This is a genomic window from Enterobacter sp. RHBSTW-00901 (genome assembly GCF_014103115.1).
GTDB classification, from domain to species: domain Bacteria; phylum Pseudomonadota; class Gammaproteobacteria; order Enterobacterales; family Enterobacteriaceae; genus Enterobacter; species Enterobacter cloacae_P.
The window spans coordinates 686498-799434 of record NZ_JABXPB010000001.1 but is presented as its reverse complement, the minus strand read 5'-3'; the positions used below and the strand labels follow the sequence as shown (position 1 = coordinate 799434).

The following is a 112937-nucleotide window of genomic DNA, read 5'->3' as shown; positions in this document are numbered from 1 at the left end:
TAAACGGTGATTAATGTCGCGCCGATGGCGGAGGGAATAATGAGTTTTTAAACATGAACATGACGATAAACCTCGCGATAAGTCGCGCTTTGTAAATTTATCGGGGATGCAATCGTCAATTAAGAAGGGATTGCTGCCCGCCAGTTCGGCAAGCAGCGGCAGGAATACGTCGCGTTAGCTTGCCTTGCAAATGAAATAAGGGTGACTGTCCAACGTATGACTCCTGTATGAATTTGTCGACATTATAATCAGGCATCAGGTTAAGTAAAGTAAAAAAGGTCAGCCGGAGAGGATTTGTTTAGATTATTCCATCACAGGAGTGCATGGGCAATAATGTGTTTCAGACGAGTCTCCCATGCATAATACAACCAGCGCTGTTGCTTTTTGCTGCCAACGCGCGGCCATACTTCCTCAACTTCACAAATAAGCTGAATCTGGAGATTATCCCGCGGGAGTAGAGGAACCGTCTGGCAGGGAAGCCAGACGGTGATGAGGTTATGATTTGCGCGTGGCCGCTTTCATCGCGCTGACGAACGCGTTCAGTTCAGCCAGCATCTGCTCTGGCTTATCAACGTTCTTCTCGATGATTTTGACGATAGCGGAACCGGAAATCGCCCCGGCCGCTTTTGCCTCTATCGCAGCGGTAACCTGTTCCGGAGAGGAGATCCCGAAGCCCTGCAACGGTGGTGCAGCGTGGTATTCCGCCAGTTTTTCCACCAGATGATGCAGTGGCAGCGCCGCTTTGTTTTCAGCTCCGGTCACGCCTGCACGGGAGAGCAGGTAAGTGTAACCACGTCCGTAAGAGGCAATCTGGCGCAGCAGTTCGTCATCGGCGTTCGGTGGGCAGATGAAAATGGGGGCAACGTTGTGACGCATTGCCGCCTGGCGGAAGGGCGCAGACTCTTCCACCGGCACGTCGGCCACCAGCACGGAGTCGACACCCACTCGCGCGCACTCGGCGTAGAACTCATCAATGCCGCGGTTAAACACCAGGTTAGCGTACATCAGCAGTCCAATCGGAATGGTCGGGTGCTTCTGACGAATTGCTGCCAGCATCTCAAAACACTGGGTTGGGGTAACACCCGCCGCAAATGCGCGCAGGGTGGCGTTCTGAATAGTCGGGCCGTCTGCCAGCGGGTCAGAGAACGGAATACCCAGCTCCAGCGCGTCGGCACCGGCTTCAATCAGGGTGTCGATAATTTTTAGCGATTGCTCCGGGCCTGGGTCGCCGAGGGTAACGAAGGGGACAAACGCGCCTTCCTGGCGAGCCTTCAGTTGTGCAAATGCGTTATCGTAGCGTTCCATCAGATTTCCCCTCGTGCTTTCAGAATATCGTGAACGGTGAAGATGTCTTTGTCACCGCGACCGGAAAGGTTCACCACCAGCAGTTGCTCTTTTTCCGGGTTTTCTTTCATCATTTTCAGCGCGTGCGCCAGGGCATGCGAGGACTCCAGCGCCGGGATGATCCCTTCGTGACGGCACAGCGTTTTAAAGGCTTCCAGTGCTTCATCATCGGTAATGGAGACATAATCCGCGCGGCCAGTGCTGTTCAGGTAAGCGTGCTGAGGCCCAACGGACGGGAAATCCAGACCGGCAGAGATAGAGTAAGACTCTTCAATCTGACCTTCATCGGTCTGCATCATCGGGGATTTCATACCAAAGTAAATTCCCACGCGGCCATGCTTCAGCGGCGCACCGTGTTCACCCGATTCAATCCCGTGACCGGCAGGTTCAACGCCAATCAGACCGACGCTGGTTTCGTCGATAAAATCAGCAAACATGCCGATGGCGTTAGAACCGCCGCCCACGCAGGCGATCACCGCGTCCGGCAGACGGCCTTCTTTTTCGAGGATCTGCGCTTTGGTTTCTTCACCGATCATACGCTGGAACTCACGCACGATAGTCGGGAACGGGTGCGGACCTGCAGCAGTGCCGAGCATATAGTGCGCGGTTTCATAGCTGCCAGACCAGTCGCGCAGCGCTTCGTTACAGGCATCCTTCAGCGTCGCGGAGCCGCTGTGTACCGGGATCACTTCAGCGCCCATCAGACGCATACGGAACACATTCGGAGACTGGCGCTCAACGTCCTTCGCCCCCATGTAGATGCGGCATTTCAGACCGAGCAGGGCGCTGGCGAGTGCAGACGCCACGCCGTGCTGGCCAGCACCGGTTTCAGCGATGATTTCGGTTTTGCCCATCCGTTTCGCGAGCAGCGCCTGGCCCAGCACCTGGTTGGTTTTATGCGCACCGCCGTGCAACAGGTCTTCACGCTTGAGATACAGCGTGGTTTTTGTCCCTTCGGTCAGGTTGCGGCATTTGGTCAGCGCCGTAGGACGGCCCGCGTAGTTTTTCAGCAGGTCGGTAAATTCAGCCTGAAACATCGGGTCTTTCTGCGCACTGACAAACGCTTCTTCCAGCTGGCGCAGCGCAGGCATCAGGATTTGCGGGACGTACATCCCACCGAACTCACCAAAATAAGGGTTTAACAATGTCGTCATTTTTTCTTCCTTAATATGCACGCAGAGTTTTAAATACCGAGGCCAGCTTGCCGGCATCTTTAATTCCCGGTTGGGACTCTACGCCAGAATTGAAATCGAGGCCTGCGCAGCCGGTTTTGGCCGCGTCTACACAGTTATCCGGGCCGAGTCCACCCGCCAGCAGGACATTGTCCAGCACTTCGCCGTTCAGCAGCGACCAGTCAAAACGCTGACCCGTGCCGCCCTGGCCGTTGTCGAGCACGTATTTATCAACATAATTCAGGTTACGGGCTGGCAACGTATCGCCAACGCTTTGTGCTTTCCAGATTTGCACCTGAGGAGCCAGAACGACGCGCAGGGCATCAATATAGGCCTGATCTTCATCACCGTGCAGCTGTACTGCGCTCAGGGATAACGCCTCGGATTTTGCCGCAACGTCCGCAACACTGGCGTTACGGAAGACACCCACATAGCTGAGCGGGGCGGCTGCCATGACCTTACGCGCCTGTTCTTCCGTCACCGCGCGAGGGGACGCTTCAACAAAGATCAGCCCGCCGTAAATTGCTCCCGACTCATACGCGGCCTGGGCATCCTGTTCACGAGTTAACCCGCACACTTTGTTTTCACCCAGTAACACACGGCGTACCGCAGCATTGAGATCGTCGTGGGCCATCATGGCGGAGCCAATCAGAAAACCGTTGGCAAAGTGGCTCAGTTCGCGGACCTGGGTGTAGCTGTTAATGCCGGATTCGCTGATCACCGTGACGCCAGAACCTAAACGAGGAGCCAACTGGCGCGTACGGTTCAGGTCAATCGACAGATCGCGCAGATCGCGGTTGTTAATACCGACGACTTTGGCCTTCAGCGCAAGCGCGCGTTCCAGCTCTTCTTCGTTGCTCACTTCGGTCAGTACACCCATGTTCAGGCTGTGTGCGACGGCGGAAAGCTGGCGATACTGTTCGTCGTCGAGTACCGAAAGCATCAGCAGGCAGGCGTCGGCCTGGTAAAAACGCGCCAGCCAGATCTGGTACGGGTCGATAATAAAGTCTTTGCACAGGATCGGCTGCGGCGCGATACCGCTGACAATAGGCAGAAAATCAAAACTGCCCTGGAAATACTTTTCATCCGTCAGCACGGAGATGGCTGACGCATGATGTTTATAGATACCGGCAATACGCGCCGGGTCGAAATCGTCACGAATAACGCCTTTCGATGGAGAGGCCTTTTTGCACTCAAGAATAAACGCAGTGCGGGCTCCCTGCAGGGCATCATAGAAACGACGGCTACTTGGGACGACGTCATTCTGAAAACTGGCAAGCGGTTGCTGCACTTTGCGGGCTTCCACCCAGATGGCCTTATCGGCAACGATTTTCGCTAAAACGGTCTGCATTCTTTATCCTCTTGCCGCAAGTGCGGTAACGCGATCGTAGGCTGCACCAGAGCGCAGTACGTCCAGAACTTTTTGAGCGTTCGCTTTCAGGTCTTCCTCACCGTGCAACCGCATCAGCATGGCGACGTTGGCGGCAACGGCGGCCTCATGGGCAACCTCTCCCTTACCTTGTAATAAGCGCGTGAGAATGTCACGGTTTTCTTCTGGTGTACCACCGGCCAGCGCCTCCTGATGATACGGTGATAAACCGAAGTCAGATGCCTCAAGCTGGTAGCTCAGGATTTCACCGTTGTTCAGTTCAGCGACCAGTGTTGTCGCATGAAGGGAAACCTCATCCATTCCTCCGCTGTGTACCACCGCGGCACGTTGGTAACCCAGCACGCGAAGCGTTTCTGCAATCGGCAGTACCAGCTCCGGGCTGTAGACGCCAATCAGTGCCAGCGGCGGATGCGCCGGGTTGATCAGCGGCCCCAGCACGTTAAACAGCGTGCGGGTCTTAAGTTGCTGGCGAACCGGCATCGCGTGGCGGAAACCGGTGTGATACTTCGGCGCAAACAGGAAGCAGACGCCCAGGTCATCCAGTGCTTCGCGGGAACGCTCGGCTTTCATGTCCAGGTTGATGCCGAAGGCCGCCAGCAAATCAGACGAGCCGGAACGGCTGGATACGCTACGGTTACCGTGTTTTGCCACTTTCAGGCCACACGCTGCCGCCACGAAGGCGCTGGCAGTAGAGATATTGATGCTGTTGCTGCCGTCACCACCGGTACCGACGATATCCGCAAACTGATAGTCCGGGCGTGGGAACGGGGCGGCATTTTCCAGCAGCGCCGTCGCGGCACCAGCAATTTCTTGCGGGCTTTCACCGCGCACTTTCATGCTCACCAGTGCGGCCGCCAGTTGCTCCGGTTTCAGCTCGCCGCGAACCACGGCGGAGAAGAGCTGGTGGCTTTCCTGTTGGCTCAGGGTCTGTGCCTGATACAGTTTTTCCAGAATCGGCTGCAGGGTGTTGGTTTGTTCCAGTTTCTGCAGCGCCCAGTCCAGCGTTTGTTCCAGCAGACGCGCACCGTTGGAGGTCAGAATAGACTCAGGGTGGAACTGCATACCACAGACGCGATCCGCATCGTGGCGCACAGCCATCACCATCCCTTCAAACGAGGCGTTAATGGTTAAGCCTGCCGGAATGTTGCTACCAACAAGGGAGTGATAGCGCGCCACCGGCAGCGGGTTTGGCAGCCCGGCAAACATCGCCTGGCCGTCATGTTCAATGCTGGATGCTTTACCATGAAGGATTTCGCCCGCCTGACCCACGTAACCGCCATAGGCTTCGACGATCGCCTGGTGCCCCAGACAGATACCGATAATCGGCAGCTTGCCGCGCATCCGGGTCAGCAGCTCGGGCATACAACCGGCTTCACTGGGGGCACCGGGGCCTGGGGAAAGCATCAGCACCGGGTTTTGCATGGTCGCCAGCCGATCAATCAGCGTTTGTGCCGGAACATGGTTACGGTAGATAACGACGTTATGACCATTCGCGCGCAGCTGATCTGCCAGGTTATAGGTAAAAGAGTCGATATTATCGAGCAGCAGAATGTCAGCCATCAGAAAATCTCCTGTGCATGGTGTGCGGTAGCAATGGCGCGCAATACCGCGCGGGCTTTACTGCGCGTTTCGTCAGCTTCAGACTGCGGAACAGAATCAAGAACAATCCCTGCGCCTGCCTGGACGGTGGCAATACCGTCCTCGACATAGGCGGAGCGGATCACGATGCAGGTATCCAGATCACCGTGCGCGGTGAAATAGCCCACGGCACCACCGTAGCTACCGCGACGACGTCCTTCGGCAGCGGCAATCAGCTGCATGGCTCGCACTTTAGGTGCACCGCTCAGGGTGCCCATATTCATGCAGGCGCGATAAGCGTGCAGAACATCGAGGTCGCTACGCAGTTCACCGACCACGCGGGAAACCAGGTGCATCACGAACGAGTAACGGTCAACTTTGGTCAGGTCTGCAACATAACGGCTGCCGGGGGTGCAAATACGGGCCAGATCGTTACGGGCCAGGTCGACCAGCATCAGGTGCTCGGACAGCTCTTTATGGTCGGTACGCATTTCCAGCTCGATACGGCTGTCGAGATCGCGATCCAGTGAACCATCAGCACGACGACCACGCGGGCGCGTCCCGGCAATCGGGTAGATCTCAATCTGGCGGCTGGTGGCGTCATATTTCAGTGAGCTTTCCGGTGATGCGCCAAACAGGGTGAAATCATTGTCCTGCATAAAGAACATGTACGGGCTTGGGTTGCTCTTTTTCAGCACGTCGTAGGCCGCCAGCGGTGACGGGCAGGGCAGCGAGAAACGACGGGACGGCACGACCTGGAAAATTTCCCCGGCACGAATCGCTTTTTGCATCTGACGAACCACGGCACCGTACTGATCGTCGGTCTGGTTGACGTCGCAGGTCATCTGCTCAACGCGCTGTACCGGCAGCGCAGGTGGCGCTTCGGTCATTTGCTGTTGCAGCTGCGCGATGCGGTGCTCAAGGCGTTTTTTCTCTGTCATGGACGGCGTGAACAGGCTGGCCTGGATGCGGGTGTATTTTTTCTGATGGTCGATCACCAGCAAGGTTTCGGCCAGGTAGAAGCAGTAATCCGGGCAGCGGTTGCCTTGTTCTGTTTCCGGTAAATCTTCAAACCCGGCGACCAGGTCGTATGCAAACAACCCACCGAAGAACATGGCTTCACGTTCATTTTCTGGAACCGTCACCAGATTTTGCAGCAGGCGGAAAGCATCGAAAACGGACAGAGAGCAGAGGCGCGCGTCTTCGTCCAGTAGCTGGCTGACCGGCGGGAAATGCAGAACCCGCATTTCCGGATGATGTTCATTTTCGATGCCCGCAGGCAGGACGGCATCCAGCAGCGGCAGCAGCGTTGCACCGTTGTCAGATAACGCTTTAATGGTGACGGTGTCACCTAATGCGGTAATGCGCAGCGCACTGTCGACCAGCAGCAGGCTTTTGAGATCGTCCTTGCTGTCGATATCGGCGGATTCCAGTAACAGGGTGGCCGGACGGGCACCGCAGACCTGATGAAACAACGCGGTTGGGTTGTGGCGATAGGCCGCCTCGCAGGTCAGCAACTCAAGGTCAGGTTTGGCTGTTTGCATTGTGTTGTTCTCATTTATTTTGTTCAAAAAAAAGCCCGCTTGGTAGCGGGCTGGGTATCTGTTTGCATTTCGCAGACGCGTGACACTGCCCGATAATCAGGAAGTGCGCCACCAACCGTGCAGAGTGCAATGTGCTGTCATTTTCAGATACCTTTCTCGTGTGAACTTGCGTACTAGTTAACTAGTTCGATGGCGTATTGTCAACCCTTGATTTCAGAATTTCGCGGCAAATCGTTATCATAGGGTTTTCGGATGTTTTCAACCTGTGATGGGAAGTGCTTTGAGCGATACCACTTACGCCGTAATTTACGATTTACACAGCCACACTCAGGCTTCTGATGGTCTGCTGACGCCTGAAGCGTTAGTCCATCGTGCCGTTGAAATGCGTGTTGGCACGCTGGCGATAACCGATCACGATACGACAGATGCCATTCCGGCGGCGCGCGCTGAGATCGCCCGCAGTGGGTTAGCGCTGAATCTGATCTCCGGTGTCGAAATCTCGACCGTCTGGGAAAACCACGAAATTCATATCGTTGGCCTGAACATCGATATAGAACATCCGGCAATGTGCGCATTTTTGCAAGAACAAAAAACACGTCGTCACCAGCGCGCGGAGATGATTGGCGATCGGCTGGAAAAGGCGCATATTCCGGGCGCGCTGGAGGGTGCGCAAAAACTGGCGAACGGCGGGGCGGTGACGCGTGGTCACTTTGCCCGTTTTCTGGTTGAGGCGGGCAAGGCGACGACGATGGCGGATGTCTTTAAAAAGTATCTGGCACGCGGGAAAACCGGATACGTTCCTCCACAGTGGTGTACAATAAAACAAGCTATTGATGTGATTCATCATTCTGGCGGTAAGGCCGTGCTGGCCCATCCTGGGCGGTATAATCTTTCTGCTAAATGGCTGAAAAGACTGTTGGCACACTTTGCCGAATGCGGCGGTGAGGCGATGGAAGTCGCTCAGTGCCAGCAGGCTCCCAATGAGCGAGCACAGCTCGCGACTTACGCCCGTCAGTATGGTCTGCTTGCGTCGCAGGGGTCTGATTTCCATCAGCCTTGTGCATGGATTGAACTGGGGCGTAAGCTCTGGTTGCCCGCAGGCGTTGAACCGGTCTGGCAGCTCTGGGAACAGCCACAGCAAATTGAAGAGAGGGAAGTATGAGTCAGTTTTTCTATATCCATCCGGATAACCCGCAGCCGCGCTTGATCAATCAGGCCGTGGAGATCGTCCGTAAAGGTGGCGTTATTGTCTACCCGACCGATTCCGGCTACGCGCTGGGCTGTAAAATTGAAGATAAAGGGGCAATGGAGCGTATTTGCCGCATTCGCCAGCTGCCGGACGGACACAACTTTACCCTGATGTGCCGCGACCTTTCCGAACTGTCCACCTATGCTTATGTCGACAACGTGGCGTTCCGACTTATCAAGAACAACACGCCTGGCAACTACACGTTCATCCTGAAAGGGACGAAAGAGGTGCCGCGTCGCCTGTTACAGGAAAAGCGTAAAACTATCGGGATGCGCGTGCCGTCTAACCCGATTGCACAAGCACTACTGGAAACCCTCGGCGAGCCAATGCTTTCTACCTCGTTGATGCTACCCGGCAGTGAATTTACTGAGTCTGATCCGGAAGAGATCAAAGATCGCCTGGAGAAGGTGGTCGAGCTGATTATCCACGGCGGTTATCTCGGCCAGCAGCCAACAACCGTGGTCGACCTGACCGAAGATGCTCCGGAAGTGATTCGTGAAGGCGTGGGCGATGTTAAGCCTTTCTTGTAAAGGTGTAAGCAGATATACTACGCGGCCATCAAAGCAGGGCTGAGCCCTCTTTTGACCTGATTCGACGCCTGTGAAGGCGACACCTGAGGAAGCTCAATGAGCGAGAAGTTACAGAAAGTGCTGGCGCGCGCCGGCCACGGCTCACGTCGTGAAATCGAAGCCATTATTGAAGCAGGTCGCGTGAGTGTGGACGGTAAAATCGCCACGCTGGGTGACCGCGTAGAAATCGTACCGGGGTTGAAGATCCGTATCGACGGTCATCTAATCTCGGTCAAAGAGTCCGCTGAACAGATCTGCCGTGTGCTGGCGTACTACAAGCCGGAAGGCGAGTTGTGTACCCGTAATGACCCGGAAGGTCGTCCGACAGTGTTTGACCGTCTGCCTAAGCTGCGCGGTGCTCGCTGGATTGCCGTCGGTCGTCTTGACGTAAACACCTGCGGTCTGCTGCTGTTTACCACCGATGGTGAACTGGCAAACCGTCTGATGCACCCAAGCCGTGAAGTTGAACGTGAATACGCCGTGCGTGTATTCGGCCAGGTTGATGAAAATAAACTGCGCGACCTGTCGCGTGGCGTTCAGCTGGAAGACGGCCCTGCGGCGTTCAAAACCATCAAATTTACCGGTGGTGAAGGCATTAACCAGTGGTACAACGTGACCCTGACAGAAGGCCGTAATCGCGAGGTTCGTCGTCTGTGGGAAGCGGTTGGCGTGCAGGTTAGCCGCCTGATCCGCGTACGTTATGGCGACATTCTGCTGCCAAAAGGTCTGCCGCGTGGCGGCTATACCGAACTGGACCTCACCCAGACCAACTACCTGCGAGAGCTGGTTGAACTGACGGCGGAAACCACCTCTAAAGTGGCGGTGGAGAAAGATCGTCGTCGAATGAAGGCGAATCAGATCCGTCGTGCGGTGAAACGCCACAGCCAGGTGAGCAGCAATCGCCGTTCTGGCAGCCGTAACAACAACGGTTAAGCATAAAAGCCCGGTTAAGTAACCGGGCTTTTTTTTAGTAATCAATGCCAGCTTGCGCTTTGATTCCTGCATCGAACGCATGTTTAACCGGACGCAATTCGCTGACGGTATCCGCTAACTCCAGAATATCCCGATGACATCCGCGCCCTGTGACGATTACCGTCTGATGCGCAGGACGGTTCTTCAGTGCGTCCAGTACGGCCTCCAGCGGCAGATAGTCATAGGCCACCATATAGGTTATTTCATCCAGCAACACCATGTTAAGTGCGGGGTCGGCCAGCATTCTTTTGGCGTGCTCCCAGACAGCGAGGCAGGCAGCGGTGTCGGTCTCCCGGTTCTGGGTATCCCACGTAAACCCGGTCGCCATCACCTGAAATTCAACGCCATGCGGTTCCAGTAAGTTACGCTCACCGTTGGGCCATTCGCCTTTAATAAACTGGATCACCCCCACTTTTTGTCCGTGCCCGACGGCGCGTGTGGCAGTGCCAAACGCGGCGGTAGTTTTGCCTTTGCCGTTGCCGGTAAAGACGATGATGATCCCACGCTCGTCCTGGGCGGCAGCGACGCGGGCATCGACCTGTTCTTTCAGGCGCTGTTGGCGTTGCTGATGACGTTCTTCACTCATTGCGAAATCCCCGGTTTACGGCCTGGCTGGGCATCAAAGGTCATCCCTGTTTTGCGGCGGCTGTCGTCACCCATCAGCCAGAGATAGAGCGGCATAATATCTGCCGGGGTCTTCAGTTTCTGCGGATCTTCCGTGGGGAAGGCGTTAGCCCGCATCTTCGTTCGTGTTCCACCCGGGTTAATGCAGTTTACGCGCAGATGACGGCTCTGATACTCCTCCGCCAGCACCTGCATCATCCCTTCAGTGGCAAATTTTGAGACAGCATAAGCCCCCCAGTTTGCGCGTCCCTCGCGCCCCACGCTGGAGGAGGTGAAGACCAGTGAGCCGGATTCGGAACGGAGTAATAAAGGAAGCAATGCCTGGGTCAGGAAAAATGTGCCGTTGATGTTGACCTGCATCACCTGCTGCCATATATCAGGATCTTGTTCATCCATTGGGCGTACCTCTCCCAACAGACCGGCGTTGTGCAGCACCCCGTCCAGACGTGGATAGTGTGCGCTGATACGTTGCGCCAGTTCCTGACACGTTGCTGGCGTACAGGTCAGTAAATCGAGCGTGTACCAGCGGGCAGGAATGCCACCTGCAGCGGTAATGTCTTGCGCTACACCTTTTAGTTTTTCTTCGTTACGGCCAATCAGAATGACGCTCGCGCCATACTCAGCGTACGTCAGGGCAGCCTCGCGACCAATACCGTCACTGGCACCAGTGACAAGAATGATCCGGTTCTGCAGCAGATTTTTTTGCGGTTGATAATGCACGGTGACTCCTCTGGCGCACTGAGCGGCGATTGCGCCTTCTTTTATGACTTTTCGGCTTTATGCCCGAATTAGCATGAGAATTCAATCAGTCTACAGGACGCATTACTGTGAAATTAACAATTTGCAAATATTTAAACCAGAATCAGGGGATTCCTGAAGGCGGCTCGCAGAGGTAATGTCACGAGCGAGACGCATGAGCAGGGCTGTTGTACACTGCCGTGAAAGAATCGTGGTTAAATCAAGGTGAAACGCGTGGAATTACTTTCTCAATATGGGCTGTTTTTGGCAAAAATCGTGACGGTGGTTATTGCCATCGCGGCGATCGCCGCTCTGATTGTCAACCTGACACAGCGCAAGCGTCAGCGTGGTGAGTTACGCATTACTCGCCTGAGCGAACAATATAAAGAGATGCAGGAAGATATGTCACTGGCGTTGCTCGACAGCCATCAGCAGAAATTGTGGCATAAGGTGCAGAAGAAAAAGCACAAACAGGAAGCTAAAGTCGCTAAGGCGAAAGCAAAGCTTAACGCCCCGCAGGGCGAGGCAAAACCCCGCGTTTATGTGCTCGACTTTAAAGGCAGTATGGATGCACATGAAGTGTCATCCCTGCGCGAAGAAGTCACGGCCGTGCTTGCCGTGGCCAAACCTCAGGATCAGGTGGTTGTGCGTCTTGAAAGCCCTGGTGGTGTGGTTCACGGCTACGGGCTGGCGGCCTCGCAACTCCAGCGCCTGCGTGAAAAACAGATCCCGCTGACCATTGCGGTGGATAAAGTTGCGGCGAGCGGTGGCTATATGATGGCCTGTGTGGCGGACAAAATTGTGGCGGCACCGTTCTCCATTATTGGCTCCATCGGCGTCGTCGCGCAAATTCCGAACTTCAACCGCTTCCTGAAGAGTAAGGAAATTGACATTGAGCTGCACACGGCGGGTCAGTACAAGCGCACTCTGACGCTGCTGGGTGAAAATACGGAAGAGGGGCGTCAAAAATTCCGCGAAGACCTTAACGAAACACACCATCTCTTTAAAGATTTTGTGCACCAGATGCGTCCGGCGCTCGATATTGAGCAGGTAGCAACGGGTGAACACTGGTACGGCACTCAGGCGCAGGAGAAAGGGCTGGTGGATGAGGTTGGCACCAGTGACGATCTGCTGCTGAACCTGATGGAAGGCCGTGAGCTTATTGGTGTACGCTTTACCCAGCGTAAACGACTGCTTGACCGCTTTACCAATAGCGCGGCAGAGAGCGCGGATCGCCTTCTGTTACGCTGGTTGCAACGCGGACAAAAACCGCTGCTGTAAACAAAAACGCGAGGCATTTGCCTCGCGTTTTGCATTAATCGACCAGGTGATACTTCTCTGAAAGTGTATGTGCCAGGTATTTAAACATGTTAAACACGGCGGTGCTTTTCGGGGTAGGCAAACCCTGTTCATCAAGGAAGTATTCGCCGCTGAAAACCAGCACGCCATTACGTTGTTCCACGCCAGTGGCTTCAATGCCCGCCAGGGTGTCCTCATGGTTGCGAATCAGTTTGTTTGCTTCGATAAGCAGAGAGGCTCGGTCAATCGGTTGGGTCGTATTCTGCATAATCCACTCCTTAAACAGTGACGATAGTCTACGCCGAGGGCGCTTTGGGGGCAAATTTTCCCTGTAATGTGAGGGGGTAAGGAGCAGGGGCCAGGCTGGCAGGATTTGCTTTTGCATGCTAATAAAGTTGCGTAACGAATTTTATCAGGTACAGTGTGCGCTTTCGTCATTCTGGCAACAGAATTGCTTGACATTCGACCGGGAATTCGTCACGAATTATATTTGCTGTAAAAAAATACCCGATAACTCAATCACCTGGGCGTTAATTGTGTGACGTCTGGTAAGACAAAGGGGTTGATATCCCCTGGCACAGCCGCTATATCAATGGCTCGTCGTCAGCGGAAGGGAAATCAACATGCGGCGTATTCCTGGAAGAATTAAATTAGGTAAAGGTGAACATGGGTAAAGCTCTCGTCATCGTTGAGTCCCCGGCAAAAGCCAAAACGATCAATAAGTATCTGGGTAATGACTACGTGGTTAAGTCCAGCGTGGGTCATATCCGCGATTTGCCGACCAGTGGCTCAGCCAGCAAAAAGAGCGCAGACTCTACCTCCACCAAAGGGGCTAAAAAGCCTAAAAAGGATGAACGTAGCGCGCTTGTCAACCGCATGGGTGTAAACCCGTGGCATGACTGGGATGCACAATATGAAGTGCTGCCAGGGAAAGAAAAAGTCGTTAACGAGCTGAAACAGCTTGCTGAAAAAGCAGACCATATCTATCTCGCAACCGACCTTGACCGCGAAGGGGAAGCCATTGCATGGCACCTGCGGGAAGTGATCGGGGGTGACGACAAACGCTACAGCCGCGTAGTGTTTAACGAAATTACGAAGAATGCAATTCGTCAGGCATTTGAGAAGCCAGGTGAACTGAATATTGACCGTGTAAACGCACAGCAGGCACGTCGCTTTATGGACCGTGTTGTGGGTTATATGGTTTCTCCACTGCTGTGGAAAAAGATTGCCCGTGGCTTGTCTGCCGGGCGTGTGCAGTCTGTTGCCGTACGCCTTGTGGTTGAGCGCGAGCGTGAAATTAAAGCATTTGTCCCGGAAGAGTTCTGGGAAGTGGATGCCAATGTCACCACGCCGGGCGGCGATGCTTTACCGCTGCAGGTAAGCCATCAGAACGACAAGCCTTTCCGTCCTGAAAACCGCGACCAGACGATGGCCGCAGTGGCGTTGCTGGAAAAAGCGCGTTATCAGGTACTGGAGCGTGAAGACAAACCGACCAGCAGCAAACCTGGCGCACCGTTTATTACCTCTACGCTGCAACAGGCGGCAAGCACGCGTCTGGGTTATGGCGTGAAGAAAACCATGATGATGGCGCAGCGCTTGTATGAAGCGGGTTACATCACCTATATGCGTACTGACTCCACGAACCTGAGCCAGGACGCGGTCAACATGGTGCGCGGTTATATCAGCGATAATTTCGGTAAGAAATACCTGCCGGAAAACGCAAATCAGTTCGCCAGTAAAGAGAACTCTCAGGAAGCGCACGAAGCGATTCGTCCTTCTGACGTTTCCGTACTGGCTGAATCACTGAAGGATATGGAAGCCGACGCGCAGAAACTGTACCAGCTGATCTGGCGTCAGTTTGTGGCGTGCCAGATGACGCCTGCGCAGTATGACTCCACCACCCTGACCGTTGGCGCGGGGGATTTCCGCCTGAAAGCGCGTGGCCGTATTCTGCGTTTCGACGGCTGGACGAAAGTTATGCCTGCGCTGCGTAAAGGCGACGAAGACAGAACGCTGCCTGCGGTAAACAAAGGTGATGAACTGTCTCTGGTTGACCTGATCCCGGCACAGCACTTCACCAAACCACCTGCGCGCTTCAGCGAAGCATCACTGGTTAAAGAGCTGGAAAAACGCGGTATTGGCCGTCCATCTACCTATGCGTCGATTATTTCGACCATTCAGGATCGTGGTTACGTCCGGGTTGAAAACCGTCGTTTCTATGCTGAAAAAATGGGTGAAATTGTCACCGACCGTCTGGAAGCGAACTTCCGTGAGTTGATGAACTACGATTTCACCGCGCAAATGGAAGACAGCCTCGACCAGGTTGCCAGCCACCAGGCGGAATGGAAAAAGGTACTCGACAGCTTCTTCAGCGACTTTACCAATCAGCTTGATAAAGCTGAGAAAGATCCTGAAGAGGGTGGAATGCTGCCAAACCAGATGGTATTGACCAGCATCGATTGCCCAACCTGTGGCCGTAAGATGGGGATCCGTACCGCAACAACGGGGGTATTCCTGGGCTGCTCCGGCTATGCACTTTCACCGAAAGAGCGTTGCAAAACCACCATTAACCTGGTACCCGAGAACGAAGTTCTTAACGTGTTGGAAGGTGACGATGCGGAAACCAACGCGCTGCGCGCCAAGCGTCGCTGCCAGAAATGTGGCACGGCAATGGACAGCTACCTGATCGATCCAAAACGTAAATTGCACGTATGTGGTAATAACCCGACGTGTGATGGATATGAGATTGAAGAGGGCGAGTTCCGCATTAAAGGCTATGACGGCCCGATTGTTGAGTGCGAGAAGTGTGGTTCCGAAATGCACCTGAAAATGGGGCGGTTCGGTAAATACATGGCGTGTACCAACGACGAGTGTAAGAACACGCGTAAGATCCTGCGTAATGGCGAAGTTGCTCCGCCGAAGGAAGATCCGGTTCCGTTGCCAGAGCTGCCGTGCGAGAAGTCAGACGCGTATTTCGTATTGCGTGATGGCGCTGCCGGGGTCTTCCTCGCCGCTAACACCTTCCCGAAATCGCGTGAAACCCGCGCACCGCTGGTCGAGGAGCTGCATCGCTTCCGCGATCGCCTGCCGGAGAAACTGCGTTATCTGGCCGATGCGCCACAGCAGGATCCTGAAGGTAATAAGACCGTTGTGCGTTTTAGCCGTAAAACGAAGCAGCAGTATGTCGCTGCGGAGAAAGAGGGCAAGGCGACCGGCTGGTCAGCGTTCTTTGTTGACGGTAAATGGGTGGAAGGTAAAAAATAACCTTCACTTACCGTAACTTACCTGTAAAAGGGCCGGACTTCCGGCCCTTTTTTATTACGTTGTTATTATTTTTGGTTCCGTACTATACAGTCAGGCTATAAATGATATAGTGGTTATAGTTAACCCATTTCTTATTATCAAATCGTCTTAAGCGATTGACCGCATGCGCTAAATCGGATGGTCTGGCATGAAACTACAGCAGCTTCGTTATATCGTTGAGGTGGTGAATCACAACCTTAACGTCTCTTCTACCGCCGAGGGGCTTTATACCTCGCAGCCCGGCATCAGCAAGCAGGTTCGCATGCTGGAGGACGAGTTAGGTATTCAGATTTTTGCCCGTAGCGGTAAGCACCTCACGCAGGTGACTCCGGCAGGGCAGGAAATTATTCGGATCGCACGGGAAGTCCTTTCCAAAGTTGATGCGATTAAGTCTGTTGCGGGCGAACATACCTGGCCGGATAAAGGTTCTCTGTATATTGCCACTACCCATACTCAGGCCCGTTATGCGCTACCTGGTGTGATTAAGGGCTTTATTGAGCGTTATCCGCGCGTGTCGTTGCATATGCATCAGGGGTCTCCGACGCAAATCGCAGAAGCTGTTTCAAAGGGCAATGCGGATTTCGCCATCGCGACAGAAGCGCTCCACCTGTATGACGATCTGGTTATGCTGCCGTGCTACCACTGGAACCGTTCTATTGTGGTGACGCCCGATCACCCGCTGGCGGGTAAAGGGGCGGTCACTATTGAAGAGCTGGCGCAATATCCGTTAGTCACCTATACCTTCGGTTTTACCGGACGCTCTGAGCTTGATACGGCATTTAATCGGGCAGGGTTAACGCCGCGTATCGTCTTTACCGCAACGGATGCTGACGTCATTAAGACATATGTGCGGCTTGGGTTGGGCGTGGGCGTTATTGCCAGCATGGCGGTTGATCCTGTCTCTGATCCGGACCTGGTGCGTCTTGATGCGCATGATATTTTCAGCCATAGCACCACCAAGATTGGTTTCCGCCGCAGCACGTTCCTGCGTAGCTATATGTATGATTTTATTCAGCGCTTTGCACCGCATTTAACGCGTGACGTGGTCGATACGGCCGTGGCATTGCGTTCCAATGAAGATATCGAAGAAATGTTTAAAGACATTAAGCTTCCGGCTAAATAATCACTCCCGGTATCTTTCCCCCACGCAAAGATACCGAAATAACTTTTTAATGCTAATCAGAATTATCATCATCTGTAACCCACTGCCATATAATGTCATAACCCATTTTATTTTTAAGGTTATACTGTCGCAAATTTGCGACAAAAGTAGAAAGTAAATTGGGGGTTCGCAAATAATTCTTTTCAATTATTTATTTCTGGTCAAAAGATTGAATATTTCCTCCGATCGGATACGTAAATTCACTGGCTTTTCGGCTAAAGTTTCTTTAGGATTTATCTCAACAGATGATTACTTATACCAATTATTTGGTCTCTAAATGATAAGCGATGTCGATTGTATGAGGTCAGCACCATCTTCAGAAAGTAAAGGGCCGCAAAGGGATCCTGCGCTCAAGCGTAAAGCCTGGCTGGCGACTTTCCTTCTCTCTGCCCTGTTTTGGGTGGTGGTTGCTCTCATGGCCTGGAAATATTGGGGTTGAATATGGCAGTGACTGTACGTGCAGAAACGGTAAAGCAAATGCGTCAGCATCGTGACAATGGTCGCAAAACTCGCAAGACACCTGCGACCACTGTACCCGAGTCCTGGACACTGACGCCGCAGCAGCAAGCCTTTATTGATGTGTTCGCGGAAGACGAGCCCAAAAAACAATAATTTAGTTTATTGCGTAACGATGCAAATAGTTTGAATAATGTCTCTGTGCTTTTGTACTCTTTAATAAATACACATCAGCAATATAGAACTGAGGGCAGACCTCAGAACCTTTAATAAATAAAGTCTGGTGTCCCTGCGATGAATAACATGACAACGCTCAAATACTGGTCGTGGATCGGTGTGTTCTCAGTGTCGATTCTCTTCTGGTGTCAGCTTCTCTGGCTGGCCTTCCACTAAATTGTAAAACCTCGCTACGGCGGGGTTTTTTGTTTTATACCCACTTTGAGCCACTCCAAAATTTGTCCATTTGGGTTGTTATCAAAACGTTACGACATCTTTGTGTTATCTTTAATTACGGCCCTGATGATTGTCAGGGTATCCCTGTAATTATGGAGGAGCTTATGTCGTTAACCCTACGCGAAGCCAGTAAGGACACGTTGCAGGCCGAAAATAAAACCTGGCACTACTATAGCCTGTCGCGGGCAGCCCAAACGCTTGGAGACATTTCGCGTTTACCCAAGTCTTTGAAAGTTCTGCTGGAAAACCTCTTACGCTGGCAGGATGGTGACTCCGTCACCGCCGAGGATATTCACGCTCTGGCAGGGTGGCTAAAGGATGCTCATGCTGACAGAGAAATTGCCTATCGCCCGGCAAGGGTATTGATGCAGGACTTTACCGGTGTTCCTGCCGTTGTTGATTTAGCCGCGATGCGTGAAGCGGTTAAGCGCCTGGGCGGCGATACGGCGAAAGTTAACCCGCTATCCCCCGTTGATCTCGTGATTGACCACTCCGTGACTGTGGATCGCTTTGGCGACGACGATGCTTTTGATGAGAACGTTCGCCTGGAGATGGAACGTAACCACGAGCGCTACGTCTTCCTCAAGTGGGGGCAACAGGCATTCAGCCGTTTCCGCGTTGTTCCACCTGGCACCGGGATTTGTCATCAGGTGAATCTCGAATATCTGGGCAAAGCCGTCTGGAGTGAGCTGCAGGATAAAGAGTGGGTAGCCTATCCTGATACGCTGGTAGGCACTGATTCACATACCACCATGATCAACGGCCTGGGCGTTTTAGGCTGGGGCGTCGGAGGAATTGAGGCCGAAGCGGCGATGCTGGGGCAACCGGTATCGATGCTCATTCCCGATGTGGTGGGCTTTAAGCTCACAGGCAAACTCTCTGAAGGGATCACCGCAACCGATCTGGTGCTGACCGTGACCCAGATGCTGCGCCAGCACGGCGTCGTGGGTAAGTTCGTTGAATTCTATGGCGACGGACTTGATTCGCTCCCGCTGGCGGATCGGGCCACCATCGCGAATATGTCGCCGGAATACGGTGCAACCTGCGGCTTTTTCCCGATTGATGGCGTAACGCTGGAGTACCTGCGCCTGAGTGGCCGCAGTGAAGAACAGGTGGCACTGGTAGAGGCTTACACCAAAGCGCAGGGTATGTGGCGCAATCCTGGCGATGAACCGGTATTCACCAGCACCCTTGAGCTGGACATGGGGACGGTAGAGGCAAGTCTGGCCGGGCCAAAACGTCCGCAGGATCGCGTTGCGTTGAACAATGTGCCGAATGCATTTGCGGCCAGTAACGAACTGGAAGTGAACGCCGCGCAAAAAGACCACCGTCCGGTCGACTATGTCATGAACGGACATCAGTACCAGCTCCCTGAAGGAGCCGTTGTGATTGCGGCCATTACCTCCTGTACCAACACGTCGAACCCCAGCGTACTCATGGCCGCCGGGTTGCTGGCAAAAAAAGCGGTGGAGCTGGGGCTGAAACCACAGCCGTGGGTCAAAGCCTCTCTGGCTCCGGGGTCGAAAGTGGTGTCCGATTACCTGGCGAAGGCCAAACTCACGCCATATCTCGATGAGCTGGGGTTTAACCTGGTCGGGTACGGTTGTACCACTTGCATCGGTAACTCTGGCCCGCTACCAGAACCCATTGAAGCGGCAATTAAGCAAGGTGATCTCACCGTCGGTGCCGTGCTTTCCGGAAACCGAAATTTTGAAGGACGTATCCATCCGCTGGTGAAAACCAACTGGCTGGCGTCGCCACCGCTGGTTGTGGCCTACGCTCTGGCCGGGAACATGAATATCAACCTGGTGACCGATCCGATTGGTCACGACCGCAATAATGACCCCGTCTATCTCAAGGATATCTGGCCGTCTTCCCGGGAGATCGCCCGCGCCGTTGAGCAGGTATCTACCGCGATGTTCCATAAAGAGTACGCAGAGGTGTTTGAAGGTACGCCGGAGTGGAAAGTCATTAACGTGGCCGGTTCTGATACCTACGACTGGCAGGATGATTCAACCTATATCCGCCTGTCGCCGTTCTTTGATGAAATGCGGGCGCAGCCTGAGTCTCTTAAGGATATTCACGGTGCGCGCATTCTGGCGATGTTGGGGGATTCCGTCACCACGGATCATATTTCACCGGCGGGGAGTATCAAAGCCGACAGTCCGGCAGGCCGCTACCTGCAAAGCCATGGCGTGGAACGGCGGGACTTTAACTCCTACGGTTCACGCCGTGGTAACCACGAAGTGATGATGCGCGGGACGTTTGCCAATATCCGTATCCGTAACGAAATGGTACCGGGGGTGGAAGGCGGTATGACGCGTCATTTACCGGGGACGGAGGTCGTTGCGATTTACGATGCTGCAGTCAGGTATCAACAGGAAGGCACGCCGCTGGCCGTCATCGCCGGGAAGGAGTACGGTTCAGGCTCCAGCCGTGACTGGGCTGCGAAAGGACCCCGGTTGTTGGGGGTACGGGTGGTTATTGCTGAATCTTTTGAACGTATTCACCGTTCAAACCTGATCGGGATGGGGATCCTGCCGCTTGAGTTCCCGCAGGGTGTCAGCCGTAAAACACTGGGGCTGACCGGAGAAGAACAGATTGATATTAGCGGTCTGCAGAACCTGCAGCCAGGTAAAACGGTTCCTGTGACGCTCACGCGCGTCGGGGGGAAAACGGAGGTGCTGGAGTGTCGGTGCCGCATCGATACGGCAACAGAGCTGACCTATTACCAGAATGACGGCATTTTACATTATGTGATTCGTAACATGCTGAATTAACGGGATATGCCCGGCGCGCAACGGCGTGGCCGGGCATTAACAAGGATTACTCGCTCAGCAGGTGACCCATTTTGGCGGCTTTGGTATCGAGGTAGTGCGCATTTTTCGGATTACGTCCGACAATCAGCGGTACGCGCTCAACGATATTGATACCGGCTTCTGTCAGGATCTCCACTTTGCGCGGGTTGTTCGTCAGCAGGCGGACTTCATCCACGCCGAGCAGCTTGAACATATCTGCACACAGGGTGAAATCACGCTCGTCAGCGGCAAAACCAAGCTGGTGGTTAGCCTCAACGGTATCGTAACCCTGATCCTGCAACGCGTAGGCGCGGATTTTATTCAGCAGGCCAATGTTGCGGCCTTCCTGACGATGATAAAGCAACACCCCACGGCCTTCCTCAGCAATATGCGACAGCGCGGCTTCAAGCTGGAAACCGCAGTCACAGCGCAGGCTGAACAGGGCGTCACCGGTCAGACATTCCGAGTGAACGCGGGACAGAACCGGCGTTTGTCCTGAAATGTCACCAAACACCAGGGCGACGTGATCCTGCCCGGTTGCCAGTTCTTCAAAACCCACCATCAGGAAATCGCCCCAGGGGGTTGGCAGTTTGGCTTCTGCCACACGTTTAAGCTGCATGTGATTCTCCAGAGTAGGCTGACACGTTTCGTGCCTTTCGCCTGTTTGGCTTTTTGTATCTGTTCATTTTGCCACAAGCTCAGCGTGTTCGCCTAATTGCCGCCATGCTATACGAACGTTAAACGCACGATCCGACATCTCCACGCATCCAGTGAAATTCAGTTATGATTGTGACGCTTAGCGAAAAAGGAGAAGACATGCTTTCAATCGCCAGACGAACGGCAGCGGGCGCGGCCATCTTACTTATTATGCCTCTGGCTGTGTGGATATCAGGCTGGATGTGGCAGCCCGGGCAAAATGCCTTGTGGCTTAAATCATTGTACTGGGTCACCGAAACGGTCACGCAACCGTGGGGGATTATCACCCATGTGCTGCTCTGTGTCTGGTTTCTGTGGTGTCTGCGTTTTCGACTACGCCCGGCGTTGATGCTTTTTGTCATTCTCGGCGTGGCTATCCTGGTTGGCCAGGGCGTGAAATCCTGGGTGAAAGATCACGTTCAGGAACCGCGTCCTTTTGTTGTCTGGCTGGAAAAAGCACACGATATCCCGGTTGATGCGTTCTACAATTTAAAGCGTAAAGATCGCGCGGATCTGGTCAAAGAGCAGCTTGCAGAACAACACGACATTCCGAAATTTTTACGTAAGCACTGGCAAAAAGAAACCGGATTTGCGTTTCCTTCCGGACATACCATGTTTGCAGCCAGTTGGGCATTGCTTGGGGTTGGGCTACTGTGGCCGCGTCGTCGGACGCTAACCATCGCGGTGTTACTGGCCTGGGCAACGGCAGTGATGGGAAGCCGCTTACTGTTGGGGATGCACTGGCCGCGTGATCTGATCGTGGCGACACTCATCTCCTGGGTGCTGGTGACGTTTGCGACGTGGCTTGCTGAACGGCTCTGCGGGCCACTGACTCCACCTCCGGAAGAGAAGCAAGAAATCGCCGAAAGGGAACAAACCGGGGTGTGAAGGTTGATATTACGTCTTTTGCCCATAAATCCATGACTGGTGCGTCACTTTTTCCGTTTCGCGCCCGTCACTAAAATGGTAGTTTATAAGACTGATTACGGTGAGTTGAACACACTTTATTCGCTTGAACCACATAACGGGAAGTAATGTGAAATATTTACTCATTTTCTTACTGGTGTTGGCGATTTTTGTCATTTCAGTCACGCTGGGCGCACAAAACGATCAACTGGTGACGTTTAATTATCTGCTGGCGCAGGGCGAGTATCGGGTGTCGAGCCTGCTTGCTGTCTTATTCGCGGCGGGTTTTGCCATCGGCTGGCTGGTTTGTGGCCTGTTCTGGCTGAAAACCCGTGTTTCTCTTGTGCGCGCTGAACGTAAAATTAAACGACTCGAACATCACATTGCGCCTGCGTCCGACGTTCCGGAAAGCTCTGGTGTACCGGTAGTCAAGGAATAATCGAATATGCTCGAGTTGTTGTTTCTGCTTCTGCCTGTAGCTGCAGCCTATGGCTGGTATATGGGTCGCAGAAGTGCGCAACAAACAAAACAGGATGAAGCCAACCGGCTCTCCCGCGACTATGTTGCGGGGGTGAACTTCCTCCTGAGCAATCAACAGGACAAAGCGGTAGACCTGTTCCTCGACATGCTGAAAGAGGACACCGGCACCGTTGAAGCGCATCTCACCCTGGGAAACCTGTTCCGCTCTCGCGGAGAAGTTGACCGCGCCATCCGCATTCACCAGACCCTCATGGAAAGTGCCTCGTTAACCTACGAACAGCGTCTGCTGGCGGTGCAACAGCTGGGCCGGGACTACATGGCAGCGGGGTTGTACGATCGTGCTGAAGACATGTTCTCACAGCTGGTGGATGAAACTGATTTCCGCATCAGCGCTCTGCAGCAATTGCTGCAGATTTATCAGGCCACAAGTGACTGGCAGAAAGCCATTGATACCGCCGAGCGGCTGGTGAAGCTGGGGAAAGACAAGCAGCGCGTTGAGATAGCGCATTTCTACTGTGAGCTTGCTCTGCAGCAAATGGGCAACGACGACATGGATAAAGCCATGACGTTGCTGAAGAAAGGGGCCGCCGCAGATCGCAATAGCGCGCGCATCTCCATTATGATGGGGCGCGTCTTTATGGCGAAAGGCGAGTTTGCCAAAGCCGTTGAAAACCTGTTACGGGTCATCGACCAGGATAAAGAGCTGGTCAGTGAAACACTGGAAATGCTGCAAACCTGCTATCAACAGCTGGATAAACAGGATGAGTGGGTCACGTTCCTGCGTCGTTGTGTGGAAGAAAATACCGGTGCAACGGCCGAACTGATGCTCTCTGACGTGGTTGAGCAGCATGAAGGCAGTGACACTGCGCAGGTCTACATCACCCGTCAGCTGCAGCGCCATCCAACCATGCGGGTCTTCCATAAGCTGATGGATTACCACCTGAACGACGCAGAAGAAGGGCGCGCCAAAGAGAGCCTGATGGTACTGCGTGACATGGTCGGCGAGCAGGTACGCAGCAAACCACGATACCGCTGCCAGAAGTGCGGTTTTACTGCCTATACGCTGTACTGGCACTGTCCGTCATGCCGGGCATGGTCGACGATTAAGCCAATACGCGGCCTCGACGGGCAATAGTTTTTTAAAACACTTTATTTTAGTTACAACATACTGATGGTTTTTTAAAGACCGTTCGGTTCCGTGCGGAACTCAGCCTGGCAGGAAAGAAAATCGATTCTGTCAATTTGCGGCGTTGGCAGGTAGAATGCTGGCCGTTTATCTGTTCCGCGCCGCTGCGCGCCCATAGACGAAAAGGGCTGGTCATGACGTCTGTTACTTCCTCCGCTTCCCGCGTAGTTACCGATTCTCCTGTTGTTGTTGCTCTCGATTACAATAAGCGTGACGCCGCGCTGGCCTTCGTCGACGGTATTGATCCTCGCGACTGCCGCCTGAAAGTGGGCAAAGAAATGTTCACGCTATTTGGTCCGCAAATCGTTCGCGATCTGCAACAGCGCGGTTTTGACGTTTTCCTCGACCTGAAATTCCATGATATCCCGAACACAACGGCGCACGCCGTTGCCGCTGCCGCTGAGCTGGGCGTATGGATGGTGAACGTTCATGCATCGGGTGGGGCGAGAATGATGACGGCCGCCCGTGAGGCGCTTGTACCGTTTGGCAACGATGCACCTTTACTGATTGCGGTGACTGTGCTGACCAGTATGGATGAAAGTGATTTACGCGATCTGGGTGTGACGTTGTCACCTGCTGAGCATGCAGAACGTCTGGCGCGTCTGGCGCAAAATTGCGGTCTTGATGGTGTCGTCTGTTCGGCACAGGAAGCAGTGCGCTTCAAAAAAGAGCTGGGCCAGGATTTCAAACTGGTGACGCCGGGGATCCGTCCCGCGGGCAGCGAAATTGGCGATCAGCGCCGTATTATGACGCCTGAGCAGGCAATGGCTGCAGGCGTAGACTATATGGTGATTGGGCGTCCGGTGACGCAATCAGCAAACCCGGCAGAGACGCTTAAGGCTATCAACGCCTCACTGAAAAAGGGGGCGTAATGACCGATTCTAACAGCCGTCTGGTCTATTCAACCGAAACCGGACGCATTGATGAGCCGAAAGCGAAAACGGAACGCCCGAAGGGGGATGGCATCGTTCGCATTCAGCGCCAAACCAGCGGCCGAAAAGGAAAGGGCGTGTGTCTGCTCTCCGGTCTTGATCTGGATGACGCGGAACTGGCAAAGCTGGCGGCAGAGCTGAAGAAGAAATGCGGATGCGGCGGTGCCGTGAAAGACGGTATTATCGAAATACAGGGTGATAAGCGTGATTTAATTAAATCGTTGCTTGAAGCCAAAGGTATGAAAGTAAAACTGGCAGGTGGTTAAAATAAATGAGCCCCGGTTAATACCGAGGCTCTTTTTTTTACGTGCGTAAGTCAGACCTGCAATGTGCTCAATATATATCTTTATGCCGGTGGAGGCGTTTTAGTGGTTATTTGCCCACCTGGTGACCGATAATACCACCGACAGCTGCACCACCTAATGTGCCCAGCGTACTACCATCTGTTAATATTGCGCCACCGAGAGCGCCCGCGCCGGCACCAAGTGCGGTGTTACGATCGCGTTTAGACCAGTTAGAGCACGCGCTCAGGGACATTGCTACAGTGATGGCCAGAACAGCGGCGGCTAATTTTTTGCTGGTTAAAGACATAATACGTTCTCCTGAATTATCGATTCACAGAAAGGAGTACCCTTTAAGTATAGACAAGCTGCATACTTAAAATCCGTTCCCGTGAAAGCTGGTCGCGCAGGTGTACATAATCACGCAGGTGATAGTCACTTCCTGTTATATCGCTAATAATAATTCTACGTCTTTGAGGTAGATTAAACAGGTAAAAACTCTTAAAGGAGGGATGAGAATTATCTCAGACGAGGGGGAGGGTGCGCCCGGAATTCAGGCGCAAAAGAGCTTCAGGACGATTTCTTAATAATGTCGACAATAAGGCCATCACGTTCGAGTTGATGACGGTGGTCATTGCTCAGGCGATCGTCGGTAATGACGCGACTAAAGCGAGATATCGGCCCCATCATGTAGGGATGAACCGCACCAAATTTTGAACTGTCGGTAAGCACAATGGCTTCACACTCTTTTTCCAGCACGGCGTTAACCACATCCGAGCGCATCATATCCCGGCCGGTGAAACCTGTTTCTGGTTGCCAGCCGTCAATGCCGATGAAGGCCTTACTGAAATGTACCTGCTGTACATACTGACGAGTGAGTGGGCCAACCATGCTCTCGCTTTTTTTCTGGTAGATCCCACCCAACAGAATCACTTCGCAGTGCGTCTCCTTGAGCAAATGCGCAATATAACTACTGACGGTGATAATAGTGACGTTTTTTTGATCGGCAAGTGTGCGCGCCAGAAGAGCGTTGCAGCTGCCATTCTCAATAAAGACCGTTTCGCCATTGCTCACTAAAGACGCAGCAAACTCTGCCAGTTCTCGCTTCAGGGCATAGTTGTTCATCATGCGCGTTTCAACGTCCTCACTGTCGAGTGGGACGGCATAGCCATGCGCACGACGCAGGTAGCTCTGTTTTTCCAGAAGATTGAGATCCTGACGGATTGTGACTTCAGAAACACCTGTTGTTTTGGCGAGATCGACCACGCTCACGCGTCCCTGATCGATGACCATCTGCAAAATAATTTGTTGTCGGGAATTCATAGCATCCATTTAATAAAGCGAAACGAGGTCGGAAACGGTGTGATTACACTTCCCACGGGGCTTTGGGCTGTGTGTTTTCAGCTGTAATTTCGCTGCCATTTTGCGCCAGAAGCTCTGATTTCAGGATCTCAAGGTTACGGATCGCAGAGTGATAATCACCTGCAACCAGTATATCCAGCACCGTATCAATACGTTGTGCCACGGTTAGTGTATCAATGTTAGCCATAATCTCACCTCAGGCGCGAAAAGTTAATATTTTCAATGATGCAGAAAATGGATTCAAAAGAGAAGGGAAAAAAATGCAATAACTAAATTACATAAATGAAAGTGATAATTTTATCTCCTCTCATGCAGCAGGCTTAATGAGTGGATTAGTCTAAAACTGCGCGCAAGGCGCTTTTTTATATGAGGAATTAGACTATGACAGTTATTAACCAATCTACCTGTACGCTGTTTACCGATGCTGAACGTTTCACTCAGCTGGCAGGCTATTATGAGGCGGAACGTCGCACGGTCTGGATGATGTTGCGGGCGGAGCCACGACCTTGTTTTAACCATGCATTGATTGAGGAGATCATGAACCTCTCCTGGCTGGTACGGCAATCCGGTTTTGTTGTCGATTTTTGGGTAACCGGGTCGCTCGTACCGGATATGTACAATGCAGGTGGAGACTTGCAGTTTTTCGTGGACTGCATTCAGAACGGGCGTCGGGAAGCGTTACGTGCGTATGCCCGAGCCTGTGTCGATTGCGTACATGCGGCTTCACGAGGGTTTGATACGGGTGCTATCACACTGGCGATGGTCGAAGGAAGTGCGTTAGGCGGTGGGTTTGAGGCCGCTCTGGCGCACCATTTTGTTCTGGCCCAGCGCGATGCCCGCTTAGGCTTCCCTGAAATTGCCTTTAACCTGTTCCCGGGCATGGGGGGGTATTCGCTGGTTGCACGTCGTTCAGGCATGAAGTTGGCAGAGGAACTCATCTATAAAGGGGAGTCTCATACGGCAGAATGGTACGAACAGCATGGGTTAGTGGATGTGCTGTTTGAACCTGGGCAGGGCTATGTCTCCGTACGTACGTTTATTGATACGCTGCTGCCGAAACTGAACGGCGTAAGGGCAATGTTGCGTGCCCGTACTCGCGTTCTGCAACTGCCTCGCAGCGAATTGATGGATATTACGGAAGACTGGGTCGATGCCGCATTCTGCCTCGAACCTAAAGACATCGCCTATATGGAGCGCCTCGTTATGCTGCAAAACCGCCATCATGCGGCGGGATTACGCAAAGCCAGTTAACGCATCTTTCGCGACTGATAACGTTTTAGCCATCGCTCGAATGCGGCAGCGGGCATTGGCTTAGCAAACAAGAAACCCTGCCGTTCGTTGACGCCGTTCTTCGTCAGAAAGGCGTCTTCTTTTGCACTTTCCACACCTTCGGCAATAACCTGCAGGTTTAACGCCTGCGCAACGGCCACAATGGCCCGCACCAAAGATTGCGAGATCGATTGCTTATGAATATCCCGGACAAAAGACTGGTCGAGCTTGATGGCATCAATGGGGAACCGCGCCAGCTGTGAAAGGGAGGAATACCCAGTACCAAAATCGTCCAGATGAATTTGTGCGCCAAGCTGGCTGAATTGCTGGATCACAGAGAGCGCCAGCTCCTCGTTTTCGATCAGACAACTTTCGGTCAACTCAACGTCGACAGGGCAGTATTCAAAATTCAGATCCTTAAGCGCCTGCTTTAAATCGCTGAAAATGGTTTGATCGGCCAACTGCCGCGCAGAGACGTTCACCGCCACGCGCAGGTTAATGCCCTTGTCACGCCATTTAGCCACCTGCCGAACCACGTCAAGCATGACCCAACGACCAAGCGGCACAATCAGGCCGGACTCTTCGGCATACGAGATAAATTCCAGCGGAGGGATCAGCCCACGCTCTGGTGACTGCCAGCGCACCAATGCTTCAAGACTTCTGACTTCACCGCGCCAGGTCACTTTAGGCTGGTAGTGGATCAGGAGCTGATCGTTATCCAGTGCTTTACGCAGGTTGGTATCCAGCCAGAGATATTCAAAAACGCGCTGGTTCATTTCTGGTGAGAAAACGCAGAACTTGCCCCGACCATTCTCTTTTGCGGTATACATGGCGGTATCCGCATTACGGATAACGCTTTCCCGATCGTTACCGTGCTGTGGAGCTAGGGCGATACCCAGCGAACAGCCCGTGTAAATTTCAATCAGACCGATTCTGAACGGCTGACGCAGACGGGTCAGAATACGCGACGCCATCGCTTCCAGAGAGCTCTGCGACGTTTCTGTCGCCATGACAATAAACTCATCGCCGCCGAGTCGCGCCAGTACCTGGCCTTCATCCAGACAGCTGAGGATGGCGAGGGCAACAGCCTGCAATAACTGGTCGCCAAACATATGCCCGTAGGCATCGTTGACCTTCTTGAAGTTATCCAGATCGAGGTACACCACGCCGACCTGATTTTCCCCACGGGCGTCGATGGCATCAGAAATCAGTTCGTGAATGGCATTCCGGTTTGGCAACCCGGTAATGGTATCAGTGTTGGCCAGCACGCGCAGGCGCTCCTGGGCACGGCGTTCTTCCGTAATGTCGGTACCTGAACAGATAAGGAAAATTTCATTTTTACCGCTGCCGCTGTGCACAAATTTGTTTCTGAACAGAAACAATCTTTGCCCTTTGCGCGTTTTGATCCAGCGCTCAACTTCGTAGGAACTGCCGTTACGAAAGAAACCGGTAATATTACGTTTAGACGCAGCCGCTTCGCTGCGGCTCATGAACAGCTTAAACACGTTCTGACCAATGACTTCTTGCTCTTTCAGACCGGTGTACTCTTCACTCAGACGGTTGAAACGCTGAATATTGCCATGCTGATCGAGGATAACAATGACGGAGTTGGCTTCTGAGACAACCTGTTCGGCAAATGAGAGGCCCTGCACCAGATCGCGGGCGACAGAAGGGGTGTCATTCCAGGCGGAGGCCGTGCCAGCCCACTCTTTTTTACTGATTTTACGGCCAACGAGATGCACAGGGACATCTGCCCCGTACAGAGAAAGTGACATTGTGATACTGGAAGTAATAACCGTCAGCTGGCGAATAAGATCCGCTTGCTCATCAGTGAGTGCGACCACCTGAATGACATCGGTATTTTCGCTGGCGGCCAGATGCAGAGCATTGCTGTCCGCTGTCAGTCGCCACCAGGGGCTGTGAGTGCCCATGTAACGAAACAGCAAATTCTGCTCCAGATCGTCCATCATATTCTCTCCTGCGGCTGCTCGTTAGCGCAAAAAATATTCATCGGCAGTCGACTTTTCCGTAGTAAAAGAGCGGCAAAACCGAAGTGAACTTATTGTTTTTCCCTATTTTCTTATATTAAAACGACTCGGGTAAAAAAGGATACTCAACGTATAAAAATTCACGTAAACGAACATTACGACACTCTTTTACTGTAGATAACTCTGGCGATTTTGGGTGACTGGAGATTGAAAATAGTAAGAAAAAATGATGTTTTCGTTGTGCGGGGGAAAAATAGAAAATGTTGGCCCAATCTTAATGGAAAGGGCCAACATTTTAACAGGTTATCAGGCGACAGGGCGCGCGATAATACTGCGGGTTTCCATGCGGACTTCGGCAATGTTTACGTCAATCACGTCAGTGACTTTATAAACCGTTTCACCTTTGATTTGCACGGTACCGTTTTCCTGGCTACAGGTCAGTTCATCGCGGACAGCATGCAGGAACGGTGCAGGGATAAAGGCAACAGCACCGTTATCCACCAGGCGTACACGCATGCCACCACGGCTGATATCAATGATCTCAGCAGGGAAGCGGGTCTCGGTACCGGCTTTGTCATTCAGGAAGCGGGCATACAACCAGTCACCAACGTCACGTTCTGCCATACGGTTCAGGCGGCGGCGATCGGCCATCTGCAGGGTGGTGTCATCCTGAGGGCGCGCAACGGTTTCACCTTTGATAATCGCTTTCAGCAGGCGGTGGTTAACCATATCACCATACTTACGGATCGGGGAGGTCCAGGTTGCGTAGGCATCCAGACCCAGGCCGAAGTGCGGGCCAGGTTCCGTGCTGATTTCAGCAAAGGACTGGAACCGGCGAATGCGGCTATCCAGGAAACCGGACGGCTGAGCGTCGAGCTCACGGCGCAGTTTGCAGAAGCCCTGCAGCGTCAGAACTTCTTCCGGGTCAACATGCACATCGTGGTTTTTCAGCAGGGCGGCCAGTGCTTCGGTATTCGCCGGATCGAAGCCCGTGTGGACGTTGTAAATGCCGAAGCCCAGTTTGTCGCGCAGTACCCGTGCGGCGCAGATGTTGGCAGAAATCATGGCTTCTTCAACGATGCGGTTCGCAATGCGACGCGGTTCGGCCACGATATCCAGCACTTCACCTTTTTCACCCAGAACAAAGCGATAATCCGGACGGTCGCGGAAGACCAGCGCATGGGTTTTACGCCATTCGCCACGGTTCAGGCAGATGCGATGCAGCAGACGGATCTGTGCAGCGATGGCGTCTGAGTCCGGCTTCCAGCTGCCGGTGTCCTCCAGCCAGTCTGATACGTCGTCATAAGCCAGTTTGGCTTTCGATTCGATGGTTGCGGCAAAGAATTCGATATCGTCTTCAATCGTACCATCAGCGGCGATGGTCATACGGCAGGCAAGCACCGGACGCACTTCATTCGCCCTCAGCGAGCAGAGGTCGTCAGACAGTTCGCGCGGCAACATCGGGATGTTAAAGCCAGGCAGATAGTTGGTGAACGCGCGAATTTTTGCCGCATCGTCCAGCTTACTGCCTTCGACAATCCACGCGGTAGGGTCAGCAATGGCAACGGTCAAATGCAGCTTGCCATCGGCGCTCTCTTCAGCAAACAGCGCATCGTCCATATCTTCGGTGCTGGCGCTGTCAATGGTGACGAACTCCAGTGCGGTCAGATCGCGACGTGCCAGACCTTCGTCCTGCATCTCTGTCGCGACGCCATTTGGCGCTTCTTTTTCAAGATTATGGCGTGCCAGCGTCACCCACCACGGCACGAAATGGTCGTCGCCAAAGGTGATGAACTGCGTGAGTTCGGCATAGAAACCGCGATCGCCTTTCAGAGGATGACGGCGCATTTCTGCTACGGCCCAGTCACCCTCTTTAAAATCATGCTCAACACCACGCGCGGCGCGGCAAGGAACGGCATCTTTCAGCAGGGGATGGTCTGGAACGATAGAAAGACGATCGTCTTTTCTGTGGATCTTGCCGACGAAACGGGTCAGGAACGGTTCGATCAATGTTTCCGGCTCGGCGGATTCACGTTCCTTCTCGGTATGAATAACGGCAGTGATGCGGTCGCCGTGCATCACTTTCTTCATCTGCGGTGGTGGAATGAAGTAGCTTTTCTGCGCGTCAACTTCAAGGAAGCCAAAGCCCTTTTCCGTGGCTTTTACGACCCCTTCTGCACGCGGCGTCTGGGAATGCAGTTGCTGTTTAAGCTGCGCTAGCAGCGGGTTGTCCTGAAACATAATGTTCTATTTTCGTAGCCATTGAGCGGCTGACAGTTTTACGCGATTCTCACTGTCACAGCAAGGGATCTTTGGGTAATTAGTACGGTTATTCCTCTTTGCCAAGGGCGATGCTAAGGCGTTCGAGCCAGCCTCCAAATGCGCTTTGGGTCAGCAGGTTTATCGCCCGTACAGCAGGGAGCCCTTCGTCCGTCAGCGGAGTAAACTGCGCGGCACTGAAACGGTCTGGTGAATGTGTCAATAACGCTACCGCTGCGGAAAGCGCCAGAAGAGTCGGAGATTCATCTTCGCGGCTGTTTATCAGGATTTCACCCGTCAGATCGAGCAGCGCTGGCTCATGACAAAGCACCGGCGTCAGCACCTGAAGTGCAGGCTCTGGCTGCCAGCGGGAAAGGGAATCCAACTGATGAGCGTTGGCATAGCGCAGTTCAACAACAGGCAGAATAGACACCCACGTGCGGGCATGGACGGGCAGCGTATGGGGCTGGATATGATGTCCCGGTAACCAGCGTACGGGGTGTCCGAGTAACGCCTGGAAGACGGCGACAACGCGCGCCTGAAAACCGATAAAGCCGATGATCTGGTTAATAAGCACAATGTCATACGTTGTCAGACCTACCTCATCAAGCTGGTTCTGGGCTTTATCGTCGATGACGTCAGGTGAGCTGGCAAGCTGGCGGGCGTACTGAGTAATTTGCGCCAGGCGACGATTGCTTTCGCGTGAGGAATCGGGACCAGGAAGCGGGGTAAGCAGGGCGGCGTAATGGTTACATAGCCTCTGAACGCCGCAGGCCTGGGCCACCGTTAATGCAGTGCTTAGCCTGTCGTAGGCGCTTAACGTATGCAGACGGTTCACTGGGGTATCGCGCGGAAACAGCAGGTGACATAAAGCTCTGGCAGGGGTAAGCCAGCCAGAACACGCGGCGACAATCTCTTCAGGCAGGGTTAAATCGAGCAAAAAACGGTCGTCGACATTAGCGGCTTCGGGCACCAGCGGCAGGACATCCGACTGTGAGCGATTTGACTGGGTTTCATGATACCAGTGACCTTTGCCGGAAAAACGGCGTTGTTCCATGTGCGTTCCTTGATCTCAAATGGCGATCAATATCCTGGCGTAAGGTGAGCAAGGGGAAAAATATTGTTAGGTGATAACAAATAGCAGAACGGAATAACGAAGGGACGGCGGGGAAGGGAGAACTCTCTTCCCCGACGGGAAGAGAGTGACAGCTTATTTAATTTCCAGCTCGTTCATTGCAGCGATGTTGAAGCCGCCATCAACGTGAACCACTTCGCCGGAGATACCTGCGGAAAGGTCAGAGCACAGGAATGCTGCAGAGTTACCCACGTCTTCGATGGTAACGGTACGGCGAATCGGGGTAACCGCTTCGCAGTGTGCCAGCATTTTACGGAAATCTTTGATGCCGGAAGCCGCCAGGGTGCGGATTGGGCCAGCAGAGATACCGTTAACACGTACGCCTTCCGGACCCATTGCGTTCGCCATGTAGCGTACGTTCGCTTCCAGAGACGCTTTAGCCAGGCCCATAACGTTGTAGTTAGGGATTGCGCGCTCTGCGCCCAGGTAGGACAGGGTCAGCAGGGCAGCTCCTGGGTTCAGCATGGTGCGGCAAGATTTAGCCATCGCCACGAAGCTGTAAGAGCTGATGTCGTGCGCGATTTTGAAGCCTTCACGGGTTACCGCGTTCACATAGTCACCGTCCAGCTGATCGCCTGGAGCGAAGCCGATGGAGTGAACGAAGCCGTCGAATTTCGGCCATGCTTTTGCCAGTTCAGCAAACATGCCATCGATGCTTTCGTCTTGCGCAACGTCGCATTCCAGAACAATGCTGGAACCCAGCTGCGCGGCAAACTCTTCAACACGGCCTTTCAGCTTGTCGTTCTGGTAGGTGAACGCCAGCTCAGCGCCTTCGCGGTGCATAGCCTGTGCGATGCCATATGCGATGGACAGTTTGCTGGCAACGCCGGTTACCAGAATGCGCTTACCGGAAAGAAAACCCATAGCTTTGATCCTTATATTCATTGTTGTGGCGATCGTCATCTCAATGGGACAATCGTCGTTAAAACGCGGCGATAATATCACGTGTCGCGTGCTTAGTTAATCCGACCACTCTTTTGACGCACGGTTAACGGTCTTTTCGCCATGCATCAGCGGTTAATGCTTCACCAAAATGTCCGGCAATCAGTCGTTTGGTGAGATCATGAAGCGGGGAGGCCATGACATCTGCGGTACTTCCACGCTCGACAACTTCACCCTGATGCATGACCAGAACCTGGTCGCTGATGTGTTTCATCATGCCAAGATGCTGGGTGACGTAAATATAAGAGATCCCCTGTTTTTCCTGCAATTCCAGCATCAGGTTAATCAACTGTGAACGCATCGACATATCCAGCGACGCAAGCGCCTCGTCGGCGATGATCACTTTCGGGCGCAGGATTAACGCGCGCGCCAGCCCCAGACGCTGCTTCTGTCCGGGAGCCAGCATATGCGGGTAGTAACTTTCGTGATCGGGCAGCAGCCCAACCATACGCAGGGTTTCAAATATCCGTTTACGACGTGCCTCAGGATCCAGGTTGGTATTCAGCCGCAGCGGAAAGTCCAGGATCTGCGAAATCCGCTGGCGTGGGTTAAGCGATGTCGACGGATCCTGAAATATCATGCGGATACGCTGGCTGCGGAAAGAGTAATCACCGAATGTCAGGGGATGATCGTCAATCAGCACTTCGCCACTGGTGGGTTCTACCATTCCCGCGAGCATTTTCGCCAGCGTGGATTTCCCCGAACCGTTCTCGCCGATGATTGCCAGGGTCTGTTTTTCGCGCAGCATAAAGCTCAGTGGTTTCACTGCTTCAACGGTCTGGCGGTGAAACAGCCCTGTACGGTAGCGAAAGGTCTTACTCAGGTTGCGGACTTCCAGCAAAGTTTCGACCATTTCACTCTCTCTCCATGTTCAGCGGGAAATGACAGGCGTAAAGATGATTTTTGGCACCTGTCAGACGCGGCGTCTCAATACATTTACGCTGAGCGTACGGACAGCGTGGCCCCAGACGGCAGCCAATTGGCAGCGACTCCAGCAGCGGGATCGCGCCCGGTAGCGTGTTCAGGCGGCTTTTGTGTGGCATGGCACTGCCAAAATCCGGGATCGCACGGATCAACGCCTGCGTATAGGGGTGGTGCGGCGTGTTGACCAGGTCTTCACTGATGGCGGTTTCAACCGTCTGCCCGCAATACATCACATCAATTTTATCTGCCCATTTGCTGAGCATCTGCAGGTCATGACTGATCAGCAAAATGGTGGTGTTATTGTTCTGGTTCAGACGTGAAAGCAGGCGGAAAATCTGCGCCTGTGTGGTCGGTTCCATCGCATTCGTTGGTTCATCAGCAATCAGTAAACGCGGCTGGTTAGCCAGCGCAATGGCAATCATCACCTTCTGACACTCACCGTCCGTCAGCTCGTAGGGGAAACTGCGCATCGCGTCTTTGTGATCTTTGATCCCGACGCGGTGAAGTAGCTCAATGGCGCGACGTTTGCGCCAGCCGAAACGCTGCCACCAGCGGCCTTTGTACGTCCAGCCGGGAATGTTCTGCATCAGCTGTTTGCCCACGCGCTCCGACGGGTCGAGACAGGATTGTGGCTCCTGGAAAATCATAGAGACGTTATGACCCACCAGCTTGCGGCGCTCGCGCGGAGAGAGGCGCTGCAGGTCGATATCATCAAAACGCATGCGGTCAGCGGTGACGCGCCAGTTGTCTTTCGCCACGCCGCAAATGGCTTTGGCGATCAGGCTCTTTCCTGATCCAGACTCGCCCACCAGACCGCGAATTTCGCCTTCTGCAAGGGTAATGCTGATGCGATCGACGGCCTTGACCCAGCCTTCACCGGTTTTGAATTCGATAGTGAGATTGCGGATATCAAGAAGCGGCATTATTGCACCCCCGCATTAATTGCACGGCGAATACCGTCGCCCAGCAGGTTGACAAGCAGCACGCTCACCATAATGGCTGCCCCCGGCAACATGACTGTCCACGGTGCAACGTAGATAAGCTCCAGCGCGTCGCCGAGCATTGCGCCCCATTCAGGTGACGGCAGTTGTGCACCCAAATCGAGGAAACCGAGTGCGGCGATGTCCAGAATTGCCATCGACAGCGCCCGGGTGATCTCGGTGACCAGACCTGACGCGATATTCGGCAGCACGGCAAACCATAAAATATTGGACGTTGTCGCCCCGTCCAGACGGGCTGCGACAACATACTCTTTTTCCAGTTCGTCGTGCACCATGCTGTACACCGAGCGAACGATGCGGGGCAGGATGGCCAGCCAGACGGCGAACATGGCATGCGTCAGGTGCGGCCCGGCGAAGGCCACAACAATAATGGCCAGCAGCAGAGACGGAATAGAGAGCAGGGTGTCCAGAATATGGTTCAGCACCGCCGAGCGCAGGCCATGTGTCGACCCGGCAAAAATGCCAAGCGCCAGACCACAAACCGTTGCCCCAAGCGTCACCACAAATGCGCCACCGACCGTCGGAGCTGCGCCGCTCAGCAGGCGGCTTAACACATCGCGGCCAAGATCGTCGGTTCCCAGGAAGAAGGAGACTTCACCGTAGCGCGACCACGACGGAGGCAACAGCTGATAGCCGAGGAACTGCTGATCAATACCATACGGTGCAAACCACGAGCCAAAGATGCAAAGCACAACCAGACCCGCACAGCCATACAGGCCGATCATTGCCGTGGTGTCACCATAGAATTTACGCCACACGGTACGTAACGCACCAGGCGTGCGTTTTTCGCTGTATACGCTATCGTAAGGCATACCATTCCTTATGCTTCAACGGGTTAGCCATTGCACCCAAAATATCGGAAATCACGTTAACAATAATAACCAGTGAGCCGATCACCATCACGCCCGCAGAGAGGGCGGCGTAATCCTGCTGGCGGATGGCGTTAATCATCCAGCGTCCCAGGCCTGGCCAGCTAAAGACCATCTCGGTGATCATCGCCAGGGTCAGCATGGTTGAGAACTGTAGCCCCAGGCGTGGGATAACGGGTGGCAACGCATTGTGCAGCACATGGCGGCGCAAAATGGTCAGACGCGATAACCCGCGCGTGGCGGCGGCTTTGACGTAGTTTTGATCGAACACCTCAATGGTGCTGATCCGCATCAGGCGGATCACTTCGGTTGTCGGGGCCACAGCCAGCGTCAGCACGGGCAATACCATATGACGCAGGGCGCTGACGATCATTTCATGACGCCAGACGGAATCAGACAGCCACGCGTCAACAATCGCAAACCCGGTCACCGTTTTTACTGTATAAAGCAGGTCAAAACGGCCAGAAACCGGCAGCCAGCCCATCGTCAGTGAGAAGAAAAGCGTCAACAGCAGCGCCAGCCAGAAGATCGGGATTGAGAAGCCGAGCAGAGCGAGGGCGCTGATGAATTTATCCTGCCATTTGTTGCGATAAATCCCCGCCAGCATCCCCACCGGAATGCCCACCATCAGCGCAAAGCCGAAAGCCAGAATGCACAGTTCCATCGTGGCCGGGAACACCACTTTCAGCTGCTCTGAAATAAGCTGACCGTTGATACTGGATACGCCAAAATCCCAGTGCAGCAGGCCGTTAAACCAGAACTGCCACGCGTCCCACAGCGACGAGCCATGAAGCGGGGCGTGTGGGGTGAAATAGCTCAGACTAAAGCCGACAAATGTCAGGAAAAAGAGCGTCACCAGCAGCAGCAAGAGTCGACGCAAGGTAAAAATAATCATGGTTTTTTCACCTCTTGTTCTTTTTCGCGAGAGACGCCCGCGAAGGAGGCGTTACCAAACGGACTCAGTACCAGCCCTTTAATATCGTAACGATAGGCCTGGAGACGCAGGGAAGAGGCGAGTGGTAGCACAGGCAGTTCACGGGCGAGAATGTTTTGCGCTTCGTCATAGGCGTCGATGCGTGAGGCAAGCTGTTGCGACGCGAGCGCTTTTTGCAGCACGGCGTCAAACTCGCGGTTACACCAGTGAGCATAGTTTGTTTGCGAGTTAATGGCTGCACAGCTCAACAGCGGACGGAAGAAGCTGTCCGGGTCATTACTGTCGGTGGCCCAGCCCGTTAACGTCAGGTCATGATTCATATCCATCAGGCGCGCCTCCTGGAAACGACCCTCGACCGGTACGATGACCACTTTGACGCCGGCTTGCGCCATATCGGCCTGCAGCAGCTCGGCAGTTTTGAGTGGGCTTGGGTTCCACGCCTGTGAACTGGTCGGTACCCACAGCTGGAGCGTCAGGTTTTCTGCGCCCAGTGCTTTAAGCTGTTCGCGCGCTTTCGCCGGATTGTATTCAGTAATTTTAGCTTCACCATCATACGCCCAGGAGGCGCGCGGTAAAATAGAGGCAGCCGTTTCAGCCGTACCATAATAGATAGACTGCATCAGTCGCTGGTTGTTAATGGCCAGGGCCAGTGCATGACGCACGGCAGGGTTATTCAGCGGTGGTTTATCGGTGTTAAACGCCAGATATGCGATGTTCATGCCGGGACGTAACGTCAGACGCAGGCGTGGATCGTCGCGCAGAATGGTCAACTGGCTGGCAGCCGGCCAGGCGAGTACGTCGCATTCGCCGGTCAGCAGTTTCGAAAGACGCCCCGTTCCGCCGGAACCGAGATCAACCACCACCTGTGGCATCAGCGGGGTGCCGCGCCAGAAATGTTCATGGCGCTGCAGGCGAATATATTGCCCGGAGCGGTATTCGGCCACCTGGAACGGACCTGTACCGACAGGCTGACGGTCAAGTAACTCCTGATGATCGTTTTTGGTCAACTGAGCCGCGTATTCGGCAGACATGACGGATGCATAGTGTGTAGCCAGATGCCACAGGAAAGAGGCATCCGGGCGCGCCAGGGTAAACTCAACCGTCCGGTTATCCAGCTTGCGTACGCTTTTAACGGTGTCGGCAAACTGCAGACTGTCAAAATAAGGGAAGCTTCCCCCGTTAACGTTATGCCACGGATGGTTACGGTTAAAGATACGCTGGAAGGTAAAGACTACATCATCTGCGTTTAGCTTGCGCGTAGGGGTAAACCACGGCGTGTGCTGGAAAGCGACATCATCGCGAAGGCGGAAACGGTAAGTCGCGCCGTTATCCAGCACTTCCCAGCTTTCGGCAAGCTCAGGAACCAGACGATAGGTATACGGGTCAACATCAAGCAGACGATCGTAAAGCTGGGCGGCGAGTGTATCAACAATCAGCCCGCTTCCCGCTTTTTGCGGGTTAAAGGTATCAACCTGGCCGCTGACGCAATAGACGAAGCCGCTATCGCGAATATCAGGAAGCGCAGCCCGCTCGGGCGCAGCAAAGGCCATGTTACTGAACAGGCCAAGTGCAAACAGGGACGATAAAACCAGACGCATAATTTTTAAGGTATTACTTATAAAGTGGTTATCTTATTAATATTAAACGACGTTTTCCAGCGCCGTTTGCTCCTGAGGGCACCCTGGGGGCAATAGCGTTTGCAGTCGCTCATTTAGCATTACGACCTGATCGGCGTTCATACCCGCTATCCACTTTGAATATACCTCATAAACCATCTTAGCATTTTCATGCCCCATCTGACTTGCAATAAACGACGGATTTGCCCCGGAAGACAGCAACCAGCACGCATATGTGTGGCGTGACTGATAGGGTGGACGCCGCCGAATGCCAGAGCGTTTCACTGCTCTCTTCCAGCTGCCGCCAATGCTTCCTCGTGCAAAATATGGGCTCTTAGTCTTCGACTGGCTTCCCGGGGAGAACACAAACCGAATGCTCTGTTGCTCAGTCAGTCCGTGCTCTCTGTGATGAAAGGTTATTTCTGTTTTCTCTCTGCTCCCGGTAAGCAAAAACTGCTCTCTAATTGCCTCCAGAGCTGGCTGAAGTAACGTTACTGTGCGTTCGCCGGCCGCTGTTTTGGGTGGAACAAACAGGCCTTTATTCGTGATATTCCGGCTTATATGTATTTCACCTTTATCCAGGTCAATGTCATCCCATGCCAGTGCGCAAATCTCCCCGTGACGCAATCCGGTATGCACGGCAAAAACCCACATCAGACTTTGTGGTTTAGGCAACGCAGCAATCAGCGCCTGGTATTCGTGAAAAAGCAGGGGGTCTGGTGCTTTTTTGGATACCGTCAGCATTTTTACATTTTCGTGTGGAACGTGGGTAATGATTTGATCTCTTTGCGCAAGCCTGAGGATCGCACACAAGACTTTCATTATGTTGTTTACTGTTGAAGGTGTCCGGCCTTGCTTATTGAAACAGGGTATTTTTTTATTTACCACCTCTCCGGTGAGCAGCTCTTTTCTGTACCGAAGAACATCGATATGCTGAATATCAGATAGCCGGGTTTCACCACCGACAATCTCTTTGAGAGTGGTGACGGCGGACTCATAATTTGCATACGACGCAGCGCTGACTTCCAGAACCTTACTGGAAAGAAAAACATCGCAAAGCCCTTTAAATGTCGACACCCTTTGAGTTGATGAAAACTTTTTAAGCGCCTTTGACTCGGGGAAACGGTCTGCATAGCGAAAGGTGCCAAGCTGTATCTCACTCGTTATGAGCGCACGCAGATTTCCCGCTTTTTTGATATTGCTGCTGTTAGCAACCCAGCCACGCAAGACTTCGCGGCAGCGAATGCCGCGAAAAGTAAATGAAATCCTGATTTTTCCGTTATGTATTTCTACGCCAGTCGGGTATTTCATTAAGCATCCTGAACTAACTGATTAATCTTCGGGTAGTTGTACCAAAGCAGCCCTTTGGAGTTGTCAGTCTGGCCGAGAGCGGTCAGGCGTTTGAAGTGAACTCCCTCGATCCATAATTGCAGTCGGTAGCTTTTTATTTGACCTTCCGAGAGACCTGTTTTTTCGGAGAGTCTGGCCTCAACAACCCATTCTTCGTTAAAAATCACCTGTGACATGGTTCACCTCAGGTAACCGGCACGAGTATAAAAGTGCCGGTGTTGTGACGTTGATAAATCGTTATCAGTTATTCCTGAATGATTCAGTCATAGCCCGGGTAGCCGTAGTCATCCGGGTCGCAGTCGATAACGATCTTCGACTGGCCGTAATAAAGCGCGAACACCATCTTTTCCCACTTGGAACGCAGCCCGGTGGTATTAACGATGCGCTGCACGAACTGGTCATCAATCTTGGCGCTGTAAACCTCAAATACCTGGTCGCCGTCGATCTGCTCACCTTCAATCGCACGCATGTCCAGGCAGTTATCCAGGCTATATTTACTGCGTTCGCTGCTATAGCGGCTATAACCTTCTTTGCTCTTATCGAAATAGAAGTGCTTATACTCCGTACTCAGAACGCTCTCGCTGTCGATGAGCCGGAAGTCCGGGAATTCCCAGTTTTCCTCACGAGCCTGCTCAGCGTGGTCATCAATGAATGCCTCCAGCAGGACGCTGAGCTTGATTACTGGCGGTAGAAGATCTTCTTCCATCGCATTTTTGAGCGCTTTCTCAGCCTTTTGCACCATGTCGTTGGTGATATTGCTGCTTGCGAACACCGCACTCAGGCGGTCGGCGATCATGGAGTTGTAGCGGGCCAGATCAATGACGCTATCAATGTTGCCAGGGAGAGCATTTTTAAAGGCTTCTTTCGCGCCTTTGCTGAAGTCACCCCACGACGAGAACGAGTCATCGATGACATCAACGAGGAATTTCTCTACCCGTTTATCGATGATTTCCAACATTTTGGGGCTGGTAGACATAACGGTAATACGCTGTGCAAGTACATCTGCGATGGATGCTCTTGATAGCATTTCAACTGCACCCGGCTCGGCAATTTGTTCATTATTTTGTTGTTCGTTCATAATATTTTTTCCAAAGAATTATTCGTTATCAGGAAACCTGCCCAGGTAGGGATCGCAGTCGCCGCATCCCGGTCATTGCCGTGGCCACGTAACTCGCCTTCCGGTTCACCACCTCAACCCAGACCTTCACGCCTTCCACTTTCACCGTATAGGTCTCTTTCATCTTGCTTCGACCGTAATCGCCGTAACGTCGTTGGTGGGCAGCCAGCGCTAGGTCGCATGCCTGGCGCGCTAACGGGGATTGCTGATTACCTCGGTTAATTAGTCGCATGTCGTCACTCCTTTGCAGCGCTCAAACTCTTTGATCAGAGTGTTAACCTGTGATTTTTCAACACCCAAAAACTCAGCAATTTCCCGTAGGGTGCTGCCGTTTTTGCGCATAGATGCTGCTGTAGCGCGCAGGTAATGACGGCGTGGGGAAGAAATTTTATGGCTCATATTTATTCCTTAAACGGGAGGGCCAACCCTCCCGCCTCCCTTAGCCCACGTATTCCGGTTTCATGTCGTCCAGGGTGATACGGTACTGATCGTGCAGTTCGTCCCCCAGGTGACGCTTCGCCGCCAGGAGCATCTTTTCGACTTCTTCAAATCGTGCTTCTGCATCATCCGCACCTGGTTGTGGCAGGGAGTTAATCGCAGCCTCAACTTTGTTTTTGGCATCAACAAGGTAGTAGCGCTTTACAGCCTTATTTTTCAGCTCAGTGAACAGCGCAGTGCCCAGCAACGCTTTCTGCGATTCGATATCCACACGGATGGTTTTGGCCTGGTCAACAGAGCTTGCGGTATCAATGCGGTCGCGTAGATCGTCCGCAACGGTGTCAACATTAACTGCTGATTCCTGCGCGGTGGCTGAGGTGCCCACGGTGTTGGTTATTTCATTCAGCGTGATTTTTTCGGCCTGGGCAGGGTTAATTATCTTTTCCTCGCGCTCGTCAATTTCATCGGCGGTATAGACGCCGAGGATCACATCCGGGCAGTACAGACGCGCCCAGCGCTTAACAGCGAGATAGGCCAGTTGCTGGCGCGGATCACTCGCCCACAGTGTTGAATTGCGGACCTGTGCCTGCGAAAGCATCAGGACCAGTTCGCGGGGTTCATTTTCACCTTTCAGTGTTGCCCAGGCGCGAACGCCTACGCCAGCTTCATCTTTTAAATCCCAGCCAGGCGCGATGTACTTATTGCCTTTCGAACTGGTTTTCTCTACGAACCGACCAACGATATTTTCCCACTCGCCAAACCATTCAAAGTGAATGCGGTCTTTTGTCGGTGCCATATTGTTGACCACCGCATTAACCAGTTGCGCTTCATAACCAAGCACACCGGAATTATTCACGATGAAGGTTTTCTGTGCGACCGCGAACGGGTCCATGCCCCAGCGAGCGGCCTGCATTACAACAGCCATGCACGCATCTGGTTTCCCGCGGTAATGCTCGGGCACGAAGTTTCCACTATTGGCCATTACCTCGGAGAGAGTGCGCAGGCGGTCGAAAAGTTCACCGTTCGTCAGGATGGAAATGTTGTCGATCCTTTGAGTCTGGTTGTCAGTTGTGGCTACTAAATTGGACATTGTTACTCCCCCCTTATGCCAGTACGCGCAGCGCTTCAAGACGGCGCTGATCGAAGTCGTTCAGTTCATCGGTGTAGTCGTCGGTTATAGGCGCTGGCCATTCGCCGGTGTCAAAACCGTTCGCTATCGCGCGCATTGCTTTGCGGTATTCCAGCATGCCGAGTTCCAGTAATTCCTCGGATGCCTCGATAATGGCGATCCAGTGGTAGTTCTCGTCTTTGTTGACGAAAATCCAGAAGAACTGGTCAAGCGCCGCAGTTTCGCAGTACATGGCCGCGCTCAGGTGATAATCCCGTTCGGTTATTTCCCGGTGCAGTTTGGCGCGCAGGCCGTCCTGCTTAACGTTCCACATGCTGATGGTTTTCAGGTCGGCACCGATACGCACGCCGTCCAGGTCGATTTCAAGATCCGGGCGAACGCGGACTTCAAGACCTGTTTCCTCATCGAAGCCAAAGTAGCTGACCTCAACTGCGCGGCTTGGGTGGGTCAGCAGTTTCCCAGCGGTAGGGTGCGAGAGCAGTGCTGACTGAATCGCCTGCGCGGTGGACAGTTGCTGGCGGGTGACCAGCACTTTCCCTTCCGGGTTGTCGCGCCACGCATCGAGCAGTTCGTCGGCGAATACGGCATCAGGATTAACGGATTTCACAGCCTGCATCAGATCGGCTTTGGTGCCGGACACTTTCAACGGTTGCGGTTTCTGGGCTTCCTGCGCGACCAGATCAGGGTTAATCTGAGCCAGTTGTTCCAGCAAGGCATCACGGCTGCCACTGGTTTTAACCGGTACAGGCAGGGTGGAGTTGTATTCCTTGATGCAGGCCTTCATTGCTGCGGCTGTCGGTTTCTGGTCAGCTTCAATACGCTGGAAATCCGTCGGAATCGCCATATAGCTTTGAGCTGTTTCTTCCAGGCCGGCACCCAGTAGTACCTGTGGAGGTAGGGTGGCGTTGTGCTCTTCAAGCAGGGCTTTGATATCGTCGGCAGACAGCAGTGCTGGCAGGCTGGCATTGTTCTCGTCGATAAATGCTCGAATTGTAGCGGTAGTGGTAAAGGCTCCTTCAGGAATGCCAGGCTCAACGCTAAATTCTGCATCCAGCAATTCAGGCTGCAGTGCCAGAGCATGCACCAGGTTGCCCATATCCAGCACCGGAGAGCGTTCTTTGGTGATGGTCTTCTCAACATGACGTGCGTTGAAGTACATCAGACTGACGCGGGCATCCTTCACTTGTGTGCTGCTGATCCCGTTCGCCGCGTGGTAAACCTCGTTTGGCAGCCCTTCATAGCGGCCAGGTTCGAAGTATTCCGGCCATGTTTGTTCTGGCTCGCTATGTTGCGTTTCTGGCGTACTTTGCTGCGCTTCCGGCACGGAATGGTTTACATCATCGACAACCTTGCTCGCGAGGTTCGGTGCGCTAGCGGCAAGAATCGCTGCGGCGGATTGCTCTACGGCAGTTGTTTCTTCACCAGCTCCAGCATCGCCTTTGTCTGAGCGCACAACTTCTTTGCCCGACAACAGCGCATCATCAGCCTGTTCTTCATTACCGATATTGTCTTGAACCTGCACATTGCTGGTGGTCTCCGCTTCCTGTTTTTCCTCTTCAGGTGAGGTGTTCTGGTTAAGCAGGCCGCCAATGGAAAATACGCCGCCGCCAAGATTTTCAACTTCAGGCTTTTTGGTCACTGCTTCTGCTCGTTGACGCGCACCTTCTTCACTAGCTCGCTGTAAGTTTTCTTCGTGAGTTGTGGTTGCCTGTCGGTGAGCGCTGTCCCACTTTGGATCTGCCGGGTCACTGATTCCTTCGACGTATTCTCCGCGTCCGGCTGCAAGTTGTTTGTCCACATCTGCACGTGAGTTGTCTGGCCCGGTAGATGGCAGGGGAAGCAGCTCCGTCGCCTCATTAAACGCAGTGGTCATCGTTTTATTAACGAATTCCAAATGAGCCACCGGGGTGTTATGAATATTTTCTGGTGCGATACGGATCAGATTGAAAATGGCGATACGATTTACGGCCAGGACACCTGGTTGATTGCGCAGGATGGCGCTCCATGATTTCCACGGCTCCTCTTTTTTAGCGACAACCTCTTTGGCTCGACGTAATACGCTGCCAGGTATTTCATGTGGGTTGAAATCCATCGGCAGGGTGGCGCAGGCGATTTCCAGATCCAAAGAATCCAGTGTGTGGTGCGCCCCCTCGCCGCGGTCGGTGACATAACCGCCGTCAGCATTAGTACCGGAATCGGTACGCTGCACGCTGCTGATGCGGTTTCCGGCAGCCCATTCGCGCGCCAGGATGCCGCGATCGAGGTAATCGGTGGCAACCCAGACTTTAGTGAACTGGAGAATTGCTGCGAGTTCGTGGCGCTTTTCAATGTTGAACACTTTCCGGATGGCGTTGGTATAGCGCCACAGGTCTTTGGTATCAAACGCCTTAACCTCTTCACTGTTTTCCGCTGCCAGAATCAGGTTCTGGACATACCCGTTATCTGTGTCCATTTCCATTGCTGCAACCTCAGTATGCTCATCACGGGTAAGGTGATGGCGGATCTCATCTGAGGTCAGCTGAGAAAGCAGGCGCTTACGGAACGGCATGCGAACAATCGGATAACGGGTGGTTTCGTCATCATGCTCGTCGAGCTGCAGGCCGGATTCGGTAGCCGACGCCCCTGACTCGTTGAAAGCTTTTTCGTCGACGATCTCACCAGTTGAAGTGCTCACACCATCTACGACTGTAGTGTCTGTTTCTTCTGATGGGTTTGCTGCTGGAGTGGAAGGCAGGGTTGCGCCCGGGATTTGCTGCCAGGTCATTGCGTCGTCGGCGAGCTGGTAGAAGTTGCAGAAGGTAAAGCTGATTTCACCTTCTGGAGGTAATTCATTCGCGACGGGAAAATTAGTCGCGACTGCCTTGAAATAATCTTTAAATTTGCGGCCAGATTTAAGCAGCAAATAATCCAGTGTTGCGTTGGCTGTTTCAAAATCATCGCTGCACCATAATACCGCATCAGGCTGGCCAGATGATTTTTTTGCCCTGCGGACAAGAAATACTGGGTTTGTGTTACTCATGACACTATGTCCTCTAATCGTGTAGACTTGAGGTGCTCAAAAAGCACCTCGTAGTTACCTGGTGAAATGTCCGGTTCGCTTTGGTCGGTGAGACCGGACAGGGCAGGCCCACCTCGTGTGGGCTTTTTAATGGACGGTGATAAATGCCAGCTCCATGAATGTGCGTTTGTGCTGGCGATAGGTGCCATGACCCGCTTTATCACCATCACTTACCTGAACCGCAAGCAGTGAAATAGCTGTTACTGCACAGTGAGGGCAATCGAACTGACCGAGCACATAACCGCCATCAAGAACAACGGTAGTTTCACCGTCTTCGGTGGTATGGATGACGCCTGAGACTTTCTTCTCACAGTTGAACACAGCGACTTCTTTATTTACTGCTTTCAGGTTTAATTCGACTTTTACGATTTCCATAAAACTGCTCCTGTTGGTTTATTCAGGGTGTAAGGATCCACGCCAGATAAATGGCGAATTTTTCATTTCATATTTCAGGGCTACTAATTAACTTTCGTGCGCCATCTGGTCATATTCAGCGCATTGCTTCGAGCAATATTCTTTTTCTTTGCGCGCCAGCTGGTTGCCGTGGCGATAGAAAAGGGTGCTTTTTACTTCTTTGTCTTCTTCAATCGGTTTGCGGCAATAACCGCATTCTCTCTGCATCTCACCCCCTCAGAGTCCGGCTGGTTTCTCATTGCTGCGAATAAGTCCGTCTACTGGCCAGCATTCCCCGTTAACCTGTTGTTCGTCGGCTGCGGCCTGGCATCCCTGCTGGCTGTCGTAAACATCGATAACAACATCTTGAGATTCACCGTTAAGTGAGATGACCGTCAGCACAAGGGCGAATAAAGTGCTCATTCAGGGTTTCCTTTCTGTGCCAGTACATAACAAAGCTGACGTATACGGGCTGTAATCCAGTTCAGGCGAACGGCCTGGATGCGTGCTGGCTGACGTGCGAAATCAATCATTTTCATTTCACCCTCTGCGATGACTGTTTTTAATGTCATTCCAGTATTGAAAAGTGCATGGAATGTTTGCATCCATAACAGCCTGAGTGACCGCAATGATGTTTGCATGCCAGGTTACGCAGACAGTTGCTCGCATCTGCACATAACGCAGTGACGGATCCGCCTTATCCATCAACATCCCAGCGCGTGCTGCATCGCTGGAGCTTTCAAAGCTAAAAATAACCTCACTCATGATTTATCCCTCAGCTTGCCGTTATCGCCCGGCTGGCGGAACGTTGAACCTGCTGCGCGTTAATCTCACCACCTCATTCCGGTTTTCGTATGCCCCGGACGGCTACTTCGTGGGCGTCCTGCCTGGGTGGTCGTGTTGATGGAGTAATTAAACACAATGTTTATTCCTGTGTCAACATAATGGGTGTGTTTTTATAAACAGAAAGTTTATTTGTGGGTGTAGTTGCTGATAGGTAGTATGTTTGTAGGGCTATTTAGTGGCATAAAAACATCAATGAGGTGACTTGTGGATCGTAATGAACTTGAAGAAGACCGCGCGGCATTTATTGCTGGCGAGATTGGTGGGGCGGTTGTCGAATTGATAATTAGCGGAGTAGTGATAAGCAGAGATGCGATTGTTGATAGCCTGGAGGCTAAGCGCAAGGCTGTAGGCAACGTGATCCACAAAGGCATTTTGCGAGACGCGGCAGCTATGGTTGGAAAAGGGCATTAAAAAACCCGGGCGGCGGACGGGTTGGAAGATTAATTTGGCTACTGCAATAGCCAGAGATACCGATCATTGTAGCTGCCAGCTATTCTGTTTGTGATATCCGCAAACAGCTACTCGGTGTCACCCTTAATCCTGCGCCCCATATACTTGGCATACAACTCATCAAGCTCCTTCAGACGCAGAGATATGATCCGCAACATGTTCTGCTGCTCTTCTTCATTTGGCAGTTGGTTATAGAGTTCCAATAGTCTCCGTTCGTCGTGCCTCAGGCCGCCTTTAGCATCCACATCCTGACCTAAAACCCACTCAAGACTGACACCTAACGCATCGGCAAGCTTTATTGCGGAGCTTTTTCCTATCGCCCCTCTGACAAACCAGTTGTTGACTGACTGTGCACTCACACCACAGATCCTCGCCATATCCGCTTTGGATATGCGCTTCTTCTCGATGATTTCATTTAACCGCTGAACCTGCGGGTTATCTGTTTGGTGTGTGTTTTTTCTCATATATCAAGATTCTAAACTAAAAGTTTATCGCCTCAACATTCATAATGTTGACATGTATATAAACATAATGTTTAATTTGGTTTGTTATTACTTGGAGCCAAATATGAAAGCACTTGATAAAGCAATAAGCATTGCAGGGGGCGCAACCCGTTTAGCAGAAACACTCGATGTATCTTCAATGACTGTAAGCCACTGGCGTCACCGTGATAATGGAGTCGTCCCGGCGAACCGTGTCATTCCTATTTTCAATGCTACAGGTGTAACACCACATGAGTTACGCCCTGATCTATACCTCAACCCCACTGATGGATTACCGAAGCAGGAAGCGAGGGCGTAACCGTGCATTCAATTTCATTTCAACAAAATACCGGGTTTACACCCGCAGCGATGATAAATCGCAATCACCTCAATCGACCCGATACGCATGAACAGATCCGCGATGCCGTTCGCGCCTGGGCTGCGCAGATTGATAACCAGGATGTAGTGGCCGGCCTCATCACCGAAGAGTGGGAACGACAGGGCGGTACCGGGCTGGAGTTTCCCGATGAACTGAGCCGTAAGCGGCAGAAGCTGTTTCGCTGGCTTGATGGTGATACGGACTACGCCAGAGAAAATATCCGACAGCTGTCTCCCGCAATCATCGCCGTTCTTCCGCTTGAGTTCCGTGGCCGACTGGTGCCTCAGGACGATCATACCCTGCGTATTGCAGCGGCCATTAAAGAATGCGGTGAGGCAAAGCGGGCGGTAATGCTCAATGCGCCAGAGCATCAGAAGCTCAAAGAAGTCAGTGAGGGCATCGTATCGCTATTTGGCCTCATGCCAGAGCAATACGGCGTACTGATGAGCCTTGTGACTTCAATGCTGGGCGTCATGTAACGGGGCCGGCCATGAACCATATGGATTTCATTGAAAAGCATGTTCGTGAAGAGCTTATCCGGCAGGGTTTCACCGCTGCGGTCGCGCAGGGGGGGCATTTCAGGCCGTCGATATGTACAAGCGCATGTCTCAGGCAAGCCGTAAGGGGAGGATTTTTGATGATGTTTTGCGTCACGCAAAGTTATGGGCAGAGAAACAGATGCTGCCAGCAGACCGGTTTGAAGCGAAACGCGTTAAGCGCGGGAAGCAGCAGGGGCTGTTCTGAAAGGGTGAAGACCGCTGTGCGCCAACACAGACGGCCTTCGGTGTAATTCCAGGCAGAAATTACGAGGAAATTATGACAGAAAAATCAGCCGTCAAAAAGATAGATGGGCCACCACTTTAGCAATTAAGAGGTTTTTATGCGTGATTACGCAACTGTTGCACCTCAGTTCTGGCTTGGAAAGACAGGACGTGAGCTGAGGAGGCAAGGCGCGGAGGCGCAGGTGGTTTCGTTCTATCTGATGACCTCGCCACACGCAAATATGCTCGGTTTGTATTACCTGCCAATTCTCTACATAGCCCATGAAACGGGGTTGGGTTTGGAAGGGGCTTCTAAGGGGCTTAAAAGCTCCATTGAAGCGGGATTTTGTAGCTACGACGAGGATACAGAGATGGTCTGGGTGCATGAAATGGCTGCTTACCAGGTAGGAAAGGCATTAAAGCCTGGTGATAACCGCTGTGCAGGTGTCAGGAATGAATATGCCTCTATTCCTGAAAATCCTTTTCTTTCATTGTTTTACGAACGCTATAAAACAGATTTCCATCTGAATTTAAAGCGCGAATCACGCCGTTTTTCAGAAGGGGCTTCTAAGGGGCTAGGAAGCCAAGATCAGGAACAGGATCAGGAACAAGATCAGGATAAAGATATTTTGGGGCATGGCGGAGCCACACCCCCTGACGGTGAATCTCCCGATGATAATCCATCCGCTAAGTCAAAAAACTCTTACACGGAAGAGTTCGAACAGGCATGGCGCGAATATCCACGACGTGCTGGTGGAAACAGTAAGGCCGATGCGTTCAAAGCTTGGAGCGCCAGAATTAAATCAGGCGCAACAGCTCAGGAGCTTACCGATGGGGTGCGGCGTTACGCGGAATATGTCACTGCTGCCGGAAAACTCAACACCGAATACGTGAAACAGGCATCTACGTTTTTTGGCCCGTCAAAGCACTACGAGGAGCCCTGGATGTTCGTAGCGCCAGCCGGAAAACGAGATCCGAACGCCATATCTCAGCCTGACAAAAAAATCCCATCAGGTTTCAGGGGGTAACGATGAAAAACATGATCGGGACTGGAAGTGCCCTTGAGCGCCTGAAAAGAATCATACCGGCCAGCGTGCAGCCGAAATTTAACAGCGTCGAAGAGTGGCAGGCATGGCAGGAGTCGGAAGGCCGTAAGCGTTCAGAGGAAATCGACAAGCTGAATCAGCGCGCCAGGGCAGAAAAGATTTTCGGTCGCTCCGGAATTCAGGATTTGCACCGCAGCTGCACTTTCGCCAATTACCAGGTTACCGGTGATGGGCAGAAGAAAGCCCTGAGTTTGGCAAAAAGCTATGCCCAGAATTTCGGTGGTGGTTTCGCCAGCTTCGTATTCAGTGGAGCGCCGGGTACCGGGAAAAACCATCTGGCCGCCGCCGTCGGTAATTATCTTCTCGCTGCCGGGCGTTCCGTTCTGGTGGTCACTGTTCCTGACTTGATGCTGCGTGTGCGCGAATGCTACGACGGTGGGCAGTCAGAGGCAGCGTTGCTGGACGACCTTTGCAAAGTTGATCTGCTGGTGCTGGACGAAGTCGGTATTCAGCGCGGTAGCAGCGGAGAGAAAGTCATTCTGAATCAGGTTATCGACCGTCGTCTGTCGTCGATGCGCCCTGTCGGGATCCTGACGAACCTGAATCACGATGGGTTGCTGGATGCGCTGGGAGCGAGAATTATCGATCGCCTCCAGATGGATGGTGGTATGTGGGTGAACTTCGACTGGGGTAGCTATCGCAAAAACGTCAGCCACCTGCGCCCTGTTAAATAATTTTGAGGGAAATCCTGTGGAAACTGTAATTCAAGCACTGGAAAAAATGGGGCGCGCATCTTATCGCGAAGTAGCAGCCCGTCTGGATATCGAGCCTGTTGAAGCTCTGAGCATGTTGCGCGAACAGCGTGATCAAGGCCTGTGTGATTTTTCTGATGGCGGCTGGTTTATCTGTACCGCGACAGAACAGGCAAAAAAACCTGCAGCGCCTGTGCATCAGGCACCCCGTTTGAAGGGGGAAGAGCCAGCACCGGTTGATCCTGAATGTATTTGCCAGGTGCTGCGCGATAACGGCGCAATGACAACCGTATCGCTGGCCGAGTTCGCTAATCGGAATGCCCGCGGGATGGTCTCTGTGCTTCGCGCGCTTGAGCGCCAGGGCGTTGTGGTGAAGAACGGGCAGGGTAAGGGAGTTACCTGGTCACTGCCAACTGCAACTGAGGCCGCCAAACCAGAACTAGAACCTGAAGTGCCAGCTGACGCTCCAGCCGAAGAAGTTAAACCGGTTGAGCAGATTGTCAGTGAGATCCCGTCGTTTACCGAAAACTATCGCGCTGGCCATGTCGTTCCGACGGTGCGGGTTATTTCCCGCGAAATCCGCCGCACTAAAAACAAACTGGTCAAGCTGGAGAAGTTGCGCGATGCCGTACGTGTCATTGGCCGCCATAAAAACATCATGCAGCAGCTGGTGGGCGTGGAGGCTGAAAATGGCAAAGCCTAAGACGCATCAGGAGCGCACTCTGATCATCGCCTGGATTATCGAGATGGTTAAACAGTATGGGCGCGCGACCACTAAAGACATATCCGCCATGTTCGGCCTGCATCGAACGACCGCTGAGAAGTACATCCGGATCGCAATAAAACAGGGTGAACTTATCCGCCACGGCCGCAGCGGTATTTTCCGCGATCAGCGCGCAGTTATCGACTTCGACATGGAACGTTATACGCACCGGGGAGCATCAGTATGAGTGATTCACTGAACAACAAAGAGCTGGTATTGGTCGGCCGTGATTTTGCAAAGGCTTTGAGTAGCGACACGCCGATCATCGATATTGCAAAAGTGCTGTCTCGCCTGGCTGACCGCCTTGATGTTACGGCTGCGGCGCTGCGCGAAAAAGCTAAGCAGCGTGATGCACTGGCTACTGAGAATGCGGGGCTGAAGGCGAAAGGCCGTGAGGTTCTCACCGAAGCATGCAGCATCTACGAAAAATTCAATGCCACCGTTAATCCTGAAAATGGCGATTTCATGGATGGCCAGACACTTCATGAATTCCAGTTTCTGCTGGATACCGGCACACCGAATCACGACGCTTTCCTGGCTGAAGTGCGGGCTAAAGCTCGCCGGGAAGGAGCACACTTTGTAGCTAACCGGATGTTGGCTGCTTGGGATGCAGGATTTATCGACGACACAGCAAAGAACGCGGCAGACATCGCGCAGATGATTCTGACCTCCACCGAGTTTATGGCTGATGCACCGGAAGGCGATTTTGATCGCTCGTTCGCCGATGGCGTGCTCGAAGACATCGCAGCCCAACTTCGCAAAGGCGGTGCGGCATGAGCATTGAACTGAGAATTGGCCGCTGTTATCGCGCCAAAAAACCTCGTCCAGCTGGGCAATTCACGTCTTACGCGAATGATCGTCAGATCGTCCGTATCGGTGTAGATACAGTGCAGTACGACGGCCCCAGTGTACATGCTGGTCGCCACTACCCGACCATTAGCAAAGAAAAATTCATTGAGTGGGCTTCCCATGATGTAACAGACGAGCTTCCGCCGGGGGAATGGCAGCAATGGCCAATCAAGAAGGGAGCCGCCCAATGAGCAACATCGACAAACAGGCGCTGCGTGAAGCGGCGGAGAAGGCGACTCCTGGCCCATGGGGTATTGCTCGTGACGGCAATACTATCACGTCAAATCAAAGTCACCCGGTGGCAGTCATAACGGAAGCGTTTCACAGGATGCTTGCTAATGGAAAAACTGGGTGTGATGCCGAATTCATCGCCGCTGCCAACCCCTACGCCGTGCTGGCGCTGCTGGATGAGCTGGATGCCAAAGACAAGCAGATTGCAGATTTGAAAGAGGCGTTCAGCATTGCATTGTCTGCTGCTGGCATCGATGTCCCCGCCGCAGCCGGTAAAGGAGAGGCATCATGAAGACTTTCACCATTGGCTGGCTCAACAAATGTCGTTGCGGCAATAAATTACACACAGTAAAAACTGCGCGCGGAAATGAAACTGCATTGTGGGATGACGATGCCGTTAAGTGCAACTCCTGCGGTCGTGGGGGTGTGATTCAAGTCTGTGAGGGTCAGGCGCACGTTTTATGGGAAACCGATGAAGAGATGGCTGAAGGAAAGCTCATGAGCACAATTACCAGAGAACGCGTAGCAAACCTCATTGAGTTCAATTCGGAGGGAAGCGACTGCCAAGCCAACGCAGAAGAGTGGGAGGTTCACGAACTGGCGCGTATCGCGCTGGCATCGCTCGAAGCTGAGGCTTCTTCCGAGCCTGTGGCATTCATCAACGGAGCATGGACGCTGGTCTACTACCGCCCACCGAAAGAGCTTCGTCTGAAAATTGGTGACAAGCTCTACACCGCCCCGCCAGCGCCGGTGTCTGTTCCGGATGAAAAAGTAATTGGGACGTTCAATGCCGAAAAAAATGAACTGGCATTACTCGATAAAAATATGGCTGTAGAGAAATTCGCACACTGGCATGTTCACAATTCACTTGAAGTGATTGCCCGCCCCTGTCGCGCCGCCATGCTTCAGGGCAAAGCCGAACCTCGCGATCACGTTCGCCGCGAACACGCTGAGTGGTCACAATCAACGTTTGGTGATGTTGGCCCAGTTGGTCCGCTTAAGCATTTGTCGAAAGAGGCTCTGGAGGCGGCAGCGGAGCCTGAAGACCTCAGCGAGTGGGCTGATATGCAGTTCCTGCTTTGGGATGCACAGCGCCGAGCGGGTATAACAGACGAGCAGATCACGCAGGCGATGATTGATAAGTTGGCTGTTAACAAGTCTCGCCAGTGGCCAGAGCCGAAAGATGGTGAGCCGCGTCTGCATATCAAACCAGCATCTCAGAAGTAGGTCTAAATAGCTGCGCGGAATAGTAGATCACTGAAAGGGAACTCAGCCCGGATTGTGCGATCTGATCAATCGCCAAACCAACCAAAATCACCAACCGGACTGAGCGATGCCGATCATAGTACCAATACCCCGTGGCGAACGACGCCTGATGCAGAAAGCTATTCATAAAACGCGTGATAAAAATCATGCCCGCAGACTCACGGCCATGCTAATGCTTCATCGGGGTGAACGGGTCAGCGATGTTGCCAGAACTCTCTGTTGTGCCCGTTCATCCGTTGGTCGCTGGATTAACTGGTTTACGCACTCAGGTATTGAAGGCCTGAAATCCTTACCCGCAGGGCGCTCCCGACGCTGGCCTTTTGAACATATCTGCACCCTGTTACGTGAGCTGATAAAGCATTCTCCCGGCGATTTTGGTTATCAACGTTCACGCTGGAGCACCGAATTACTGGCAATAAAAATCAATGAGATAACCGGTTGCCAGTTACATGCAGGAACCGTTCGCCGCTGGTTGCCATCTGCGGGGCTTGTATGGCGCAGGGCCGCGCCAACTCTGCGTATCCGTGACCCACATAAAGATGAAAAGATGGCGGTAATCCACAAAGCGCTGGATGAATGCAGCGCAGAGCATCCGGTATTTTATGAAGATGAAGTGGATATCCACCTTAATCCTAAAATCGGTGCGGACTGGCAGTTGCGCGGACAGCAGAAACGGGTAGTGACGCCGGGGCAGAACGAAAAATACTATCTGGCCGGCGCACTGCACAGTGGCACGGGTAAAGTCAGCTACGTGGGCGGCAACAGCAAAAGTTCAGCGCTGTTTATCGCTCTGCTAAAGCACCTGAAAGCCACTTACCGGCGGGCGAAAACAATCACGCTGATCGTTGATAACTACATTATCCATAAAAGCCGCGAAACACAGCGCTGGTTGAAAGCAAATCCCAAGTTCAGGGTAATTTACCAGCCGGTTTACTCGCCGTGGGTGAATCATGTGGAACGGCTATGGCAGGCACTTCATGACACGATAACCCGTAATCATCAGTGCCGCTCAATGTGGCAGTTACTGAAAAAGGTCCGCCATTTTATGGAAACCGCCAGCCCATTCCCCGGAGGAAAACATGGTCAGGCAAAAGTGTAGCGGTATTAGGCGCAGCTATTTAGTTAAACAGCCATTAGGCGTATTCCTTGTGCTTCATATAGCATAAAATACGCCTTAAACATTGAGGCGATTGGCTTATGAAATTATTTAGAATTGAAGATGAGGAAGACCTCTGGTGTGAATACGGTTCAGCATATGAGGCAATCCTTAATCTTATGAGTAGTTCGTTTCCCGACCAAGCAAAATCAAAATGGGCTTTAGACAAGGCTTATGTCAATTGGAGGGGGGATAGTTACACTGTCAATGCAACGTTTACTCGATTTGATGAAGCCGTGAGAGATGTGGTCATGGTCGGTTGTAATGCGGAAGGAAATCGAAAAAACGAGTTAATCAAGACATCATGTGGCGTTCCAATTCCAGTTGAGTATGACTCTTGGAAAAAAGAGTACTCACCAAAGGGGGCTGGATAAATTTCATAGTGGAACATTGCAGCAAAACCACAGGAAGAGCGCGGCATAGTTAACGTGGGCCTTGCGGCCTCAGGAGTGGCGTACAAAGAGCGCTTGAACATACCGGTAGTCGCAGAAGTGGTAGCCAGAGAGTAACCCGAACACCTCAGGGACTACTTCATGCAGCGCGTGCGGTACTATCGAGATCAGAGCGTTGCATTGCATAAAACTTCTGATCCGCGCTATGTTGAGATGGCTGAAGCTAACAAAAAATAAGGGTAAGTATGGATTTTGATCTCTTAGTTTTCCGAGGCCCCTTTGGCAGTTTTGTCGATTATCGGTCTTATACTGGGCGCGTTCCTCCAGAGATAAGCGCTATCGAAATTGATGGCGAGAAATACTCTCTATCCCTTTATCAATACCAGGGTGGTATGTATTTAGTAGCTCATCAAGAAAAGATGGAGTCAGAGCCGCTAGATCTGGCAATTAACGAGTTCAGGCCATCACCACTGAATTGATTTTCTGAAATCAACCCGCCATAATTAAGTCACCGCAGGCCTGAACACCCGGCGGTGACTTCTTCGCATTTGATGGGGACATTAAATGCGACCACAATATTGGGGTGTTATCCCCAAAATTGTATTAATTTCCGTAATATTTGCTTTCAGTCTAACCATTTTAACGAGTATGGCTCTGATTGTTTTACAAGCGATGGGCATTGTTGATATGAGTAACGCGGCTCTAAGCTTTCTTGGTGGCGTGACTATCACTCAAATTAATTTAATGCGAGCCGTCGTTAGGTTGACAGGACAGATTATTTCAAGCGGAAACTAAAAAACCTCCTTCTTGGAGGTTTTTTTTACCCTAATTTTATCAATTCCTATCGATAGCAATTCGCTGGCTGCGAAGTCGAAAGGTTACATACATCATCGATCAGGACTATCGCGGCAAGAAGTATGCGAAGGATAAGCAGGTCGCCCGGTGTGGTAATGCGGTACCACCGCCTTTCGCTGAAGCTCTGGTTCGGGCAAATCTTCCTGAACTTTGCTCGTCTAAAGAAAAGGCCGCGTAGTTAATTTATAATTGTGTGCAAGTAGGGGGCTCCACCACAACAGGGAGCCCCTTCAATGCCAGATAACTTTTATGACATGGGGTAGATAATGAGTGAGGGAATTGCGGAGCCAAAGAATCCGGAAGCAGCTGATTATAAAATTTATGCACGTCTTGATGGCGGAGAATCGCTGGAAAGCATCATCGCTAACCCGCCGACAACGAAGTTCGGTAAGCTCACCAGCGAGAGTAATATCAGGCAAGAATACGGTTTCTGGCTGAGATGGAGAAAGGAAAACCCCAAGCCATAGTTGTTAGCCCAATCATGTCAGGGCAAAGATTTCTAAACTTAAAAAAACCTACCAATTCAACCCGCTATGTCGGGTTTTATTTTTTACTACTGACATTAAGTTAGCAATTTGTGCCCTCAAAGCATTGAAAATTTTAATGCACAGGTATACTGTATAAAAACACAGTATATGTAGTGGGGGCTACTATGAAGGTTGAATTAACCATTGATCGTACTAAAGAACTTCCTAAGGGCGCGATCCCGGCACTGGAAAAAGAGTTGCTGAAACGGCTGAGCAATCAGTATGAGGATTGCAGCCTGGTAATTCGCCGGGCAGGTAGTGACGGACTCAGCGTTTTCGGTGGCGACAAGGATGATAAAAAGAAAATTGAAAAAATCCTCCAGGAGACATGGGAAAGCGCTGACGACTGGTTTCATTAAAATTGCGTACCTGGTGGCGCACGTTTGTCTGAATACCATAAATGAGTATCCCTTTGATGCTGCTGCCGACAATTACTAAACGCGTCTGTATTCGCTTGAAGGGAGGATAGAAAGTGAGCGATCCGGCATTGCAAACGTCAGAAAATAGTTGGTATGACATTGTTAGACGGTCTGACGGCTGCGTGGTATTTAGCTTTCCTTCAACTGGCAGGCATCTTATCTACCGTGTAAATGGCATGGTATCTATGCGCCCTCTGCTGGATGATGAGGAGGTCTTTACTCCCAATGGCTTTATGCAATTTATTAATCGTCTCGGCTATCGGGTAATTCCACCTTCTGATAATATGAAATCAACGGTCTGAACAGCCGTTAACCTGCTGCGCCACGGAGAAAACTATGGCGCAGTTACAACTCATCAAGCAGTCCTCAGGAATCCTGATCCCCGCCACACCGGAGACCAGCGAATTACTGCAAACCAAAATTAAGCTTGGCGCTGTGCTGGTGGCCGAGTTCCGGCAGGTACGCAACCCAGCGTACCACCGTCGCTTCTTCGCTCTGCTGAATCTCGGTTTTGAATACTGGGAGCCAACCGGCGGCGCGATCTCTTCCAACGAGCGCAAGCTTGTAACCGGCTACGCTAAATTTTTGGCTTCCTACGGCGGCAACGAAGGCGCGCTGCTGGATGCCGCTGAGCAGTACCTCGATCGCATTGCTGACAAGCGCGCAGGAAGTATCAGCGCCTGTAAGTCATTTGATGCTTATCGTGCCTGGGTGACTGTTGAGTCCGGGCATTACGACGCAATCCAACTGCCTGATGGCACTCTCCGCAAACATCCCCGCAGTATCGCTTTTGCCAATATGGACGAAACCGAGTTCCAGCAACTGTACAAAGCTGCACTTGATGTCCTGTGGCGCTGGATATTATCCCGCACCTTCAACAGCAGGGAAGAGGCAGAGAACGCCGCCGCCCAGCTCATGAGCTTTGCGGGGTGATGGTGATGAAATACTCATATTTCCAGCATACCGAATGCTCAACTCAACAGGCCGACGAGCTGGTGGCGCAATACCAGCGTCGGGGCGTCGATGTTGAGCGCTGCCTGAATCCCGATCGCATAACCTGGACGGTTAGCGCCCGGCTGCCGGAAGACAATAAACCCCCGCGCGTTGATCGTCGGTGGCAAAGCCGGATGTGGGGTGAGAATGGCTAATCTTCGCAATGCTGCACGTGGGCGGGAATGTACCGTGAGAATTCCCGGATATTGCAATGGCAATCCGGAAACCAGTGTGCTGGCTCATTACCGTCTGGCGGGAACGTGTGGTACAGGATGCAAACCTGACGATACCCAGGCGGCCATCGCCTGTAACGGATGCCACGACGTGATCGACGGGCGGGTACAAACCACGGATTACACCTATGACCAACTGCGGCTGATGCATGCGGAGGGGGTAATGCGCACCCTGGAAATCTGGCGGAAAGAGGGATTTATCAAATCATGAAAATCTACGATATCACGCCCATCGGCAAACCCAGAATGACCCGAGCTGATAAGTGGAAACAGCGTCCGGCAGTAATGCGTTACCGTGCATTCTGCGATGAAGCTCGCCTGCGCAAAATCCATCTTCCGGAGTCCGGCGCGCATATCACCTTCGTTATGCCAATGCCCACGAGCTGGAGCAAGAAGAAGCGGGAGCAGTCCATCGGCAAGCCGCACCAGTCAAAACCAGACTGCGACAACATGCTTAAGGCACTGATGGATGCGCTCTTTGATGATGATTCCTGTGTCTGGGATTGTCGTATCACGAAGCTATGGGGTGAGAAAGGCCAGATCATCATCGGGGAAATCAAATGAAACCAGAACTGATTGAAGCACTTCGCCTGCGCTGGCAGCACCTTCGTATTTGTCGCTATCGGGGATCTTTCCTCGTTGATTATCGCATTTTAAGAAATCACATCCGTATTGAAGCAAAACTGGAGCATCAAAATGAAGCTTGAGTCCTTACCGAAGTATTTTTCGCCTAAATCTATGATGCCCGGAGCTGTTCCGTGCGGCTTATCTGCTGACACCCTGACCATTACAGATGTGATGGCTTCACTGGGGATGCTTGCCGCAAAAGCCGCCGTAGGTGTTGAATTGTACCTGGCAAAAGCCGGGGTTTTATCTTCTGATAATATCATCGCGTATATTAAGAAATTGGCAGAGCAGCGTGCAGAACGGCACGGATCATTGCGTAAAATGGAAGAGAATGAGCGCTCAAAATTTCTCGATGTTCTGGCCCGGTATGTTTTCCGCGATTACTCCCTCAGTGCGGCAAGCCTGGTTACCTGTAGTGGCTGCCACGGTTCTAAATTTATTGATGCTGAGGTTTTCACGAATAAAGTTACTTACCCAGATGGTAAGCCACCAAAATGGGTGAAAAATACGAAAGGTATTTCTCCGGCAGACTGGGAAGTATGGAAATCAGTACGCGAACAAATTCGCGTCGTATGTAAGGCGTGTGGCGGCAAGGGGGATGTGAAAAACGAATGCCGTTGCCGGGGGCGTGGCGAGGTGCTGGATAAGAAAAAATCTGAGATTCAGGGTGTTCCAGTTTATAAAAAATGTCCGAGATGTAAGGGGAGAGGGTTCCCGCGCCTGAAAGATACTGAGATCTTCAAAGCTCTGGGGGTAACGGAAACGACATGGCGGCGTAATTATAAATTATTCTTTGATCGGCTGGTGGAGCATTGCCACATTGAAGAATCGTTTGCCGAAAAGGTATTAGACCAGGTAACTCATTAGCGAACATTCTTTACTAATCGCTATTGCAAATGTGGCGGAAATTGGTTAGCCTGATTCCAACGATGGGTTATTATGCCTGTAACGTTATAAGAATATTAAAACCTCGCTTCGGCGGGGTTTTCTGCTTTCTGGGGCTCACATATGTGGGCCTTTTCTATTTGTGCCGTCTGGAACCATTCCTTTGTGTTTTGTCGTTAATCACCAGGCGGTCTTTCCCTTACACACAGCGCCATCCGAAATATCGGAGGTGAGGCCTATGAAAATGCCATACAAACAAGATTTCATCGCTGCGCTACTTGCCTCCAAGGAGCAGGGTATTGGTGCAATGCTGGCTTTCATAATGGCGTACCTGCGTGGTCGCTATAACGGCGGTGCGATGACAAAAACGCTAATTGATGCGCTTATGTGCGCGATGATTGCCTGGTTCGTTCGCGACCTTCTGGACTTTATCGGCCTGAGCAGCAACCTCGCTTATATAGCCAGCGTCTTTATCGGGTACATCGGCACCGATTCAATCGGGAATCTGATTAAAAAGTTCGCAGCCAGAAAGGCGGGGGTTGAAGATGCAAACCAGTGATAAAGGTATTGCTCTGATCAAAGAGTTCGAAGGCTGCAAGCTTACTGCGTATCAGGACAGCGTCGGCGTGTGGACGATCGGTTACGGCTGGACTCAGCCTGTTGATGGAAAGCAGATCCGCGCTGGTATGGTCATCAAGCAGGAAGAGGCAGATCGCCTCCTGAAGACCGGGCTGGTCAGTTACGAAAATGACGTCTCGCGCCTGGTCAAAGTTGGACTGACTCAGGGCCAGTTCGATGCGCTGGTGTCGTTTACGTACAACCTCGGCGCTCGCTCTCTTTCGACATCGACGCTGCTGCGTAAACTTAACGCTGGTGACTACGCTGGTGCAGCCGATGAGTTTCTGAGCTGGAATAAAGCTGGTGGAAAAGTCCTGAATGGATTGACCCGTCGACGTGAGGCGGAGCGTGCTCTGTTCCTGTCGTGATTACCCTTGCTGATATTAAATCCTCGTGGCGTCTGATACTGCTGGTGGCCATCATTGTAGTAGTCGCCGTGCTGTGTGTCCTGCTGGCAAACAGCCGATCTGACGTTGCTACGCTGAAGAGTGATAATGACGTTCTGCGCAGTGACAACACCCTACAGGGGGCGGTTATTGCTACTCAGTCCTTCAATTTCAACCGGTTTAACCAGGTGGCTGATAACGCCAGCCGACTTAACTCACTGATTGATGTCAGCTCCGATAAAACTGTTATTGAATACCGGGAGATCCTCCGCCGTGAAAAAACCTGTGATCTGCCTGTTCCTGCTGATGTCGCTGGTGGGCTGCTCGGCTACGCGAACAGTTTACGTTCCAGCGCAATGCACACCGATTCCGGGAACGCTGACGCAGCCGGTAATAGCGCCACTACCACCAGCACGCTGACATATTGCCAGGCTGTTCTGTGGATTAAGCCACTGCTGGCCGCTATCGAAAAAGCGAATAACCAGCTGGCTGGAATACGTGAAATTGAGAAAACCAGAGCCTCGCAATAGCGGGGCTTTTTTTACAAACAGAGGATAATTAATATCATCTCCAATCATGAAGTATTTTGCGTATCAGCATCTCCCGGAGCACCTGCAGGAAGTGAGCAAGCCAATTGGCGATCTTGCGACGCTGATGGATGAGTCATTGCCAGACGGCGCGGAAAAGTCAGAGGCCTTCGCAAGTTGCTCGAAGCTAAAGATGCGCTGGTACGTGCCAAGCTGGGTTAAATCATTACAGAAGATCTTCGCTGAGGGGCTTCGATAATGCTTACCCGACAAGAAGCATAGAGAGGCATCAACCAGTGAGGTGATCCAATCTTGGCAGCCGGAACAGACGGAAGTGGCAAAGCAACATCGTGAGATGGTGGCGAACGCTGCGACATGAATGCCCATAGCGCCGATTCGTCGCTGTCTCCGCATCATAACTATGACCGTGGCCTCCATGAGGAGGATTCTCCCTGCGTGAGTGGATGTGGTTATTCAAAAACGGGTAACGCCGGGTTTTCCCCGCGATGGTAACGCGGGCTTTTACCTTCATAGCGACCTTCCGGAGCCGTGGCGGGCGAATCTGGTTACTTACCTTTTCAGAGAGCAGAAAAATGGCAAAAAACAATGAACTGGAAGCGCATAGACTGATGTTGCTCGGTGCGGTTTCCACGCTCGATGAACATATTCGTAATGAGATATTTGAACTAAAAAGCAGTCTTCTCAAGTTGTGTGAAAATTCGAGCGAGAAAGAATACGCCATGACTGCCATCTCATTAGCTGCACTGGATATTCAGAAAGAATTATCGGAGTGATCACATGGCAAAACCGGACTGGGGCGAGCTTCAGCAACGGTTCCTGTCCGACAATGCCGCTACCGGCGTATCACCGAAGGAATGGTGTGAAGCGCAGGGACTGAATTACGCAACTGCCCGCCGATATATCAAAAAACCATCTGCGCAACCCGCGCAAAAATCTGCGCAGAAAAAAATGCGCACTGCGAAAAAGGAAAAGTGCGCAGAAGAACTGGTGGGCGATGACGGCCTTACTCCCCAGCAGCGTTCATTCGTAGCGGAATACCTGAAGGATGGCAATGCTACACAGGCCGCCATCCGTGCTGGATATAGCAAAAAGACCGCTGAACAGATTGGATATCAGCTGCTTCAGAAAACTTCAGTTGCGCAGGCCATTGCGCACCAACAGAAAGCGTCCATTGTGCGCACGCTCGGCAGCGCTGACGAAGTCCTGGCGCAGATGTGGCAGCTCGCAACATTCGATGCCAACCAGCTTTCTCAATATCGCCGGGGTGCCTGTCGTTACTGCTGGGGCTTTGGTCACCAGTACCAGTGGCGTGATGCAGTGGAGTTTGAAGAGAAGCTTGCTGAGGCTTTAGCGAAAAAAGGAAAAGAGCCAAATGACAGGGGCGGGTATGGATATGACCACACCAGCGAACCTAACCATGAATGCCCTCGTTGTAATGGCGATGGGATCGGGCAGCCATACTTCGCCGATACCAGAAAACTCGCCCCTGATGCTGCGCTGGCTTATTCCGGTGTAAAGCTGGGTAAGAATGGGGTTGAGATAACAGCCATCAGCCGCGAACGGATGTACGAAGCTGTGATGAAACGGCTTGGCCTGGCTGATAGCGAGTTCGCGCAACGCCTGCAGCAGATTGAAATTGAGCGCCGGCAGCTTGAGGTGGAAAAACTCAGAAAAGAACTGGCAGCTGATCCTGAGGATGATGATCCATTGCCGGTTGCAATCGCAATTAACGTCGTGAATGCCAGAGTAAGGGGTGATGATGATAGCTCCGACGCTTAATATTCCTCAGGCGCAGTTCCTCGCGATGCCACACAAATTTAAAGCCTACGTTGCCGGATTTGGTTCCGGTAAAACGTGGGTTGGCTGCGGCGGTATCTGTAAGGGGATGTGGGAACACCCGAAAATAAACCAGGGTTATTTCGCGCCGACGTATCCTCAAATTCGTGACATTTTTTATCCAACTGTCGAAGAGGTGGCTTTCGACTGGGGATTGAATGTCAAAATTAACGAAAGCAATAAAGAGGTTCATTTTTACGCCGGTCGTCAGTATCGCGGAACAACAATCTGTCGTTCGATGGAAAAGCCGGGTTCTATTGTCGGCTTTAAAATCGGCAACGCAATGGTGGATGAACTTGACGTTATGGCTGCAGCCAAAGCGCAGCAGGCCTGGCGAAAAATCATCGCTCGAATGCGTTATAAGGTGGACGGGCTGAGGAATGGCATTGACGTCACTACCACGCCGGAAGGTTTCAAGTTCGTATACCAGCAGTTTGTTAAAGCCGTGCGCGATAAGCCTGAGCTTGCGACGCTGTATGGACTGATTCAAGCGTCAACGTTCGATAACGAGAAAAATCTTCCACACGACTACATACCATCGCTGATGGATTCATACCCGCCAGAGCTGATTAAGGCTTATCTGCGCGGGAAGTTCACTAACCTGACCAGCGGAACCATCTATCACCAGTTCGATCGACAACTGAATAGTTGTACCGACGAAGAGCAGGCAGGTGAGCCGTTATACATCGGGATGGACTTCAACGTAGGGAAGATGGCGGCCATCGTTCATGTGCTGCGCGATGGGGAGCCTCGCGCGGTACGCGAACTGGTGAAGGTTTATGACACTCCAGCGATGATTAAACGCATTCAGGAGGAGTTCTGGCGCTATGAAGGCGGGCGTTACGTCTCCTCACGTCAGATTTATATCTATCCAGATGCTTCCGGCGATTCACGTAAGTCGAATAATGCCAGCGCCACGGATATCGCTCAGCTTAAGCAGGCCGGATTCAGTGTGGTGGTGAATGCCGCCAATCCACCAGTGAAAGACCGCATTAACTCTGTGAACGCCATGTTTTGCAACGGCAACGGTGAGCGACGCTACAAAGTGAACGTTACCCGATGCCCGGTCTACACCGAAAGTCTGGAACAACAAGTGTGGGCGGCGAACGGCGAGCCGGATAAATCAGCCGACAACGATCACCCCAATGATGCTGGTGGGTATTACATCGTGAAGCAATTCCCGATTATTAAACCAACTGGCAAAGTCACCAAACTACGGATGTAACGCCATGCCCGATATTTCGACACCTAATCTCGACTATAACGACATGGTTGAGGCGTGGGATATTAACGATGCGCTGATGGGCGGCACACTGGAAATGCGTCGGCAGGGTGAAATATATCTCCCAAAATGGCCTAACGAAGATCCCGAAGGATATAAACAGCGCCTTTCCGTTGCGACGTTGCTCCCATCTTATGAAGAGAGCATTAAGCAGAATATCGGTCGCGTTTTCGCTGAGCCGACGGTATTGAGTCAGGAAACACCGGACAAGATTAAAGAACTGGCTGAAGACATAGATATGGAAGGTGATCGCCTTGACGTATGGGCGCAACAATTCTTCTCTATCGCGTTCCAGTATGGGCTTGCTCATGCGCTGGTTGATTATCCCCGAACAGATCCTGAAACTGTTAAAACGCGCGCTGATGAGCAGGCCTCTGGTAGTCGCCCATACGTGACGATGCTCAACCCGCGGCAGGTGATCGGCTGGAAATCTAAGGTTTCCGGTGGGAAGGTTATTCTCACTGATTTACGCGTGAAAGAGGTTATCGTTGTCGATGGCGACGACTTCGGGCAAACCAAAATCGAGCAAATTCGCCACATTATGCCTGGCAAGGTAGAAATCTACCGTCGTAATACAGGTAATGACGGCAGCGCATCGTGGGCTATTCATGAAGAGTGGGAAACGAGCCGTAGTGATATTCCGCTGGTAACGCTCTATACGAAGCGAACCGGGTTTATGCGTGGTTCTCCTCCACTTCTCAATCTGGCATTGCTGAATATCAAGCACTGGCAGAGCCAGAGCGAGCAGGACAACATTCTTCACGTTGCTCGCGTGCCGATCCTGAGTGTCTATGGTCTTGCCGAAGGGCAGGAACTGACAATCGGCTCATCCTCTGCCATGAGTTTCAGTGATAAGCAGAAACAGGGGGTTGAGTATACCGAGCACACTGGATCAGCTATAGGTTCCGGTAAAACATCCATTGATGATCTGGAAAATCAGATGCGCCAGGCTGGCGCGAAGCTGTTACGGGCGGAAAATACTTCGACAAAATCCGTCGATCAGACCAACGAAGAGCGCATGCAGGAAAACTCACCGCTCTACACGATGGCGAGCTCTCTGGAAGATGCGCTCGATAACATTCTGCAAATCATGGCTGAGTGGATTGGTGAAAGCGACGGTGGGAATGTTGATGTGCGTACAGAGCTGGAGGTTTCCTCTCAGACGTTTGACGCCACTGCGGCCCTGGCTGTTCAGTCGTTGCGGCAAGGTGGTGATATTCGTCAGGTCGATGCAGTCCGGGCTCTTCAGGCGCTGAAATTCATCGACCCTGATGCTGATACTGAAGTTGTTATCGACGAGCTGAACAATCCATCAGTAACGCTGACAGGCAACAATAATGGCAACGGTCAATGAACGGCTCAGCGATGAGTACATAGCCCATGCTATCTGGATAAGCCGGTACAGCACCGGCGTTGCTAACCGGATGGTTAAACTGCTCAACGACAGCGACGCAGAGCTAACCGCGCGCCTGCTGGTGGCAATGGATACGCTGGATCCGAACAGCTTCACGGTTACCAGGCTTGAAGCGCTTCTGGCGAGTGTGCGGGATACCAACCGCATTGCGGTAAATGGCATGTTTAGCAGCCTTTCCGGGGAACTGAATACGCTGGCTCAGCATGAGGCGGGATATCAGCTGAGTCTGTTTGATTCTTTACTGCCGGAATTCGTGACTGGCGTTCATCCGCTGGTGGGTATTTCCCCTGATGCGGTATATGCCGCGGCGATGGCGCAGCCGTTTCAGGGACACTTACTGAGTGAGTGGGCGTCTACTCTTGAAGCTGATCGCATTAAACGCATCAGCAATACCGTACGACAGGGATTTTTGCTTGGCGATACCACTGAGCAGATAGCGCGTAAGGTTCGCGGCCACGCTAACCGGGGTTATCAGGACGGCGCGTTACAGATGAGTCGCGCCAATGCTGCCAGTATCGCGAAAACGGCGGTGGGTCATCTTGCAGCAACGGCACGTAACAGCTTTGCTGATGCCAATGACGACCTGATGAAGGGCAAACAGTGGCTTTCTACCCTGGACAACAGAACGACGCAGATGTGCAGGATTCGCGACCGCCTGAAGTACACGCTGGATAACAAGCCGATAGGGCATAAGGTTCCGTATTTGCAGGGGCCGGGGCGTATCCACTTCTGTTGCAGAAGCACCGAAACCTTCATCCTGAAATCGGCGAAAGAGTTAGGTATCGATGTCCGGGATATCCCACCAGCGGAACGTGCCAGCATGGATGGACAGGTGGCTGGTGATACCAACTATCAGGAATGGTTCTCCCGCCAGTCGTTCGACCGCCAGAAGCAGATCGTTGGTGAGAAGCGTGCGCGGCTTATTCGTGATGGTGGCATGTCGCCGGATGAATTCTACACCGACAGAGGTGAATGGCTGACGCTGGATCAGTTGCGTGAACGTGACGCGCAGGCATTCAGAGGGGCTGGTTTGTGATAATCTTCCTTAATGTGGTTAAAACCTCGGAGTCATCATGACAGACGAAGAATTTACAGCCAGAATGTGGGAAATCGCGAATGGGGTGTTTCAGCCAGAGGTGCAGCGTGGCGAGGCTGATGATCTGATTATCGAATACCTAAAATCAAAGGGGCTTGATGATGCTGTTGCTGCTTATGAGAGCATCCATCGGCTGTTCGGGTAGATATCCATTTATTGCAAACAGGTCGCCATAGCGCGACCTTTTTTATTATCTGAAACTTACTACAGGCTGCCTCAGGGCGGCCTTTTTTATTGCCGCAATCCGGATGGTGAGCGGTGCAACGGTCGGATGGCCAGTAAAAAGGTAACAACATGAAACTGAAGACGGTAGAAGTAAACGGCAAACATTACGCAGAAGTAGACGCTAACGGCCTGCCGGTTTACGTGCATGACGACGGAAAAGAGATCGGCTTTGATGCTGCCCAGGCGATTGGCAAAATTACTGAGCTGAATGGAGAGGCCAAATCCCATCGTTTGGCTAAAGAATCTGCTGAAACAAATCTGGCGAAATTCTCCGGCATCACCGACCCGGCTAAAGCACTCGAAGCGCTGGAAATGATGACCAAAATCGACCAGAAAAAATTAATCGACGCTGGCGCGGTTGACCAAGTGAGGGCTGATATCACCAAATCCTTCCAGGCTCAGCTGGAAGAAGCCAACGGTAAAAGCCAGAAACTGGAAGGCCAGCTCTACGACGCCATGATTGGCGGAAATTTCTCCGGCTCGAAATTTATCGCCGACAAGATTGCCATTCCGTCCGACATGCTTCAGGCGCGCTTCGGTCAGTCATTTAAGGTCGAAGAGGGCAAGGTTGTCGCCTATGACGGCTCAGGCAACAAAATCTACTCCCGCTCCAAACCGGGCGAACTGGCCTCATTCGATGAAGCGCTGGAATTCCTGGTAGAACAGTACCCGCAAAAAGACCACATCCTGAAAGCCAGTGGTAACAATGGCGGTGGTTCACGAACGACTCAACACGATGCCGGGCAGAAGACCATGAAACGCTCAGCATTCGATTCTCTGGATCAGACCGGGAAACAAACAGCACTTAAAGACGGTATCACTATCGTCGATTAACCACTTTGCCAGCTTCCGGATGGGAGCTGGTGCCAGAGCTGGATAGCTCAACCAACCCAAATCTCTCTCTAAGGAATAATGAATCATGTCGAACACTTTGACCGGGTTGATCCCGACTATCTATACCGCTCTGGATATTGTTTCCCGCGAACAGGTGGGCTTTATCCCCGCTGTCGCACGTAATACCAAAGCAGATGCAGCCGCGAAGGGGCAGACAGTTACTGCCCCTGTTGCACCCGCAGCAACCACTGTCGATATTACACCGGGGGCTACAGCACCGAATGACGGCGACCAGACGATCGGCACCGTTGATGTCAAAATCACCAAGTCCAAAATGGCTCCGGTCAAATGGAATGGTGAAGAACAACTGGCACTTGGCCCGGCTGGTACCTACAACACCATCCTCGCCGACCAGTTCACCCAGGCACTCCGCGCACTGTCTAACGAAGTTGATTCCGATTTGGGTGCGCTTTACTACGGCACCTCTCGTGCTATCGGTACTGCTGGTACCGCGCCGTTTGGTATCAAAGATGATCTTTCCGACGCAGCGAATGCGCGAAAAGTTCTGGAACAAAACGGTTCGCCAACAACTAACCTGCAGATGGTTCTCGACTCTGACGCCATTGCGAACATGCGCGGTAAGCAATCCGTTCTGTTCAAAGTCAATGAAGCCGGAACTGAGCAACTCCTGCGCGAAGGTGTGCTTGGCCGCCTGCAGGGCTTCAATATTCACAGCTCTGCTGGTGTGAAGCGCGCGCCCACTTCTTCCGCTGCTGGTTACCTGGTAAACGGTGCGAAGCAGGAGGGCGATATCATTATTGCCATCGATACCGGCACTGGTGCTATCGCGGCTGGTCAGGTGGTGACTTTTGCAGGCGACAACAATAAGTATGTTGTATCGGCCTCCTCCGCGACCACGATCACCCTGTCCGCACCTGGACTGCGTCAGGATTTGGCCGACAATGTGGCTATTACCGTTATCAGCGGTTTTACCGCCAATATGGCATTTGATCGTAACGCGTTCCTGCTGGCTTCACGTACTCCGGCAATGCCTGAAGGTGGCGATACTGCTGATGATGTGATGAACGTTACCGACCCGGTGTCAGGCATCACCTTCCAGATCGCGCTGTACCGTCAGTACCGTCAGGTGCGTTATGAAGTTGGCCTGGCGTGGGGGGTGAAAGAAATTAAACCAGCTCATGCTGTCATGCTGCTGGGCTAACACAACCATTCACTAAGGGGCTTCGGCCCCTTTTCCTTTTGGAGGGCTTATGGCCGGACTGACCAAAGAGCAGCGCGCACAGCGTGAGGTGGAAAAACTTGCCACGCTGAACAGTGATCAACAAAATCCTGCCCAGCAGGAACCCCAGCAGGAACCCCAGCAGGAACCCCAGCAGGAACCCCAGCAGGAACCCCAGCAGGAACCCCAGCAGGAACCCCAGCAGGAACCCCAGCAGGAACCCCAGCAGGAACAGGTTGAGCTGGTGGCTATGTTCACGGAATACCCTGCATTCCCCGGCGCACCAACATCCGCTGATGTTCATCCTGACGAAGTTGAAAACTGGAAGGCGGCAGGCTGGCGCATCGAGGAGTGATTCATGATCACCTACATCACTGTATCGGATGTTGATCGGATCCTCGGAGCTGACTGGACAGACGCCAGTAAGAAAGAAAAATCCGTCAAAATGTCGAACGCCTGGCTGAACGGGTTAAACCTACGCGTCTGCCCCGACAATATTCCCGAAGATGTCAAAGAGGCTGGCGCATATGCCGCCTCGGTGGCGGCTGCCGGGAAGTTGTACCAGCAGAAAACCGATTCTGGGGTTGTAACCAGTAAATTGGTCGAGGCCAAAGGTGTCAGCGTGTCGAAGTCATTCGCGGAACTGTCCACCAATAGCACCGCATTGCTCGACCCTGATTTGCAGTTCGCCCTGGCACTGTTGAAGCCTTACGGAGTTAATCAGTCGCAGATACGACTGGTGAGGGGGTAGCGTGATAAGCATCATCAAACCAATCAATCCACGTATTCATTGCGTTGGCGATGGACGTGGCCTCCGCGATGTATTCATGAACGACAACAAAATAAACAATGTCGTTTATGCCAATGAGCTAAAGGGCATTATCGAATTCGTCCCACACCCGCTCAAAGCTAAACGAAATGGTGAGATATACACGCGGAAACTACGTGGTGTAGTCACTGTTGAGTTCCAGCAATGCAATGGTGACCATCATGGGGCTTCGTGATGAACTTCAGGCAGAAATAGCCGCTGCGTTCGATGATGACCTTTCTGACGCTGTTAATGCCTTCACCAGTTCTTACGTTATCCAGTCCGGATGGGATCCTGTAACTGAAACCGGGGGCGAAACTACCGTTACATATACCGGGCGCGGCGTCCTTGCTGATTATAGCGTTGAGCGTATCGACGGCGTGAACATCATTAAAGGCGATATCGAGCTGGTAGCGCTGGTGAATGAGGTAACCGATAAGCCGAAAGTCGATCACATCATTACCGCGCCTGACCTGGTTACTGGTGAACAACAGCGATACAAGGCGATTTCCGTGGAAACAGATCCTGCAGGTGCTGCTTTTGCCATCCAATTGCGGAGGGTGTGACATGGCTAAGGCGTGGAGTCTTGACCCGGCATTGTTCGCTGACAAGGTGGAAGAGGATGTCGGTAAGCTGCAACGCGTTATAGCTATTCAGTTGCTCAATGAGATCGTTATTCGGTCACCGGTTGGCAACCCTGAAATATGGGCTATCAACAGCATGCAGGTTCAGCGGCGTGAACGGGTTAATGATATCAATGAAGCCCTTCGCAATAGCGACCGGTTCGGGACAACTGACAAAGGCGGTAACCGAAGGATTAAACGCGGTAATAAAGTCAGCCTGGCCGATGCTGAGTACAGCAGTAATGCAGGGCGATTCGGCCCCCAACGAGTACGCAAATTAAGGCGTGGTCAGGGTGAGATATATCGACCGCCGGGCTATCGCGCAGGAACTTTTCGGGCATCTCATTTCGTGAGTGTCGGTTCGCCAAGTGATTATGTTCCCAGAGAACCAGATCCGAATGGTGCAAACACCATCAATAACGGGACGTCGACAATCCTTGCTGCGCCAAGTTATTCAGTCATCTACATCCAGTCCAATCTCCCTTATTCCGTATCGCTTGAAAACGGGCACTCAAAGCAGGCACCGGCAGGCGTTTATGCGGTTTCATTTAATGGTGTAACACAGGCCTACAAATGACCCTTACAGAAATACGTAACACAGTCATTGCTCGCATGACGGCGCAGACGGCTATTGCTTCTGATGCTGTGGATTATCCCAACGGGCCCGTATTTGATCCGAGTGGTCGAGGTATCTGGGGTCGCTTCACTAACATTTCCGGCATGGCTGGCGCGAATGAAATTGGTGGCGGGCCTGTTGTTCAGCGGACAGGCATGCTGATTATTCAGATCTTCGTCCCTGTTGGCTCTGGCTCGCTGCTCATCACCCAAACAGCCGACAAACTCCGTGAGCTTTTTGAGTTTCAGAATGACGGGAAACTCAGTTATTTCGCCGTATCTGCTGTTCCTGCTGGTGAAACGGATGGTTGGTCTCAGCTCAATCTTCAAATCCCGTATAGGGCTTTATAGGGGAACTTATCGGATTATCCCCTGTTTCGGTGATATTTACTTTTGGTTCCGGAGCTATAGGGTGGAGACAGCCCATCAACGTGAATATGACGCCAGGTGATGCCCTTATTTATTTTCGCGATGGATGCTTTGGTCACTCCGTAAATATCGGCGATTGATTGCTGAGTCTGGTTATTACTTAACCTCAAAATGATATCAATAACGTTTGATTCTGATAACAAACACGAGTGGTGGTTGATACCTTTTCTTCCAACTTGTAATCCATTGTCAAAAGAGTGTTGTGTATTACCCTTAACAGTTGTCCATTCAAGATTGTCTGCTTGATTATTCAGTTTGTTTCCATCCATGTGATTAACAACATCACATCCATCAGGTTTTTTACAGAATACCTCAGCAACAACTCGCGAAACTAGGAAATTTAACGAGCGGCGAGGATCTCTAAGTTTTGGAGTGACTCGATAATATCCGTGTTTATCTATCACTTGCTTTAGTGTGACACCATTATAAAGCCGCGACGCCCCATTAGAGTTAACAATTGTTCTGTCTAAGGATCTGACTCTTCCAAGACTTGACACTTCATAAGCACCGAGAAGTCGCTCATCGGGGAATGGTTTCCAAATTTCTTTCATAGCAACTCTCCATCAAAGAGTTCTCATCACTGGATGAATCCGGCTTTTCGGGGATCAACCTAGCCGCTCATTTATTATACCAAGCTGCCGTTACGGTGGCATCAAATAAGGAGACAGAAATGTCATCTGGAGCCAAAGTTATATCGGCCTTTATCCGGGAGACGACACCAGGAATCACCCCAGCAGGTGCCTGGAATCTTCTAAAACGTTCAAGTTGGGGTGTGAAACCGTCCCAGAACACCAAAGATAACGACGAAATCGGCGGCACCCGTATGGCGCAGGGTGCTACGCTGGGAACTGTTGATGTCGGCGGTGATGTGGGAACAAAATTTCGCTGGGGGCAGCATGATGCGTTTCTGGCGTCCTGCTTCGGTGCTGACTGGTCTGGTGATAGTCTGACGATGGGTAACGACCGCATCACGTTCTCTCTCGCTACCTATGCATCTGATATCGGTGTAGCATCCATTTCCCGTGGTGCACAGGTAAGCGTTTGGAAGATGGAGGTGCCGAACGATGGCGATATCACTTCCACCATTACCTTTTCCGGGCTGGACTGGGACTCGAAGGCAGACGATACGAGTTTTATTGTCGGTACCGCTACCGATAACGCTGGCGAACTGCGTTATTCGTTCAAAGAGGTCACAGGCATCAGCCTGAATGGTGTTGATGGTGGTGCTGGTTTCTGCATCGACACCTTCAACATTCAGTTCGACAACAACATGCAGACTCAGCGCTGCATCGGTACCGGTTCTCCGTTCGCCGGTGCCAATATCCCGACGACTTTCACACCGAAAGGGTCGATCACCTTATCCTGGTCTAAAGCTGCATGGGAGGTCTGGAGCAAAACGCTTACTGGCGCAACCGTACCTTTCAGTTTCACCCTGGCGAATGACGAAGGGCAGTACACGTTTGCATTCCCTAAAGTGCAGGTTGCAGGTGACTGGCCGGACGGTGGCAATACTGACATTATCCAGGTTCAGCTGGATATCACTGCAGCCGATGTCTCTCCGACTGTAACGCGCGCCGTTACGGTACCAGCTACGGCAATCAGCGTTGCGCCAGCTACTTCCTCCGGCAATGTCGGGACTACCGCTACTCTGACGGCAACTTTAACTCCTGCCGGTGCAACTGATGTGGTGCAGTGGGTATCTTCTGATCCGGCCATCGTGTCCGTGGTGTCAACGGGGCAGAAAACTGCCCAGGTAACGCGCCATGCTGAAGGCAGTGCAACAATCACCGGGAAGGTACGCACGTTCACTGCGATCTCAACCATTACTGTTACTGCACCATAACCCACCAGCCCGTTACGCTATGACAGCGTGGCGGGTTTTTCATATCAGGAGCACCAATGTTAATTATTACCCCTCGCATCGATATTGGCGGCGAACGCTGGTTCACACCAGTGCTTGAGCTTAAACCGGTTGAAGGCCTTAGCTTGAAGGTCTGCAGTATCGAAAATCCGCAATATCGCTCCAGAAATGCGCTTGTGCGCCGCCATATTGAAAAATTGGACGCGGTATATAAGGCGGGTACGAATGAGTTTGACCTTTCCGTTGTTGGCGATATTGATTCAATGGACGATCTGCTCATCTACAACTGTGCGCAGTATCTGTTGACTGACTGGGAAGGCGTCGGAGAGCTGGTGGACGGTAAAGAGATCGCCATTGAATACACACCTGAAAAGGGAGCCGCTCTCCTGAAACAACGACCTGAGTTCTACTGGCAGATTCTGGCTGTCGCTGCCGAGATAGCCAGCGGGAAAGAAGAGCAAAAGCAGGAAACCGTAAAAAAGCAATCGAAGCGCAAAAGTGGTTGAGTGAGTTCAGCGGGGAGCAGGGAGAAAAGGCAAAGTGGCGAAGGGAGAAATTAAAACTCCCACCAATCCCAGAACCTGAAATTGACGGTGTGACAGGGGAAATCCTCAACGCCTACTCAGTTATTTCCCGATCCCGGCTTTATGCCGGCATGGCCGGTGCTCCACTGCCGATCTCACTTCATGATATTGAGCGCTTTCTTTCTGCCAGACCCATTCTTATTGATCGTGATGAATTTGACGCGGCGATATTTGCCCTCGATGACGCATGGCGTGAGCGCTGGGCGCAGGAACAGAAAAGCCACGGTAAACAGAAACAATAAGCCCGGTACGTCCGGGTATTTTTATGCCCGGAGATAGCAATGTCAGAACAGACATCCCGCCTCGCCATAGTTATTGATAGTACCGGCGCAGAAAAAAACGCAGAAAACCTGACTACTGCTCTCGATAAAATGACGCAGGCTGGGCAGGGTGCCGCTGACAGCGCTAATAAGGTCACTAAAGCTACCAGCGAAGAACGTGATGCGCTTGCAAAACTTAAGGCGTCTATTGATCCTGTAGGCGCAGCTATTGATACGGTTGGCCGGCGCTTTTCCGAATTAAAAAAATATTTTGATAAGGGATTAATAGGTAAAGAAGAGTTCGATTTCCTCACTAAAAAGCTTAATGAGACCATGGAGGAATTAAGTGGTGTCGCCGCCGCCCAAAGGGAAGCTGAGCGCGCTGGTAAATCGGCTGCTGCACAGCAAGAAGCTCAGGCACAAGCATTCCAAAGGATGCTGGATAAGTTAGATCCAGTATCTAGCGGACTAAGAGGACTGAAAGAGCAGCAGAAAGAAATTTATCTCGCTACTCAGCGTGGGGATTTAAATCTTGAGCAGTATGACGCCTATAGCAAAAAAATTTCCGACGCCCGCAAGGAGTTAACAGGAGAGGCACAGGCGCAACGTGATGCAGAAAAGGCAGCGTCTGATGCAATCAAACAGCAGGAGGCTCAAGCGTTGGCGTTCCAGCGCATGCTGGATAAGATTGATCCGCTGACGGCAGCCCTAAGGAATCTTGACCAACAGCAAGAAGATCTTAATGCTGCGCTCTCAGCCGGAAAACTCAATACTGCTCAGTTCGACACCTACAGTAAAAAATTGCAGGAAACTCGTCGGGAAATTACCGGGGAAGCTCTGGCCGAGAGGGAAGCGGCGAAAGCTCATGATGAGCAGCGTGCGGCATTGCAACGCCTGGTTGCTCAGCTTGATCCGATTGGAGAGGGATTCCGCCGACTCGCGGAGCAGCAAAAGCAGCTCGACTCTGCGAAATCGTCAGGGTTACTTTCCCCTGAGTCATACACAAAACTTTCCGGCACGCTCGGTGAAATGCGTACCGAGTTAGAAAAAACCCAGGCGCAGTTAGGAAAAACTGGCATGTCTGCAAAGCAAACTGCATGGGCGATGCGCCTGATCCCCGCTCAGATGACAGATATTGTTGTCGGTCTGTCTACTGGTCAGTCACCGTTCATGGTTCTGATGCAGCAGGGCGGCCAGCTGAAAGATATGTTTGGCGGCATCGGCCCGGCGATTAAAGGTGTTGGCTCTTATGTTATGGGGCTGGTGAATCCATTTACGCTGGCCGCCGCCGCTGTAGGCGTTCTTGGCCTAGCGTATTACCAGGGTAGCCAGGAACAGGACGCGTTTAATAAGTCGCTTATCCTTACAGGTAATACCATCGGAAAAACGTCCGGGCAACTGGCTGATATTGCCGCGCGCGCCGGAGTGGCCGCAAATTCAACCACGGGTGCTGCAGCATCTGTTCTTAATCAACTTGTCTCATCCGGTAAGGTTGCTGGCGATTCACTGGAGCGCGTGACTACTGCCGTTGTCAAAACGAGTGAAGCCACTGGTATCGCGACAGATCAGCTTGTTGGTGATTTCAACAAAATCGCCGCTGACCCGCTGGATGCAATCACCAAGCTGAATGACCAGTATCACTTCCTGACTCTGGCAACTTACAACCAGATTAAAGCCCTTCAGGATGAGGGGAATCAACAGGAAGCCTCTCGCGTTGCGACAGATGCTTATGCAAATGCCATGCAGCAGAGAGCGACTGATATTCACAATAATCTCGGCCTGCTTGAGTCAGCCTGGGATAGTCTGGGTAAAACAGCTAAAGGCGCGTGGGATGCCATGCTTAATATCGGGCGCGAACAAACTGTCGCCGATAAGCTTTCCACGCTGAATGAAAGCATTGCAGAAGCTCAAAAAATGCAAGCTGAAGGAGGGGTCTGGAACCGCTTCAAAGCTAACTCAAGCGGATATAATCTCCCTGAGATGATTAAAAAGCGCGACGCCCTTCAAGCGGAAAGTACTGCACAGGATGTGCTTAATAACTCTATAAGCAACTACAACAAGCGGCAGCAAGAGGGAATTGAAGCACAAGGGCGTATTAATAAGCTAACAGACCAGACCTTAACAAACGCTCAAAAGCGCAAAAAAGCGCTGGATGAATTAACAAGGGATTTAACTAAAGCGAGAGCTGCCGGGAACTCCATCAGCGTGGATGAGGAGGCAAAACTTCGCGCAAATATTAACGAGAAATACAAAGACCCGAAAACCCCTAAAACCCCAAAGGCAAAAGCATATCGTGAAGATGCTGGGGCTAGAATGCTGGATCAACTCAACCAGCAGTACGCTACCTTAACATCTCAATTTGATACAACAGAAAAAATAGGCACTGCGCAACAGGCGCTAATTAAGTGGGAGCAACAGCTTTCTGACATTAAATCGAAGAAAACCCTTACTGCCGATCAGAAATCTCTCCTGGCTAGCAAGGATGCTATTACCGCTCAACTGCAGAAGAACGCGGCTATTGAGAAGGAGATTTCGCTTCGCAAGGATACTGATAAGCTGACGGCGTATAAAAATACGCTTTCCTCTGGACTGCAAAACGATGCAACTGGACTGCAAAATAGCCTCAATAGCAATACGGTGTTATCTCAGGAGCAAAAACGCCAGCAGGAAATGACGAAAATTTCCAGCGAGTATCAGAAAAAACAGATCGAATTAACCAATCAGAGAACCACCGGGCAGATATCGCAAAACTTATATGACCAAGAGACTGCAGCACTACAGCAGGCTCTTAATCAGCGTCTTGCCATGCAGCAATCCTATTACACCCAGCTGGATCAGCTTAATGGCAACTGGCAAATGGGTGTTCAAAATGGGTTGCAGTCATATCTGAACAGTGTTCCAACGCTTTATGAATCGGTAACCACAGCAGCAACATCAATTCTCAGCTCAACTGAAACTGCTATTTCATCCAACCTTTCAGCGATGGTGCATGGAACGGAAAGTTTGAGTGATGGATTCAAAAACATGGCAGCAGGAATGGGCGAGGCTGTTATTGATGCGTTGACGAAGATGGCAGCGCAGTGGTTAGTGTATCAGGCAGTTCAATTGCTTGTAGGAAAGACCGCTGCAGCAGGCGCTTCTGCATCAATGGTTGGCCAGGCAACAGCAATGTCACAAATAGCAGCCATTAATGCTTATGCGTCGGCTGCTGCGATACCGTTGACAGGATGGATTATTGCCCCAGGTGCTATGGCAGCAGCAGAGGCTGCAACCACACCTCTAATTGCAGCCGTTGCTGCATCTTCATCCGCCATGACGGCGGGTGCTGGTTTCGCTAACGGCGGGTGGACGGGCCCGGGTAGTAAATATCAGGTTAAGGGGCTGGTGCATGCCGATGAGTTTGTTTTCAACAAAGAGGCGACGAACCGAATCGGTGTTTCAAACCTTCAGGCCTTACAAAATGGCGGATCACTCGATGCCACGCTCAGTAAGCCAGGTTTTGGTACCGGCGCGCAGAACGTCAGCAATGACAACAGTCAGGCAATGACGATGAACGCACCAATAACACAGAACTTCAATATTCAGCAGGGGGTATCCCCGGATCAGATGAATGTCTCTCTGGCACAAACTCAGAAACAGGCCACCAGAGACGCAGTGGAACAGGTTGCCAATCAAATTGTAAAGGGAAACGGTCAGGTAGGTAATGCAATGAGGGGTATGTATAGCGGACGGAGGACAACCTGATGGCTGAAAAATATTACCCTCATGATTACCTGCCTATGCCGCTGCAGGACGGTTATGCGTTTCAACCCATCAGCCCGTTAAAGCGAACTGAAATGACTACCGGGCGCGCGCGTCAGCGTCGGGCATACATTTCGACGCCGACACAGGCCAGTGTGCAGTGGCTTATGGAAACCGATGCGCAGGCGCAGTTGTTTGGGGCCTGGTATCGCGAAACCATTACCGACGGTGCTGACTGGTTCTTCATGAAGCTGCAAACACCGCTGGGTGTGCAGTTCTACAAATGCCGGTTTACAGATATTTATCAGGGGCCAACACTGGTTGCCCCGATTTACTGGCAGTTTTCCGCGACTCTTGAGCTGTGGAAACGCCCGGTTCTGGATGACGGCTGGGCACAGTTCCCGGACTACATCATCAACAGCAGCATTATCGACATTGCGCTTAACAGGGAGTGGCCTGAATCATGACCATACTGAACAGGCTTTATGCCAGCAGCGGAGAAGAGGTCATCATCGAGACATTGCAGATCAATATTGGCGACGATGTGCTTTATCTCTGCGACGGCTACGACGATATAACAGCGACAACTGAAACCGGTGAAGTGTTGACCTTTACCGCCAGCGCAATCGCCGTTGCTCTCCCGGCGAGAAACAGTGACGGGACACAGGATCTGCAGTTTGCTGTCAGCAATATCGATGGTGAAGCATCTACGGCCATTATGAAGGCTCTCGATAATCTTGATGGCGCTGCGATCACTTACCGAAAGTACACCTCTGATGATCTGAGTTTGCCAGCCGAGCCGCCGTATACTCTTACCGTCAAAAGCGGCTACTGGAAGGGAGCTACGGCGCAGATCACTGCGGGATACATGAACGTGCTGGATACGGCCTGGCCTCGCTATCGATACACGCTCCCATTTTATCCTGGCCTGAGATACATGAGCTAAGGAGCTTCCATGTTTAATCCTGATAAATACCTTTCAGTCAAATGGCTGAAGGGCGGACGCGCTTACCCTGAACTTGACTGTTTCGGCATCGTTAATGAGGTGAGGCGCGATCTCGGCTTGCCTGAATGGCCGGATTTCGCCGGGGTGACAAAAGATGAAGGCGGACTGAATCGCGAAGCGCGCAAGCTGATGCTATCACTCAGGCGCTGCGACCCCTGTGAGGGCGCTGGCGTGGCCTGCTACTCAGGCTCGACCGTGACGCATGTCGCTGTTGTCGTGAATATCTCTGGTCAGCTTCATGTTGCTGAATGCAATCCGAGAATGAATGTCACCTTTCTTCCCCTGGCGCGCTTTGTACGCCGCTTTGTCAAAGTGGAGTTTTGGCAGTGACAATTCGAATTTATCCCTCCCGGCTCCCGGGCGAACCGCTGGAAACCCATCAACACGGTGCCATGACCATTCATCAGTGGTTGAAGCGCAATGTGGAAGGTTATCGTGCTGATATGAAGCACCCGATTGCTATCGAGGTTGACGGAGAAAATATACCGGCTGCAGCATGGTTTGATTACGCGATCAACCCGGCCAGTGATGTCAGGATTTATCCAGTTCCGCATGGTGCTGTTGCGCTGGCATGGATCGCTGTCGCTGTATCAGTAGCCTCTGTAGCATATGCCCTGTTCTTCGCCCCCGGTGCTGCTGACCCAGGCGGTTATTCCTCGGGAACTGGTAACAGCCTTGATGTAAACCCGGCAAAGGCGAACAGGGCAAAACTTGGGGATCCGATCCGTGAGCTGTTTGGCCGCCGCCGCATTTACCCCGATTATGTGGTACAGCCAGTGACCCGCTTTGATGCCAGTGACCCGACAAAAATGACGGTAGAAATGTTCGTTTCTCTCGGGGTTGGTAATTTCTCTTTTGGTACCGGCGACAAGCGGGTGGGGTCTACGCCAGTAAGCTCTTTGGGTAATGGTTACTCTGACACTGTCTATCAGCCTGGAGCCAATGTTGCAGGCGATCGCCGCAGCGAAAACTGGTTCAACTCTACTGAGGTGGGTGGCACATCATCAGGGGCAGGGCTGGATATGGCTCAGACTGCACCGGATACGGATGATGTTGTTGCTACGTCTCTGACAGTATCAGGTGCGACGATTACATTTAATGGCCTGAGCACTAATGATGGCGATCCGGCAACAAATGACCTGCCTCCATCCATTGTTGTTGGGTCGGTCATTGAGTTGATTGTGCCGGATTCATTCGTTGTCACGAATGACGGCCCCCACAGTCGTATTACCAGTAATGTGCTGGCAGAAATTAATCCACATGTCGGCATGCCGGTGACACTCTGGTACAACAGCGTCGATTACGATTTGTATATCGCATCCTACACCCCACATGCTGATGCGACGCCGACAACAGATGAGGTTACGGCATCCGTCACGCTGGCCTATGAAAGCGCAACGGGTACGGCATTCACTGGGATCCCTGAAGGGCTTATCAGGTTATCCCTGTCTCATGCCGGATACGAATACAAAGTCACTGAGATCGATGGAACAAGCCTGACGCTACAACGTATTGTTGGTGGCGTGGTCGATTTAACCTGGCCGGGATTCTCGCCCCGTACCGTTCTGGACTTTGACGCATCTGGCCTGAATAAAAATGATAACTGGATGGGCCCATTCCTGGCATGCCCGGAAAATGAAACCGTCGATATGTTTGAGGTTAACTTTTTCTTCCCGAACGGTATTTGCGGTTACAAGGACAGCGGAAGCAAAAAGAACCGCACAGTAACGTGGGAAATTCAGTATCGCGTGTATGGTTCGGGTTCTGGGTGGTCGAGCAAAACCGGTTCGTATGAAATGAAAAATATCAATGGGCTTGGGTTTACCGAGCGTATCACACTGGGAGCACCCGGGCTTGTCGAGGTGCGTTGCCGAAGAACGAACGAGCAGGGGCAAAATAACTCAAGAGACAATATGTTCTGGCAGGCACTACGTGGCCGCCTTCTGACTCGCCCGGCAACCTATGCTGGCGTTACAACGATGGGCGTTACGGTTGAAACAGGCGGAAAGCTGGCTGCACAATCCGATCGCCGTATTAACGTTGTGGCCACCAGAGTATATGGAACCAGTCCACCACGCAGCATTTCTGGCGCGTTTTACCATATTGGCGAGTCTCTTGGACTCGATATGGACATCGACGCTATTAACGAACTGGAAAGTACGTGGTGGACGCCGGGTAACGAGTTTTTTGACTTCGAGACAACGGACAGCACATCAGCACTGGAAGTGCTTCAGAAGGTCGCTAATGCCGGGAAAAGCTATTTCCTTTTGTCAGACGGGCTGGCGTCTGTTGCGCGTGAGGGCGTTAAAACGTGGACGGGCATTATTAGCCCTCAGGAGATGACGGAGGATCTTCAAACTGCGTTTGTAGCCCCGTCTGCAGATGATTATGACAGTGTTGATGTGACGTACATCAACGGCACGACATGGGCAGAGGAAACAGTGCAGTGCCGGACAGCTGACAATCCAACCCCTGTAAAAATCGAAGCCTACACCCTCGATGGCGTACTTGACCGCAATCGTGCTTACCAGATTGGCATGCGGCGCTTGATGAAGTATCGCCGGCAGCGCCTGACGTTTACGACCACCACTGAACTCGATGCGCTCTGCTACAACGTAGGGGATCGCATTGTATTGACTGATGACATACCAGGCAGCAAGACGATTTCAGCGCTGGTTGAGGCGATGAGCACGGTAGACGGTGTGACAACATTCACCGTAACCGAACCACCTGACTGGTCATTTGAAAATCCGCGGGCAATTCTTCGTTATCAGGATGGAACAGCTTCCGGTCTGATGGTTGTGAAGAAAGCAGGGGATTATGGTCTGTCTGTTCCCCACCTTGCTGCGTTCGACAACATCATTATCGGTGATCCTGCGATCGAGCCTCCCCGTTTAATTTTCTGCGATTCCTCCAGTGCCGGCTATAACGCTATCGTTTCTGAGATTGCACCACAATCAGATGGAACATGTCAGGTAACGGCGAAGGAATATCGCGACAGTTTTTACGACTACGACAATGCCACTTACCCTGGCAACGTCGCATAACAAAAAATCTCCCAAAATAGACCCGCTTCGGCGGGTTTTTCGTTTATGAGGCTCAAATGACTACTTATAACACTGGCAATCCGATCGGCTCTGCTGCTGCGCAGGATTTGTATGACAACGCACAGAACTTAGATCACCTTTCTGCCGATCGAGTTAATGAAACATGGCCTGACCGTTTTGGCATTCCACGACTCACCTGGTACGGCATGGAAGAACGTATCAAGCAGGCCATTATAAATCTTGGCTGGAATCCTGTAGGTACCTTCCAGGAAGGTGCGACGCTGAATGCAGGCTCAATTATTCAGGACGAAACAACGGGAATCTGGTATCGCTGGGATGATCTTACAACACTCCCAAAAATAGTCCCTCCCGGCTCTACTCCAGGGTCTACAGGAGGGATAGGAGAGGGTAAATGGCTCGCCGTCGACGTCAGTGACGTTCTTCGCAAGCAGATTTCAGATCCGGATGGAGCAACGAAATATCCTGAACTTCAGATTGCTCGCTGGAGAGATGAGGGGGATTTGCGTGGGTGGGGGTGTGTATGCGACGGGGTGGCTGATGACTCTGATAACCTGCAGGCAGCTATCATCTATTCAGAAATTCATGACCGGAAATTATATGCTTCTGGCCCAGTAAGGATAACCAAGAAAATCACATTCACTAAACCGCCTCAGCTTCGTGGGTTTATGTACTCACCTCCTGTTATCGGTAAATTCCAGGGGGCTCCTTATGATAAAAAAGGTTTTATCATTTATTCAGAGGTTCCGTTAGATTATTGTGTTGAGATAAACCCACCAGGAAACAACAAATACATCAGGGGGTTAAACCTTATTGACATTCATGTCCTTGCTCAAGGAACTGGAGTTAATGGAAAAGGAGTGCTGATAGCAAACTGTGGTTGGGGTGGGTATGTTAGAGGGCTTGTTGTTGAAGGTTTCCATGGTGGTGGTCTCACGTTAAGTCAATTGCAGGATACGTTATTTGACCAGCTTGAAATTCTGGACTGTGGCACAGATAATGTTGTTGCTGCACTTGAAATTACCAATGGTTCAAACCTTCTGGCATTCAATCGCGCCCGCATAGAGGCAAATGAATTCCAGATGCGTATTCGCAACAGCATGATGATTGATTTTATTGCTCCGCACTTTGAACAGGGGGATTATCCTGATGCTAGCGCTGGTGCGGAGTTTGAGAAAATAAATAGATATCCGTCTATTTATTTACAAGCATCCCAAAACATCAAGTTTCATGGTGGATTTATTTTTGGTGCGACAATCCAGAAACAGATGGCGAAATACGGCATCACGGCTGCTGACTGTCCGTTCCATATGTCAGTTGGTGGTGATTGCTCTAATATTGATTTGCTTGGCGTCACTATGGGGTTTGGTTATAACTCTGGCCGAATCCTTGAACACCATGGAAGCGGCAAAGTTCAGAACTGCACACCTATTGCGCTATGTACTGAAACATACCCGATAATTCTTGATGGAAATATTCTATTCCAGAATAACCAGTGTGGGTATACCGATAACCCGACAAGTGAAACATTTTTCCTTATGGCTGCCAAATACGCAACAATCGAAGCGAATATGTTCGCTTGTGTAAATAGTAGCTCTGTTAATAAATTGTACGGAAGTTTGTTTGCACTAAACCCATCAAATCCTATCTTGCTTGGGCGAAATCAGTATGTGATAAGTAAACGCGCTCTTTTTCATGACGGTACCGTAAGAGCTATTGCTCAAGGATACGATGGAACAGAACAATCATCTGGTGGAGCTATAAACATGCAACAGCATAATATCACTAGCGTGATAACACTTTTCGGTGGGGCTGGTGGTGCTGCTAATGTTACCGCACTAAACAACATGTCTCCAGGCCAGCGAACAATGTTCCAAAATAACGGAACAGGTAATATAACATTCAACCATGGAGGGAATGTTTACTGTAAGGGCGGTGTTAATGCAGTTGTTCCTAGTGGACATTTCATTGAATTTATATATAACGGAAGTGGTGGGGTAAGCACTGAGTTATCACGCAGTTTTTGAATGAAAGCCCCTTTCGGGGCTTTTTTTATAGTATAGGCAATAGAGTTGGAGATATTATATCTTTGGAAAAGATAATTGATGCCTCTTGAGTTAGGTGACCGTAATCTACAGCAGTCAATTCTCCACTTGAAAGGCGAGCAAGGCAGTAGTTATATCCATTTTTCTTATGACAAAGCTTGTCAGTTGCAGAGATATAAATAAAACCAGCGTCACTTGCAATGCTTTTCATATAACTATCAGATTTAAATGGCCTTTCACTCAAACCTTCATCAGTGATGTACGAGTCTTTTCCCTTCCAATGAGTAGATTTAATTATCACTTTAGGTAGCGATGGATCCCATTGTGGAAGTGGGCCCATAACAATTACGTTTTTTACTCCAAAACCTTTAAGTGTTGAAACTATTTCCTTCCAGTTTGTCAGTTCATGGTTATCATGCTGCGCAATAATAACGGTAGTGGGTTTGATTTTTTCTATGCTGGCAATGGCTAGTTTATTAGAACTATCACATGCCAACTTAAAATCACCTGTCTGTACTGTAGAATCACTTAGCGAAGGATAGCATCCAGCAGATGTTTTTTGGTAAAAAGGAACCCTTCCATTAAGCAATGTCCTTATACCTAAAGACCATGCCTCAGCATGAGAGTCCCCCCATAGGAAAATGCCACCATCTCCACTTTTTGTTGTGCATTCAGGAGATACATCTAAGCTTTTTTTAACCGTCAAAGACTCATAAGTATTACATTTTAACCAGTAAGCTTCTTTTAAGTAGTAATGCTTAACGTCATATTCGTTTAAGAAAGCTTGCGTCTCTGAGGATGCTCCATATCTGAATTTATAATCAGCGCCATTAGAATTAAAAACAAAAAATGAGGGTATTAATGCCGCTATAGTAATATAGATTGGCTTTATCCTCCATATTTTACTTAATTTATCAACGGAAATGAAATCTCTTTTTTCAATTAATAGATGGCTTAATGCCCCAAGAGCGATTGACGCCGCAATCCCATAAATATAATAAGAGGAAAGTTGATTTATGTATAAGTAAACAACTATAGGCCAATGCCATAAATAAATTGAGTATGACCACTTCCCAATATAAAAAGATAGTTTATTAGATGTTAATTTATTATCGCGACATCCACTCAGGATTATTAAATATGCACCTGCAACTGGTAATAATGTGTAGTAACCAGGCCAGACTGTATCTGCTGAAAAAACAAAGCAAGATATAATAATTGATATTATTCCAATGTAGTAAAGTGGTGCCTTAATATTGTCTCTATTTTTTAATGGGTAAAGGTAAGCCAATCCTCCAGCAATCATCTCCCACGCCCTCATCGGTATGAAGTAATAACCTGAAGTTGAATTTGTTAATGATGAGTATGTGGCTATAGATAGACTTAAAATAAAAATAAAAATTAGGCTCGCCTTTATTTTTTCAATTGATATTTTTTTGCCTAAAAGTAATATAACGATTGGATATATAATGTAGAATTGCCACTCTACAGATAGAGACCATGTATGTAACAGCCATTTTTCATGCGAAGATGTATCAAAATAACCAGTTTCTCCCATGTACATCATGTTTGATATAAATGAGACGCTTCCAGCCACATGCTTACCTAATATTTTATAATCATTAGGGGTTAAATTGAACCATCCATATATTAACAAAAAAATACACAGAACAGATAGTGCTGGTATTATCCTGTTTGCTCTTGCACAATAAAATTTAATAATATTGAAACTGCCTTTTTCAATACCACCAAAAATTATTGATGTCATCAAATAACCAGATATAACAAAGAATACATCTACCCCTACAAACCCACCCGGCAACAAAGATGGTTTGAAGTGGAAAAGGACTACAGCCATAACTGCTATAGCTCTTAATCCATTAATATCATGCCTGAATTTCATGCATTATTTTCCAGCAAATTGAACTTACCAGTCATTGGCATTGTGCAAAAAACACACACCCATGATCTGCTTAGGTAAACCATTCTATACGGGGATGCTTGTTTGTAAACATCCATCATGAAGATACGCTCTAAACTTCAATGAGCATTGTCTGATATCATCTACGATTAGATCTCTTCTAATGACAAATCTTAAGGAAGAAGATGAACAGAAGACAGTTCATAACCATTTCAGTTGGCGTTGTAGCCATAGCAGGTGCTGGCGGCCTGTTAGCAGTTGGTCAAAAGCAGGAAAAAAGCATCTCTCTTTGGGGACACTCATTTTTCGGTAACAATAATACATTCTCTGCGAAGCTAATCGCTGAAACAGGATACCCCGTCTATAACTTTGGTTTATCTGGAGCAACATCAGAGAGCATAGCTCTCAGGAATGGCGCGTATACCATCAAATATGAACCTGAAGGAAGGATGCTAAGATCTGGGGTAAGAAATCTGCTCACTCCTAACATCCCCGGGCCTTTGCGTCTTTGGGGTAATGCCGCTGCAACCTGGATTCATTTGCCATGTGAAATGTATGGAGTAAGTGGCGTTCTTGACTGGGATGGGAAAAATATATTTTTTACAACAAACAACGCTACAAAAAATTCAAAGCTGGATAAACCATCAGTTTTAACCATCTATCCTATGACCACCGTCGAAACTGGCAACGTTGCTGAAAAGACAAGTTACCCAGATCATCCTGAATCTATCTACCTTCTCTGGCTAGGTAGAAACAACTCAACCCAGCCAGAAGAGATCATGCGCGATGCAAAGGCCATCGTATCTCGGATGAAGAATGGTAATAACCGGTTTGTCATTCTCCCGGAGTTTCCAGCAAGTTATGAGCCAAAAGGAACAAAAGGTGCTGAAGAGATAGCACTGATAAACCGTCTGTATAAAGAAGCTTATCCTGAGCACTATTGTGAAATTGATGGTGTTGATCTCCTTCAAAACTTCATGGATCATCATAACCCATCAAACCAACAAGACCTGACTGATATTAAAAATGGCGTAACACCATCCTCATTAAGGCAGGACGAACTCCACCCATCTATAACTAAGAAACCAGATGCCCTCTATGCCGGAACCGAAATTAATGCAGAATTTGTCGCAAAGTTTCTTAAGATGAAAGGGTGGGTGTGATTGTAATTAAGGAAAATAGAATGAAAAAAATCTTAGCAGTGATCGCTGGCGCGGCGCTTCAGAGAGTCCTGCGGACAGGCATAAATCTAACTGACGGTTCCGGTTTCGGCACATTAAGTGATGGAACTGAGATAAAGATACTGCTTGGAAACATGATTCATTACGCTGGAGCTGAAGGCTACTGGCACAAGGATTGAGGGTAGGGATGTGGAGCTAATCATAATTTGCGCAATTATTGGATGTATCCCGGCAGCAATAGCTAGCAGCAAGGGGCGTTCATTCTTTGCCTGGTGGGTGTATGGGGCGCTGCTTTTTATCGTTGCACTGATTCACTCGCTGGTAATCAAGAGGGATATCCGTGCACTGGAGAATAGCCAACTCAACGAGGGCATGGTTAAGTGCCCATTTTGCGCCGAGGTGATCAAGCCGGAAGCCGTAAAATGTAAGCACTGCGGCAGTGATGTAAAAGAAGCGCTAGAGGCGGCTAGTTTCGCAAATTTCAAACCAAGCGACATGCCATTTGATGCGTTTTTTATCAGGCGTAAAGACGGCTTTGATGTTAATGAGGCGTCAGTCACCACTTTAATTTCACGGTTGAGAAAAGCCAATCCGGGTATTCATCCCGCGAACATTAAAGACAAGTACAGCGAGCAAATTACTGACCTTGTGAATCAGTTACCAAGCGGAATAAGAGATGAGTTCATGCGTGTTTATGACGCAAATATTTGACGCATAGCCCACTCAGGTGGGCTTTTAGTAATCCCTCAGCACGTCGTCAATTGCTTTGTCTATAGCATGCCTTAGCTTGTCTCCCAGCGGGTCATCGGGTGAGTGTTTCCCAAATAACGCATCCTCAAGAATTTGCACGATCTCAGAATTCACTGCGCTATACCTGTACCCCTCAACCCTGCTTCGGCGGGTTTTTTTGTTTATTCTCGTTATGAAGTTTGGGGGCAAATTTGGGGGCAAAACCATACTTGGGGGCATATTTTGGGGCAGCAAGATGTACGTTATTGTCTGTTATTCTCCGGTTGGTCGCTTATGTAAGCTTTTGATATTGATGTAAATATATGTTTTTAAAATGTTTTGGATTAGAACAGCATAATTTTTAAGGTTTTTAGATTCGATCTGCAAAGTGTATCGCACTTACGCCTGCTTCGTAAAAATGTCTGCGGGTAAGTGCTGATATTGTCAGCGCATTTGATGCTTTTTGAGCAATGCCCTTAATTGATGGTAGGTCAGGCCCAGCAGTTCAGCCGCTCGTTTCTGGTTATATTTCGCCTGCTTCAGGCTCTGCTCAAGCAGCTGTTGTTCCTGTTCGTGCTGGAACTGCCGTAAATCGAGCGGTAACGCGGGGGCGTCGCCAGGTGTTGCTGTTGCTGACATCGGCTGAACATTGCGCTGGAAAGGGTCGAGAATAATGTTGTCCAGCTCCATTTCGCTGTTACCGTGACGGTAGACCGAACGCTCGACCACGTTTTTCAGTTCACGAATGTTCCCCGGCCAGTGGTAAGCAAGCAGCGTCTCCTGAGCATAGTCGCTGAACCCGGGAAAGAGCGGAAGGCCGAGTTCGCGACACATCTGAATCGCAAACTGTTCTGCCAGCAACATGATGTCGCTGCGTCGTTCGCGCAACGGTGGAAGCTGGACAACGTCAAACGCCAGGCGGTCGAGCAGGTCGGCGCGGAATTTATCTTCAGCGACCATTTCCGGCAGATTGGCATTGGTAGCGCAGACCAGACGAACGTTAACCTGCAGCGGCTGGCTACCGCCGACGCGTTCCAGCTCACCATACTCAATCACGCGCAGCAGTTTTTCCTGCACCAGCATGGGCGCAGTTGCCAGCTCATCCAGGAACAAGGTGCCGCCGTCTGCGCGTTCGAAACGGCCCGGGTGGCGTTTCTGTGCCCCGGTAAAAGCTCCGGCTTCATGGCCGAAGAGTTCGGTATCCAGCAGGTTTTCATTCAGCGCCGCGCAGTTAAGCGAAATGAAGGGCCCGTCCCAGCGTCCGGATAAATAGTGAAGACGGTTGGCAATTAATTCCTTACCGGTACCGCGCTCACCGATGATCAGCACTGGTTTATTAAGCGGGGCGAGGCGGGAAACCTGTTCCAGCACTTCGAGAAAACTGTTTGCCTCGCCGAGTAAATTGTCTTTGTATCCAGCCATGATGAAATTCACCACTCATTAGCGATATTCACCAGGTGAATGTAGTGTGGTGGCGATGAAAAATCAACCATAATCATAAAAAACAATAAGATAAAAAGTTGGCATGCAAATTGTATTATCTGTTCAGCAGGGCATTGCCCGATAACAGAAATGTGAGGATTGAATTATGGGTATTTTTTCTCGTTTTGCCGACATCGTGAACGCCAACATCAACTCACTGCTTGAGAAAGCGGAAGATCCGCAGAAGCTGGTACGTCTGATGATTCAGGAAATGGAAGATACGCTGGTTGAAGTGCGTTCAACCTCCGCCCGTGCGCTGGCTGAGAAAAAACAGTTAACGCGCCGCATTGAGCAGGCCACCACCCAGCTTAACGAGTGGCAGGAAAAGGCCGAACTGGCGCTGCGTAAAGATAAAGAAGACCTGGCTCGCGCTGCACTGATTGAAAAACAGAAGCTTGCGGATATGGTCGCCGCGCTGGAACATGAAGTGACGCTGGTGGATGATACGCTGACGCGGATGAAGAAAGAGATTGGCGAGCTTGAGAACAAGCTGAGCGAAACCCGTGCACGCCAACAGGCACTGGCACTTCGCCACCAGGCTGCCAGTTCCTCCCGCGATGTTCGCCGTCAGCTGGACAGCGGCAAGCTGGATGAAGCAATGGCGCGTTTTGAATCATTTGAACGCCGTATCGACCAGATGGAAGCGGAAGCAGAAAGCCACAGTATTGGTAAGCAAAAATCGCTGGATCAGCAGTTTGCCGACCTGAAAGCTGACGACGAAATCAGCGAGCAACTGGCGGCACTGAAAGCCAAAATGAAACAAGACAACCAATAATAATTCGTGCGGCACCCGAGTGTGCCGCCACACATGGTAAGACAAGGAGTACACATGAGCGCGCTTTTTCTGGCTATTCCCCTGACCATTTTCGTGCTGTTTGTTCTGCCGATTTGGTTATGGCTGCACTACAGCAACCGTTCTTCACGCGGCGACCTTTCCCAGAGTGAGCAACAACGTCTGGTGCAGTTGTCCGATCAGGCGAATAAGATGCGCGACCGTATTCAGGCGCTGGAAGCAATCCTGGATGCGGAACACCCGAACTGGAGGGATCGTTAATGTCTGGACTGAACCTGAATAAGAAACTGTGGCGGATCCCTCAGCTTGGCATGATTCGCGGTGTTTGCGCCGGGCTGGCGCATTATCTCGACGTCCCGGTGAAACTGGTGCGGGTGGTCGCGGTGTTATCCATTTTCTTTGGTCTGGGGTTCATCACCCTGGTGGCGTACATCATTCTGGCGTTTGTGCTCGACCCGATGCCGGAAGGGGAGCTGGCGGCTGAAGGTGCGCCAACCAGTAATGACATTCTGAATGAAGTGGACGCTGAACTGGCCGCAGGCGAGAAGCGTTTACGTGAAATGGAACGTTATGTCACGTCAGATACCTTTACGCTGAGAAGTCGTTTTCGTCAGCTTTAAGAGAGAGCATTAATGAATCGAAACTGGCAACAGGCTGGTCAGAAGATAAAATCCGGCCTGAAAATCGCAGGTAAACTGGTTCTGCTGACGGCATTACGTTTCGGCCCGGCAGGTGTGGCGGGCTGGGCGGTCAAATCTGTTGCGCGTAAGCCGGTCAGAATGTTGCTGGCGGTGGCGCTGGAGCCGCTGTTGAGAACGCTGGCCGGACGCCTCTCGGGAAAACTGAAATAACGTTCATACGGTACGCTGATGCGCGTGCCGTTTTGCTGCAAGGTTTTATTCCTTTCATGTTGCCCCCATATCATATTTTTAAGAATACAAACGCCTTCAGGCAAAAAGGACGGCGATGAAGCGACTTAAAAACGAATTCAATTCTCTGGTGAACCGTGGCGTTGATCGCCATCTGCGTCTGGCGGTGACGGGGCTGAGCCGTAGCGGTAAAACGGCGTTCATCACCGCAATGGTGAACCAGTTACTTAACCTGCACACCGGGGCACGATTACCGCTGTTGAGCGCCGTGCGGGAAGAACGTCTGCTGGGCGTTAAGCGTGTACCACAGCGTGATTTTGGTATTCCACGTTTTACCTATGACGAAGGGCTGGCGCAGCTGTACGGTGAACCACCGACCTGGCCGACGCCTACCCGTGGGGTGAGTGAAATTCGTCTGGCGCTGCGTTTTCGCTCCAGTGAATCGCTGATGCGCCATTTTAAAGACACCTCTACGCTGTATCTTGAAATCGTGGATTACCCCGGCGAATGGCTGCTCGATTTACCTATGCTGGCACAGGATTACCTCACCTGGTCCCGACAGATGACCGGTTTGTTACAGGGTCACCGTGCCGAGTGGTCGGCGAAATGGCGGACGCTGTGCGAAGGCTTAGATCCGCTTGCTCCTGCGGATGAAAACCGGCTGGCAGCCATTGCCGAAGCCTGGACGGATTATTTGCACCAGTGTAAGCAGGAAGGGTTGCATTTCATCCAGCCGGGGCGTTTTGTCCTGCCAGGGGATCTGGCGGGTGCGCCTGCACTCCAGTTTTTCCCGTGGCCGGACGTGGATGCCATCGGAGAATCAAAGCTGGCACAGGCGGATAAGCACACTAACGCCGGAATGCTGCGCGAGCGTTACAATTATTACTGTGAAAAAGTGGTGAAGGGGTTCTATAAAAATTACTTTTTACGTTTCGATCGTCAGATTGTGCTGGTGGACTGCCTACAGCCGCTCAACAGCGGGCCGCAGGCGTTTAACGATATGCGCCTGGCGCTGACACAGCTGATGCAAAGTTTTCACTACGGGCAGCGCACGTTGTTCCGCCGCCTGTTTTCACCGGTGATCGACAAACTGCTGTTTGCGGCGACTAAAGCTGACCACGTGACGGTCGATCAACATGCCAATATGGTGTCGCTGTTGCAGCAACTGGTGCAGGATGCGTGGCAAAACGCGGCATTCGAAGGGATCAGTATGGACTGCCTCGGGCTGGCTTCCGTACAGGCAACGCAGGGGGGGCTGATTGACCTCAACGGCGAGAAAATTCCGGCATTGCGGGGTAACCGACTGAGTGATGGTGAACCGCTCACCGTCTATCCGGGTGAAGTGCCCGCGCGCCTGCCGGGACAGGCATTCTGGCAAAACCAGGGTTTCCAGTTTGAAGCATTCCGCCCGCAGGCCATGAACGTTGACCAGCCGTTGCCGCACATTCGTCTGGATGCGGCGCTGGAGTTTTTGATTGGAGATAAATTGCGATGACGGAACCGTTAAAACCGCGCATTGACTTTACCGGGACGCTTGAACAGGAGCAGCAAGAGGCGTTTAAAACGGCGCAGACGTTCAGCGGCCCGCAGGCGGATAATTTTGCACCGGCACTGACCGAAGAACGGGGTGTCGAGGAAGGTCAGGCAGAAGCTGTCATTGAAGCTGCGCTGCGCCCAAAACGCAGTCTCTGGCGCAAGATGGTGGGCGCAGGGCTGGCGCTGTTTGGTGTTAGCGTGATTGGACAGGGCGTGCAGTGGACTATCAACGCCTGGCAAACTCAGGACTGGGTGGCGATGGGCGGTTGTGCCGCGGGGGCGCTGATTGTGGGGGCTGGTGTCGGGTCGGTTGCCACCGAGTGGCGTCGCCTGTGGCGTTTGCGACAACGCGCGCATGAACGTGATGAAGCCCGGGATCTGCTGCACAGCCACGGCACGGGAAAAGGCCGTGCTTTCTGTGAAAAACTGGCCACTCAGGCCGGGATAGACCAGTCACATCCGGCGCTTCAGCGCTGGTATGCCGCCATCCATGAAACCCAGAATGACCGGGAAGTGGTGACGCTTTATTCCCACATGGTACAACCCGTGCTGGATGCGCAGGCGCGACGTGAAATTAGCCGTTCGGCGGCAGAATCCACGTTGATGATTGCCGTCAGCCCGCTGGCGCTGGTGGACATGGCGTTTATCGCCTGGCGTAACCTGCGCCTGATTAACCGCATCGCGAATCTTTACGGTATTGAGCTGGGTTATTACAGCCGCCTGAGGTTGTTTAAGCTGGTCTTACTGAATATCGCCTTTGCCGGTGCCAGCGAACTGGTACGCGAAGTGGGGATGGACTGGATGTCGCAGGATCTGGCCGCGCGGCTTTCGGCACGCGCTGCACAGGGGATTGGTGCCGGTTTACTGACTGCGCGCCTGGGTATTAAAGCGATGGAAGTCTGCCGTCCGCTACCGTGGATTGACGACGATAAGCCACGGTTGGGCGATTTCCGCCGTGAGTTAATCGGCCAGCTTAAAGAAACGCTCAATAAAAAACCCACTCAGTAAGAGGTTTGTTCACTATTCGTGCTGGCTGTCAATATTTGTTGACAGCCATCTTCCGGATCACCGTGATCTGACATATCATTTTAATGTTATTGGCTTAAACGGTGAATTTCCCATGCGTCTGGAAGTCTTTTGTGAAGACCGTCTCGGTCTGACCCGCGAGTTACTCGATCTTCTTGTTTTGCGTAGCATTGATTTACGTGGCATTGAGATCGATCCTGTCGGGCGAATTTACCTCAATTTTGCCGAAATTGAATTTAATACCTTCAGTAGCCTGATGGCGGAAATCCGCCGTATCGCTGGCGTTACGGATGTACGCACCATTCCCTGGATGCCATCAGAGCGTGAGCATCTGGCGCTGAGTGCCTTGCTGGAAGCGATGCCGGAGCCTTTCCTGTCTCTGGATCTGAAAAGTAAAGTTGAGCGCGTCAACCAGGCCAGCTGCCAGCTCTTCGCACAGGGCCAGGAGAAGCTCAGCAACCATCACGCCTCACAGTTGATCCCAGGTTTTAACTTCCTGCGCTGGCTGGAGAGCAGCCCGCAGAACACGCATAGCGAACATGTGGTCATAAACGGACAGAATTTCCTGATGGAGATAACGCCGGTGTACCTGAAAGGGGAAAATAATACCCTCGTTCTGACCGGGGCGGTGATCATGCTGCGTTCTACCGTTCGTATGGGTCGCCAGCTGCAAAATCTCTCCAGCCAGGATGTCGGTGCGTTCAGCCAGATTATTGCGGTTAGCCCGAAAATGCGCCATGTGGTCGATCAGGCACGCAAGCTCGCCAACTTAACCGCGCCTCTGCTGATCACCGGCGATACGGGCACCGGGAAAGACCTGCTGGCTCACGCCGTGCATCTTGCCAGCCCGCGAGCGGCGAAACCGTATCTGGCACTCAACTGTGCGTCCATCCCTGAAGATGCCGTTGAAAGCGAACTGTTCGGCCATGCGCCAGAAGGTAAAAAAGGATTCTTCGAGCAGGCGAACGGTGGTTCGGTACTGCTGGACGAAATTGGCGAAATGTCGCCACGTATGCAGGCCAAACTGCTGCGCTTCCTGAACGACGGGACATTCCGCCGCGTAGGGGAAGACCATGAGGTACATGTGGATGTGCGCGTGATCTGCGTCACCCAGAAAAATCTGGTGGAGCTGGTGCAAAAGGGCGTGTTCCGCGAGGATCTCTATTATCGCCTGAACGTACTGACGCTGAATATCCCGCCGCTGCGCGATTGTCCGCAGGACATCATGCCGCTGACAGAGTTGTTTGTGGCCCGTTTCGCCGATGAACAGGGCGTACCGCGTCCGAAGCTCTCTGCGGACCTGGGCACGGTGCTGACGCGCTACGGCTGGCCGGGCAATATTCGTCAGCTGAAAAACGCCGTTTATCGTGCATTGACTCAGCTGGAAGGGTACGAACTGCGGCCGCAGGACATCCTGTTACCGGATTACGACACCGGGACGGTGTCGGTGGGGGAAGAGGCGATGGAAGGCTCGCTGGATGATATCACCAGCCGTTTTGAACGTTCGGTGCTGACGCAGCTTTATCGTAGCTATCCAAGTACCCGCAAGCTGGCTAAACGTCTTGGGGTATCGCATACCGCGATTGCAAATAAATTGCGTGAGTATGGTCTGAACCAGAAGAAGGGTGACGAATAACGATAAAAAGCCTCTGTAAAGAGGCTTTTACTTTTGCTTCTATAGCGTGCTGTCGTCCTGACAGCACTTATTCCTTCGCCATAGGCGTGGCACTGACGTCGACCTTTGTTTCTCCCTGAATCTTCGCAATCCTGTTCTCCACTTCTTTCACCTGGTCATGATTTGAGAGCAGGGTGTAGGTCAGATCAAACTGGGTACTGGCCCCGGGCTGCAGCTGCTTAACGCGCTTCTGCTCGCGTTCTATGGTGACGGGGTAGGCATAGCTGGTGCCAGGCTCAATACCCGTGACATAACCCTGTTTCAGCGTGTCGGTATTTTTCCATAAGGTCAGTACCGGGAGCTGGCGAGTATCGAACTGGATTGATGCACCTTTATCACCTGCCTTATTGACCACTGCTGCGAGGGTTTCATGGTTTTCATCAGCCAGCGGTTTGATATTGAAGACCATTTCATCGAAGCCTTTGGTCGGGCCGGCGTAGGTTTGCCAGGTGTCCAGGCCAGCTTTGGCGTAGTCGTTGAACGGACTGATGCTTGCCGCTGGAGCCAGGAAGCGTGCGCCGGCTTCAAGGATTGGTGTACCAAAGTTGCTGTGGTAGATAATTTGATAATCATGGGGATAATCTGCATGGTTAGTTAAAACATCATGCAGGCTGAAACGGTTGCTGCCGGGCACGTAGCGCAGTTCGGTCATCGTCTGCAAATCTGCTTTCTTAAACGTGCTCTCTTTGATCAAGCCGCGAATGCGAATTTCGTGCGGTGCGGTATCAGCAACGTCCACCTCCACCAGTGACACTGGTGTATTTCCCGCCTTACCGTGCAGCGTATAAATTTGCCCATCAGCCGTGACAGGGTGGCCCGTCCATTCATAGCCACAGCGAACCATCATCTCGTTGAAACCTTCCAGCCAGCCGAGTCCATTGCGGTTTTCCAGGTTAATGAAGGCCGGGTTAACCACCTCTTTCACCGGAGAATCCCACCCCATTTTTGTGCCAAAACCTTCAACACGCAGAAGATTCATCCCACGCGTCGGGCTTAACGTAATAGTCAGGCCATTTTTACTGCTAATGACGATGATTTTGCTGCCTTCCTGCTTACCACCGTGCAACACTTTTTGCTCAATGCTGAAATGCTGATCTTTAACCTTCAGCTGATCGCTTGAAATCTGCCAGTTTCCTTTGTCTACGCTATCTTCAGCACTTGTCAGCACCCAGGTTTTAGCTGCCACATTGCCTGAAATCAGCACCGCAAGTACCGTCAAAGCCAGTTTGATTTTCATTTTTTATCCTTTTTGCTGAAACGATTATTTTCTTTCGTAAGGAAATCTAATGATTAGACGTAAAAGGAAATGTGATGCGGCTCACCTGAAGAGAAATTTCGATTTTTTAACCTTTTTTATGAGGTTTTGATCTCAATTTATTTAACAGTTAGATCAATACTTGCATAAAAAATGTGAAACAAAACAAATTTTGATTTAACGATTCAGCTTTGAGGCAATAAAAAACCCCGCCATGCGAGGTTTTTAAAAAACAAACGTGCTGTAGAGCGTAAGCAGAAATAAGTCCTTTTATTTCATGATATTGCTAAGCTATACATAACGGCTGTACAGTTACGCTTTCAGCACGTCCAGCGCTGCGGTGTAGTCTGGCTCGGTGGTGATTTCGTTCACCAGCTCGCTGAATACCACGTTGTCGTTTTCATCAATAACCAGAACCGCGCGAGCGGCCAGGCCTTTCAGCGCACCTTCTGCAATGCCAACGCCGTATTTCTCAAGGAAATCCGCATTGCGCAGCGTGGAAAGGGTAATGACGTTGCTCAGACCTTCCGCACCGCAGAAGCGAGACTGGGCAAACGGCAGGTCAGCAGAAATGCACAGCACAACGGTGTTGTCCATTTCAGTCGCCAGCTGGTTGAATTTACGCACGGATGCGGCACAAACGCCGGTATCGATGCTTGGGAAAATGTTCAGGACTTTGCGCTTGCCAGCAAACTGGCCCAGCGTGACGTCAGACAGATCTTTAGCCACCAGAGTGAAAGGCTGCGCTTTGCTACCAGACTGCGGAATGGAACCTGCGACAGCAACAGGGTTGCCCTGGAAATGAACGAGTTGTGACATAGATATCTTCCTGTTTACATATAGTTAACGTCGGGGCTAGTGTATGCCATCAGCGGATAACACGGCAAACCAATTTTTTTGCCTTTCGGCGTCGCAAGGAGTCAGTGATGAGAAGCGTTAAGGTCTATGAAGAAGCCTGGCCATTGCATACCCCGTTTGTGATCTCCCGAGGCAGTCGAAGCGAAGCCTGCGTGGTGGTGGTCGAGATAGAAGAAGAGGGCATCAAAGGTGTGGGTGAATGCACCCCATACCCCCGGTACGGAGAGAGTCTTGCATCGGTGATGGCGCATATCATGACGCTGGTGCCAGACCTGCAAAAAGGGCTTTCTCGCGAGGCGTTACAGCAGCGGTTACCCGCGGGCGCAGCGCGTAACGCTATCGACTGCGCTTTATGGAGCCTGGAGGCGGCTAAACAACGGGTATCGTTGCCTGCATTACTGGGCGTTACGCTGCCGGAGACGATTATCACTGCACAAACGGTGGTGATTGGTGAGCCTGAACAAATGGCGGCCAGTGCGAAGGCACTGTATGCGTCTGGCGCGACGTTGCTAAAAGTTAAACTCGACGACCGCTTAATCAGTGAACGGATGGTTGCCATTCGCGCGGCTGTGCCAGAGGCCACGCTCATTGTCGATGCCAACGAGTCATGGCACAGCGAGGGACTGGCGGCGCGCTGCCAGCTGTTGGCCGATCTGAACGTTGCCATGCTGGAGCAGCCTTTACCGGCAAATGACGATGCCGCGCTGGAGAATTTCATCCATCCTCTGCCCATTTGTGCGGATGAAAGCTGTCACACCCGCGACAGTCTGGCACAACTCAAGGGGCGTTATGAGATGGTGAATATTAAGCTCGACAAAACCGGTGGCTTAACAGAAGCGCTGGCGCTGGCTAAAGAGGCACAGGTGCAGGGGTTTGGTTTAATGCTGGGCTGTATGTTGTGTACATCCAGGGCGATCGGGGCCGCATTACCCCTCGCGCCACAGGTGCGTTTTGCCGATCTGGATGGCCCAACCTGGCTGGCGGTTGACGTCTCGCCAGCCCTGAGCTTTACCTCCGGGCAGCTTCATCTCTGAGGCTGCCAGCGCAGCAGCTCCACCATTGCTTTCAGGTATTTTTCGCTGGCTTCATCGGATGAGATCGGCGGGAATTCCGCAGTGATGCAGTGTAAATTCAGGTCGGCGCACCAGCTACCAAATGAACCGGGTGTTTCATAGCCGACGCTGGTGACAAGTGGAAGGGCGAATGCGTTCGCCAGCCACTGGCCCAGTACGGTGTGGCGCGGATCTTCAATACAGGCCAACGGGTCGTGGAAGGAGACAACCCAGGCCGGGTGGATCCGATGAATTAACTGGCAGAGCGCTTGTGTCTCAGGTTCAGAACCGGGCTTATCTCCCGTCAGTAACACGACGTCGCGCTCTTCCGCTGAGCTGTTCCAGCGGTACACGGTTTCTCCGGCACGCCAGTTCGCCGCCGGGAAATTACGGTTTAAGTCGATCCCCCTCGCATTTGCCCGTAGCCCAAGCTGGCAGCCATCCGGGTTCACGGTCAAAATAACGTGGTGTCGACGTAACGCTGGTGCGAGCGTTCGTAGTGCGCAGGAAAGGGTGACGATGGATGAGTTCTCGTCTCCGTGGGTTCCGGCTATGATCAATCCACTGTTGCGATCGGCCTCCGGGGCCGGAAACCAGATCAGCGGCGCGCCTAAAAATGAGCGTCCATAATGTTCAGTGCCTGGCGGGAAAGCGCCACGTTCCATCCTGGGTCGGGTGAAAGCCATAGGAGATCCTGATAAAGAAGTTACTACTGGCAGTGTTGTGCAAAACACGCGGTTAATCAAATAGTTTCCGTGTCAGCAGAACATTGCCAGATATCCGCTTTACGGTTTAAGGTATTTGCATTCCGCTGTTTCAAAACAAATAATTACGCATCTGCATATTACCGATTTTTTAAAGGGGATCTTATGAAGCATCCTGTTTCGCTGCTCTTCTCTGCGCTATGCCTGTGCGGGCTATCTTCACTGTCTTACGCCGCTGACGTGCCATCGGGCACGATCCTGGCGCAAAAACAGGAGCTGGTAAGACACATCAAAGATGAACCGGCTTCGCTCGATCCGGCAAAAGCCGTGGGGTTGCCAGAGATTCAGGTGATTCGCGACCTTTATGAAGGGCTGGTCAATCAGAATGATAAAGGGGAGCTAACCCCGGGCGTGGCAACACGCTGGCAGAGTAATGATAACCGAATCTGGACGTTCACCTTACGTGACAACGCAAAATGGTCTGACGGTACTCCTGTCACCGCTCAGGATTTTGTCTACAGCTGGCAGCGTCTGGTTGACCCAAAAACCACCTCACCGTTTGCCTGGTTTGCTGCGCTGGCAGGCATCAATAACGCTCAGGCAATTATTGACGGAAAAGCAGCACCGGATACGCTTGGCGTGACGGCTGTTGATAGCAGAACGCTACGTGTCCAGCTGGATAAACCGCTGCCGTGGTTCAGCAACCTGACGGCAAACTTTGCGTTTTATCCGGTTCAGAAAGCCAACGTTGAGAGCGGTAAAGAGTGGACGCGCCCGGGCGCGCTGGTCGGTAACGGTGCGTACGTTCTGAAAGATCGCGTGGTGAATGAAAAACTGGTGGTGGAACCCAATACCCACTACTGGGATAACGCCAAAACCGTACTGCAAAAAGTGACCTTCATACCGATTAACCAGGAATCTTCAGCAACCAAACGCTATCTGGCGGGTGATATTGATATTACCGAATCGTTCCCGAAAAACATGTACCAAAAGTTACTTAAAGACATTCCTGGGCAGGTGTATACGCCACCACAGCTGGGTACCTATTACTATGCGTTCAACACGCAAAAAGGCCCAACGGCTGATGCCCGCGTGCGTCTGGCGTTGAGTATGACTATCGATCGCCGGATTATGGCGGAGAAGGTGTTGGGCACGGGCGAAAAACCGGCATGGCACTTTACGCCTGACGTGACGGCGGGCTTCACGCCAGAGGCTTCTCCGTTTGAACAGATGTCGCAGCAAGAGCTCAATGCGCAAGCCAAAATGTTGTTACAGGCCGCCGGTTACGGTCCTCAGCGTCCGCTGACGCTGACCCTGTTGTATAACACCTCGGAAAACCACCAGAAAATTGCTATCGCCGTGGCATCCATGTGGAAGAAAAACCTGGGCGTTGACGTCAAACTGCAAAACCAGGAGTGGAAAACCTACATTGATAGCCGTAACACCGGCAATTTTGACGTGATCCGTGCGTCATGGGTGGGCGATTACAATGAGCCGTCGACTTTCCTGTCGCTGTTGACCTCAACCCACAGCGGTAATATTTCCCGTTTCAACGACCCGGCGTACGATAAGATTATCAACCAGGCAACGCTTGAAACTACGGAAAAAGCGCGCAATGCAGACTACAACAAGGCCGAGAAAATTCTGGCTGAGAAAGCACCGATTGCCCCTATTTATCAGTACACCAATGGCCGTCTGATTAAACCGTGGGTCAAAGGCTACCCGATTACTAACCCGGAAGATGTGGCGTATAGCCGTACGATGTATATAGAGAAGCACTGATACCGTTAAACCCAGTGCTGGCGCAATGTTAGCGCCAGCATTGTTTTTCTACCGTAACAGTTCGGCAAATTTTGCTAACCATTGCGGGTGTGCAGGCCAGGCGGGGGCGGTGACCAGGTTGCCGTCAACATGTGCCTGATCGATACCAATACTGGCGTAGTGTCCGCCGCTGAGCCGGACTTCTGGCGCACAGGCCGGGTAGGCACTACAGGTGCGACCTTTGAGTACACCGGCGGCGGCTAACAGTTGAGGGCCGTGGCAAACGGCGGCAATGGGTTTACGCACCGCGTCAAAGGCCCGTACCAGTTTCAGCACGTCATCATTCAACCGCAGATATTCAGGCGCTCTTCCTCCCGGGATGAGCAGTGCGTCATAGTCCTGTTCTTTAACTGCGGAAAAATCGGCGTTGAGCGTAAAACGGTGACCGGGCTTTTCGCTGTAGGTCTGGGCTCCGTCAAAGTCATGGATCGCCGTCATGATGTAGTCGCCTTTGTGTTTATCAGGACAGACGGCATCAACCTGATGACCAATCATCTGCAATGCCTGAAACGGCACCATTGTTTCGTAATCTTCAGCGTAATCGCCAACCAACATCAGGATTTTCTTACCCATCATTATTGTTCCTTTATGAATAGTGGTGTTTAAGATATAGCCTGGTGTAGCGAGGTTGCCGAAAATAAAAAAAGCCCGTCAGAGAACGGGCGAAATAAGCAAATGATATATTGATTCGTTACCCGCCATGACGGCGGCTAACGGCGCACATTTTACGCATCCATCGCAGGGACAGACACCTGACAAATTCGGTAGGTGAAACAAGGTATTAAACGTGCGTCAGGGTGCATCTATGGTGGGGTATATGCTGTTCTCAAGGTATTCAACAAGGTACCAAATCTCACCGCTAAAGATAACCCAAAAGCCAAATATAATAAGGCTTAAAATAATTAAGATGAGTATTATTTCTGTTTTTCCCATTGCAGGTCTACCCACCTGAAAGCTGTTTCTTTGAGGTGGGCATTGTAGCGGGGCTTTGTCTGATACTCCAGCATCACGCAGCCAGCACTTTATTGCGGCCATCATTCTTGGCGCGGTAAAGAGCATCATCCACGCGTTTAAACAACTCGTCGATACTTTCGCCCTGGTTGTGCCGCGCAACGCCTATACTGACCGTAAATCGCGGTAAACCCGGAATGGTTATGCGAGCCACGGCGGCACGGATCGTTTCGGCGATTTGCATGGCGGTTTCGAGCGATGTCCGCGGCAACAGGATCACGAACTCTTCGCCGCCCCAGCGAAACACCAGATCGTCTTTACGACTACAGGATTCCAGCATACGGGAGAGCGAGATAAGCACTTCGTCGCCCTTGAGGTGACCAAAGACGTCGTTGATATTTTTAAAATGATCGGTGTCGACCAGCAGCAGGCTAAATTGTTGCTGCGCAGGGAGATGATCAGGATTGGTTTGCTCCGTGATCATGTAGAACTGACGACGATTGAGCAGCCCCGTCATTGAATCCCGTAACGCGGCGTGTTGCAGCTCCTGCTCCAGCCGTTTTTGCTCTGTAATATCATGAATAATGCACAACATCAGTTTGTCACCGTAGATCTCAATAGGCCCGGCGTAGGTCTGTACATGACGGGTTGTCCCATCGGCGAGGCGGTGGACAAAATTGAGCGGCTTATGCCCCCCGGGCAGAGAGGCGATCTCAGTCATGATCGGCAAAACATCGCGGCCCAGTGAGTTTATTTCCCAGGTATGTTTGCTGCACATTTCATCGTGGGAATAGCCATAAAAGCTGAGGGCGGCCAGATTGGCATCGACGATTTGACCATCGCGTGCCGGGTCAATTAAGAGCATCGGTGCGCTATTGGTGAGAAAAAAGCGGGCGTAAAAACCCTGTTTTTTACGCTGGTAGGTCGCGGAGCGGCTGGCCTTAAGCCCTGTCGCTACCGGGTGAGCGATCCCCTCAATAACAATTACTTCACCATAGGGGAGAAGATGAGTCAGCGACAGGCGGCAACTGAGTGTGGTTTCATGTTGATCGCGCCAGACTGTCCAGACTTCGACGATGTCCTGCTCTGTTTTCAGCTCAGGAACATACATTGACAATACGGGTTGCGCGTTTGCGGAATAGATACCTTTGCGCATATCCTCCAGAGTCTTATCCTGCATTACGCCAGTGGCGGCTGCGTTTGCAAAAATAATGTGTTCTGAAGCAGGTGAAACCAACCAGACAGGTGTTTGAATGAAATTCAGCGCGTCAAAGTAATGTTGTGACATAGATAATTCCTATTCATCGGCACTGGGTGCCTAACGATCACGGCGGAATTGACTCACGTGGACTTCTTTGAAACATACCTTACTTAATCACATCAGGCATGATTTTTTTGTGAAATAAAGGGGGATTCCGCGTGAATTTTACCAATTGGTATAATCTGTTTGTCTGAATTCTTTTGTAACAGCAGCCAGGGAACCTGTTCGGCGGGTAACGGGCGGGAGAAAAGGAACCCTTGCAGATAGTCACAACCGAGGTCTGTCAGGACACTCTGTTGCTCTTCTGTTTCGATCCCTTCGGCAACGACATTCATCTCCATTGTCCGGGCGATATTAATAATCGTTTCCACTAACTTTCGACTTTTTTCATTTTCCAGCATTGAGCTAACAAAGCTTTTGTCGATTTTAAGTTCTTTTGCCGGAAGAACACTCAACATCAGCAGGTTGGAGTAGCCAGTACCAAAATCATCAATAGAAACGGTTATCCCGGCACGATTGAAAGTATTGAGTAACTCAATGCTGCGATCGAGATTTTTGAGCGCGGTACTCTCCGTCACTTCAAGGATAAGGCGGGAAGGGGACAGATTATATTTTTGCAGCATGGACGAGATAACATGGAATATATCGGGTTGCTCAAACTGTATCGGGGATAAGTTAAAGGACAATGTCCACTGACTGAAGCCTTGTTCGGTCCAGAAGTGAAGCTGTCGGCAGGCTGCCTCAATTGCCCAGTTTCCAACCGGAATAATTAACCCCGTTTGCTCCAGTGACGGTAAAAAGAGATTGGGTAGTAGAACGCCTTGCTCAGGATGTCGCCAGCGCAGAAGCGCCTCAAAACCGTGGATAGTGTTGTGTTCAGCAAGCCAGGTCGGCTGATACCACAGCTCAAACTGGTCGCGTTCAAGCGCCTGAGAAAGCTCCTGTAAAAAACCGGGTTTTGCCGGCGCTTCCGTCGACATTTCTGACCGATAGATAGCCCAGCCGTTACGGCCTTCCTCCTTAATGTGACGCATTGCCGCATCAGCTTTCAGCTTCAGCTCATGCAGCGTTTCACCATGCTGGGGATAGAGGCTTACCCCTGCGCTGAGCGTGCTGTTCAGCGTGTGGCCACAGAGGGAAAGAGGGCGGCGCATATCGTCGAGTAACGCCGAGAGCAGAGCGTTGAGTTTATCGTCATCGCACTCAGGAACCAGTAAAATGAAGGCATCGCCTCCCAGTCTTGCCAGCGTCATTTCGCGGGTGAGTCGCGCAGTGATGCGTTGTGCAACGTTGATTAACAGCTCATCCCCGACGTGGTGGCCCCAGGTATCATTGACGCGTTTGAAATGATCAACGTCGAGGAAAATCACGGCAAATTGCTTCTTACTGAGCAGCGCGCTGTGCAGGCAGTCCTGCAGGCGAAGATCCATCTGGTGACGGTTAGCAAGACCGGTGAGCGCATCAAAACGGGCCTGTAGCTCCAGTTGACGGTTGAGCTGGCGGAGATTATCCGTCAGCCGGTTGGTACGCCAGTGGGAGTCAATGAGCGACATAATTAACATGACGCCGAGCAGGCATAGCGTGGTTACCGAAACCCAGATGGATAATCCCAACTCACTGATACCGCCTGGCAGGGTATGTTCCATTTCATGAAAATGAGCAGCATTCATGCCGGTATAGTGCATCGCGCTAATTGCCGCGCCCATCACCAGGGCGGCAAGAAGACGATTCACAAAGATCCCCTTACGCTTATCCCGCAGATGGAAGGCCAGCCACAGCGCCGCGCCGGATGCGATGACAGCAATCAACACCGACAAGCCGACAATGTTCCAGTCCCAGATAATGCCTCCGTTCAGCATCAACGCGGCCATGCCAATATAGTGCATCGACACCACACCAGCACTGAGGATCAGCGTGGCAAGTATCAGCCGTAAGGAGGACAGGGAATTGCCCGGAATGACAATATGAATCGCGAGAGTGGAAGTCAGTACCGCGACACCCAGCGAGAGAAGCGTTAACCAGAGGTGGTAGCTCATGATCATCGGCATTTTCATCGCCAGCATGCCGATGAAATGCATCGACCAGATCCCAATGCCCAGCGTTATCCCTCCGGCAACACGCCAGAACATGGCGACCTTCCGGCTGGAAAGGGAAATTTTTCCTGCGCTGTCTAATGCCACAAACGAGGCGATAAACGCCACCAGATAAGAGATGGCTATTAACACTGGGTCCCACGATACATTGAGCATTATGCAATCCCACGCCAAAAAAGGTTACCGATTTCACCTGCCGGGCATGTCCTGTATCGGGTAAGGTACACGCTCGTCCAGACAATATTAGTTATTAAATGACCAGTCATATTAAAATTTTAACAGGCAATTAAAATATAAAATATATCCTCTCCTTTAACCTGTTAAGCAATGCTACACAAAGGCGAAAAATTACAGCAATGCTCCTTAAATATGAGGGTGAACATACCGTCTCACCGGTGGTGATGGTATCCCTTAAGGCGGTCGGAAACCAGTATGACAGCACTCCTGTGGCAACATTTCCACTAATACACGCTTTTTCTCTGACTTAAGTGAAATCTTCAACGACTAACGGCGAAACACAAAACTCGCAGGGATCATGAGGAAAAAATGCAAGGTGAATGCTATAAACCTTAATGCCGACAAAAATATAAAACCTCAGGAATAAACATGCTAAAAAATATGAGCGTCAGGACATTCATCTCCTGTTTTCTTTTATGTGTGTTTTTGATGGATACAGTGTTAATTTTTTTATTATCACAAGGCAGGATGCTATTTATTTCAGTCGCAGGGATAAATTTTTTTGCTTTGTTTTTACTCTGGTGCTACATGACAAAATATCTTGTGGTACCGATCAATACCGTGAAAAAAAGTATTGAAGGGGTGACTTCGGGTAATCTTGGTGTGTCGATCCCTGAATTTGGTAATAACTGTGCGGGCCGTTTGATCCCCGGTATTAATGCCTTATCAAGCAATATCGCTACGCTGGTACGGGAAATCAGAGCGTCGTCGCAAACCGCCATGACGCTGTCAGAGCAACTCTCTACCCGAAGCGCACAGCTGTCCGTGAAAACAGAGCAGCAGTCCGCGTCATTGGTGCAAACGGCTGCCAGCATGGAACAGATGGCGGCGAGCACAAAAAATAATGCCGATAACACCCGTCAGGCCAGTGAACAGGCAAACGTGGCAACGATGCAGGCGCGCAAAGGTGGAGAACTGATGGGGCAAGTCGCCACCAACATGGCGTCGATTACCGAGTGCGCGCAACAAATGACAGAAATTATCACGCTTATTGACGGGATTGCCTTTCAGACGAATATCCTGGCGCTTAATGCGGCCGTAGAGGCGGCGAGGGCGGGTGACCACGGAAAAGGGTTCTCCGTGGTGGCGGAGGAGGTCAGAAACCTGGCACACCGCAGCGCTGAAGCCGCAAAGAACATTAAAACGCTGATTGAAGTCACCAGCAATAACGTGACTCAGGGGGTTACCGTTGTGTCAGAAGCGGAAAAAAACATGCATGAAATAGTGGCCGGTTCAGGCAACGTCAGCCGGTTGATGGATGATATTTCTGCATCGACATCAGAACAGGAAAAAGGTATTTCGCAAATTACGCTGGCGTTGTCTGAACTGGAACGGGTCACGCAGAGCAATGTTGCGATGGCGGAAGAGCTTAACGGATCGTCTGATGTGTTGCGTAATCAGGTGATTGAGCTGCAGACGCGGACACGTAATTTCAGACTTGATAATGGTTATCAGACAGAGGGTCCCTCGTCTTCTCTGCCTGGCTCGCTGTCGTTCCAGCATCGACCCCGACACACCGCGTGACGGTAAAATAACGCCTGGCATGCCAGGCGTTATTTTTATATCACCACCCAGCGGGTTGCACCGTTCACCTCGTTGTCTTTACCTGTCTTCTGAAATATGAATAAAAATGTACAATTCCCGAGCTAATTCAGCGCGATGCGGTACATATTTGTTGCTTAAGCCTCGACGAAGGCTAGACTGACAGCGTAAGAGATTAAAAAGGTGGAGGCGTTGTGGAGAGCATTAAAGGGTCTGAACTTAACGTTCCTGACGCAGTTTTTGCGTGGGTGTTCGATGGTCGTGGCGGCGCGCGGCCGCTGGAGGATAACGATGAGATTGATAGTGAACATCCTTGCTGGCTACATCTGAACTATACCCATATGGATAGCGCTGAATGGCTGGCGTCGACCCCGCTCTTGCCGAATAGCGTCCGCGATGCACTGGCGGGTGATAGCCTGCGACCCCGCGTGAGCAGGATGGGGGAGGGTACGCTTCTCACGCTTCGCTGCATTAACGGCAGTACGGATGAGCGCCCGGATCAACTGGTCGCGATGCGTGTCTATATGGACGAAAGACTGATTGTCTCCACACGTCAGCGTAAAGTTCTGGCGCTGGATGATGTCGTGAATGATTTAAAAGATGGCACCGGGCCGATCGATTGCGGTAGCTGGCTGGTGGATGTCTGCGATGCTCTTACCGATCATGCAAGTGAGTTTATTGAAGAGCTACACGATAAAATTATCGATCTGGAAGATAACCTGCTCGATCAGCAGATCCCGCCGCGCGGCTTTCTGGCATTACTGCGCAAACAGCTGATTGTGATGCGTCGCTATATGACCCCGCAACGTGACGTCTATGCCCGCCTGGCCAGTGAGCGGCTTGGCTGGATGAACGACGATCAGCGTCGCAGAATGCAGGATATTGCTGACAGGCTGGGGCGCGGGCTGGATGAGATTGATTCCTGTATTGCCAGAACGGCGGTGATGGCAGATGAGATAGCGCAGGTGATGCAGGAGTCGCTGTCGAGAAGAACGTATACGATGTCGCTGATGGCGATGGTGTTTCTCCCCAGCACCTTCTTAACCGGGCTGTTTGGTGTGAATCTGGGAGGCATTCCCGGCGGCGGATACCATTATGGCTTCACCGCTTTTTGCATCATGTTAGTTGTTTTGATTGGAGGTGTTGCATGGTGGTTGCGTCGTAGTAAATGGCTGTAAAATTACGCTTTTTCGACGTTTTTCCAGTGTCAAAACGTTCTTTTACTTGAGCGAAGTCAATAAACACAGACCCCGTAAGGTGCATTATTACTCCCGCAGGTGAATGCAACGTCAAGCGATGGGCGTTGCGCTCCATATTGTCTTACTTCCTTTTTTGAATTACTGCATAGCACAATTGATTCGTACGACGCCGACTTAATAGTCGGCTTTTTTTTGCCTCCCGTATTCCAGCGTCTACCCTAAAAGTATCACCCTAAAAACTGGAGGGTAAGATGACCTGTCATTTCATACACCTGTCGCAACCCGACGTTATGCCTGTCGATCCTGTCCCACTTCCGGACCCTATCCCGCGTCCGCAGCCGATGCCCGATCCGCCACCAGATGAAGAACCGATTAAAATGTCGCATCAAACTCCGAGATCTGCGAGGATACGCGCCTGCTGACCGTAAGCCTTTTGACCACGAGATAATACTGTGACCGCTTTTTCTACCCTGAATCGTTTACCTGCCGCCCAACTCGATAATCTTAACGAGTTGGGTTACCTCACCATGACCCCAGTGCAAGCCGCCGCGCTGCCTGCCATTCTCGAAGGGCGCGATGTGCGCGTGCAGGCTAAAACAGGCAGTGGTAAAACGGCTGCATTCGGTCTTGGGTTGTTGCAGCATATTGATGTCGCACTGTTTCAGACCCAGTCTCTGGTGCTGTGTCCAACCCGTGAACTGGCAGACCAGGTTGCGGGTGAATTGCGTCGACTGGCCCGTTTTTTGCCTAACACGAAAATCCTGACGCTTTGTGGCGGCCAGCCTTTTGGCGCACAGCGTGACTCCTTACAGCATGCCCCCCACATTATTGTGGCGACGCCTGGCCGTCTGCTGGATCACCTGCAAAAAGGCACCGTATCGCTGGATGCGCTGCAAACGCTGGTGATGGATGAGGCGGATCGTATGCTGGATATGGGCTTTAGCGATGCTATTGATGAAGTGATCCGCTTCGCACCGGCAGACCGTCAGACATTGTTGTTCTCTGCAACCTGGCCGGAAGCCATCGCGGCGATCAGTGGCCGTGTGCAGAAAGACCCGCTCACCATCGAAATTGATAGCGTCGATGCGCTGCCTGCAATCGAACAGCAGTTCTTTGAAACCTCGCAGCAGGGAAAAATCCCGCTTCTGCAAAAGCTGCTGAGCCAACATCAGCCTGCGTCCTGCGTGGTGTTTTGTAATACTAAAAAAGATTGTCAGGCGGTATGTGATGCCCTGAATGCGGCGGGGCAGAGCGCATTGTCATTGCATGGCGATCTGGAGCAGCGCGATCGTGACCAGACGCTGGTGCGTTTCGCCAACGGCAGTGCCCGTGTGCTGGTTGCCACTGACGTTGCGGCGCGTGGTCTGGATATTAAATCGCTGGAGCTGGTCGTTAACTTCGAGCTGGCGTGGGATCCTGAAGTGCATGTACACCGTATTGGACGTACCGCACGTGCCGGGAACAGCGGTCTGGCCATTAGCTTCTGCGCACCAGAAGAGGCGCAGCGCGCGAATATTCTGTCTGAAATGCTGCAGATTAAGCTGAACTGGGTGAATGCGCCGGGTAATGTCAGCATTGTCCCACTGGATGCGGAAATGGCGACGCTGTGTATTGATGGCGGTAAAAAAGCCAAGATGCGTCCCGGCGATGTATTAGGTGCGCTGACCGGGGATATCGGTCTGGATGGGGCTGATATTGGCAAGATTGCGGTACATCCGGCGCATGTTTATGTGGCGGTCCGCCAGTCGGTTGCACATAAGGCCTGGAAGCAGCTGCAAAACGGGAAAATCAAAGGGAAAGCCTGTCGCGTTCGTCTGCTGAAGTAAGGACAGGAAAGCGTCTCAGAAACCATTTCTGAGACGCTATTTGATTATTTCACTTCAAGTACATTCAGACGCAACTCTTCGAACTGCGTGTCATCTTCTTCCGGCTGCCAGCCCGCAGGCTGCATCGGGAGCTCTTCACGGTCAAACGCCAGATCGCCACCGTTCACCACTTCTGAGCCGTGGTTGATACCTTTGAAGTCGAACAGTTCAACATCCGCCAGGTGCGAAGGCACGACGTTCTGCATTGCGCTGAACATGGTTTCGATACGGCCAGGGTAGCGTTTATCCCAGTCACGCAGCATGTCGCCAATGACCTGACGCTGCAGGTTCGGTTGCGAGCCACACAGGTTGCACGGAATGATCGGGAAAGCTTTGGCCTGTGAGAAACGCTCAATGTCTTTCTCACGGCAGTAGGCGAGTGGGCGGATCACGATATGTTTACCGTCATCGCTCATCAGTTTTGGCGGCATGCCTTTCATCTTGCCACCGTAGAACATGTTCAGGAACAGCGTTTGCAGGATATCGTCACGGTGATGGCCCAGGGCAATCTTGGTTGCGCCCAGTTCCGTGGCGGTACGATAAAGAATGCCGCGACGCAAACGAGAGCAGAGAGAGCAGGTGGTTTTCCCTTCAGGGATTTTTTCTTTCACAATCCCGTAGGTATTCTCTTCAACGATTTTATACTCAACGCCCAGCGTCTCCAGATACTCCGGCAGAATATGTTCCGGGAAACCTGGCTGTTTCTGGTCGAGGTTGACCGCCACCAGGGAAAAATTCACAGGTGCGCTTTGCTGAAGATTGCGCAGGATCTCCAGCATGGTATAGCTGTCTTTACCCCCTGACAGGCAAACCATAATGCGGTCGCCTTCTTCAATCATGTTGAAGTCTGCAATGGCTTCGCCCACGTTACGGCGCAGTCGCTTTTGCAGCTTGTTCAGGTTGTATTGCTCTTTTTTTGTAGTTTCTTGATTTTGCGACATTTATTCGTTACTCAAATTTCAAATGGGGCACCAGTGGGACAAAACCATTTTAATGCACCTGCCGATAGCAACCAGTATGCGAAAGTGTGCCGTGTATGGTACGGATTACGGCGGCGAATTCCAGCACGTTTTACTGCGGCGTTGAATCTGGCACCTATGCCCGATAAGAGTAGTTGGCTTTTTGCTTTCCCTTACCGGGCTGGCGGCTGAGTCATTCAGCCAGTGATACCCAGATAGCCGTGGATCCCCATATAAATCCCCACGAGTCCAATCAGGGTACCGGAAAAATAGGGGGCTTTTCGGGCAATGGCATTAAATCCATCCCAGCGTTTGGCCACCTGGCGGACGCTGATCGCCGCCCCCACACCGACAGTGACCAGCGTCAGTGCCAGCCCGATGCTGAAGCTGATCACCAGCGTAGCTCCCAGTGACAATGCTTTAAGCTGTAGACAGATCAACAATACGGTGATTGCGGCAGGGCAAGGAATAAGTCCTCCCGTCAGACCAAACAGCAGGATTTGACCGTTGGTTGCACTTTTACCGCTGAAGCGTCGCTTAATGTCGTTTGCATGTGCCCGCTCATGTGCGTCCTGATACTCCTG

At 51.6% G+C, this 112937-nt stretch carries 126 protein-coding genes, 6 pseudogenes and 1 other annotated feature (1 of these 133 cut by a window edge); of the genes and pseudogenes, 85 read left to right on the top strand and 47 right to left on the bottom strand.

Going from position 1 to position 112937, the window contains the following annotated elements:
• Positions 1-323 precede the first annotated feature (323 nt).
• The 6 genes and pseudogenes from HV318_RS03980 to HV318_RS03955 form a co-directional block, all read right to left on the bottom strand.
• Positions 324-470: pseudogene (locus HV318_RS03980) on the bottom strand (IS1 family transposase); the annotation flags it as partial.
• Positions 471-495: 25 nt separating this feature from the next.
• Positions 496-1305 (bottom strand): tryptophan synthase subunit alpha, encoded by an 810-nt coding sequence (gene trpA, locus HV318_RS03975; RefSeq protein WP_182271663.1) that lies wholly within the window; start codon positions 1303-1305, stop codon positions 496-498.
• Positions 1305-2498 (bottom strand): tryptophan synthase subunit beta, encoded by a 1194-nt coding sequence (gene trpB / locus HV318_RS03970; RefSeq protein WP_182271662.1) that lies wholly within the window; start codon positions 2496-2498, stop codon positions 1305-1307. Before trpB ends, trpA begins: the two co-directional genes overlap by 1 nt.
• Positions 2499-2508: 10 nt before the next feature.
• Positions 2509-3867 carry a bifunctional indole-3-glycerol-phosphate synthase TrpC/phosphoribosylanthranilate isomerase TrpF gene (gene trpCF, locus HV318_RS03965; RefSeq protein WP_182271661.1) on the bottom strand — a complete coding sequence of 453 codons (1359 nt, stop codon included), beginning with the start codon at positions 3865-3867 and terminating at the stop codon, positions 2509-2511.
• Between the two features lie 3 nt (positions 3868-3870).
• Positions 3871-5466, bottom strand: a complete 1596-nt coding sequence (trpD, locus tag HV318_RS03960) for a bifunctional anthranilate synthase glutamate amidotransferase component TrpG/anthranilate phosphoribosyltransferase TrpD (RefSeq protein WP_182271660.1) — start codon at positions 5464-5466, stop codon at positions 3871-3873.
• The gene (locus HV318_RS03955) at positions 5466-7028 is read right to left on the bottom strand and encodes an anthranilate synthase component 1 (protein ID WP_182271659.1); all 1563 of its coding nucleotides are present in this window, start codon (positions 7026-7028) and stop codon (positions 5466-5468) included. Before HV318_RS03955 ends, trpD begins: the two co-directional genes overlap by 1 nt.
• 25 nt (positions 7029-7053) lie before the next feature.
• Positions 7054-7148, bottom strand: a sequence feature (Trp leader region).
• Between the two features lie 160 nt (positions 7149-7308).
• Between HV318_RS03955 and rnm the strand changes: the two genes are divergently transcribed.
• From rnm to rluB, 3 genes are all read left to right on the top strand, one after another.
• A complete protein-coding gene (gene rnm, locus HV318_RS03950; protein ID WP_182271658.1) occupies positions 7309-8190 on the top strand; it encodes an RNase RNM in 882 nt (293 codons plus the stop codon).
• Positions 8187-8807 carry an L-threonylcarbamoyladenylate synthase gene (locus tag HV318_RS03945; protein ID WP_003856793.1) on the top strand — a complete coding sequence of 207 codons (621 nt, stop codon included), beginning with the start codon at positions 8187-8189 and terminating at the stop codon, positions 8805-8807. The genes rnm and HV318_RS03945 overlap by 4 nt, the downstream gene beginning before the upstream one ends.
• A gap of 96 nt (positions 8808-8903) precedes the next feature.
• Complete coding sequence (gene rluB, locus HV318_RS03940) at positions 8904-9779, top strand: 23S rRNA pseudouridine(2605) synthase RluB (RefSeq protein WP_182271657.1); 876 nt, start codon at positions 8904-8906, stop codon at positions 9777-9779.
• 34 nt (positions 9780-9813) lie between these two features.
• Here the strand turns inward: rluB and cobO are convergent, their stop codons facing one another.
• Both cobO and HV318_RS03930 read right to left on the bottom strand, forming a co-directional pair.
• The gene (gene cobO / locus HV318_RS03935; protein WP_182271656.1) at positions 9814-10404 is read right to left on the bottom strand and encodes a cob(I)yrinic acid a,c-diamide adenosyltransferase; all 591 of its coding nucleotides are present in this window, start codon (positions 10402-10404) and stop codon (positions 9814-9816) included.
• On the bottom strand, positions 10401-11162 hold the full coding sequence (locus tag HV318_RS03930; protein ID WP_182271655.1) for a YciK family oxidoreductase: 762 nt from the start codon (positions 11160-11162) through the stop codon (positions 10401-10403). The genes cobO and HV318_RS03930 overlap by 4 nt, the downstream gene beginning before the upstream one ends.
• Positions 11163-11414: 252 nt before the next feature.
• Here HV318_RS03930 and sohB point away from each other — a divergent pair, with 252 nt between their 5' ends.
• Complete coding sequence (sohB, locus tag HV318_RS03925) at positions 11415-12461, top strand: protease SohB (RefSeq protein ID WP_182271654.1); 1047 nt, start codon at positions 11415-11417, stop codon at positions 12459-12461.
• A 34-nt stretch (positions 12462-12495) separates the two neighbouring features.
• Here sohB and HV318_RS03920 read toward each other — a convergent pair whose 3' ends face one another.
• Positions 12496-12747, bottom strand: coding sequence for a YciN family protein (locus tag HV318_RS03920; protein ID WP_014070502.1), 252 nt, complete (start codon positions 12745-12747; stop codon positions 12496-12498).
• Between the two features lie 398 nt (positions 12748-13145).
• Between HV318_RS03920 and topA the strand changes: the two genes are divergently transcribed.
• The 6 genes from topA to acnA all read left to right on the top strand — a co-directional run bounded on the left by topA (position 13146) and on the right by acnA (position 20633).
• Positions 13146-15743 carry a type I DNA topoisomerase gene (gene topA / locus HV318_RS03915; RefSeq protein WP_182271653.1) on the top strand — a complete coding sequence of 866 codons (2598 nt, stop codon included), beginning with the start codon at positions 13146-13148 and terminating at the stop codon, positions 15741-15743.
• A 187-nt stretch (positions 15744-15930) separates the two neighbouring features.
• The gene (gene cysB, locus HV318_RS03910) at positions 15931-16905 is read left to right on the top strand and encodes an HTH-type transcriptional regulator CysB (protein ID WP_014170373.1); all 975 of its coding nucleotides are present in this window, start codon (positions 15931-15933) and stop codon (positions 16903-16905) included.
• A 316-nt stretch (positions 16906-17221) separates the two neighbouring features.
• Positions 17222-17383: a YmiA family putative membrane protein gene (locus HV318_RS24475; protein WP_182271652.1), complete on the top strand. Its 162-nt coding sequence runs from the start codon at positions 17222-17224 to the stop codon at positions 17381-17383.
• A gap of 2 nt (positions 17384-17385) precedes the next feature.
• Positions 17386-17556, top strand: coding sequence for a YciX family protein (locus HV318_RS03900; RefSeq protein ID WP_182271651.1), 171 nt, complete (start codon positions 17386-17388; stop codon positions 17554-17556).
• Positions 17557-17694: 138 nt separating this feature from the next.
• Positions 17695-17793 (top strand): small membrane protein YmiC, encoded by a 99-nt coding sequence (gene ymiC / locus HV318_RS24165; protein WP_230857801.1) that lies wholly within the window; start codon positions 17695-17697, stop codon positions 17791-17793.
• A 164-nt stretch (positions 17794-17957) separates the two neighbouring features.
• A complete protein-coding gene (gene acnA, locus HV318_RS03895) occupies positions 17958-20633 on the top strand; it encodes an aconitate hydratase AcnA (protein ID WP_182271650.1) in 2676 nt (891 codons plus the stop codon).
• 46 nt (positions 20634-20679) lie between these two features.
• Here acnA and ribA read toward each other — a convergent pair whose 3' ends face one another.
• Positions 20680-21270 carry a GTP cyclohydrolase II gene (gene ribA / locus HV318_RS03890; protein ID WP_182271649.1) on the bottom strand — a complete coding sequence of 197 codons (591 nt, stop codon included), beginning with the start codon at positions 21268-21270 and terminating at the stop codon, positions 20680-20682.
• A 197-nt stretch (positions 21271-21467) separates the two neighbouring features.
• Between ribA and pgpB the strand changes: the two genes are divergently transcribed.
• The 5 genes from pgpB to yciH all read left to right on the top strand — a co-directional run bounded on the left by pgpB (position 21468) and on the right by yciH (position 25117).
• Positions 21468-22235: a phosphatidylglycerophosphatase B gene (gene pgpB, locus HV318_RS03885; RefSeq protein WP_182271648.1), complete on the top strand. Its 768-nt coding sequence runs from the start codon at positions 21468-21470 to the stop codon at positions 22233-22235.
• A gap of 148 nt (positions 22236-22383) precedes the next feature.
• Positions 22384-22692 carry a LapA family protein gene (locus tag HV318_RS03880; RefSeq protein WP_182271647.1) on the top strand — a complete coding sequence of 103 codons (309 nt, stop codon included), beginning with the start codon at positions 22384-22386 and terminating at the stop codon, positions 22690-22692.
• Positions 22693-22698: 6 nt separating this feature from the next.
• The gene (lapB, locus tag HV318_RS03875; protein ID WP_182271646.1) at positions 22699-23868 is read left to right on the top strand and encodes a lipopolysaccharide assembly protein LapB; all 1170 of its coding nucleotides are present in this window, start codon (positions 22699-22701) and stop codon (positions 23866-23868) included.
• Positions 23869-24053: 185 nt separating this feature from the next.
• A complete protein-coding gene (gene pyrF, locus HV318_RS03870) occupies positions 24054-24791 on the top strand; it encodes an orotidine-5'-phosphate decarboxylase (protein ID WP_182271645.1) in 738 nt (245 codons plus the stop codon).
• Complete coding sequence (yciH, locus tag HV318_RS03865; protein WP_182271644.1) at positions 24791-25117, top strand: stress response translation initiation inhibitor YciH; 327 nt, start codon at positions 24791-24793, stop codon at positions 25115-25117. Before pyrF ends, yciH begins: the two co-directional genes overlap by 1 nt.
• Before the next feature lie 106 nt (positions 25118-25223).
• On the opposite strand, the gene osmB is transcribed toward yciH, so the two are convergent.
• From osmB to yciZ, 3 genes are all read right to left on the bottom strand, one after another.
• Positions 25224-25442 carry an osmotically-inducible lipoprotein OsmB gene (gene osmB, locus HV318_RS03860; protein ID WP_182271643.1) on the bottom strand — a complete coding sequence of 73 codons (219 nt, stop codon included), beginning with the start codon at positions 25440-25442 and terminating at the stop codon, positions 25224-25226.
• A gap of 260 nt (positions 25443-25702) precedes the next feature.
• Positions 25703-26455: a DNA-binding transcriptional regulator YciT gene (gene yciT / locus HV318_RS03855; RefSeq protein WP_182271642.1), complete on the bottom strand. Its 753-nt coding sequence runs from the start codon at positions 26453-26455 to the stop codon at positions 25703-25705.
• 43 nt (positions 26456-26498) lie between these two features.
• Positions 26499-26681 (bottom strand): YciZ family protein, encoded by a 183-nt coding sequence (gene yciZ / locus HV318_RS03850; RefSeq protein ID WP_182271641.1) that lies wholly within the window; start codon positions 26679-26681, stop codon positions 26499-26501.
• Between the two features lie 194 nt (positions 26682-26875).
• Here yciZ and HV318_RS03845 point away from each other — a divergent pair, with 194 nt between their 5' ends.
• On the top strand, positions 26876-27745 hold the full coding sequence (locus HV318_RS03845) for a crotonase/enoyl-CoA hydratase family protein (RefSeq protein ID WP_182271640.1): 870 nt from the start codon (positions 26876-26878) through the stop codon (positions 27743-27745).
• On the opposite strand, the gene pdeR is transcribed toward HV318_RS03845, so the two are convergent.
• The 20 genes from pdeR to HV318_RS03745 all read right to left on the bottom strand — a co-directional run bounded on the left by pdeR (position 27742) and on the right by HV318_RS03745 (position 47681).
• Positions 27742-29733 carry a cyclic di-GMP phosphodiesterase gene (gene pdeR / locus HV318_RS03840; protein ID WP_182271639.1) on the bottom strand — a complete coding sequence of 664 codons (1992 nt, stop codon included), beginning with the start codon at positions 29731-29733 and terminating at the stop codon, positions 27742-27744. The two genes, HV318_RS03845 and pdeR, sit on opposite strands and share 4 nt — an antisense overlap.
• Before the next feature lie 324 nt (positions 29734-30057).
• Positions 30058-31992, bottom strand: a complete 1935-nt coding sequence (locus HV318_RS03835) for an exoribonuclease II (protein WP_182271638.1) — start codon at positions 31990-31992, stop codon at positions 30058-30060.
• 88 nt (positions 31993-32080) lie between these two features.
• Complete coding sequence (locus HV318_RS03830; protein ID WP_182271637.1) at positions 32081-33067, bottom strand: CMD domain-containing protein; 987 nt, start codon at positions 33065-33067, stop codon at positions 32081-32083.
• 153 nt (positions 33068-33220) lie between these two features.
• The gene (fabI, locus tag HV318_RS03825; protein WP_182271636.1) at positions 33221-34009 is read right to left on the bottom strand and encodes an enoyl-ACP reductase FabI; all 789 of its coding nucleotides are present in this window, start codon (positions 34007-34009) and stop codon (positions 33221-33223) included.
• Positions 34010-34133: 124 nt separating this feature from the next.
• On the bottom strand, positions 34134-34940 hold the full coding sequence (gene sapF, locus HV318_RS03820) for a putrescine export ABC transporter ATP-binding protein SapF (RefSeq protein WP_182271635.1): 807 nt from the start codon (positions 34938-34940) through the stop codon (positions 34134-34136).
• A 1-nt stretch (position 34941) separates the two neighbouring features.
• Positions 34942-35934 carry a putrescine export ABC transporter ATP-binding protein SapD gene (gene sapD / locus HV318_RS03815; RefSeq protein WP_182271634.1) on the bottom strand — a complete coding sequence of 331 codons (993 nt, stop codon included), beginning with the start codon at positions 35932-35934 and terminating at the stop codon, positions 34942-34944.
• Entirely contained in the window at positions 35934-36824 is an 891-nt protein-coding gene (gene sapC, locus HV318_RS03810; protein ID WP_182271633.1) for a putrescine export ABC transporter permease SapC, read from the bottom strand. Before sapC ends, sapD begins: the two co-directional genes overlap by 1 nt.
• Complete coding sequence (gene sapB / locus HV318_RS03805; RefSeq protein ID WP_182271632.1) at positions 36811-37776, bottom strand: putrescine export ABC transporter permease SapB; 966 nt, start codon at positions 37774-37776, stop codon at positions 36811-36813. The genes sapC and sapB overlap by 14 nt, the downstream gene beginning before the upstream one ends.
• Positions 37773-39413, bottom strand: a complete 1641-nt coding sequence (sapA, locus tag HV318_RS03800) for an ABC transporter substrate-binding protein SapA (protein WP_182271631.1) — start codon at positions 39411-39413, stop codon at positions 37773-37775. The genes sapB and sapA overlap by 4 nt, the downstream gene beginning before the upstream one ends.
• 42 nt (positions 39414-39455) lie before the next feature.
• A complete protein-coding gene (locus tag HV318_RS03795) occupies positions 39456-40742 on the bottom strand; it encodes a site-specific integrase (protein ID WP_182271630.1) in 1287 nt (428 codons plus the stop codon).
• Positions 40742-40957: an excisionase family protein gene (gene xisR / locus HV318_RS03790; RefSeq protein ID WP_182271629.1), complete on the bottom strand. Its 216-nt coding sequence runs from the start codon at positions 40955-40957 to the stop codon at positions 40742-40744. Before xisR ends, HV318_RS03795 begins: the two co-directional genes overlap by 1 nt.
• Before the next feature lie 83 nt (positions 40958-41040).
• Positions 41041-41859: a hypothetical protein gene (locus HV318_RS03785; RefSeq protein WP_182271628.1), complete on the bottom strand. Its 819-nt coding sequence runs from the start codon at positions 41857-41859 to the stop codon at positions 41041-41043.
• Positions 41860-41887: 28 nt separating this feature from the next.
• A complete protein-coding gene (locus HV318_RS03780) occupies positions 41888-42130 on the bottom strand; it encodes a DUF4060 family protein (RefSeq protein ID WP_182271627.1) in 243 nt (80 codons plus the stop codon).
• Complete coding sequence (locus HV318_RS03775) at positions 42121-42297, bottom strand: helix-turn-helix domain-containing protein (protein WP_182271626.1); 177 nt, start codon at positions 42295-42297, stop codon at positions 42121-42123. Before HV318_RS03775 ends, HV318_RS03780 begins: the two co-directional genes overlap by 10 nt.
• 40 nt (positions 42298-42337) lie before the next feature.
• Entirely contained in the window at positions 42338-43426 is a 1089-nt protein-coding gene (locus HV318_RS03770; protein ID WP_182271625.1) for a RecT family recombinase, read from the bottom strand.
• 13 nt (positions 43427-43439) lie between these two features.
• The gene (locus HV318_RS03765) at positions 43440-46484 is read right to left on the bottom strand and encodes a RecE family exodeoxyribonuclease (RefSeq protein WP_182271624.1); all 3045 of its coding nucleotides are present in this window, start codon (positions 46482-46484) and stop codon (positions 43440-43442) included.
• A gap of 126 nt (positions 46485-46610) precedes the next feature.
• Positions 46611-46898, bottom strand: a complete 288-nt coding sequence (locus tag HV318_RS03760; protein WP_182271623.1) for a DNA breaking-rejoining protein — start codon at positions 46896-46898, stop codon at positions 46611-46613.
• Positions 46899-46985: 87 nt separating this feature from the next.
• Positions 46986-47144 (bottom strand): YdaE family protein, encoded by a 159-nt coding sequence (locus tag HV318_RS03755; RefSeq protein WP_182271622.1) that lies wholly within the window; start codon positions 47142-47144, stop codon positions 46986-46988.
• A 9-nt stretch (positions 47145-47153) separates the two neighbouring features.
• Positions 47154-47339, bottom strand: coding sequence for a DUF1482 family protein (locus HV318_RS03750; protein ID WP_182271621.1), 186 nt, complete (start codon positions 47337-47339; stop codon positions 47154-47156).
• Between the two features lie 117 nt (positions 47340-47456).
• Complete coding sequence (locus tag HV318_RS03745) at positions 47457-47681, bottom strand: hypothetical protein (protein WP_182271620.1); 225 nt, start codon at positions 47679-47681, stop codon at positions 47457-47459.
• 285 nt (positions 47682-47966) lie between these two features.
• On the opposite strand from HV318_RS03745, the gene HV318_RS03740 reads away from it, so the two are divergent.
• Complete coding sequence (locus HV318_RS03740; RefSeq protein ID WP_182271619.1) at positions 47967-48173, top strand: hypothetical protein; 207 nt, start codon at positions 47967-47969, stop codon at positions 48171-48173.
• Between the two features lie 107 nt (positions 48174-48280).
• On the opposite strand, the gene HV318_RS03735 is transcribed toward HV318_RS03740, so the two are convergent.
• Complete coding sequence (locus HV318_RS03735) at positions 48281-48676, bottom strand: helix-turn-helix domain-containing protein (RefSeq protein WP_182271618.1); 396 nt, start codon at positions 48674-48676, stop codon at positions 48281-48283.
• Between the two features lie 103 nt (positions 48677-48779).
• Between HV318_RS03735 and HV318_RS03730 the strand changes: the two genes are divergently transcribed.
• The 42 genes and pseudogenes from HV318_RS03730 to HV318_RS03525 all read left to right on the top strand — a co-directional run bounded on the left by HV318_RS03730 (position 48780) and on the right by HV318_RS03525 (position 72704).
• Entirely contained in the window at positions 48780-49013 is a 234-nt protein-coding gene (locus HV318_RS03730) for a transcriptional regulator (RefSeq protein WP_182271617.1), read from the top strand.
• Between the two features lie 2 nt (positions 49014-49015).
• Positions 49016-49552, top strand: coding sequence for a toxin YdaT family protein (locus HV318_RS03725; RefSeq protein WP_182271616.1), 537 nt, complete (start codon positions 49016-49018; stop codon positions 49550-49552).
• Positions 49553-49664: 112 nt separating this feature from the next.
• Entirely contained in the window at positions 49665-49817 is a 153-nt protein-coding gene (locus tag HV318_RS03720; protein ID WP_182271615.1) for a hypothetical protein, read from the top strand.
• A 136-nt stretch (positions 49818-49953) separates the two neighbouring features.
• Positions 49954-50862: an LvrA C-terminal domain-related protein gene (locus HV318_RS03715; protein ID WP_182271614.1), complete on the top strand. Its 909-nt coding sequence runs from the start codon at positions 49954-49956 to the stop codon at positions 50860-50862.
• A gap of 2 nt (positions 50863-50864) precedes the next feature.
• A complete protein-coding gene (locus tag HV318_RS03710) occupies positions 50865-51614 on the top strand; it encodes an ATP-binding protein (RefSeq protein WP_182271613.1) in 750 nt (249 codons plus the stop codon).
• A gap of 16 nt (positions 51615-51630) precedes the next feature.
• Positions 51631-52335 carry a DUF1627 domain-containing protein gene (locus HV318_RS03705; protein WP_182271612.1) on the top strand — a complete coding sequence of 235 codons (705 nt, stop codon included), beginning with the start codon at positions 51631-51633 and terminating at the stop codon, positions 52333-52335.
• Positions 52322-52561, top strand: a pseudogene (locus HV318_RS03700) (DUF977 family protein); the annotation flags it as partial. The gene HV318_RS03705 and the pseudogene HV318_RS03700, both read left to right, overlap by 14 nt.
• Positions 52562-52578: 17 nt before the next feature.
• On the top strand, positions 52579-53172 hold the full coding sequence (locus HV318_RS24160) for a hypothetical protein (protein WP_249421789.1): 594 nt from the start codon (positions 52579-52581) through the stop codon (positions 53170-53172).
• Positions 53169-53435: a hypothetical protein gene (locus tag HV318_RS03690; RefSeq protein WP_182271610.1), complete on the top strand. Its 267-nt coding sequence runs from the start codon at positions 53169-53171 to the stop codon at positions 53433-53435. Before HV318_RS24160 ends, HV318_RS03690 begins: the two co-directional genes overlap by 4 nt.
• A complete protein-coding gene (locus tag HV318_RS03685) occupies positions 53432-53767 on the top strand; it encodes an ead/Ea22-like family protein (RefSeq protein WP_182271609.1) in 336 nt (111 codons plus the stop codon). Before HV318_RS03690 ends, HV318_RS03685 begins: the two co-directional genes overlap by 4 nt.
• Before the next feature lie 383 nt (positions 53768-54150).
• A pseudogene (locus HV318_RS24470) lies at positions 54151-54684 on the top strand (dATP/dGTP pyrophosphohydrolase domain-containing protein); the annotation flags it as partial.
• A 124-nt stretch (positions 54685-54808) separates the two neighbouring features.
• Positions 54809-55840, top strand: coding sequence for an IS630-like element ISEc33 family transposase (locus HV318_RS03675; protein ID WP_001395480.1), 1032 nt, complete (start codon positions 54809-54811; stop codon positions 55838-55840).
• 98 nt (positions 55841-55938) lie between these two features.
• On the top strand, positions 55939-56271 hold the full coding sequence (locus HV318_RS03670) for a hypothetical protein (protein ID WP_182271608.1): 333 nt from the start codon (positions 55939-55941) through the stop codon (positions 56269-56271).
• A 15-nt stretch (positions 56272-56286) separates the two neighbouring features.
• A pseudogene (locus HV318_RS03665) lies at positions 56287-56526 on the top strand (DNA polymerase III subunit theta).
• Between the two features lie 8 nt (positions 56527-56534).
• Positions 56535-56768, top strand: coding sequence for a hypothetical protein (locus HV318_RS03660; RefSeq protein WP_182271607.1), 234 nt, complete (start codon positions 56535-56537; stop codon positions 56766-56768).
• A gap of 85 nt (positions 56769-56853) precedes the next feature.
• Positions 56854-57084: a hypothetical protein gene (locus HV318_RS03655; protein WP_182271606.1), complete on the top strand. Its 231-nt coding sequence runs from the start codon at positions 56854-56856 to the stop codon at positions 57082-57084.
• Positions 57085-57410: 326 nt separating this feature from the next.
• Positions 57411-57611 (top strand): hypothetical protein, encoded by a 201-nt coding sequence (locus tag HV318_RS03650; RefSeq protein ID WP_182271605.1) that lies wholly within the window; start codon positions 57411-57413, stop codon positions 57609-57611.
• A gap of 185 nt (positions 57612-57796) precedes the next feature.
• Positions 57797-58030 carry a DinI-like family protein gene (locus HV318_RS03645; protein WP_182271604.1) on the top strand — a complete coding sequence of 78 codons (234 nt, stop codon included), beginning with the start codon at positions 57797-57799 and terminating at the stop codon, positions 58028-58030.
• Between the two features lie 113 nt (positions 58031-58143).
• The gene (locus HV318_RS03640; RefSeq protein WP_182271603.1) at positions 58144-58392 is read left to right on the top strand and encodes a hypothetical protein; all 249 of its coding nucleotides are present in this window, start codon (positions 58144-58146) and stop codon (positions 58390-58392) included.
• A 34-nt stretch (positions 58393-58426) separates the two neighbouring features.
• Entirely contained in the window at positions 58427-59023 is a 597-nt protein-coding gene (locus tag HV318_RS03635; RefSeq protein ID WP_182271602.1) for a DUF1367 family protein, read from the top strand.
• Entirely contained in the window at positions 59023-59238 is a 216-nt protein-coding gene (locus HV318_RS03630; RefSeq protein ID WP_182274523.1) for a hypothetical protein, read from the top strand. Before HV318_RS03635 ends, HV318_RS03630 begins: the two co-directional genes overlap by 1 nt.
• Entirely contained in the window at positions 59231-59527 is a 297-nt protein-coding gene (locus HV318_RS03625) for a DUF1364 domain-containing protein (RefSeq protein ID WP_182271601.1), read from the top strand. Before HV318_RS03630 ends, HV318_RS03625 begins: the two co-directional genes overlap by 8 nt.
• A complete protein-coding gene (locus HV318_RS03620) occupies positions 59524-59880 on the top strand; it encodes a RusA family crossover junction endodeoxyribonuclease (protein WP_182271600.1) in 357 nt (118 codons plus the stop codon). The genes HV318_RS03625 and HV318_RS03620 overlap by 4 nt, the downstream gene beginning before the upstream one ends.
• Positions 59877-60023: a YlcG family protein gene (locus HV318_RS03615; RefSeq protein ID WP_182271599.1), complete on the top strand. Its 147-nt coding sequence runs from the start codon at positions 59877-59879 to the stop codon at positions 60021-60023. Before HV318_RS03620 ends, HV318_RS03615 begins: the two co-directional genes overlap by 4 nt.
• Entirely contained in the window at positions 60013-60810 is a 798-nt protein-coding gene (locus tag HV318_RS03610) for an antitermination protein Q (protein WP_182271598.1), read from the top strand. The genes HV318_RS03615 and HV318_RS03610 overlap by 11 nt, the downstream gene beginning before the upstream one ends.
• A gap of 256 nt (positions 60811-61066) precedes the next feature.
• Positions 61067-61387 (top strand): phage holin, lambda family, encoded by a 321-nt coding sequence (locus HV318_RS03605; protein WP_182271597.1) that lies wholly within the window; start codon positions 61067-61069, stop codon positions 61385-61387.
• On the top strand, positions 61374-61814 hold the full coding sequence (locus HV318_RS03600; protein WP_182271596.1) for a lysozyme: 441 nt from the start codon (positions 61374-61376) through the stop codon (positions 61812-61814). The genes HV318_RS03605 and HV318_RS03600 overlap by 14 nt, the downstream gene beginning before the upstream one ends.
• The gene (locus HV318_RS03595; protein ID WP_182271595.1) at positions 61811-62362 is read left to right on the top strand and encodes a hypothetical protein; all 552 of its coding nucleotides are present in this window, start codon (positions 61811-61813) and stop codon (positions 62360-62362) included. Before HV318_RS03600 ends, HV318_RS03595 begins: the two co-directional genes overlap by 4 nt.
• A 46-nt stretch (positions 62363-62408) precedes the next feature.
• On the top strand, positions 62409-62618 hold the full coding sequence (locus tag HV318_RS03590; RefSeq protein WP_249421788.1) for a hypothetical protein: 210 nt from the start codon (positions 62409-62411) through the stop codon (positions 62616-62618).
• Positions 62619-62952: 334 nt separating this feature from the next.
• The gene (locus tag HV318_RS03585; RefSeq protein WP_182271594.1) at positions 62953-63153 is read left to right on the top strand and encodes a hypothetical protein; all 201 of its coding nucleotides are present in this window, start codon (positions 62953-62955) and stop codon (positions 63151-63153) included.
• 4 nt (positions 63154-63157) lie between these two features.
• Complete coding sequence (locus tag HV318_RS03580) at positions 63158-64159, top strand: terminase small subunit (RefSeq protein WP_182271593.1); 1002 nt, start codon at positions 63158-63160, stop codon at positions 64157-64159.
• Entirely contained in the window at positions 64137-65441 is a 1305-nt protein-coding gene (locus HV318_RS03575; RefSeq protein ID WP_182271592.1) for a terminase large subunit domain-containing protein, read from the top strand. Before HV318_RS03580 ends, HV318_RS03575 begins: the two co-directional genes overlap by 23 nt.
• 4 nt (positions 65442-65445) lie before the next feature.
• Positions 65446-66852 (top strand): DUF4055 domain-containing protein, encoded by a 1407-nt coding sequence (locus tag HV318_RS03570; protein ID WP_182271591.1) that lies wholly within the window; start codon positions 65446-65448, stop codon positions 66850-66852.
• On the top strand, positions 66836-67948 hold the full coding sequence (locus tag HV318_RS03565) for a phage minor head protein (protein WP_182271590.1): 1113 nt from the start codon (positions 66836-66838) through the stop codon (positions 67946-67948). Before HV318_RS03570 ends, HV318_RS03565 begins: the two co-directional genes overlap by 17 nt.
• 37 nt (positions 67949-67985) lie before the next feature.
• Positions 67986-68153, top strand: a complete 168-nt coding sequence (locus HV318_RS03560; RefSeq protein ID WP_182271589.1) for a hypothetical protein — start codon at positions 67986-67988, stop codon at positions 68151-68153.
• A 149-nt stretch (positions 68154-68302) separates the two neighbouring features.
• Positions 68303-69067, top strand: coding sequence for a DUF6651 domain-containing protein (locus tag HV318_RS03555; protein WP_182271588.1), 765 nt, complete (start codon positions 68303-68305; stop codon positions 69065-69067).
• Positions 69068-69152: 85 nt separating this feature from the next.
• Positions 69153-70289, top strand: a complete 1137-nt coding sequence (locus HV318_RS03550) for a major capsid protein (protein WP_182271587.1) — start codon at positions 69153-69155, stop codon at positions 70287-70289.
• 49 nt (positions 70290-70338) lie between these two features.
• Positions 70339-70662 carry a hypothetical protein gene (locus tag HV318_RS03545; protein WP_182271586.1) on the top strand — a complete coding sequence of 108 codons (324 nt, stop codon included), beginning with the start codon at positions 70339-70341 and terminating at the stop codon, positions 70660-70662.
• Between the two features lie 3 nt (positions 70663-70665).
• The gene (locus HV318_RS03540; protein ID WP_182271585.1) at positions 70666-71058 is read left to right on the top strand and encodes a protein singed; all 393 of its coding nucleotides are present in this window, start codon (positions 70666-70668) and stop codon (positions 71056-71058) included.
• A gap of 239 nt (positions 71059-71297) precedes the next feature.
• The gene (locus tag HV318_RS03535) at positions 71298-71681 is read left to right on the top strand and encodes a glutamate 5-kinase (protein ID WP_182274522.1); all 384 of its coding nucleotides are present in this window, start codon (positions 71298-71300) and stop codon (positions 71679-71681) included.
• 1 nt (position 71682) lies between these two features.
• On the top strand, positions 71683-72315 hold the full coding sequence (locus tag HV318_RS03530; RefSeq protein WP_182271584.1) for a hypothetical protein: 633 nt from the start codon (positions 71683-71685) through the stop codon (positions 72313-72315).
• Positions 72312-72704 (top strand): phage tail terminator-like protein, encoded by a 393-nt coding sequence (locus tag HV318_RS03525; protein WP_182271583.1) that lies wholly within the window; start codon positions 72312-72314, stop codon positions 72702-72704. The genes HV318_RS03530 and HV318_RS03525 overlap by 4 nt, the downstream gene beginning before the upstream one ends.
• Before the next feature lie 14 nt (positions 72705-72718).
• On the opposite strand, the gene HV318_RS03520 is transcribed toward HV318_RS03525, so the two are convergent.
• The gene (locus tag HV318_RS03520) at positions 72719-73333 is read right to left on the bottom strand and encodes an NUMOD4 domain-containing protein (RefSeq protein WP_182271582.1); all 615 of its coding nucleotides are present in this window, start codon (positions 73331-73333) and stop codon (positions 72719-72721) included.
• Positions 73334-73452: 119 nt separating this feature from the next.
• Here HV318_RS03520 and HV318_RS03515 point away from each other — a divergent pair, with 119 nt between their 5' ends.
• The 10 genes and pseudogenes from HV318_RS03515 to HV318_RS03475 all read left to right on the top strand — a co-directional run bounded on the left by HV318_RS03515 (position 73453) and on the right by HV318_RS03475 (position 85326).
• A complete protein-coding gene (locus HV318_RS03515) occupies positions 73453-74625 on the top strand; it encodes a phage tail tube protein (protein ID WP_182271581.1) in 1173 nt (390 codons plus the stop codon).
• Positions 74626-74681: 56 nt separating this feature from the next.
• A complete protein-coding gene (locus HV318_RS03510; RefSeq protein WP_182271580.1) occupies positions 74682-75149 on the top strand; it encodes a phage-derived protein YdaY family protein in 468 nt (155 codons plus the stop codon).
• Positions 75146-75469, top strand: coding sequence for a hypothetical protein (locus HV318_RS03505; RefSeq protein ID WP_182274656.1), 324 nt, complete (start codon positions 75146-75148; stop codon positions 75467-75469). Before HV318_RS03510 ends, HV318_RS03505 begins: the two co-directional genes overlap by 4 nt.
• Positions 75470-75508: 39 nt before the next feature.
• Positions 75509-75910 (top strand): annotated as a pseudogene (locus HV318_RS24465) (phage tail tape measure protein); the annotation flags it as partial.
• 252 nt (positions 75911-76162) lie between these two features.
• On the top strand, positions 76163-79231 hold the full coding sequence (locus tag HV318_RS03500) for a phage tail length tape measure family protein (RefSeq protein WP_524537209.1): 3069 nt from the start codon (positions 76163-76165) through the stop codon (positions 79229-79231).
• Positions 79231-79695, top strand: coding sequence for a hypothetical protein (locus tag HV318_RS03495; protein WP_182271578.1), 465 nt, complete (start codon positions 79231-79233; stop codon positions 79693-79695). Before HV318_RS03500 ends, HV318_RS03495 begins: the two co-directional genes overlap by 1 nt.
• On the top strand, positions 79692-80174 hold the full coding sequence (locus tag HV318_RS03490) for a DUF1833 family protein (protein ID WP_182271577.1): 483 nt from the start codon (positions 79692-79694) through the stop codon (positions 80172-80174). Before HV318_RS03495 ends, HV318_RS03490 begins: the two co-directional genes overlap by 4 nt.
• A 9-nt stretch (positions 80175-80183) precedes the next feature.
• Positions 80184-80564, top strand: coding sequence for a nitrite transporter (locus HV318_RS03485; RefSeq protein ID WP_182271576.1), 381 nt, complete (start codon positions 80184-80186; stop codon positions 80562-80564).
• On the top strand, positions 80561-83281 hold the full coding sequence (locus HV318_RS03480; RefSeq protein WP_182271575.1) for a host specificity factor TipJ family phage tail protein: 2721 nt from the start codon (positions 80561-80563) through the stop codon (positions 83279-83281). The genes HV318_RS03485 and HV318_RS03480 overlap by 4 nt, the downstream gene beginning before the upstream one ends.
• A 56-nt stretch (positions 83282-83337) precedes the next feature.
• Positions 83338-85326, top strand: a complete 1989-nt coding sequence (locus tag HV318_RS03475) for a tail fiber/spike domain-containing protein (protein ID WP_182271574.1) — start codon at positions 83338-83340, stop codon at positions 85324-85326.
• Between the two features lie 25 nt (positions 85327-85351).
• On the opposite strand, the gene HV318_RS03470 is transcribed toward HV318_RS03475, so the two are convergent.
• On the bottom strand, positions 85352-87247 hold the full coding sequence (locus tag HV318_RS03470; protein ID WP_182271573.1) for an acyltransferase family protein: 1896 nt from the start codon (positions 87245-87247) through the stop codon (positions 85352-85354).
• A gap of 203 nt (positions 87248-87450) precedes the next feature.
• Here HV318_RS03470 and HV318_RS03465 point away from each other — a divergent pair, with 203 nt between their 5' ends.
• The 3 genes from HV318_RS03465 to HV318_RS03455 are packed head-to-tail and all read left to right on the top strand — an operon-like array spanning position 87451 to position 89157.
• Positions 87451-88428: a hypothetical protein gene (locus HV318_RS03465; protein ID WP_182271572.1), complete on the top strand. Its 978-nt coding sequence runs from the start codon at positions 87451-87453 to the stop codon at positions 88426-88428.
• A gap of 20 nt (positions 88429-88448) precedes the next feature.
• Positions 88449-88625 carry a hypothetical protein gene (locus HV318_RS03460; RefSeq protein WP_182271571.1) on the top strand — a complete coding sequence of 59 codons (177 nt, stop codon included), beginning with the start codon at positions 88449-88451 and terminating at the stop codon, positions 88623-88625.
• Positions 88626-88635: 10 nt separating this feature from the next.
• Complete coding sequence (locus tag HV318_RS03455) at positions 88636-89157, top strand: zinc ribbon domain-containing protein (RefSeq protein ID WP_182271570.1); 522 nt, start codon at positions 88636-88638, stop codon at positions 89155-89157.
• A 462-nt stretch (positions 89158-89619) separates the two neighbouring features.
• Here HV318_RS03455 and pspF read toward each other — a convergent pair whose 3' ends face one another.
• Complete coding sequence (gene pspF, locus HV318_RS03450; protein ID WP_182271569.1) at positions 89620-90597, bottom strand: phage shock protein operon transcriptional activator; 978 nt, start codon at positions 90595-90597, stop codon at positions 89620-89622.
• 166 nt (positions 90598-90763) lie between these two features.
• Here pspF and pspA point away from each other — a divergent pair, with 166 nt between their 5' ends.
• From pspA to tyrR, 7 genes are all read left to right on the top strand, one after another.
• Positions 90764-91432, top strand: a complete 669-nt coding sequence (pspA, locus tag HV318_RS03445) for a phage shock protein PspA (RefSeq protein WP_182271568.1) — start codon at positions 90764-90766, stop codon at positions 91430-91432.
• A gap of 54 nt (positions 91433-91486) precedes the next feature.
• Positions 91487-91711: an envelope stress response membrane protein PspB gene (gene pspB / locus HV318_RS03440; protein ID WP_131632444.1), complete on the top strand. Its 225-nt coding sequence runs from the start codon at positions 91487-91489 to the stop codon at positions 91709-91711.
• Positions 91711-92070, top strand: a complete 360-nt coding sequence (gene pspC / locus HV318_RS03435; RefSeq protein ID WP_182271567.1) for an envelope stress response membrane protein PspC — start codon at positions 91711-91713, stop codon at positions 92068-92070. The genes pspB and pspC overlap by 1 nt, the downstream gene beginning before the upstream one ends.
• Before the next feature lie 12 nt (positions 92071-92082).
• Entirely contained in the window at positions 92083-92301 is a 219-nt protein-coding gene (gene pspD, locus HV318_RS03430; RefSeq protein WP_182271566.1) for a phage shock protein PspD, read from the top strand.
• Between the two features lie 115 nt (positions 92302-92416).
• Complete coding sequence (locus HV318_RS03425; RefSeq protein ID WP_182271565.1) at positions 92417-93814, top strand: YcjX family GTP-binding protein; 1398 nt, start codon at positions 92417-92419, stop codon at positions 93812-93814.
• Positions 93811-94863, top strand: coding sequence for a YcjF family protein (locus HV318_RS03420; RefSeq protein WP_182271564.1), 1053 nt, complete (start codon positions 93811-93813; stop codon positions 94861-94863). The genes HV318_RS03425 and HV318_RS03420 overlap by 4 nt, the downstream gene beginning before the upstream one ends.
• A gap of 112 nt (positions 94864-94975) precedes the next feature.
• Positions 94976-96517, top strand: coding sequence for a transcriptional regulator TyrR (gene tyrR / locus HV318_RS03415; protein ID WP_182271563.1), 1542 nt, complete (start codon positions 94976-94978; stop codon positions 96515-96517).
• Between the two features lie 67 nt (positions 96518-96584).
• Here the strand turns inward: tyrR and HV318_RS03410 are convergent, their stop codons facing one another.
• Positions 96585-97793, bottom strand: a complete 1209-nt coding sequence (locus HV318_RS03410; RefSeq protein WP_182271562.1) for an aldose 1-epimerase family protein — start codon at positions 97791-97793, stop codon at positions 96585-96587.
• Positions 97794-98123: 330 nt separating this feature from the next.
• On the bottom strand, positions 98124-98630 hold the full coding sequence (gene tpx / locus HV318_RS03405) for a thiol peroxidase (protein ID WP_182271561.1): 507 nt from the start codon (positions 98628-98630) through the stop codon (positions 98124-98126).
• A gap of 107 nt (positions 98631-98737) precedes the next feature.
• Between tpx and ycjG the strand changes: the two genes are divergently transcribed.
• Positions 98738-99703 (top strand): L-Ala-D/L-Glu epimerase, encoded by a 966-nt coding sequence (gene ycjG / locus HV318_RS03400; protein WP_182271560.1) that lies wholly within the window; start codon positions 98738-98740, stop codon positions 99701-99703.
• Here the strand turns inward: ycjG and mpaA are convergent.
• Entirely contained in the window at positions 99694-100407 is a 714-nt protein-coding gene (gene mpaA, locus HV318_RS03395; protein ID WP_182271559.1) for a murein tripeptide amidase MpaA, read from the bottom strand. The two genes, ycjG and mpaA, sit on opposite strands and share 10 nt — an antisense overlap.
• 183 nt (positions 100408-100590) lie before the next feature.
• Here mpaA and HV318_RS03390 point away from each other — a divergent pair, with 183 nt between their 5' ends.
• Entirely contained in the window at positions 100591-102207 is a 1617-nt protein-coding gene (locus HV318_RS03390) for a peptide ABC transporter substrate-binding protein (protein ID WP_182271558.1), read from the top strand.
• A 48-nt stretch (positions 102208-102255) separates the two neighbouring features.
• Here the strand turns inward: HV318_RS03390 and HV318_RS03385 are convergent, their stop codons facing one another.
• From HV318_RS03385 to HV318_RS03370, 4 genes are all read right to left on the bottom strand, one after another.
• The gene (locus HV318_RS03385) at positions 102256-102819 is read right to left on the bottom strand and encodes a DJ-1/PfpI family protein (protein WP_182274521.1); all 564 of its coding nucleotides are present in this window, start codon (positions 102817-102819) and stop codon (positions 102256-102258) included.
• Between the two features lie 219 nt (positions 102820-103038).
• Positions 103039-103179 (bottom strand): Ecr family regulatory small membrane protein, encoded by a 141-nt coding sequence (locus HV318_RS03380; protein ID WP_182271557.1) that lies wholly within the window; start codon positions 103177-103179, stop codon positions 103039-103041.
• Positions 103180-103252: 73 nt separating this feature from the next.
• Positions 103253-104485 carry a sensor domain-containing diguanylate cyclase gene (locus HV318_RS03375; protein ID WP_182271556.1) on the bottom strand — a complete coding sequence of 411 codons (1233 nt, stop codon included), beginning with the start codon at positions 104483-104485 and terminating at the stop codon, positions 103253-103255.
• A 92-nt stretch (positions 104486-104577) separates the two neighbouring features.
• Entirely contained in the window at positions 104578-106707 is a 2130-nt protein-coding gene (locus tag HV318_RS03370) for a putative bifunctional diguanylate cyclase/phosphodiesterase (protein WP_182271555.1), read from the bottom strand.
• A 450-nt stretch (positions 106708-107157) separates the two neighbouring features.
• On the opposite strand from HV318_RS03370, the gene HV318_RS03365 reads away from it, so the two are divergent.
• From HV318_RS03365 to dbpA, 4 genes are all read left to right on the top strand, one after another.
• Complete coding sequence (locus tag HV318_RS03365) at positions 107158-108312, top strand: methyl-accepting chemotaxis protein (protein WP_182271554.1); 1155 nt, start codon at positions 107158-107160, stop codon at positions 108310-108312.
• Between the two features lie 212 nt (positions 108313-108524).
• Positions 108525-109508, top strand: coding sequence for a zinc transporter ZntB (gene zntB, locus HV318_RS03360; RefSeq protein ID WP_182271553.1), 984 nt, complete (start codon positions 108525-108527; stop codon positions 109506-109508).
• A gap of 272 nt (positions 109509-109780) precedes the next feature.
• Positions 109781-109951 (top strand): proline-rich small protein YnaL, encoded by a 171-nt coding sequence (ynaL, locus tag HV318_RS24460; protein WP_395121469.1) that lies wholly within the window; start codon positions 109781-109783, stop codon positions 109949-109951.
• A gap of 30 nt (positions 109952-109981) precedes the next feature.
• A complete protein-coding gene (gene dbpA, locus HV318_RS03355; RefSeq protein WP_182271552.1) occupies positions 109982-111355 on the top strand; it encodes an ATP-dependent RNA helicase DbpA in 1374 nt (457 codons plus the stop codon).
• 44 nt (positions 111356-111399) lie between these two features.
• Here the strand turns inward: dbpA and ttcA are convergent, their stop codons facing one another.
• The 3 genes and pseudogenes from ttcA to HV318_RS03340 all read right to left on the bottom strand — a co-directional run.
• Positions 111400-112335 (bottom strand): tRNA 2-thiocytidine(32) synthetase TtcA, encoded by a 936-nt coding sequence (gene ttcA / locus HV318_RS03350; RefSeq protein WP_182271551.1) that lies wholly within the window; start codon positions 112333-112335, stop codon positions 111400-111402.
• 53 nt (positions 112336-112388) lie between these two features.
• Positions 112389-112499 (bottom strand): annotated as a pseudogene (locus tag HV318_RS03345) (hypothetical protein); the annotation flags it as partial.
• A gap of 51 nt (positions 112500-112550) precedes the next feature.
• Positions 112551-112937, bottom strand: the 3' portion of a protein-coding gene (locus HV318_RS03340) for a nickel/cobalt efflux protein RcnA (protein WP_182271550.1). The gene runs 729 nt beyond the window's last position; only the last 387 of its 1116 coding nucleotides appear in the window; the start codon falls outside the window, past its right edge; its stop codon occupies positions 112551-112553.

Coding starts and splice junctions, on each gene's coding strand:
- trpA (WP_182271663.1), bottom strand. CDS start 1,305: ATGGAACGCTACGATAACGCATTTGCACAACTGAAGGCTCGCCAGGAA.
- trpB (WP_182271662.1), bottom strand. CDS start 2,498: ATGACGACATTGTTAAACCCTTATTTTGGTGAGTTCGGTGGGATGTAC.
- trpCF (WP_182271661.1), bottom strand. CDS start 3,867: ATGCAGACCGTTTTAGCGAAAATCGTTGCCGATAAGGCCATCTGGGTG.
- trpD (WP_182271660.1), bottom strand. CDS start 5,466: ATGGCTGACATTCTGCTGCTCGATAATATCGACTCTTTTACCTATAAC.
- HV318_RS03955 (WP_182271659.1), bottom strand. CDS start 7,028: ATGCAAACAGCCAAACCTGACCTTGAGTTGCTGACCTGCGAGGCGGCC.
- HV318_RS03945 (WP_003856793.1), top strand. CDS start 8,187: ATGAGTCAGTTTTTCTATATCCATCCGGATAACCCGCAGCCGCGCTTG.
- rluB (WP_182271657.1), top strand. CDS start 8,904: ATGAGCGAGAAGTTACAGAAAGTGCTGGCGCGCGCCGGCCACGGCTCA.
- cobO (WP_182271656.1), bottom strand. CDS start 10,404: ATGAGTGAAGAACGTCATCAGCAACGCCAACAGCGCCTGAAAGAACAG.
- HV318_RS03920 (WP_014070502.1), bottom strand. CDS start 12,747: ATGCAGAATACGACCCAACCGATTGACCGAGCCTCTCTGCTTATCGAA.
- topA (WP_182271653.1), top strand. CDS start 13,146: ATGGGTAAAGCTCTCGTCATCGTTGAGTCCCCGGCAAAAGCCAAAACG.
- cysB (WP_014170373.1), top strand. CDS start 15,931: ATGAAACTACAGCAGCTTCGTTATATCGTTGAGGTGGTGAATCACAAC.
- HV318_RS24475 (WP_182271652.1), top strand. CDS start 17,222: ATGATAAGCGATGTCGATTGTATGAGGTCAGCACCATCTTCAGAAAGT.
- HV318_RS03900 (WP_182271651.1), top strand. CDS start 17,386: ATGGCAGTGACTGTACGTGCAGAAACGGTAAAGCAAATGCGTCAGCAT.
- ymiC (WP_230857801.1), top strand. CDS start 17,695: ATGAATAACATGACAACGCTCAAATACTGGTCGTGGATCGGTGTGTTC.
- acnA (WP_182271650.1), top strand. CDS start 17,958: ATGTCGTTAACCCTACGCGAAGCCAGTAAGGACACGTTGCAGGCCGAA.
- ribA (WP_182271649.1), bottom strand. CDS start 21,270: ATGCAGCTTAAACGTGTGGCAGAAGCCAAACTGCCAACCCCCTGGGGC.
- pgpB (WP_182271648.1), top strand. CDS start 21,468: ATGCTTTCAATCGCCAGACGAACGGCAGCGGGCGCGGCCATCTTACTT.
- lapB (WP_182271646.1), top strand. CDS start 22,699: ATGCTCGAGTTGTTGTTTCTGCTTCTGCCTGTAGCTGCAGCCTATGGC.
- pyrF (WP_182271645.1), top strand. CDS start 24,054: ATGACGTCTGTTACTTCCTCCGCTTCCCGCGTAGTTACCGATTCTCCT.
- yciH (WP_182271644.1), top strand. CDS start 24,791: ATGACCGATTCTAACAGCCGTCTGGTCTATTCAACCGAAACCGGACGC.
- osmB (WP_182271643.1), bottom strand. CDS start 25,442: ATGTCTTTAACCAGCAAAAAATTAGCCGCCGCTGTTCTGGCCATCACT.
- yciT (WP_182271642.1), bottom strand. CDS start 26,455: ATGAATTCCCGACAACAAATTATTTTGCAGATGGTCATCGATCAGGGA.
- yciZ (WP_182271641.1), bottom strand. CDS start 26,681: ATGGCTAACATTGATACACTAACCGTGGCACAACGTATTGATACGGTG.
- HV318_RS03845 (WP_182271640.1), top strand. CDS start 26,876: ATGACAGTTATTAACCAATCTACCTGTACGCTGTTTACCGATGCTGAA.
- pdeR (WP_182271639.1), bottom strand. CDS start 29,733: ATGATGGACGATCTGGAGCAGAATTTGCTGTTTCGTTACATGGGCACT.
- HV318_RS03835 (WP_182271638.1), bottom strand. CDS start 31,992: ATGTTTCAGGACAACCCGCTGCTAGCGCAGCTTAAACAGCAACTGCAT.
- HV318_RS03830 (WP_182271637.1), bottom strand. CDS start 33,067: ATGGAACAACGCCGTTTTTCCGGCAAAGGTCACTGGTATCATGAAACC.
- fabI (WP_182271636.1), bottom strand. CDS start 34,009: ATGGGTTTTCTTTCCGGTAAGCGCATTCTGGTAACCGGCGTTGCCAGC.
- sapF (WP_182271635.1), bottom strand. CDS start 34,940: ATGGTCGAAACTTTGCTGGAAGTCCGCAACCTGAGTAAGACCTTTCGC.
- sapD (WP_182271634.1), bottom strand. CDS start 35,934: ATGCCGCTTCTTGATATCCGCAATCTCACTATCGAATTCAAAACCGGT.
- sapC (WP_182271633.1), bottom strand. CDS start 36,824: ATGCCTTACGATAGCGTATACAGCGAAAAACGCACGCCTGGTGCGTTA.
- sapB (WP_182271632.1), bottom strand. CDS start 37,776: ATGATTATTTTTACCTTGCGTCGACTCTTGCTGCTGCTGGTGACGCTC.
- sapA (WP_182271631.1), bottom strand. CDS start 39,413: ATGCGTCTGGTTTTATCGTCCCTGTTTGCACTTGGCCTGTTCAGTAAC.
- HV318_RS03795 (WP_182271630.1), bottom strand. CDS start 40,742: ATGAAATACCCGACTGGCGTAGAAATACATAACGGAAAAATCAGGATT.
- xisR (WP_182271629.1), bottom strand. CDS start 40,957: ATGTCACAGGTGATTTTTAACGAAGAATGGGTTGTTGAGGCCAGACTC.
- HV318_RS03785 (WP_182271628.1), bottom strand. CDS start 41,859: ATGAACGAACAACAAAATAATGAACAAATTGCCGAGCCGGGTGCAGTT.
- HV318_RS03780 (WP_182271627.1), bottom strand. CDS start 42,130: ATGCGACTAATTAACCGAGGTAATCAGCAATCCCCGTTAGCGCGCCAG.
- HV318_RS03775 (WP_182271626.1), bottom strand. CDS start 42,297: ATGAGCCATAAAATTTCTTCCCCACGCCGTCATTACCTGCGCGCTACA.
- HV318_RS03770 (WP_182271625.1), bottom strand. CDS start 43,426: ATGTCCAATTTAGTAGCCACAACTGACAACCAGACTCAAAGGATCGAC.
- HV318_RS03765 (WP_182271624.1), bottom strand. CDS start 46,484: ATGAGTAACACAAACCCAGTATTTCTTGTCCGCAGGGCAAAAAAATCA.
- HV318_RS03760 (WP_182271623.1), bottom strand. CDS start 46,898: ATGGAAATCGTAAAAGTCGAATTAAACCTGAAAGCAGTAAATAAAGAA.
- HV318_RS03755 (WP_182271622.1), bottom strand. CDS start 47,144: ATGCAGAGAGAATGCGGTTATTGCCGCAAACCGATTGAAGAAGACAAA.
- HV318_RS03750 (WP_182271621.1), bottom strand. CDS start 47,339: ATGAGCACTTTATTCGCCCTTGTGCTGACGGTCATCTCACTTAACGGT.
- HV318_RS03745 (WP_182271620.1), bottom strand. CDS start 47,681: ATGAGTGAGGTTATTTTTAGCTTTGAAAGCTCCAGCGATGCAGCACGC.
- HV318_RS03735 (WP_182271618.1), bottom strand. CDS start 48,676: ATGAGAAAAAACACACACCAAACAGATAACCCGCAGGTTCAGCGGTTA.
- HV318_RS03730 (WP_182271617.1), top strand. CDS start 48,780: ATGAAAGCACTTGATAAAGCAATAAGCATTGCAGGGGGCGCAACCCGT.
- HV318_RS03720 (WP_182271615.1), top strand. CDS start 49,665: ATGTACAAGCGCATGTCTCAGGCAAGCCGTAAGGGGAGGATTTTTGAT.
- HV318_RS03715 (WP_182271614.1), top strand. CDS start 49,954: ATGCGTGATTACGCAACTGTTGCACCTCAGTTCTGGCTTGGAAAGACA.
- HV318_RS03710 (WP_182271613.1), top strand. CDS start 50,865: ATGAAAAACATGATCGGGACTGGAAGTGCCCTTGAGCGCCTGAAAAGA.
- HV318_RS24160 (WP_249421789.1), top strand. CDS start 52,579: ATGAGTGATTCACTGAACAACAAAGAGCTGGTATTGGTCGGCCGTGAT.
- HV318_RS03690 (WP_182271610.1), top strand. CDS start 53,169: ATGAGCATTGAACTGAGAATTGGCCGCTGTTATCGCGCCAAAAAACCT.
- HV318_RS03685 (WP_182271609.1), top strand. CDS start 53,432: ATGAGCAACATCGACAAACAGGCGCTGCGTGAAGCGGCGGAGAAGGCG.
- HV318_RS03675 (WP_001395480.1), top strand. CDS start 54,809: ATGCCGATCATAGTACCAATACCCCGTGGCGAACGACGCCTGATGCAG.
- HV318_RS03670 (WP_182271608.1), top strand. CDS start 55,939: ATGAAATTATTTAGAATTGAAGATGAGGAAGACCTCTGGTGTGAATAC.
- HV318_RS03660 (WP_182271607.1), top strand. CDS start 56,535: ATGGATTTTGATCTCTTAGTTTTCCGAGGCCCCTTTGGCAGTTTTGTC.
- HV318_RS03655 (WP_182271606.1), top strand. CDS start 56,854: ATGCGACCACAATATTGGGGTGTTATCCCCAAAATTGTATTAATTTCC.
- HV318_RS03650 (WP_182271605.1), top strand. CDS start 57,411: ATGAGTGAGGGAATTGCGGAGCCAAAGAATCCGGAAGCAGCTGATTAT.
- HV318_RS03645 (WP_182271604.1), top strand. CDS start 57,797: ATGAAGGTTGAATTAACCATTGATCGTACTAAAGAACTTCCTAAGGGC.
- HV318_RS03635 (WP_182271602.1), top strand. CDS start 58,427: ATGGCGCAGTTACAACTCATCAAGCAGTCCTCAGGAATCCTGATCCCC.
- HV318_RS03630 (WP_182274523.1), top strand. CDS start 59,023: ATGGTGATGAAATACTCATATTTCCAGCATACCGAATGCTCAACTCAA.
- HV318_RS03625 (WP_182271601.1), top strand. CDS start 59,231: ATGGCTAATCTTCGCAATGCTGCACGTGGGCGGGAATGTACCGTGAGA.
- HV318_RS03620 (WP_182271600.1), top strand. CDS start 59,524: ATGAAAATCTACGATATCACGCCCATCGGCAAACCCAGAATGACCCGA.
- HV318_RS03615 (WP_182271599.1), top strand. CDS start 59,877: ATGAAACCAGAACTGATTGAAGCACTTCGCCTGCGCTGGCAGCACCTT.
- HV318_RS03610 (WP_182271598.1), top strand. CDS start 60,013: ATGAAGCTTGAGTCCTTACCGAAGTATTTTTCGCCTAAATCTATGATG.
- HV318_RS03605 (WP_182271597.1), top strand. CDS start 61,067: ATGAAAATGCCATACAAACAAGATTTCATCGCTGCGCTACTTGCCTCC.
- HV318_RS03600 (WP_182271596.1), top strand. CDS start 61,374: ATGCAAACCAGTGATAAAGGTATTGCTCTGATCAAAGAGTTCGAAGGC.
- HV318_RS03590 (WP_249421788.1), top strand. CDS start 62,409: ATGAAGTATTTTGCGTATCAGCATCTCCCGGAGCACCTGCAGGAAGTG.
- HV318_RS03585 (WP_182271594.1), top strand. CDS start 62,953: ATGGCAAAAAACAATGAACTGGAAGCGCATAGACTGATGTTGCTCGGT.
- HV318_RS03580 (WP_182271593.1), top strand. CDS start 63,158: ATGGCAAAACCGGACTGGGGCGAGCTTCAGCAACGGTTCCTGTCCGAC.
- HV318_RS03575 (WP_182271592.1), top strand. CDS start 64,137: ATGATGATAGCTCCGACGCTTAATATTCCTCAGGCGCAGTTCCTCGCG.
- HV318_RS03570 (WP_182271591.1), top strand. CDS start 65,446: ATGCCCGATATTTCGACACCTAATCTCGACTATAACGACATGGTTGAG.
- HV318_RS03565 (WP_182271590.1), top strand. CDS start 66,836: ATGGCAACGGTCAATGAACGGCTCAGCGATGAGTACATAGCCCATGCT.
- HV318_RS03560 (WP_182271589.1), top strand. CDS start 67,986: ATGACAGACGAAGAATTTACAGCCAGAATGTGGGAAATCGCGAATGGG.
- HV318_RS03555 (WP_182271588.1), top strand. CDS start 68,303: ATGAAACTGAAGACGGTAGAAGTAAACGGCAAACATTACGCAGAAGTA.
- HV318_RS03550 (WP_182271587.1), top strand. CDS start 69,153: ATGTCGAACACTTTGACCGGGTTGATCCCGACTATCTATACCGCTCTG.
- HV318_RS03545 (WP_182271586.1), top strand. CDS start 70,339: ATGGCCGGACTGACCAAAGAGCAGCGCGCACAGCGTGAGGTGGAAAAA.
- HV318_RS03540 (WP_182271585.1), top strand. CDS start 70,666: ATGATCACCTACATCACTGTATCGGATGTTGATCGGATCCTCGGAGCT.
- HV318_RS03535 (WP_182274522.1), top strand. CDS start 71,298: ATGGGGCTTCGTGATGAACTTCAGGCAGAAATAGCCGCTGCGTTCGAT.
- HV318_RS03530 (WP_182271584.1), top strand. CDS start 71,683: ATGGCTAAGGCGTGGAGTCTTGACCCGGCATTGTTCGCTGACAAGGTG.
- HV318_RS03525 (WP_182271583.1), top strand. CDS start 72,312: ATGACCCTTACAGAAATACGTAACACAGTCATTGCTCGCATGACGGCG.
- HV318_RS03520 (WP_182271582.1), bottom strand. CDS start 73,333: ATGAAAGAAATTTGGAAACCATTCCCCGATGAGCGACTTCTCGGTGCT.
- HV318_RS03515 (WP_182271581.1), top strand. CDS start 73,453: ATGTCATCTGGAGCCAAAGTTATATCGGCCTTTATCCGGGAGACGACA.
- HV318_RS03510 (WP_182271580.1), top strand. CDS start 74,682: ATGTTAATTATTACCCCTCGCATCGATATTGGCGGCGAACGCTGGTTC.
- HV318_RS03500 (WP_524537209.1), top strand. CDS start 76,163: ATGCTGGATAAGATTGATCCGCTGACGGCAGCCCTAAGGAATCTTGAC.
- HV318_RS03495 (WP_182271578.1), top strand. CDS start 79,231: ATGGCTGAAAAATATTACCCTCATGATTACCTGCCTATGCCGCTGCAG.
- HV318_RS03490 (WP_182271577.1), top strand. CDS start 79,692: ATGACCATACTGAACAGGCTTTATGCCAGCAGCGGAGAAGAGGTCATC.
- HV318_RS03485 (WP_182271576.1), top strand. CDS start 80,184: ATGTTTAATCCTGATAAATACCTTTCAGTCAAATGGCTGAAGGGCGGA.
- HV318_RS03475 (WP_182271574.1), top strand. CDS start 83,338: ATGACTACTTATAACACTGGCAATCCGATCGGCTCTGCTGCTGCGCAG.
- HV318_RS03470 (WP_182271573.1), bottom strand. CDS start 87,247: ATGAAATTCAGGCATGATATTAATGGATTAAGAGCTATAGCAGTTATG.
- HV318_RS03465 (WP_182271572.1), top strand. CDS start 87,451: ATGAACAGAAGACAGTTCATAACCATTTCAGTTGGCGTTGTAGCCATA.
- HV318_RS03460 (WP_182271571.1), top strand. CDS start 88,449: ATGAAAAAAATCTTAGCAGTGATCGCTGGCGCGGCGCTTCAGAGAGTC.
- pspF (WP_182271569.1), bottom strand. CDS start 90,597: ATGGCTGGATACAAAGACAATTTACTCGGCGAGGCAAACAGTTTTCTC.
- pspA (WP_182271568.1), top strand. CDS start 90,764: ATGGGTATTTTTTCTCGTTTTGCCGACATCGTGAACGCCAACATCAAC.
- pspB (WP_131632444.1), top strand. CDS start 91,487: ATGAGCGCGCTTTTTCTGGCTATTCCCCTGACCATTTTCGTGCTGTTT.
- pspC (WP_182271567.1), top strand. CDS start 91,711: ATGTCTGGACTGAACCTGAATAAGAAACTGTGGCGGATCCCTCAGCTT.
- pspD (WP_182271566.1), top strand. CDS start 92,083: ATGAATCGAAACTGGCAACAGGCTGGTCAGAAGATAAAATCCGGCCTG.
- HV318_RS03425 (WP_182271565.1), top strand. CDS start 92,417: ATGAAGCGACTTAAAAACGAATTCAATTCTCTGGTGAACCGTGGCGTT.
- HV318_RS03420 (WP_182271564.1), top strand. CDS start 93,811: ATGACGGAACCGTTAAAACCGCGCATTGACTTTACCGGGACGCTTGAA.
- tyrR (WP_182271563.1), top strand. CDS start 94,976: ATGCGTCTGGAAGTCTTTTGTGAAGACCGTCTCGGTCTGACCCGCGAG.
- HV318_RS03410 (WP_182271562.1), bottom strand. CDS start 97,793: ATGAAAATCAAACTGGCTTTGACGGTACTTGCGGTGCTGATTTCAGGC.
- tpx (WP_182271561.1), bottom strand. CDS start 98,630: ATGTCACAACTCGTTCATTTCCAGGGCAACCCTGTTGCTGTCGCAGGT.
- ycjG (WP_182271560.1), top strand. CDS start 98,738: ATGAGAAGCGTTAAGGTCTATGAAGAAGCCTGGCCATTGCATACCCCG.
- mpaA (WP_182271559.1), bottom strand. CDS start 100,407: ATGGCTTTCACCCGACCCAGGATGGAACGTGGCGCTTTCCCGCCAGGC.
- HV318_RS03390 (WP_182271558.1), top strand. CDS start 100,591: ATGAAGCATCCTGTTTCGCTGCTCTTCTCTGCGCTATGCCTGTGCGGG.
- HV318_RS03385 (WP_182274521.1), bottom strand. CDS start 102,819: ATGGGTAAGAAAATCCTGATGTTGGTTGGCGATTACGCTGAAGATTAC.
- HV318_RS03380 (WP_182271557.1), bottom strand. CDS start 103,179: ATGGGAAAAACAGAAATAATACTCATCTTAATTATTTTAAGCCTTATT.
- HV318_RS03375 (WP_182271556.1), bottom strand. CDS start 104,485: ATGTCACAACATTACTTTGACGCGCTGAATTTCATTCAAACACCTGTC.
- HV318_RS03370 (WP_182271555.1), bottom strand. CDS start 106,707: ATGCTCAATGTATCGTGGGACCCAGTGTTAATAGCCATCTCTTATCTG.
- HV318_RS03365 (WP_182271554.1), top strand. CDS start 107,158: ATGCTAAAAAATATGAGCGTCAGGACATTCATCTCCTGTTTTCTTTTA.
- ynaL (WP_395121469.1), top strand. CDS start 109,781: ATGACCTGTCATTTCATACACCTGTCGCAACCCGACGTTATGCCTGTC.
- ttcA (WP_182271551.1), bottom strand. CDS start 112,335: ATGTCGCAAAATCAAGAAACTACAAAAAAAGAGCAATACAACCTGAAC.